Origin of the sequence: Streptomyces sp. NPDC001381 (genome assembly GCF_042895685.1) — a bacterium.
Classification (GTDB): Bacteria; Actinomycetota; Actinomycetes; order Streptomycetales; family Streptomycetaceae; genus Streptomyces.
Map to the genome: position 1 here is coordinate 309693 of NZ_JBIAWO010000006.1, position 114208 is coordinate 423900.

Here is a 114208-nt window from a genome sequence, read left to right on the forward strand (position 1 = left end):
GGCGGCGAGACGTGGTTCCAGCCGGTGAACGAGATCCTCGGCCGCTACGGACTCACCCTGCACACCTACTGACCGCGCACGCATCACCTCGGGAGGTGTCGCGCGCGTCCCGGTCGGCCGGCCCGCGCCCGGTCGCCGCACCGGGATGCGCGCCCCCCTTCCGCTTAAATCGTTTCACGCCCTCGATGGATCCTCATCCGGCCAGGCATTGACCGTGCTCACGCGGAGCCCTAACCTCCGGAAATCTGATTGAAACCTTTCACACACCGAGGGTGCGCATGTCCCGGGATCTGTCGCGTCGAAGACTCCTCCAACTCGGCGGCGCCACCGCGGCCTCGGTCGTGCTGACCGGCCCCGCGGCGTCCGCTGCCGAGGGGCCGCGTGCCGCCGCACCCCCCGGCAGGCCCCCCGCGCCCACCGGTACCCTGGCCGACCTGCTGCCGCGGGCCCTCGCCACGAGCGCCGGAGAGCGCCCCCGGTTCAGCTGGCAGGTGCCCGACTTCGGCGCCGGTACCCTCCAGCAGGCCTACCAGCTGCAACTGGCCGCCACTCCCGACGGTTTCGAGGACGGGCGGATCGTCTGGGACTCCGGGAAGCGGAAGTCCGCCGACTCCACCGCCGTACCGTACGCAGGCCCGCCGCTGCGGCCCCGTACCGCCTACTGGTGGCGGGTCGCCAGTTGGGGCGACAAGCGGTCCGCCTGGTCGCAGCCCGCCCTGCTCGCGACCTCGGTCGAGGACGAGTGGCAGGCCGAGCCGATCTGGGTGCCGGCCGGGCCGGTCATGACCGACGGCACCTTCACCGCCCGCCTGAAGATCACCGCCGTGGCCGCCGGGTTGTGGTTCCGTGCCGCGAGCGCCTCCGACAACTACCTGTGGCAGCTGCGCGCCGGCAGCCCCGGCGTCCTGCGCAAGCACGTGTGCGTGAACGGCACGTACACCGTCCTCGGCGAGGTCCGGCTGCCGTTCGCCGTCGCCACCGGACAGTGGGTCGACTTCGCCGTCACCACGCGCGGTTCCACCGTCACCACGACCGTCGACGGCACCGTCGTGGACACCACGACCGACACCCGCTACACGTCCGGCAACATCGGCCTGCGCAACGGCTCCACCGAGTCCCAGGTCTACGACCGGGTCGGGTTCACCGCCGCCGACGGCACCGTCCTCCTCGACGACGACTTCGCCTCCGACAAGGGCACCTTCTCCGCGGGCACGGTCTCCGGCGGCACACTCACCTTCCCGGCCGGGGCCTCCTCGCTCTCCTCCTACGGGGCCGACGACACCTGGGCGCTGCTGCGGCACGAGTACGCCACCGACACCGGGAAGAAGGTGGCCGCCGCCGTGCTGTACGTCGCCGCCACCTCGCCCGGCCCGGCCCGTCAGTACGTGGCGAAGGTGTGGAGCAACGGCACGGTGGCCGGGTACGCCTCCGTGCGGTCCGGTACCGGCACGGCGTACCAGGCGTTCGACCTCACCTCCACCCTGCGCGACGGCGGGGCGAACGCGCTCGCCGCGCTGTGCTGGACCACGTCGGAACAGCGGTTCCTGGCCCAGCTGGAGATCACCTACACCGACGGCAGCCGCACCACGGTCGCCTCGGGGGACCACTGGAAGGCGCGCCGCCAGGCCGGGCTGCTGCCCGCGAAGGGCAGCGCGGGCAGCAGTTACTACACCGTCCCGCAGGAGTACTGGGACCTGCGGCGGGAGCCCGTCGGCTGGACCGCGCCCGGTTTCGACGACGGCGCCTGGCTCACCCCGCTCGTCCGCAGCGCGATCGCCGGTCTCGTGCCGGCGCAGATCGAGCCGGTACGGCTCCACGACGTCACCCCCGCCTCCGTCACCCGGGTCGCCGACGGCCGCTGGCTGGTGGACCTCGGCCGGGAGATCGTCGGCGGGCTCGCCCTGGAGGTCACCGGCGCCGCGGGCGACACCGTCGAGGTGCGCCTCGGTGAGGAGCTGAACGCCGACGGCACCGTCAGGCACCAGTTGCGCGCCAGCAACACCTACCGCGAGGTGTGGACCCTGCGGGACGGCGGCCAGCGCTTCGAGCACTGGGGGTACCGCGGCTTCCGCTGGGCCGAACTGCGCACGTCGCTGGACCTGTCCGCGGCCCTCGTCACCGGGCGGGCCTGGCGTCTGGACTGGAACGACACGGACGCCTCCTTCCGCAGCTCCGACCCCGCCCTGAACCGGGTCTGGGAGCTGTGCCGGTACTCCGTCGAGGCCACCCGCGGGGACCTCTACACCGACACCCCCACCCGGGAACGCGGCCCCTACGAGGGCGACGCGCTGATCAACCAGCTCTCCGAGTACGGCGTCCAGCGCTCCTACGCCCTGGCCCGCTGGTCGAACGCATACCTGGTGCGCCAGGGCACCTGGCCCACCGAGTACCGGCTGATATGCGCGCTCTCCGCCTGGGAGGACTACCTCGCCACCGGCGACGACCGCCGGCTCGCCAAGGACTACGACCTGCTCGCGGCGAAGAACCTCACCACCCACCTGGACTCCCGGGGGCTGGTCCGCAAGGCGCCCGGCAGCACCAGCCAGGACCTGGGCGACCTGGTCGACTGGCCGGCCGCGAGCCGGGACGGGTACGTCTTCACGAACGTCAACACGGTCGTCAACGCCTTCCAGTACGCGGCCTTCGACGCCCTGGCCGAGTGCGCCGACGCGCTGGGCCGGGACGACGACGCCGAGGCCCTGCGCGCGCGGGCCGACACGCTCGCCACGGCCATGCGCGCCACCCTGCTCGACAGCACGGCCGGCCGCTTCCTCGACGGCGAGGGCACCACCCACGGCGCCCAGCACGCCACCGCCTTCCCGGTCGCGCTCGGCGTCGCCGACGCCCTCGACGACGAGGTGCGCACCCGGCTCGGGGACACCCTCGCCGCGGGCGGCATGCGGACGAGCGTGTACGGGGCGCAGTTCCTCCTCGACGCCCTCTTCCGGCTGGGCCGTGCCGACGCCGCGCTCGCGCTGCTCACCTCCACGGCCACCAACTCGTGGCTGCACATGCTCGACGAGCTGAAGGCCACCATCGTCACGGAGGCCTGGGATCCCGCGCTGAAGTCCAACATGACGCTCTCCCACGCCTGGGCGTCCGCTCCGGCCAACGCGGTCGCCCGGCACGTGCTCGGCGTCCGCGTCACCTCCCCCGGCGCGGCCGGGTTCCTGATCCGCCCCAGGACCGGCGCCCTGACCGACGTGGCGGGCACCGTGCCGGCCGTGCGCGGCCCGGTCGAGGTCGCCGTGCACCGCTCGGCCGGTGCCCACACGACACGGGTGACGGTGCCGCCCAACTCCCGCGCCGTGCTGGAGGTGGAGATCGGCGACGCGGACCCGGCGCGGTACCGGGTGACGGCGACGGTACCCGGGGGCCTGGGGCGGGTGGAGGCCCGTCCGTTCACCGATCTCACCGGTACGGTGCTGCGGATCGGGCCCCTCGGCTCGGGCACGGCGCAGGTCGAGCGCACCGGTTCCTGACGGCGGGGCCCCGGGGCACGGCCCGGGCCCGCTTCCCCGCCGTCGCGGAGAACTCCTGCGAAAGAACGCCCAAACTCTCGACACGCCTGGGGTAACCAGCGGTAACTTCTGGCATGTTCCCACCACAACCGCTTTCCCTCCCCAGGAGACACACCCCCATGCGCAGACTCCTCGCCTGCCTGGCGACGGCAGCCGCCGCCCTCGGCGGGCTCACCGCGGCCGCCCCGTCCGCGGCGGCCGCGGACTCGGGTACCTTCAGCGTGCTCAGCTACAACGTGGCAGGCCTGCCCGAGGCCATCTCCAGCGCGCCGACGCCCCGCGAGTCCAGCACCACGGCGATCGGCCAGCGGATAGCCCCGTACGACGTCGTCCACGTCCAGGAGGACTTCAACTACCACGCCTACCTCTACGCCGCCGACACCGCCCACGCCTACCGCACCGCCACCAGCGGCGGGGCCGGCATCGGCAGCGGACTCAACACCCTGTCGAAGACGGCCTACGACGCGGACGACTTCGAGCGGGTCGGCTGGAACTCCTGCACCTACGGCTCGGGCGACTGCCTGACCCCCAAGGGCTTCACCTTCATGCGCGAACGCCTCGCCGAGGGTGTCTACGTCGACTTCTACAACCTGCACACCAACGCCGGCACCAACGCCGACGACCTCGCCGCCCGCGCCGACAACCTCGCCCAGCTGACCGACTTCATCGCCACGCACTCCGCCGGCAACGCGGTCGTGGTCATGGGCGACACCAACACCCGCTACACCCGCAGCGGCGACACCATCGCCGAGTTCGCCGCCGCCAACGGCCTCACCGACGCCTGGGTCCAGCTGATCCGCGGCGGCACCGCGCCCGCCAAGGGCAGCGACGCCCTGGTCTGCGACCAGACCGGGACGACCGTCCCCAACACCTGCGAGGTCGTCGACAAGGTCCTCTACCGCGGCAGCAAACTCGTCTCGCTCACCGCGACCACGTACAACAACGAGCACGCCAAGTTCCTCACCGACGCCGGGCTCATGCTCTCCGACCACGATCCGATCGCGGTCGGCTTCTCCTGGTCGCGCAACTCCGCCTTCCAGCTCAGCGAGCAGTTCGGCGGGCCCCACAGCTCCTACTTCAACGACATCGACAGTGTCCCGGCCGGCGCCCGCGCCACCACCGTCGCCCTGCGCTCCGGCTCCCGCGTCGACCAGATGAGCCTCACCCTGACGGGCGGCACCAGGCTCGCCCACGGCGGCACCGGCGGCACCGCGTCCTCACTGACCCTGGGCAGCAGCGAGTACGTGACCACCGCCTACCTGTGCCAGGGCCAGAAGGACGGCCACACACGCATCTTCTACGCCAAGTTCACCACCAACCTCGGCAACACCCTGGCCGGCGGCAGCACGACCTCCGACTGCGTCACCCGTACCGCCCCCTCCGGCTGGCAGATCGCCGGATTCCACGGGCGTTCCGGGGACGAGGTCGACAAGATCGGCTTCATCTACACCCGGCGCTGAACCGGCTGACGGGCACGGCCCCGCGCGCACCGACCGCACCCACGACACACGAGGTGCACGACGCGCGCAGGGCCGTGCCCCACGCCGGCCCGGCTCAGCCCTTGACGGCGGAGCTGGCCACGCCCTGGACGAACCAGCGCTGGAAGAAGGCGAAGACGATCAGCACGGGCAGGACGAGGAGGACGCCGAAGGCGAGGATCTGGCCCCAGTCCGGGGGCAACTGGGCCTGGAACACGCTCATCTCCAGCGGCAGCGGACGCACCGAGGGGTCGGAGACCATCAGGACCGGCCAGAGGAAGGAGCCCCACTGGGTGAGGAAGGTCAGGATCGCCACCGAGGCGAAGGCAGGCTTCGACATCGGCACGATGATGGCGAAGAAGGTGCGCCAGGGTCCCGCGCCGTCCAGGCGGGCGGCCTCCTCGATGCTCGGCGGGATCGAGCGGAAGAACGTGTGGAACTGGTAGACCGAGAACGCGTTGGCGATGAACGGGACGGCCTGGACGAAGAGCGTGTTGCGCTGGCCGTTGAACATGTAGAAGAGCGGGACGGCCACCGACTCGAACGGGACCAGCATCAGCAGCAGGACCAGGGTGAAGACGGCGTCGCGCCCGCGCCACCTCAGCCGTGACAGCCCGTACGCCGCCATGGAGTTGACGAACAGGCCGCCGGTCACCACCACGAACGCCAGCAGCAGCGAGACACCCATGAAGCGCCAGAAGTAGCCGGTGCTGTCGGAGTCGAGACTGTCGAGGACGGCCGTGTAGTTGTCGAAGGACAGGTGGGTGGGCAGAAAGCCGGACAGGCCGTTCAGCACCTCGTCGGACGGCTTGAGGCTGCCCATGAACAGGTAGAGGACGGGCAGCGCGAAGACGAACGCCAGCACGGACAGGACGGCGTAGTCGAGGAAGCGGCGCAGGGGCGGACGGGTGAGGCCCGTGGGGGTGCTCATGGTCAGTCCTCGTTGTCGGGCCGGACGACGCGGCGCTGGATGAGGGTCAGGGCGACGACGATCAGGAAGAAGACGACGGTGATCGCGGACGCCTGGCCGACGTTGTTCTGGTCGAAGGCGGTGGTGACGGCCTGGTACATCACGGTGCGGGCGGCGTCCTCGTCGAGTCCGCCGCCGCGGATGAGGACGTAGACCTGGTCGAAGACCCGGAAGGAGAGCACCGAGGTGAGCATGGCGACGAAGACGAGGGTGCCGCGGATGCCGGGCAGGGTGACGTGGCGGAACTGCTGCCATCGGCTCGCGCGGTCGAGCTCGGCGGCCTCGTAGAGCTCGCCCGGTATCTGCTGGAGGCCGGCGAGGAGGATGACCATCTGGAAGCCGACGCCCTGCCAGACGGACAGCACGATGATCGAGGCCATCGCGGTGGCGGAGTCGCCGAGCCAGTCGAAGGCGCCCCAGTTGCCGAAACTCACCGCGTGCAGTGCGGAGTTGAGCATGCCCTGGTCGCTGCGGGCGAGGATGAGCCGCCAGATCACGGCGACCAGCGCCATGGGGAAGACCACGGGCATGAAGAAGAGGGACCGGAAGACCCCGATCGCCTTGAGCTTGCGGTTGAGCAGGATCGCCAGCCCGAGTGCCAGGCCCGTCTGCACGGGCACGACGACCACGGCGAAGGTCAGGTTGTTCAGCAGGGCCCGCAGGAAGGGACCGGACAGATCGGGGTCGGTGAACAGCCGCCGGTACTGCTCCAGTCCGAAGAACGTGGGTGCCAGGGGCGAGCCCAGGCGGACGTTGTAGAAGGAGAGGACGACGGCGTAGCCGAACGGGATGCCGACGAAGGCGATGAGTCCGGCGACGGCGGGCGTGGACATGAGCAGTCCGTGCAACCAGTCGCGGTCCTTGCGCACGGAGCGCGCCGGACGCGCGGGCTTGACGGCGGTCACGGGTGGGGCCTTCTCCCGGGCGTGAGGCGCGGCGTGCGCCGGTTCGACGGAGGTCACGGTGGGTCCTGTTCCCGGCGGGGGCGGGCGCGGGCCCGCCCCCGGCCGTTGGTCCTACGGGATCTTGTAGCCGGCGTTGTCGGAGAAGTCCTGGTCGATGGCGCGGGCGGCCTTGGACAGGGCGCTCTCGGGGTCGGCGCCGCTGTAGACGGAGTTGAGGGCTTCGCTGAACTTGGCGGTGACGGTGGGGTATCCGGCGGTCACCGGGCGGGTGACGGCGACGCACGTCCTGGTGATGTCGCTGTCGCCGCAGGGCTTGGCGAGCTGGTCGGCGAAGAGCTGGAGCGGGCCGCCCTGCTTGTAGAGCGGGCTCGCGGCGAGCGCGGTCTTCGTGGCGGGCGGGGCGCCGTTGGCGGTCGTCATGGCGGTGACGTTGGCGTCGTTGAGGAGGTAGTCGAGGAAGGCGCCCGCGGCCTTGGCGTTCTTGGTGTCGGCGCCGATGCCCCAGGCCCAGGAGCCCTGACCGGTCTTGGTGCCGTTGCCGAAGTCGGGCAGCGGCAGGACGACGAGGTCTTCACCGAGGGCCTTGCTGAAGGTGGGGTACATCCAGTGGCCGACCCAGCTCAGGGCGACGCGGCCGTCGGCGAAGGCATTGCCGTCGGTGTTGGGGTCGACGTAGGTCTTCCAGGACTGGAAGGTCTTCAGCGCCGAGACCGCCGCCGGGGTGTCGAGAGCCCCCTCCGCCTTGCCGTCCTTGAGGAGGGAGCCGCCCGCCGACCAGACGACCGGGGCGAAGCCGTACGTCCCCCACTCGGTGGCGAGGCCGTTGTTCTCCTGGATGTCGAGGGTCTTGCCGTCGGCGTCCTTGGCCTTGAGCGCCTTGAGCGCGGCGGTGAACTCCTCCGCCGTCCAGGCGTCGTCCACGCTCGTCGGGTAGTCGACCCCGGCCGCGTCCAGCAGCTTCTTGTTGCCGTACATCCCGAGGCCCGAGTCGTACATGCCCAGCCCGTAGTGCTTGCCGCCGATCTCGCCCTGGGACTTGGCGGCGTCGGTGGCGTTGGACATCGTCTTGGCGGAGACGTAGCCGTCGAGGGCGGCGAGCTTCTTGTTGTAGACGAAGTTCGCCATGGTCGGGCCGTCGAACTCCAGCACGTCCGGCAGTTCGGAGGCGCTGGTGGCGGTGACGGTCTTGGTGTAGTCGTTGCCCGGTATCAGCTTCAGCTCGACCTTGATGTCGCTCTGCGAGGAGTTGAAGGACTTCACCGCGGCCTGCACGGCGGCGTCCTCGCTCTTCTGGCCCTGGTGGGCCCACACGCTGATGGTGCCCTTTCCGCTGCCGGCCTCAGCGGCGGCGTCGGTGCCGCCGCCCCCGCCGCAGGCGGCCAGTGCCGCCAGGGGCAGGGCGAGAGCCAGTCCCGTACAGGCTGTGCGACGGTACCTTCTGCTGATCGAGCTCATGATGGCGTGCCTCCGTGCTGTGGCGAGGGTCGTGGTACGGATGTGCTTGCGACGCGTGGGGGTGTGGGGCTCAGGGGGGCTATTGCGGTCCGCGCGGGCGCGGCGGGGCCGTGGTCTCGCGCAGGACGAGGCGGATGGGCATCTGGACGTGCCCGGCCGGCTCGGCGGCGGGTTCGTCGAGCTGGCGCAGCAGCAGCCGGGCGGCCTCGGCGCCCTGTTCGGCCACCGGCTGGGCGACGGTGGTCAGGCCGACCACGTCGGAGAGTTCGTGGTCGTCGAAGCCGACGACGGACACGTCGTCCGGGACCTTGAGGCGGTGGCGGCGCAGCGCCCGCAGGGCGCCCATCGCCATCTCGTCGGACTGGGCGAACACGGCGGTCGGCGGGCGGGAGGCGGCCAGGAGTTCGGTCATGGCCCGCTCACCGCCCTCGACGGTGTAGTCGCCGTCGGCCTCCAGTGCCGGATCGTGCGTGATCCCGGCATCGGACAGCACGTCCAGGTAGGCGTTGCGGCGCTCGATGGGGGTGGTCCAGTGCAGCGGCCCGCTGGCCCCGCTGATCATTCCGATGCGGCGGTGCCCGAGGTTCACCAGATGCCGTACGGCGCTCTCGGTGCCGGCCCGGTCGTCGATGCCGACGACGGTGAAGCCGGGCCGGGGGCCGCCGACCGTGGTGGCCAGCGGCACGCCCAGTGAGCGCAGCGCGGCCGCCTCCCCCTCCTCCGGGATGAGCAGCGACAGCACCGCGTCCACCCGCTTGCGGACCGGCAGTTTGGTGAAGAAGCGTTTGCGTGTCTCCGGCGAGCCGAGGTTGTACAGCAGCACGTCGTACCCGGCGGCGCTGAACACCTTCTCGGCCGCGTCCAGCACGGTGCCGAAGAACCAGCGGCCCACATAGGGGACCAGGACCCCGATGGTGTAGGTCCGGCCGCTGGCCAGACTGGAGGCGGAGCGGGAGGCGGTGTAGCCGAGCTGGGCGGCGACGGCGCTGATCTGCTCCCGCACCGCGTCGGAGACGCCCGGCCGGCCGCGCAGGGCGCGGGACACGGTGGAGGCGGAGACGCCGGCGGCGCGGGCGACGTCGTTGATGCTGGCCGTCACGGGGTGGTTCCTCCCGTAGTTTTCACGTCGGTGTGATCTGTGGGTGACGTGACCGTAAACCCGCCCACCTTGTTGCGCAAGCGTTTGCGTTCATATTTACTTGGGCCGATTCCAAAGTGAGTCCGTTTTGATCGATGGTCAGCGCATGCGTTTGGGCGCTGTGAGCCGACAGGAACTGTGCATGCGATACGCCCCGCCCGGCCTCTGCGTGAACGACTTCGCCCTGCTGCGGGACGAGGACGGCACCTACACCGTGCTGCATCTGCAGGGGCCCTGGACGGCCGAGTTCGACCACCTGCGGATGGAGACCTCCTACGGCCGGGCCACCTCCACCGACCTGGTCGGCTGGCGGCCGCAGGGCAGCGCGTTCGGCGTCGGCCTGCCCGGCCGCTTCGACCAGCAGGCCGTGTGGACCATGCACCCCGTCCGGCACGGCGAGGGAATGGCGATGTTCTACACCGGCGTGAGCGAGCTGACGGCGGACGGCTGGCCCCTGCAGTCGGTCGGGCTGGCGTACTCCGACCGCACCGACGGCACCGGCTGGCGGCGCCACGGCACCGCACCGGTCGTGGAGGCGGACCCGCGCTGGTACCGCACCGGCGAGCGGATGGCCTGGCGCGACCCGTTCGTGGTCCGCGACGACGAGACGGACGGCTGGGTGATGGTCGTCTGCGCCGCCGACGCCTCGCTGCCGGTCGAGGTCGGCGGCTGCGTGGCCTGGGCCACCTCCGACGACCTGGAGCACTGGACGGTCCAGCCGCCGCTCATCTCGCCGGGCGACGTCGACGAGCTGGAGTGCCCGGTCCTGGAGCGCCTGGACGACGGCGGCTGGCTTCTGCTCGGCTCCATCGGCGCGACCCGCGGCTTCGAGTCATGGACCGCCCCGAGCCTGCGGGGACCGTGGACGCGGCGCGGACCCCTCGGGCCCACGGGCAGTTACGCCCCGCGTGTCGTCGCCGCGCCCGACGGCTCCCGGGTCGTGCTGCACACCACGCCCCGGCGGGTCGGTCTCACCGACGCCGGGGAGCGCTGCCGCGGCATGCTCGCCCAGCCGAAGCTCCTGGTCACGCCCGAGGAGGGGGCACCCCGCCTGGAGTGGTGGCCGGGCCTGAACGCGTGGCTCGGCGAGGAAACCCTCCGGCCCGGCCTGCACGCGGTCGGCGACCTCGTCATGACCGGCCCCGTCGAGATCACCCTGCGCACCCTCGACGAGCAGGGCGAGCAGCCCGCCCTGGTGGTCGGCTGCGACGGCAAGAACCTGTGGGTCACCGGGCCGGACGGCGCCCGCCTCGGCGAGACGGTGCTCGCCGGTCCCCCGGCGACGCTGCGCATCCTCACCGTCGGCGAGTACGTCGAGGTCTACGCCGACGGCGTCTTCGCCCTGACCACCCTGTGCTACTCGGGACGCCCCGCCCCGTGGACCGCGGTCACCGACGGAGACACCCGCACCCTCCCCGTCCGCCCGATCCGCCTTCCCGACCCCGACCGTGACGACGCGTCAGCCGTCTGGCCCGGCCCGGCAGGCCCCTGACACCGCTCGGCTCGGGCCGAGCAAGGCGGCCCGAGCCGGACAGACGGAGCCGGACGGGCCGAGCCGGGCAGGCCAAGCCAGGCAGGCCGAGCCGGACGGCCCGAGCCGGGGAGGGATTCCAGCCATCGCGCGGGACCGATTGCCCGGTGGGCGCCGGGCCGGGCACGGACGTCGCCCGTGCTGGGCAGCGCCGACCGCTCCGCCTACGACCGTGGTGGGCCCCACCGGCCACCGCTGCGACCCGGCCAACGGCAACACGGTCACCGTCTCCCCGCCCGGTGGCACCGGCCTGCGTCACCTGCGACCGGCGTCAGCGCCAACACCGGCTGTCCGGTGGGGCAGTTCAGCGAGGTGCAGGCGTATCTCACGCCATGACGCCCCGCCCTGTGCCTCGCTTCCCGTCAGTCGGAGAAGTGGCGTACCAGCTCCTGGGTGAACACCTGGGCGGCCGGTGCCGTCCACCGCCTGCGGTGGCGGGCCAGCCGCACGGGCACGTCCGCGAACCGCGGACCGCGGACCCGCGCCAGCCGTCCCTGGCGCAGGTGCTCCCGCGCGGTCGTGAGCGGCAGCAGGGTCAGTCCCAGGCCGGCGGCGACACAGGAGCGTGCCGCGTCCACGCTGCCGAACCGGGTCAGCCGCGGCCGCGCCCCGGGCACGGCGAGCAGCCGTCGCTCCAGCTCGTCGCTGTAGGAACAGCCCTGTTCCAAAAGGAAGAAGGGCTCCGCCGCGAGTTCCGCCCAGGTCGCCGCACGGGTCCGCGCGGCGAGCGGATGGCCGGGAGCGCACAGGAGTGCGAGGGGCTCGCGGGCGACCGGCTCGGTCGTCAGATCGGGGAAGTCCGCCTCCTCCTCCAGCAGCAGCGCCAGGTCGAGGCGTCCGGACCGCACCCCCTCGACGCACTCCGCGGTGCCGGCCGCGTCCAGCCGTACGTCCACCTCGGGGTGGCTGGTGCGCAGGGCGGCGATCAGGTCCGGCAGCCGGGTGGAGCACAGCGACTCGGGGGTGCCGACGACCACCCGCCCTCCCACCGGGCCGTCGCCGGAACCGGCGGCCTTCAGCCGGGCCACGGCGTCGAGCACGTCCTCGGCGCCGTCCAGCAGCCGGCGGCCGGATTCGGTGAGCAGCGCGCCCGTGGGCAGGCGGTCGAAGAGCCGGGTGCCCAGCTCCCGCTCCAGGGTGCGGATGTGCACGGTGACCGTGGACTGGGCCAGGTGCAGCTCGGTGGCGGCGGCGGTGAAGCTGCCCGTGCGGGCGAGCGCGGCGAAGGTGTGCAGCAGGCGGGTGTCCACACCGCCAGGCTATGTGAAAACCCGATCGACAGGATCGTATTTCATCGTTGGACTCGATGGGTCCGGGATGACAGCGTGGAGCCATGACCACCGACGTGAGCGGGACGAACCCCGTGAGCCACCCCGAGCCGCACGCCGACACCCTGCGCTACACGGCCTTCACCGACGACCCGACGGGAGGCAACCCCGCCGGGGTCGTGCTCGACGCCGCCGGGCTGGACGAGGCGGCGATGCTCGCCGTCGCCGCCGAGGTCGGCTACTCCGAGACGGCCTTCGTCACCGGCCGGGACGAGGTGGCGCGCCGATTCCGGGTGCGCTACTTCAGCCCGCTCGCCGAGGTGGCCTTCTGCGGGCACGCGACCGTCGCGCTGGCGGTCGCCCTCGCCGAGCGGCTGGGCCCCGGGGACATCGTCCTGGACACCGCCGCGGGCGAGATTCCCGTGGCCACCAGGGTGGACGACGAGGGCGCGGTGGTGGCCACGCTCACCAGCGTCGCGACGCGTTCGCGCCCCGCCACGAGCACCGAGCTGGACGCGACGCTGACGGCCCTGGGCTGGGCTCCCGGCGACCTGGACCCGGCGCTGCCCGCGCATGTGGCGTTCGGCGGCAACGACCACCTGGTCCTGGCCGCCGCCTCGCGGGCGCGGCTGGCGGACCTGGACTACGACTTCGACGGACTCGGCGAGGTGATGCGGCGCCACGGCTGGACGACCGTCCACCTCGTGTGGCGTGAGTCGCCGGAGCACTTCCACGCCCGCGATCCCTTCCCGGTCGGCGGAGTCGTGGAGGATCCGGCGACGGGGGCGGCCGCCGCGGCGTTCGGCGGTTACCTCCGCACGGTGGGCCTCGTCACCGGCCCGGCCAGGATCACGATCCGCCAGGGAGAGGACATGGGCCGCCCCAGCGACCTGCTGATCGAGGTGGACCCGCAGGACCCGCGCGTCCGGGTCACGGGGCGGGCCGTGCCGATCGGCTAGGAGGATGAGGGGGCGCGGGGGGCGGGTTCCTCGGGGAGGCCCGTCGCCCGCGTGGTGATGCCGCGCAGGAGGCGGTCGGCGTAGGCGTGGAAGCGGGCCGGCATGTCGAAGCCCTTGGGGTCGAGGACCCACTGGAGCTGCAGGCCGTCCATCACGGCGGCCGTTTCCTCGGCCACCCCGACGACATCGGTTCCCGGCCTCAGCTCGCCGCTGTCCACGGCTCGTTGCAGCGAGGCCGACATGACCGAGACCAGTTCGGTGTAGCGCCGGACGAAGTAGGGGTGGGCGGGGTGTCCGGGGTCGCCCGCCTCGGCGGCGAGGACGTTGAACATACGGGTGCGGCCGAGGCGGGCGGCGTTGTACTCGGTGAGCCGGAGCAGGCTCACGTAGCACTCGGTGACCGTGGAGAACTCCTCCCGGAAGAACCTCTCCGAGTCCTGCTGCTCGGTGCGGGCCAGGACCTGCACGAGGAGGTCCTCCTTGCTGCGGAAGTGGTGCAGCAGGCCGCCCTGGGTGATGCCGACGTCCTTGGCGATCCGGGCCAGGGAGGAGGCGTGGAAGCCCCACTGGGCGAAGTGTTCGACGGCGGCGTCCAGGATGCGCAGCCGTCGCTCGTCGCCGACGGCGTAGCCGCCGCGGCCGGCGGCCCTGCCCGCTCTGGCGCCGTCCTTGTGCTCGGTGCCGTCCTTCTGGTCCATGGCGGTCACCCTAGCCCGCCCACAGGGTGCTCCTCGGTGGAGTGCGACACACCGCCGGACCGTCGGTTACACGAGTAAGCGGCCGGGATTTTCAAGCCGTGTGCAGCGTGATTCAAGCCACGCGACCAAAACCTACTACCTACTCGGTTTTACTGCTTCCCTGATCGGGCCGGTGCGGCGAAGAAGCCGCCCCCGTCCCCCATGGAGAGCCGCCATGGCCCTGAGCCACGACGCCCCGCTCGGCGAGTCGCCCGCCCCGACCGCCGTCCCCGCCGGGCAGTCCGCCCCCGCCGACGCCCTCGCCCCCGTCGCGCAGTCCGCCCCCGCCGTCGCCTCCCCCGCGGCCGGCCGGCCCGCGGACGCCCTCCCCAAGGCCCCCGCCCCGCTCGTCCTGGCCCTCGCCTTCGCCCAGTTCGGCGCCTATCTCGCCGTCCTGACCCCGGTCATGGTGACCCTCGCCCTGCGGGTCAGCCAGATCGTCCCGGAGGCGGACCGGGGTGCCGCCCTCGGGCAGGTGCTCAGCGTCGGCGCGCTCCTCGCGATGCTGGGCAACCCCGTCTTCGGCGCCCTGTCCGACCGCACCACCAGCCGCTTCGGCCGCCGCCGCCCCTGGCTGGTGGGCGGGATGGCCGCCGGACTCGCCGGGCTCCTCGTCGTCGCCCTCGGCGGCAGCGTGCCGGTGCTGGTGTTCGGCTGGGCCGTCGCCCAGCTCGGCATCAACGCCACGCTGGCCGCCCTGACCTCGTGCGTCCCCGACCTGATCCCGCCGCAGCAGCAGGCGCGGGTGTCCGGCGTCATCGGCATCACGACCTCGCTGGCGATGATCGGCGGTTCGGTGCTGGCCCAGGTGTTCAGCGGCTCGATGGCCCTGGCCTTCCTGGTGCCGGGCGCGATCGGCCTGGCCGCCGTCACCTGCCTCGCGGTCGTCGTCAAGGACCGTCCGGCCCGCGCCGGCGCCTTCGCCCCGTACAGCCTCAAGGAGTTCCTGCGGAGCTTCTGGGTCAATCCGCGCAGGCACCCCGACTTCGCCTGGAACTTCGCCGGCCGCTTCCTGGTCTTCACCGGCGCCTCCTGTGTCACCAGCTACCAGGTCTACTTCCTGATGGACCGCCTCGGCTACGACGACACCGCGGTCACCGGCAAGGTGCTGGCCGGCACCCTCGCCATGGTGGTCGCGATCGTCGTCGGCTCGCTGCTCGGCGGCCAGCTCTCCGACCGCTCCGGCCGCCGCAAGCCGTACGTGCTGGGGTCCTCGCTGGTCATGGCGGTCAGCCTGGCGATGATCGCCTCCGCGCAGAACTTCGGGATGTACGTCGCCGCGCTGGTCGTCTTCGGCTTCGGCGAGGGCCTGTACCTCTCCGTCGACATGGCGCTGGCCGCCGCGGTGCTGCCCGACCCGGAGGAGTCGGCCAAGGACATGGGCGTGCTGAACATCGGCAACGCCCTCCCCCAGTCCCTCGTCCCCATCGTCGCTCCCGCGTTCCTCGCGATCGGCGGCGGCGGAAACTACGGCGCGCTGTTCCTCTTCGGCGCGGTCGCCGCCGTGCTGGGCGCGGTCGCCGTCCAGTTCATCCGCTCGGTCAAGTAGCCCCGCGGCCCCGACGGCCTCCCCGGCCCCCACGGCCCCCACGGCCCCCACGGCCCCCACGGCCCCCACGTACAAGGAATCCCGGATGACCACCCCCGCGTACCGCGATCCGAACCTGCCCGTCGACGAGCGCGTCGAGGACCTGCTGGCCCGGATGACCCTGGAGGAGAAGGCGGGCCAGCTCTTCCACACGATGCTGACCATGACGCCGGACGGCGGGCTCGCCGAGGAGGGCCCCTTCCTCCGGTGCGGCACCACGGAGCTGGTCACGGGCCGCCGTCTGACCCACTTCAACCTGCTCGGCCAGGGCGACGCCCGCGCCATGGCCCGCTGGGCCAACCGGATGCAGGACCTGGCCGCGGACACCCGGCTGGGCATCCCCGTCACCCTCTCCACCGACCCCCGGCACGCCTTCACCGACAACCCGGGCGCGTCCTTCGGCTCCGGGGCGTTCTCGGCCTGGCCCGAACCGCTGGGCCTGGCCGCGATCGGTGATGCGGAGCTGGTGGAGAGGTTCGCCGACACGGTCCGCCGCGAGTACCTGGCGGTCGGCTTCCGGGTCGCCCTGCACCCGCAGATCGACCTGGCCACCGAGCCGCGCTGGTCCCGCCAGTCCGGCACGTTCGGCTCCAGCGCGCAGGTCGGCGGCGAACTGGCGGCCGCCTACGTGCGGGGGCTGCAGGGCCCGCGGCTCGGCCCGCGGTCGGTCGCCGCGATGGTCAAGCACTTCCCCGGCGGCGGGCCCCAGAAGGACGGCGAGGACCCGCACTTCCCGCACGGCAAGGAGCAGGTGTACCCGGGCGGCATGCGCGAGTACCACCTGGCCCCGTTCCGGGCGGCCGTGGAGGCCGGGTGCTCGCAGATGATGCCGTACTACGGCCAGCCCGTCGGCACCGACTGGGAGGAGGTCGGTTTCGGCTTCAACAAGGATGTCCTGACCGGCCTGCTGCGCGAACGTCTCGGCTTCGACGGCATCATCTGCACCGACTGGGGCCTGCTCAGCGACGCGGAGATCATGGGCGAACCGGCCGAGGCCCGCGCCTGGGGCGTCGAGCACCTGAGCGTCGCCGAACGCGCGGCGAAGGCGCTGGACGCCGGCACCGACCAGTTCGGCGGGGAGCAGTGCCCCGAGGTGATCGTCGAGCTGGTGCGCACCGGCCGCGTCGCGGAGGAGCGGATCGACGTCTCCGTACGGCGGCTGCTGCGCGAGAAGTTCGTGCTGGGGCTCTTCGAGAACCCGTACGTCGACCCGGACCGCGCCGAGGAGGTCGTCGGCGCCCGTGAGTTCACCGCCCTGGGCGAGGCGGCCCAGCGGCGCTCGCTCACCGTGCTGGAGAACCGCGGCCTGCTGCCCCTGCGGGGCCGTCCCGAGCTGTACGTCCAGGGGATGAGCCGGGAGGCGGCCGCGGCGTACGGCAACATCGTCACCGATCCGGCCGACGCGGACGTGGCCGTCCTGCGCCTGCGCACCCCCTACGAGCGACGCCCCGGCGCCTTCGAGTCGTTCTTCCACGCGGGTTCACTGGCGTTCCCCGACGAGGAGCTGAAGGAGATCCTGCGGCTGCTCGACGCGGTGCCCACGCTGGTGTGCGTCAACCTCGAACGGCCCGCCGTCCTCCCGGAGATCGCGGAGCGTGCGGCCGCCCTGGTCGCCGACTACGGCGCCTCGGACGCGGCACTTCTGGACGTGGCCTTCGGCCGGGCCCGCGCCGAGGGCCGCCTCCCGTTCGAACTGCCGCGTTCCATGGCGGCGGTGGAGGCGTCCCGCCCGGACGTCCCCAACGACACGCGGGACCCCCTCTTCCCTTACGGCCACGGCGTCGAACTCCCGTGAGCCGCTGATGCGCCGCGTCCCGCCGGCGGACGGCGCCGCACCGCGTGCGAGTCGTACGGGCCGCGGCGACGGATCACGTCGCGGGCGGGCCGTCGCCACCGGCCCGTACGTCCGTGCGCCCGTGCGGTCAGCGGGCGGCGAGGAGTTCGAGGGTGTCGATCACTCGGTTGGAGAAGCCCCACTCGTTGTCGTACCAGGCGACCACCTTGATGTGGCGGCCGTCGACGCGGGTGAGGGCCGAGTCGAAGATCGACGACGCCGGGTTGCCCGTGATGTCGGACGAGACCAGGGCGTCCTCCGAGTATTCGAGGATGCCGGCGAGCGGGCCCTCGGCGGCGGCGCGGTACGCGGCGAGCACCTCGTCGCGTGTCACGTCGCGGGCGACGGTCGTGTTCAGCTCGACGATCGAACCGACCGGGACGGGCACGCGGATCGAGTCGCCGGACAGCTTGCCGTCGAGGTTCGGCAGCACGAGACCGATCGCCTTGGCGGCGCCCGTCGTGGTCGGCACGATGTTGACCCCGGCGGCACGGGCGCGGCGGGGGTCGCGGTGCGGGCCGTCCTGGAGGTTCTGCTCCTGCGTGTAGGCGTGCACCGTCGTCATGAAGCCGTGCTCGATGCCGGCGAGGTCGTCGAGGACCGCGGCCAGCGGGGCGAGCGCGTTGGTCGTGCAGGAGGCGTTCGAGACGATCGTGTGCAGGTCCGCGTCGTAGGCGTCGGTGTTCACCCCGTAGGCGAGCGTGACGTCGGCGCCGTCCGAGGGCGCGCTGACGAGCACCTTCCTCGCGCCTGCGTCGAGATGGGCGCGGGCGGCCTTGGCGGAGGTGAAGCGGCCGGTCGCCTCCAGCACGATGTCGACGTCGAGCGCGGCCCACGGCAGGTTGGCCGGTTCGCGCTCGGCGAGCACCTTGATGCGACGGCCGTCGACGACGAGGGCGCCGTCGTCGACGGTGACCGGGCGGCCCAGCCGGCCGGAAGTCGAGTCGAAGGCGAGCAGCCGCGCGAGGGCGGTGGGCTCCGTGAGGTCGTTGACGGCGACGATCTCCAGGTCGCTGTCGCGTTCGAGAAGCGCGCGCAGCACGTTGCGTCCGATGCGGCCGAATCCGTTGACGGCGATGCGAGTCATGAGTGGTGTCCCTTCGGTTCACCACCAGCCTCGCGTGCGGCGGGCGCCCGTGACCGGGGCGCGAGCGCCATGGTTCGCAAGGATCTCGCCAGCCCGGGCCGGCCGGCGGTCACGCGCCGCGGGTGAAGGTGCGGCGGTATTCGCTCGGGGTGGTGCCGAGGATCTGCTGGAAGTGCAGCCGCAGGTTGGCGCCGGTGCCGAGCCCGACGTCGTTCGCGATCTGTTCGACGCCGCGCTCGGAGCGTTCGAGCAGTTCGCGGGCCCGGTCGATGCGGGCGCGCATCACCCACTGCATGGGCGTGTATCCCGTGTCCTCGACGAAGCGGCGCGAGAAGGTGCGGGGCGAGACCGCCGCGTGCCGGGCGAGCGTCTCGAGGGTGAGGGGTTCGTCGAGCCGGTGCAGGGCCCACTCGCGGGTGGCGGCGAACCGTTCGCCCAGCGGCTCCGGCACGCTGCGCGGCACGTACTGCGCCTGGCCGCCGCTGCGGTAGGGCGCCGCGACCAGGCGCCGGGCCGCGTGGTTGGAGGCGGCCACGCCGAGGTCGCCGCGCAGGATGTGCAGGCACAGGTCGATGCCCGAGGCGGCGCCCGCCGAGGTGAGCACGCTGCCCTCGTCGACGAACAGGACGTTCTCGTCGACCCGCACGAGCGGGTGCTTCGCCGCCAGCGCGCGGGCGTAGTGCCAGTGCGTGGTGGCGCGTCGGCCGTCGAGCAGGCCCGTGGCGGCGAGGGCGAAGGCTCCCGTGGAGATGGCGGCCAGCCGGGCGCCCCGGGCGTGGGCGGCGAGCAGCGCGTCGACGACCGCCCGCGGCGGGTCCTCACGGTCGGGGGACCGGTAGCCGGGGATGAAGACGATCTCGGCCCAGGCGAGCGCCTCCAGGCCGTGCGCCACGTGGTACGACAGCCCGTCCCCGCCGGTCACCAGCCCGGGCGCCGCCCCGCACACGCGTACCTCGTACGGCATGCTCGCGCGGGTCGTGAACACCTGCGCGGGGATGCCCACGTCGAGCGGCTTGGCGCCTTCGAGCACGAGGACGGCGGCACGGCGGAGGGGGGTGGGCGGCACGGGGAAAGCGTACGGGGCGTGAGCGGTACGGCCGCGACGCGCCGAACACGGCGGCCCGGCTCCGGGTGTCCGGGAGCCGGGCCGTCCGAGGGCCTGTCAGCGGATGTCTCTCAGCCCTGGCGGGCCTTGAAGCGGGGGTTCTTCTTGTTGATCACGAAGGTCACGCCCCGTCGGCGGACCACCTGTGATCCCGGCTCTGCCTTCAGCGAGCGCAGGGAGCTGCGGACCTTCACGGCGATGTCCTCCTTCGTACGGGCCCGCCGGCGGCGGGGATGTTCAGCGCTCCTCGCGGAACGCGACGTGGCGGCCGGCCACCGGGTCGTACTTGCGCAGGACGAGGCGGTCGGGGTCGTTGAGACGGCTCTTGCGGGTCACGTAGGTGACACCGGTTCCGGCCGTCGACTTCAGCCTGACGACAGGGCGCGTGGTGCTGCGTGCCATGGCGTCCTCCCTTCGCTTCCGACTGACCCGAACATGTCAGTCACGGGCTCCAACAAGGGACCCGGTCCCCGCATTCCCCGCGGATCGAGCACGTGCCCCCGGCATGCTTCCGTGCGCCTCCCCGGCGCCGGTACGTCCGCCCCCGTCACGTCGTTCGCGACAGGGAAGGCGAACAGGTCACGGGCACGGGGGTTGCGGCATGTGGGCAGCACTGCGAGAGGCACGGGTGCAGCGGTGCGTCGGCCTGGGCGCCGTCGCCCTGGCGCTGACCGCGCTGACCGTGGTCCTGGCGGGCAGGGGCGGGGACGCGGACGCGACGTCGATGTGGATCTCGGCGGTCTCGGCGTTCGTCTCGGTCTGTGCGCTCGCGGCCGACCTGCTGCGGGAGCCCGCGGCGGACCCGGAAGCCGGGCCCGAGCGACGACGACGGGCGGCCGACGAGCTCTCCCGGGCCGTGCTGGCCCAGTGGGCGCCGGAGGCCCGCAGGCGCCGGCTGCAGGACCCGGCGCCGCTCGACGTCCGCTGGACGCGGGTGGGTCCGCCGCTCGCCGACCACGAGCACAACGTCCGGCCCGGGCGGCCGGTGCCCGCCCCGCGCGACGGGGACCAGCGGCTCGACCGCATCGCCGGCACCTTCCGTGACATCCCCTCCCGCCGGCTGGTCGTGCTCGGCGGACCCGGCGCGGGCAAGACCGTTCTCGCCCTCCGGTTCGTCCTGGACCTGCTCGGCACCCGGCGGTCCACGGACCCGGTCCCCGTCCTCCTCCCCCTGGCGAGCTGGGAACCCGGCGCCGTCGGCCTGCGCGCCTGGCTGGCCGAACGGCTGGCCGCCGAGTACCGGCCGCTGGCCGCCGTGCGAGGCGGCCGCACGCTGGCTCGCGAACTGCTGGACGAGGGGCTCGTCCTGCCGGTGCTGGACGGCTTCGACGAGATTCCCCGGGAATCGCACGCGCGGGCGCTGAGCCGGCTCAACGCCGAACTCGACGAGCGGCTGCCCGTCATGCTGACCTGCCGCGACGAGGACTGGGGCCGTGCACTGGGCGAGGCCGGTGGAGACGTCCTGACGGCCGCCGAGGTGATCAGGCTGCGTCCGCTGGACCCGGAGACCGCCAGGGAGTACCTGGAGAGCACCGCGCGCCCGATCGGGGGGACACGTCCGAACGGCCGTCCGGTGACCGTCTGGACGGCCGTCCTGGACGCGCCCACCGCCCCGCTGACCGCCGTACTGAGGTCACCGCTGATGGTGGCGCTGGCGCGCACGGTGTACGGGGACACCTCCCGCGACCCGTCCGAGCTCACGGAGCCCGACCGCTTCCCCTCGGCGACGGCCGTCGAGGGACACCTGCTGGACTCCTTCGTCCCGGCCGCCTTCGCCGACGAGGACGGGATCTGGCGCCCGGACGCCGCGCACCGGTGGCTGCGGTGCCTGGCCCGGCTCCCTTCAGGCGCCCGGGCCACCTGGCAGCTCGGCTGGTGGGAGCTGCCGGCGGCGATGCCGCCGTGGCTGCGCGTGCTCGGTCCCGCGGGCTCAGCCCTGCTCGCCACCGCCGCGGTGCTCGTGCCATTGGCCCGGTACGGCGGTGGCGTCGTCGGGAACTGGGACAGCGTCCTGTCGGCGGTGCTCAACTTCGCGGGACTGCTGGCCGGCCTGTGCTTCGGACTGGCCCTGATGCTGCCCGCCGAGCCCGCGGCACCGCCCGGGCCGCGGCAGCTGACGCGCATGGCGCTGACGATGACGGGCGCGGCGACAGTCCTCGCCCTGGTGACGGGCTGGTGTGTCCCGCCCCTCGTCAGCGCGCGGCTCGGAGCCGTGATCACGCCGAGGCCCGCCTGGTTCCTGAACGGGTGCGTCTTCGGGCTGGTCCTGTCCCTGATGTTCGCCGTCGGCGGGCTGCCCCGCCGGCCCCTGCCGCTGAGCCTGCCGTGGACGGGCAGCCCGAGCGGGCCGCGGGCCGTGCGGGCACTGGGCGGTGTGATCCTCTTCGCCGGTCTCGCGAGTTACGGCTACTTCCGGGCGGCCGTCCCGGCGATGACCTGCTGCCTGGCCGGGCTGCTGCTGACGCTCGCCGGCCAACCGCGGCGCGGGGCCCGGGGCGTGGAACCGTACGCGGGTCCGGCCGCCGTCCTGCGCGGCTTCGCCCGCGGGCTGGGGCGGGGTCTGCTGGCCTGCACCTTGATCGGCGTCTGCGCCGGGGCCGTCGTCGGCGGTGTCACCGGCGCCTTCGCCGCGTACGAGATCCACCGTCCGGCGGGGGCGCGGACCACGGCCGGCGCGGAGGTCGACGGCTGGCGCCTCGGCATGACCGACGGACGGCGCTCGGTCGAGTCGGTACGGCCCCGGCGCGTCGAGCTGGTGAGCCGGACCGCGCTCGCCCGTCCGTTCGCCGTCCACCAGGGTGCCCGGATCTCGTGGGACGAGCGGCGCGGAACGTACGAGGGGACGGTGCGGATCCAGGCGCGGGGCGACCGCTGGGTGCTCGTGTGGCGGGGCACGCCGCAGAGCTGGCGGGGCCGGGCCGTCGACGCCCACAACCTGGTGGTCGCCCTGCCGCGTGACGTCGAACTCTGGCTCGTGCACCGCGGCACCGGCGCGGTCGTCCGGGACGCCGTGGAGCCGTTCGTGGCCTTCGGCGTCCTCGTCGGCGCGATCGGCGGCTGCGCCTCCGGTGTCTGCCTCGCCCTCAACACCCCTGCCGACACCATCCGCGCCGCCGACCCGCCGAGCACCCTGCGCACCGACCGCGCCGCCACCCTCGCGCGCAGTGCCGTCGCGGCGCTCGTGGCGGGCGGTGGCTGTCTGGCGTTCATCTCGGCCACCGGCCGGGGCACCACCCTGGGCACCATGCACACGGAGGTGTGGGTGCCGGTGGGCACCAGCGCGCTCGCGCTCAGCGCCTGGGGCCGGCTGGGCACGGCGCGCATCTGGCTGGCGGTCACCGGGCGGGCGCCCTGGCGGCTGATGCGGTTCCTGGAGGACGCGCACCGGCGGGGCGTGCTGAGGCACTCCGGGGCGCTCTACGAGTTCCGGCATGTGCGCCTTCAGGAACGGCTGGCGGCACGGACCACCGAGGAGACGGCCGCTGGGCGACCCGACGGGCGGGCTCCCGCGCCCCGGCCGCGCGACTCCCCCGGCCGGCACCAGCCACAGCCCTGACCGCGAGGCGGCCTGCGTCGGGTCTCACGAGGCTCGGCGACGGCCGGCGTCCTTCACGGTGTCTCACACCGGCTCGGCGGGTACGGCGGCCCCGCGCTGTCCCGCACCGGCTCGGCGGGTACGGCGGCCCCCGCGCTGTCTCACTCCGCAGGCCGTCGGGCGGTCGGAGGGCCAGGGCGCCTGGCCGGGCGGCCGGAGGGCCCGGGACGCCTGACCGGGCAGTCGGAGGGCCCGGGACGCATGGCCCGGCGGCCGGAGGGCCCGGCCGCGTGGTGGGGCGGTCGGCCGTCGGGCCGTCGGGCCGTCAGGAGGGGCGCTCGGGTGTCGCTGCGGGGACGGGAACGATCTTTCCGTGTACGGAAGTTGAACACTGGACGCGAGGCCCGTGTCCCGTCTCGCGGCGTCTCTACGCTGACGCGCGTGCGAGATCAGCGGCAGGCGGGCTACGACCGCCACGGCAGTCCCCGTGAGCAGTCCCCCCGGACGGTCCCGGCACCCCGCGCGGCCGGTCCGGGCGGTCGCCCGAACCCCCTGCTGGGGCTTCAGCAGACCGCGGGCAACGCCGCCACCGTCGCGGCCATGAGCGCGGCGGGGCCGTCCACCGCCCGCAGGCGGTCCCCCGGGACACCGCTGCCGACCGTGGTCGAGGAGAACGCCCTGCAACTCCCGCCGTATCTGCGGGACATGGAGGCGCCGGGGCTGTCCACGGCGTACGGTCTCACCGGCCACGAGTTCGTCACCGCGACGCTGGCGGGCGTGGTCGGGCACCGCGACGGCGTGGTCGCCGGGATCGCCGCCGAGCTCGCGGGGCGGCCCGAGTCCTTCTACGGGAGCGGACGGGCCTTCGCCGTCACCGGTGTGCGGGGCACGGACCGCTACGACGTCACGGTGCGGGTCTCCCCCGCCGACGACGACCGTCCCGGTCTCTTCTCCCCCGAGGGTCCCGACGCCGAGGGCGCCGCCACCAAGGTGGACGTGCAGCACCACACCGCCGCCACGGTCGCCCACGGCACGGGCTCGTCCGCGTCGAAGGGCGCCGCGTTCACCGCGTTCGGGCTGGCGCCGGTGGCGCCCGGCGTCTGGCTCGGCGGGGCGGCGACCGTCAACGCCCAGCCCTTCCAGTCGTCCCGGGACTCGCGCACCCAGCGGAACACGGCGGAGCCGCGCGTGCTGCGCAGCGACAAGGGGTCCGTCGAGGTCCCGCGCCGGGTCCGCTACGGCGTGCGGATCATGAAGGACGGCGAGCGTGCCGCGCGGGAGTCCAGTGGGGCCGGCACCCTCACCATGCGGGTGCCGGTGGAGCATCTGGTGCCGGCCGCCGCCGCGCCGGTGCCCCGGCCGGCTCCGGTGTCCCCCGACACCGCCCGGGCGGTGTCGCTGGCCGACTCCATGGCCCCGCTCGCGGTCTCGGACACCGCCGCCCCGCACCAGGGCGGGGGCGGCCTGTTCGACGCGGTCGCCTCGGCCCTGCACCCGTCGCTGACCTGGCCCGGCGCCCCCGGCCGGGCGCGCCTGTACGAGGCCACCGCCACCGCGACCGTGCTGGAGGACCTGCCGCGGCTGCTGCGGGACGGGGTCGTGGGCGAGGACCTGACCAGCCGGGACGGCACCACCACCGGCACCTACCGGATGCACGCCACGATCACCGGGCTGGCCCCCGGCTGGAGCACCGGCAGGACGCAGCTGCGTACGCACCAGCAGACCCAGCACGCGGTCACGGACACGGCGGGGAAGGGCCGCGGCGGCGCCTTCGGCGTCGGCCCCGCGGCGGGGTTCGGCGTCCTGGGCAACGCGGCCGCCGTGCGCGGCACGGTCATGCCGGTGGTCGGGGCGCGGCAGTCCCGGTTCAGCGTGGCCGAGCAGACCGTGTCCAGCCGGCAGGGCGCGGAGGTGCGCGGCGACAAGGTGCTCTACCTGGGGACCGTGCTCTTCACCGTCGAGGGCAGCGGGCCCTCGTCGCCGCTCACCCGGGCTCGGGGCGGCGGCCGTACGGCGCACCACACGATGCGGGTCTGGATCAGCCTGCGTGCCGACGAAGCCCAGGAGCTGGGGCTGCCGCTGCCGGAGGGCGTGACGGCCGAGGAGTTCGTCAAGCGTCCGCAACGGCCCGCGGGGGACGCCGAGGACGCGGGTCAGGGGGAAGGCAAGGGGAAGGGGAAGGGGAAAGGCAGGACCAGGCCCACGGAGACCGCCGAGGCCGCCGGGCAAGAGGCCACCGGGCGAGAGGCCACCGGGCAGGAGGCGGCCGGAAGCGCGGCTCCCGGACACGTCGTGCGGCATCTGCCCTTCGGCGCGATGGGCTCCAGCGTGGCGATCAGCCGCCTGGACACCGCCCCGATGATGCGGGCCGTGCGGAACCTGTTCGCCACCGATCCCCGGCTCAGCGGCTGTCTGCCCGCCTTCGGGGAGGAGGCGCAGCCGCGCGAGCCGAGCCCGGAGGAGGCCGAGGTCCAGCGGCGCAACTACCGTGAGCTGGTCACCGTCCTGTCGGAGACCAACCTGCGCGTCCACAAGGACCAGTTGCTGTCGACGGGCATCCGGGTCCGGTTGCGCCGCAAGTCCCGCTTCCACACGCACGACGTGCAGCTGAAGGTGACCGGCTCGCTCCGGGAGACCGGCCATCTCGGCGACACCAAGGACTGGCTGGTGCGCAGCCACTCGGGGGTGACCAGCAACCTGCAGAGCGGGCGCGCCAGTTCGCGCAGCGTCGGCGGGATGGCACTCGGCCAGTTCCGGCTGATCCCCGGCGCCCTGACCCTGTCGGCGCGCGCCGAGAAGGGCCGCACGACGACCCGGCGCGGCCAGGCGGGGCCGACGCTGCGCACCGACGTCCTCACCAACGGCTCCGAGGACGCGAGCGTGTTCGGCGGGGCGCTGAGCCTGAACGTCGGTGTCACCATGACGACCCGGCAGCGCAAGGCGGCCCGCTCCCTCACCCCGGGTGCGCCGGGCCGGGACGTGCCCACCGCCGAGGAGCTGGCGACGCTGCCCCTCGACGCGCAGGACGTGCGGCTGCTCACCCCCACCGCCTTCACCCTGGACGACGACGCCAAGCGGCGGCTGGACGCCGGGACCGCCGCGCGCACCGCTCGGCACCGCGATCTACGCACCGAGTTCGCGGCATCGGGCATCGGCGACCTGGCCGGACTGACACCGCGGCAGATGGGCGGCCGGGGCGTGCGGGAGTGGACGCTGGTGGAGACGGTCGGCGACGGTCAGCCGGTGCGGGACCTCGCGTTCGAGCTGCTGGCGCGGGCGGCAGCCCGCAACAGGGAGGCGCGGGAGGACCGGGCACTGCAGACGGAGGGGCTGGCGCCGCGGCTCGCGATCGAGGAGCGGTTCGCTCCGCAGGCCGTGACGGCGGCGTTGCGGCAGGCGGTCTCGGCGGGCTGGGTGGTGCAGAACCTGCGATACGCGCGGCGGCTTGCCGGGCTGAACGGCGCGGTCGGCACCCGGTTCGCGCTGACCGCGCCGCGGATCGTGCACCAGGGCACGGGAGCGGGCACCGAGACCTTCGTCCTGGGCGGACACCAGGTCACCGGTCAGGAGGGCACGAGTCACAGCACCTCGGTGCAGGGCGGCCTGACGGGAGCGGAGAACGGCACCGACTGGCGCATCGCCGAGGGTGTCGCGGCCGGCCGCTCCCTGGGCAGCGGCGACACGACAGCGTCCACGCTGGTCGGCACCGTCGAACGCAACGCGCACACCTCGCGCAAGAGCCCGCTGTACCTGGTCCGCTGCGACCTGGTGGTGCGGATGGTGGCCGAGGTCGCGGTGACCGGCGGCGGTCCGTACGTGGCGCGGGGCGGCCGTACGGTGCCGGCGGCGGTCGGCGTGTGGCTGACCGAGCGCCAGCTGCGGGCGGCGGGACTGAAGGTGCCGGGCGAGGAGGGACGGGAGGCGGCCGGGCCGGGGAAGGCGGCCGGGCCGGCGAAGGGTGCCCAGGAGTCCTCGCGGTCCGTGCCGGAGCCGGCGGCGCCGGCCGGGGAGGAGCGCGCGGAGTCCTCCGGCGGCGGGCCGAAGAGCGGGTCCCTGCTGCCGCCGGCGCCCGTCCCCGCCCTGGCCCAGGCCCTGCCGCTCGGCTTCGGCATGGTCGAGGACCTGCCCGACTTCCTTCCGCTGCTGGAGCGGATCCGCGGCCGGCTGGGCGCGTCGCTCGCCGACGACCTGCTGCCGCGCACCCGGCTGACGGACCGCAACGACAATGTGCAGCGACTGCTGCGGGTGCTGGACCGGGACGGCTCGGCGGGCCTGCTGTCGAGCGCGATGGACGGTGGCGTGGGCGTCGAGCTGTTCGACGGGCGCAGGCGGCCGTACCGGGCGGTGTTCAGTGTCCGCAGGACCGGTCGGGGCAGTTACGCCGAGACCGCCTCCGACGGCCGGGACATGGAGTACATCACCTCCGCCGCCGCGCAGCGGGCCGCCGCCCACGACGAGAGCGACAGCCGGGGTGTCGAGGCGGTCGTCGCCGGTTCCGGGAAACCCGACGGCGGCGCCGGCCGGCTCAAGAGCACCGGCGCGGCGGCCGGCCTCGGTCTCTCGGCGGGCGACACGCGCCGCTCGGCGAGCGTCGGGCGGGCCCAGCTGGGCGTGAAGACCGTCGCCGAGGCGTCGTCCGCTCCGTCGGCCCGGATGCACGTACCGGTCGAGGCGACCTTGGAGATCTTCTCGGGCAACCGCCGGGTGGCCCTCGCGCGCCTGGACGACCTGCACCTGACCCATCGTGTCCTGGCCGCCGACCTGCACGCGCTCTCCCGGCTCGCCCCGGTCCCGCCCGGGCAGGCCGGCCGGCGCGCGGTCCCCGCCGAGGAGGGCGGCGCCGACCGGCTCGGCCCGTGGCGGCGCGGCGGGCTGCGGCTTCCCATGGAGGCCCAGGTCAACGGCTTCCGGGGGACGCCGAGGGTGCGGCAGGCGGTGGACGAGGCCGTCGAACGGGCGGGCGGGAACGCGCGCTTCCGGACCGGCGGCGAGGCGGCCTTCCATCTGCTGCGCGAGACCGTCTCCACGGAGTGGCTGATCGCGTCGCTGCCCCTGCTGACCGCCGCGGGCGTGGATCTCCCGCCGGTGCACGCGACCGGTGCGTCCGGCCAGGACCTGCGCGCCTCGCTGCACGCCTGGCTGCGGGCGGGGCGGGTGCTGGGCGTCGGCGACAAGATGACCTTCGAGACCGTCGCGCAGAGCGGTCTGGAGGCGCCGCGTCCGACGGGCACGGACGGCCAGCAGGCGAACGAGCACGGCCGCTCGGCGCGGGGCCTCTTCGGCGCGGGGGTGCTGAACGCCGACGAGTTCCGGTTGAACCAGCTCCTCGGTGGTGTGGACGGCTCCGGCAGTGCGACCGCCACGGCGGCGAACGCGGCCGGCTCGATGCCGCTGCACAAGCCCAAGTCCGAGTCGGTGCTGGTGCAGTTCACGCTGGACGTGCGGGTGGTGGCGGAGGTGAGCGACCGGGTGCGGCCCGGGCGGCGGTCGACGGCCGTGCGGGAGGTGACGCTCCCGGACCCGGTGGTCGTCCGCATGCCGGCTCCCGCGGTACGCCGTCTGCTGGCCGACCCGGCGCAGCGCGGTCTGCTGCGGGATCCGGAGGACCACCTGAAGCTCCGCGCCCGCCCCGACGGCCCGTGACGGGGCGTCCCCGCGCGGGCCGTTCCGGGTCGCCGGGCGCGTGTCCCGACGGCGCGCGCTCCCGCGGTCGTTCGCCGGGTGTCCGGCCCGGGCGTGCGCGGCGGGTCCGGCTGCCGTCGGAAACGCCGGGGGCAGCGGGTCCCCGGTCGCCGCGGTGCTGTTCGGTCCGGGGTGGCCGGTGCCGTGTGCGGCGGGGGCCGTCTCGCATGGTCAGGGGCGGCCGTCGGTGCGACGCTGGAGGTGAGAGGCGTCCTAGGAGAAGCCGGGAGGACCGATGGGACGCGACGTCCCGGCGCTGGTCTTCACCCGCGAGGACCGCCGCCGCTACCGGATCAAGATGCAGCAGTGCCTGGACGTCCTCGCGCAGATGCTGCGCGAGGACCGGTTCGAGTCCGAGCGGCCCCGGGTGGGGCTGGAGATCGAGCTGAATCTCGTCGACGGCGAGGCCGAGCCGGCGATGCGCAACAGCGAGGTGCTGGAGGCGATCGCGGACCCGGCCTGGTCCACCGAGCTGGGCCGGTTCAACCTGGAGATCAATGTGCCGCCCCGGCGTCTGACGGAGGGCGGACCCGATGCCTGGGAGTCCGAGATCCGCGCCGCGCTCAACCACGCCGAGGAACGCGCGACGACGGCCGACACCCATCTGATCATGGTCGGTATCCTTCCCACGCTGCGGCAGGAGGACGTCGGCGAGGGGGCCCTGTCGGAGAACGCCCGCTACCGGATGCTCAACGACCAGGTCTTCGCGGCGCGGGGCGAGGATCTGCGGATCGAGATGGACGGCGTGGACCGGCTGCGCACCTACGCCGACACGATCACTCCGGAAGCCGCGTGCACCAGCACCCAGTTCCACCTCCAGGTCTCCCCGGACGAATTCGCCCGGTACTGGAACGCGGCACAGGCCATCGCCGGGGTCCAGGTGGCGCTGGCGGCCAACTCGCCGTTCCTGTTCGGCAAGGAACTGTGGCACGAGACCCGGATCCCGCTGTTCGAGCAGGCCACCGACACCCGCCCGCAGGAGATCAAGGCGCAGGGGGTACGTCCGCGGGTGTGGTTCGGCGAGCGGTGGATCACCAGCGTCTTCGACCTGTTCGAGGAGAACCTGCGCTATTTCCCCGCGCTGCTCCCGCTGTGCGACGAGCAGGACCCCGCACAGACCCTGGACGAGGGCGACATTCCCGAGCTGGGCGAGCTGACCCTGCACAACGGCACCATCTACCGCTGGAACCGCCCGGTCTACGCGGTCGCCCACGACCAGCCCCACGTGCGGGTGGAGAACCGCTGTCTGCCGGCGGGGCCGACCGTCGCCGACACCCTCGCCAACGGCGCCTTCTACTACGGGCTCACCCGCGCCCTGGTCGAGGAGGAGCGGCCGGTGTGGTCGCGGATGTCCTTCCAGGCCGCCGAGGACAATCTGCACGCCGCCGCGCGCTTCGGCATCGACGCGCCCCTGTACTGGCCGGGCATGGGCGAGGTGCCGGTGCCCGAACTCGTCCTGCGGCGTCTGCTGCCGCTCGCGCACCGCGGGCTGGAGCAGTCGGGCATGGACGCGACGTGGCGGGAGCCGCTGCTCGGGGTCATCGAGCAGCGGTGCGTGACCGCCCGTAACGGGGCGGTCTGGCAGAAGGAGATGTTCCATCACATCAGCGCCGCCGATCACACGGACCGCCATGAGGCGCTGCGGCGCATGACCCGGCAGTACATCGACTACATGCATCTCAACGCCCCCGTCCACACCTGGCCGGTCGACTGATCAGCGCGTCCGTCGCTGACCGGCCGTCAGCGCGGTCGCCCGGGATCCGGTGCGGGACGGGGGCCGCCGGGTGGGCGGGGGTCCGGCTCGCGGGGCGGGTGCCGCGGGGTGACCATGGGGTACGGGACCAGGCCGGGGGGCAGGCGCTGGGAGGCACCCGTGGCGCACACGCCGACCACCGAGGTACTGATCGCAGGAGCGGGCCCGGTCGGGCTGAGTGCCGCCGCCGAGCTGCGGCGGCACGGGGTGCGCTGCCGGCTCGTCGACCGGCTGCCGGCGCGGCTGCCGTACGCGAAGGCGGTCGGCCTCCAGCCTCGCACCCTGGAGATCTGGGACCGGATGGGGCTCGCCCGTGCGGTGCTGGAGTGCGCCGCCGTGCTGCGCGGCCAGCTGGTCTACGTCAACGGGCGGGAGACGGCGCGTCTGGACCTGGTGCTGCCGCCCGAGGTGCCGTACGGCTTCGCCGCGTTGCCGCAGTACGAGACCGAGCGGCTGCTGGAGGACCACCTCGCCGGACTGGGCACGGTGATCGAGCGCGGCACCGAGCTGCTGTCGTTCACGCAGGACCCGGACGGGGTCACCGCCCGGCTGCGGACCGCCGCGGGTGCGCAGGAGGAGGTGCGTGCGGGGTATCTCGTCGGCTGCGACGGGGCGCACAGCGTGGTCCGCAAGGGGCTGGGGCTCGGTTTCGCGGGGGACGCCTTCGCCGAGGAGTACATGCTGGGTGACGTCGAGGCGGACTGGGATCTGCCGCACGGGTACGGCCTACGGTCCAGTCATCGCACCGCCGACGGTGTCACCGACGACGCGCTGGTGTGCATCCCGCTGCCCGGCGCCGGCCGTTACCGCATGTCGATGCTGGTCCCGCCGGAGCTGTCCACGCGGACGGCCGGCCGGGGGGCCGGGCCGGGCGGTGACGGTGTGGCGCACGGTCTGGAGGGCGGGCGCGCCCCGGAGCTGTCCCATCTGCAGGCCGTGGTCGACCGGCTCGCCCCGAAGCCGGCCCTCCTGTCCCGGCTGCGGTGGTCCTCGGTGTTCCGGATCAGTCATCGCATCGTGGACCGCTACGGCGACGGACGGGTCTTCGTCGCGGGCGACGCCGCCCACATCCACCCGCCGACCGGCGCCCAGGGCATGAACACGGGCATCCAGGACGCCTGGAACCTGGCCTGGAAGCTCGCCCTCGTGGTCCGCGGGGAGGCGGGGCCCGGGCTGCTGGAGACGTACGACGCGGAGCGCCGGCCGGTCGGTGAGGAGGTCGTCGGGCGGACCGTGCGGCACGCCCGGGGCGGCTTCGAGGCCGACCCCGACGACGCACGGACCCTCGTGCTGCGGGAGGCCCAGCTCCTGGTCGGCTACCGGCACGGCCCGCTCGCCGGGCGCCCGTCCGGGCCCGCGGACGCGCCCCAGCCGGGCGACCGGGCGCCGGACTGCACGGGGCTGACGCTCACCGCGGTGGCCTGCCCGCTGCGTCTGTTCGACGTGCTGCGCGGCCGCGCCGGGCACGTGGTGATCCTGTACGCGGCCCGCCTCGACGACCTCGCCGGGGCGGCCGGCGCCGTCGAGGCCGTCGTGGGGACACCGGCGGCCGGCGACCGGGGGCCGGGCGGTCCAGGGAGGTCCGCCCCGGGCCGGCCGGGTTCCCCCGCCCTGCCCGGCACGGCGATCGTCGCCGTCCTGGCCCGGGAGGCCGCCGCGGCCGCCCCCGACACCCTCGCCGTCCCCGCGTACCGCGACGCGGCCGGGGAGTTCGCCCGGCTCTACCGGCCCGACGGCCCGACCGGCTTCGTCGTCCGTCCGGACGGGTACCTCGGCGCGCGCTTCCCGCTCGCCGACGCCGCCGCCGCGCTGTCCGACCAGCTCGCCGCCCTCTCCGTGCGGACGGCGGTGCCCATGCGCTGAGCCGGCGCGGGTCCTCCCGCCCGGTGGTCGTGTCCCGGTCCCGACGCGAAACAATGTTGTGCAGTTTCTTGACGAGAGTAATCCCAGAGCCTAACTTCGCGGTGTCCTTCCCCCCGGTCAAGGGAGACCGCGATGTCCCCGTCCCCCGTCGCTGCACCGTCCACCTCCCGCGAGCAGGCCAGGCAACTGCGCAGGGTCGCCCTCTCCGGGCTGCTCGGCACCGCCGTGGAGTTCTACGACTTCCTCGTCTACGGCACGGTCGCCGCCCTCGTCTTCGGCGAACTGTTCTTCCCCGGCGCCGACCCGGCCGTCGGCACCATCGCCGCGTTCGGCACCTTCGCCGCCGGTTATGTCGCCCGCCCGCTCGGCGGCGTCCTCTTCGGGCACTTCGGCGACCGGCTCGGCCGCAAGTCGATGCTGCTGCTGACGATGGGCCTGATGGGCGGTGCCAGCTTCCTCATCGGCCTGCTGCCCACGTACGACACCATCGGCGTGTGGGCGCCGGTCCTGCTGATCACCCTGCGGGTCCTCCAGGGCATCGCCATCGGCGGTGAATGGGGCGGGGCCACGCTGATGGTCGTCGAGCACGCCGGGGAGCGGCGGCGCGGCCTGTGGTCGAGCTTCACGCAGATGGGAGCTCCGCTCGGCTCCCTCGTCTCCGCCGCCGTCGTCGCGTTCGTCGTCGCCCTTCCCCGGGACGAGTTCACGGCGTGGGGCTGGCGCGTGCCGTTCCTGCTGAGCGTGCTGCTGCTCGGCGTGGGCCTGTTCGTGCGGCTCCGGGTGGTGGAGAGTCCGCTCTTCGCCGAGGTGAAGAAGGAGCGCACCGAGGCGCGGCTGCCGATCCTCGACGTGCTGCGGCACCCGCGTCCCGTGCTGCTCGCCTGCTGCGTCGGCATCGGCGCCTTCACCGCCCAGTCGCTGCTGACCAGCTATCTGATCGCCTACGCCACGGGCATCGGCTACGCCCGGCCGCAGGTGCTGACGGCCCTCACGGTGTCCGCCGCCGTCGCCCTGGTCGTGCTGCCCTGTGTCTCCGCGCTGTCCGACCGGGTCGGCCGCCGCCCGGTCGTCCTGGCCGGCGCCCTCGCCTCCGCGGCGCTCGCCTTCCCCGTCCTCGCCCTGGTGGACTCGAAGTCGCCGGGCCTGCTGATCCTCGCGGTCGTCCTCGGCCACGGCATCGCCCAGTCCACGATGTACGGGCCGCTGGGCGCCCTGTTCAGCGAGATGTTCGGCACCCGGGTCCGCTACACGGGCGCCTCCCTCGGCTACCAGGGCGCCACCCTGATCGGCGCCGGCTTCTCCCCCATGATCGCCGGCAGCCTGGTCGCCGGCAGCCACAGCGGCACCCCCGTCGCCCTGCTGCTCTGCGGCGGCTCCCTCATCACCGCGCTGACCGTGTGCTTCGTGCGCGAGACCAGCCGGGCGTCCCTCGCCGACACCACGGAACGCCCCGCCGTCCCGCACACCCAGGAGGTCTCCGCGTGACGCCCACGCCAGGCGCCCGCACCGGCGGCCACCGGCGGGCAATGGTCACCGCCTCCCTCAACTCCCGTCCGGTGACCGCCGGTTGCCCCACACCCGTCCGCTCCCGCCGGCACCGCCCCGCTCTCCGCCCGCGACCCCATCCCCTTGCCCGCCCCTCCGACGGCCCGTGACCTGGCACGACCGCCCGCCGCACCGCCGGCGGGCGGTCGTACGCTTGCTCCCGTGGCGGACGACGACTTCCTGGACTCCTCGGACGGCGACACCCCGGACGGCCCGCAGCCGCGCCCGCAGTCGCTCATGCTGGCCTTCTTCGGCAACCACGTGCTGGACGAGGGGGAGCTGTGCGTGTACTCGGGCAGCATCATCGACGTCCTCGGCCGGGTCGGGGTGGGTGAGCAGGCCGTCCGGTCCACGCTGACCCGGATGGTCAACCGGGGTCTGCTGCGGCGCCAGCGGGAGGGCCGCAGGATGTACTTCGGGCTGACACCGCAGGCGACGCGCATCCTCGACGGCGGCCGCACCCGGATCTGGACGCAGGGCGCCGTCAACGACGACTGGGACGGCTCCTGGACGCTGCTGGGCTTCTCCCTGCCCGACTCCTGGAAGCGCCAGCGCCACGACCTGCGCTCACGGCTGACCTGGTCCGGGTTCGGCGCGCTGTACAGCGGGCTGTGGATCGCCCCGGGGGACGTCGACGTCTCCGCCGTCGTCTCGGAGCTGGGGCTCGCCGACCACGTCAAGGTCTTCCACGCCCGGGCCGACCAGGCCACGGACATCGAGCTGATGATCCGTGACACCTGGGACCTGGAGAGCATCGCCGCCCGGTACGTCACCTTCGACAAGCGCTGGACCGCCCACCTGGGCGGCGGCTCCGGTGACGATCCGATCGGGACCCGGCTGCGGCTGGTCAGCGAGTGGCTGAGCACCATCCGCACCGACCCCCGGCTCCCCGTCCGGCACCTGCCTCCCGCCTGGCCGGCCCGCGCCGCCCAGGAGACGTTCCGGCAGGTCGCGCGGCAGACCGAGGCTCCGGCGCTGCGCATGGCCCGCGACCTGCTGGAGACCGCGCCCTTGCGATAGGGCCCGTCCGGCGGATCAGGCAGGACAGGCCCTGCGGCCACCGCACCGCTCGCCCTCCGGCGCCGGCCTCCGCGCCCCTCACTCCCGTGGCGGAAGGGCGTCCAGGCCGGTGTCGCGCAGGATGCGGTCGACGGTCTCGGTGAGGGTGCTGTCGGCTCCGATGACGGTCTCGACGCCACCGGGCAGCAGATCGAGCTCCCGGTACCAGTCGCGCAGATCGCTCTCGCCGACCTCGTGCGCGATCGGCTTGGTCCCGTGCCGGGCGAGGGTCTCCTCCCACGGCACGTGCAGGTAGTAGGCGTGGGTGGGGCCACGGTGGTCGCCGCGCAGCCGGGCCAGCATGTCGCCGTAGCGGTCGGCGTACAGGATGCCTTCGAGTACGACGTGGTAGCCGGCGTCGAGGGCGTAGCGGGCCACGGTGTCGATGAGGCCGATGTTCGCCGCGCCCGGCCGGTCCCGCTCCCTCAGGACGGTCCGGCGGAGGTTGTCCTGGCCGACCAGGGCCAGCCCGCGTCCGAACCGTTCGCGCAGACCGGCCGCGACCGAGGACTTCCCGGAGGCCGAGTTTCCGCGCAGTACGACGAGCCGGGTGTGTTCAGTACCCACCATCACCTCGGGCACACTACTGGCAGCCCGAGGAGGGCACCGGTGCTGTTCGAACCCACAGGAAACATGAACTGGTGTACGTAAACGGGTCGTTGGGACGTAAGTTGTGCGGTGACTGATCCACTCCTCGATGGGAAGACGGACGCTCCTCATGACCGACCACGTGACCACCCCCGGAGCGGCGGGGCACCAGAAGATCGACACATCCGTGCCGCACTCGGCCCGGATCTGGAACTACTGGCTGGGCGGGAAGGACAACTACCCCGTCGACGAGGAGGCCGGCGACGCGTACACGGCCGTGTTCCCCGGCATCGTGACCATCGCCCGCAGCAGCCGGGCCTTCCTGCGGCGCAACATCACCTACCTGGTGGCCGAGGCAGGCATCCGCCAGTTCCTGGACGTCGGGACCGGTCTGCCGACCGCCGACAACACCCACGAGGTCGCACAGCGGATCGCCCCCGAGACCCGGATCGTGTACGTCGACAACGACCCGATGGTGCTGGCGCACGCCCGTGCCCTGCTCTACTCCTCCCCGGAGGGCGCGACCGCCTACGTCGACGCCAATGTGCTCGACCCGGACCGGATCCTGGCGGCCGCCGCGGAGACCCTGGACCTCAGCCGGCCCACCGCCCTCATCCTCAGCAACATCCTGGGCCACATCGGCGACTACGACCAGGCGCGCTCCGTCGTGGACCGGCTGATGGGCGCCCTGCCGTCCGGCAGCTACCTGTCCGTCAACGACGGTTCGCTGGGGGTCGACCCCGTCTTCGAGCAGGCCCAGGAGGCCTACAACGCGAGCGGAGCCGTCCCCTACAACCTCCGTACCGTCGAGCAGATCACGTCCTTCTTCGACGGGCTTGAGCTGCTCGAGCCGGGCGTGGTGTCGGTCTCCCATTGGCGCCCGGACGCCTCCTCCCCCGCCCCCGTGGTCATCGCGGAACACGGCGGTCTCGCCCGCAAGCCGTAGCGGGAACCCGGTGCGCCGGTCCCCGTGAGGGGGCGGGAACCGGCGCAGCGGCCGCTACTCCCCGGTGCCGAGGTAGTCGGCGACCGTTGCGGCGAACTCGTCCGGGGTGGCGAGGCGGATGCCGAGGGCCTCGGCCTTGGTCCGCTTGGAGCCGGCGCCCTCTCCGGCGACGACCAGCGCGGTCTTCTTGGAGACGCTGGAGGAGGCGCGGCCGCCCGCGCGTTCGATGAGCTCGTTCATCTGGTTGCGGCTGAGCTTCTCCAGGGGCCCCGTCATAGCGCCCGTGACCACCACCGCCATCCCGGCGAGCGGACCGGCGGCGGGCTCGGGAGCCGTGCCGTCGGCACCGGCCGCGGTGTCCTCGGCGGGCGGCGGTGTGGCACCCGGCTCGGTCATGTTGACGCCGGCCGCGACGAGTTTGTCGATGAGCGGGGCCAGGTCGGCGAGTTCGGCGACGATGGACGGCGCCTTCTCGGTGCCGATGCCCTCGACCCGCTGGACCGCATCGGCGTCGGCCGCGCGCAGGGCGTCCATCGTCGCGAAGTGCCGGGCTATGCGGCGGGACATGGAGCGGCCGGTGCCGCGGACGCCGAGCGCGCACAGGACGCGCGACAGGGGTCGGCCCTTGGCTCTGGTGAGTGCGGCGAGCAGGTTGTCGGTGCTGGTCTCCCCCATCCGCTCCAGGCCGAGGAGCTGGTCGCGGGTGAGGGTGAACAGGTCGGCGAGATCGGCGACCAGACCGGCCTCGACGAGCTGGACCACTCGGGTGTGGCCGAGGCCTTCGATGTCGAGCTGGTCGCGGCCCGCGGCGTAGGACAGGGAGGCGACGAGGTGGCAGTTGCGGCCGTTCTCGCAGCGCCAGCGCTGCTCGCTGGTGTCGATGCCGGAGCCGCACCGGGGGCAGGACCCGGGGAAGGCGATGGGCTGTTCGTCGCCGGTGCGCAGATGGGCGACGGGGGCTTCGATGCGGGGGATGACGTCGCCGGCCCGGTGGACCATGACGTGATCGCCCAGGCGCAGGTCACGGCGGGTGATGTCGGCCGGGTTGTGGAGGGTGGCGTAGGTGATGGTGGAGCCGTCGATCTCGACCGGTTCGAGGACGCCGCGCGGGGCGATGATGCCGGTCCGGCCGACGTTCCACTCGACCGCGATCAGCCGGGTGATCTTCTCCACGGCCGGCAGCTTGTAGGCGATCGCCCAGCGCGGGGCGCGTGAGCCCGAGCCGGCGGCCCGCTGGTCGGCGGCCAGGTCGGCCTTGACGACGATCCCGTCGATGCCGAACGGCAGCCGGGCGCGCAGGGCGGCGATCTCCTGGACGCGGGCCAGCACCTCCTCGGCGGTCCCGGCCGTGGTGCCGGGCACGTCGGTGGTGGCGGTGGTGTTCACGCCGTAGGCGCCGGCGAGCGTCATCAGATCGCTGTGCGCGCCGTCCGCGAGGGTTTCGGCCAGGGCGGGTTCGGTGGCGGGCAGGGGAAGCAGTCCGTAGCCGAAGAACGTCATGGGGACCGTGTAGGCGCGGTCCTTGGCGCGCAGGGTGCCCGCGGCGGCGTTGCGGGGGTTCGCGAACGGCTGTCCGCCGTGTGCGGTGCGCACCTCGTTGGCGTGCTCGAACTGGGCGGTGGTCATGAGGACTTCGCCGCGCACCTCCACCGTGACCGGTTCGGTCAGCAGGTCCGGGAGGCCCGCTATGGTGCCCGTCGCGTGCGAGACGTCCTCCCCTGCCGTCCCGTCGCCCCGCGTGATCAGCCGGGTCAGCCGGCCCTCGGTGTAGCGGGCGGCGATCGCGAGACCGTCGAGTTTCGGCTCCACGCTGTAGCGGGTGACGTCGTGTCCGACGCGCCTGGCCAGTGAGGCGGTCCACGCGGTGAACTCCTGCGGCGAGAACACGTTGTCCAGGCTCAGCATCGCCACCGTGTGGGGTACGTCCCCCTCCGCGGCGCCGCCGGCGACCTTCCCGGTCGGCGACGCGGGCAGCACGTCCTCGGGGTGGGCGGTCTCCCACTCGGCGATGGAGCGCACCAGGCGGTCGTAGGCGTCGTCGTCCAGCACCGACGTACCGCCCGCGTAGTAGGCGGCGGCCGCCCGCACCGCGTCCTCGACCGCCTGCGCGTAGGCCACGGCGTCCACAATCACTGCACCAGGTGTCGTCATGTGCCTCATCCTGCCTGCCACCACTGACAATGCCCTTGCGAGCGGGGAGGGGCACCGGGCGACCGGCTGGGACCACGAGGGGCACGGGCGCGTCCGAGCGGGGTCCGCCCGGCGTCCGGGACGAGCATCCCGCGGAGGGGCCGGACCCGCCGGAGGTGGCGCGCGCCCCGGCCACCGTCACGGCCCGGCGCGCGCGGCCGCCCGGGCGCTGCCGGTTCGGGCCGAACGGCCAGGACCCTCAGGCCACGCGGCGCAGCCGGGCCCGGACCGGGCGCACGGGCACGGGCGTGAGCCGCGAGGCCGCGGTCGGGACACGCACCGGCCGGACCCGGTACACCGTCCTGGAGGGGTCGGTGACGGGGTCGCCCAAAGCTATCCGGCCCGTCTCCTTCAACTGGTCGCACACGGCGGTGGGCAGGGCCACGTAGCAGCCGCCCCTGCCGGTGACCGAGTCCAGCGGCCGCCAATAGCTGTACCGGCGGCGCCCGTTCGCGTGCACGGTGACGTACACGGCGTGGCGTGCGTCGCAGATGATCCGCAGGACGTCGGCTTCGACGTGGGTCAGCGAGGCGTTGCGGGGTGGCTGGTCGGCGGCGAGCGGCATCGGCGGTGACCTCTTTCAGGGACGACGGCACATGACCGCCTACCCCGTGCGGGCGTAGTTGATCTCTATGCGGCACATTCTTCAACAGACCACTGACATTCCCCCAAGGGTTTCCGCTCAGCCGGTCGTGTCGTCGGGCCGGCACGCCGGGTAGAAGGGGGCCAGGCCGGTGTGCGGGAGGGCTTCCGGGCTGCCGTGGTCCGTGTCCTCCACCGTGAACTCTCCGGTGTCGGGACCGAGACCGCGGGCGGACTCGCCGAGACGGGCCTCGGTCGCGTAGGTGCCGTCACCTGTGTAGGTGTACGCCGCCAGGTCGGGGTGGCGGTCGTGGTCGTAGTCGGCGACGGCGATGTTCCGGGTAAGCCCCAGGTCGAGCCGGACGATCTTCTGGCCCCGGCCGGTGTTGGAGAACGGGCCGAGCCTCAGTTCGGCGAGCCTGGGCGGAACGGGATCGTCCCCGGCCGGGTTCCGGCCCGCGACGACGACCAGGTCGCTCCACCCGTCACGGTCGAAGTCGGCCACGGCGACCCGTACGTAGTTCTGGTGCTCCCCGGCGTGGTCGGCCAGGGCGCGGGGCCCGGCCGCGTTCTCGTGGGCGGAGCCGGCGGCGAAGGTGACGGTCAGGTCGACGCCCTGGCCCGTCGGGTCGGCGACCCGGTCCGCACGGCCGTCGTCGTCGAAGTCGGCGATCAGTTCGCCGTCCGCCGTCACACAGGCCCTGACGGCGGACGGCCCGTCCGGAGGCGGGGGCGGTGAGCCCAGCTCCTCCTCGCAGCCGGCGCAGAGCAGGAGGCCGAGCCCGAGGAGGACAGCGGCGTTCCGGCGCCGTCTCGCGCTCTCGGTCAGGGGCGGCAGGCCGTGTGCCACGGAGATCATGGCGTGCCACTATCGCACAGGCTTTCGCCGCCGATCGGGTGCCTTTGCCGGCCGCTGCAACCGCGACGGCCGAAAACGTGTCTCAGGAGCCGTGGCCCGACGCTCCTGGGGGTCACGCGGGCGCGGGCGCGCCGAGGCAAGGGGGGATGGCGATGAGCACATGGGCCGTACCGGGGTACTCCGAGTCGCTCGAACTCGGTTCCGGGGCCAGTGGGCGGGTGGTGCTCGCCGTGCACGAGCCGACCGGTCTGCCGGTGGCGGTGAAGTACCTCAGTGAGTCGCTCAGGACACGACCGGGTTTCGTCCGCGGTTTCCGCGCCGAGGCGGAGCTGCTGGGTGGTCTGGACAGCCCGTACGTGGCGGGCTTCTACGAGTACGTGGAGGCGACGGAGGGCGCCGCCATCGTGATGGAACTGGTGGACGGCGTGTCCCTGCGGACGCTGCTCGCCCGGCAGGGCCCCCTGTCGCCGGAGTCGGCGCTGGCCGTGCTGAAGGGTTCGCTGCTCGGTCTGGCCGACGCGCACCGGGCCGGTGTGGTCCATCGCGACTACAAGCCGGCGAACGTCCTGGTCACGCCGGACGGCGTGTCCAAGCTCGTCGACTTCGGCATCGCGGTGGACGCCGGTCTCAGCGCGGGCGTGGCGGGCACGCCGGCCTACATGGCCCCGGAGCAGTGGACCGGTGCGCCCGCCTCTCCCACCGGGGACGTGTACGCGGCCACCGCCACGTTCTTCGAGTGTCTGACGGGCCGTAAGCCCTACCCGGGCGACAACATGGCCCAGTTGGCGCTGCAGCACGCCGAGGAGCCCGTCCCGGTCGGGGAGGTGCCCGAGGCCGTGCGCGCGCTGGTCCGGCGGGGGCTGGCCAAGACGGCGGCGGAGCGTCCCTCGGACGCGGCGGCCTTCGTGGCGGACCTGGAGCGGGCCGCCCTGGCGCACTACGGAGAGGACTGGGAGGAGCGCGGCCGGGGCCGGCTGGCCGCCGCCGTGGCGCCGCTGCTCTTCCTGCTCCCCTCCGGGCGCACGGCGTCCGGGGCCACCACCGACGAGGCGCGGACCGTGCTCGGCCGGAGCGCCACCCCCGGACGGCTGCACGCGTGGCGGCCCACCTGGCCGGGTGTGGCCGTGGCGACCGCCGCCGTGCTGGCCGCGCTCCTGCTGGGCCAGGGCGTCGGGCAGGGGGCGGGAGCCCAGTCCCGGCAGGAGACGCAGGCCCTGGCCACCACCAGTCCCACATCGCCGGGCGGCGCCGGCCCGCTGCCGTCGGCCTCGGCGTCGCCCACCCCGTCGGAGAGCACCGGCTCCCCGTCGCCCAGCACCTCGCCCTCCGGTTCCCCGGGCGGCGAGCCCGGTTCGTCGCCGCCGGTCACCACCGACCCGGCGACCTCACCGGGTGCCTCGCCGAGCGACTCCACCCCACCGGCCTCGCCCAGTGCGTCGACGAGCGCGTCGGAGTCCCCTGCCGTCCCCACCGCCGTCAAGGACGTCACGGTGTCCGGCTTCCGGCAGACGGGCCCCGGCACGGCCACCACCACGGTCACGGTCACCACGGACGGCACGGGTCCCGTGTCCGTCACCCTCGCCTGGTTCACCGGGGACACCGCCGGGCAGGCCGGGGCCGCGGACGGGGCGCCGCTCTCGTACCGGCGCGACGGCGCCACGCAGTACACGCTGACCGTCGACCACACCTTCCAGGGGACGGGCTGTTACTGGACCGTGCAGGCCTCCACCAGCCCCGCCGCCGCGGACGGCGGCGCTTCCCAGCAGCTCCTCACCCGGCGGTGCGACATCCGATGACCACCCCTCACGACCACCGGCCCGCGCCCGGCGAGACGGCCGACCCTGGGCCCCTGGAGAGAACCAGGGTCGAGGACCAGGACGACTACAGCGCCACGGTGCTGGGCAGTCACTGGATCCAGCGCCCCGACGACGACACGACGGTGGTGAGTCCCTGCGGCGACCGGGCCACGACGTCCCTGGGCCCCCAAGGCGACCAGGCCGCGACGGTGGTGGGCCCGCCCGGCGGCCCGGCCACGACGGTGGTGAGCCCGCGCACCGGCGACGGCACGACGCCGGCGCGTCCCGGCGACCGCCCTCCGGCCCACGGTCCCGGCGACGGGACGGTCCTGCGCTTCGGCCCGGGCGTCACCGCCGCGCGGGGCCTCACCGCGGCCCTCCCGTCCGGGGCCCACACCGTGCCGCACGTCCCCGCCGTGCCCGCGCCCGCCGGTCACCGCCGCCTGCGCCGGCACGCGCTGCCGGCCTTCGTGCTGATCGCCGCGCTCGTGTTCCTGCTGTGGCGAGACACCGCGCCCGGCCTCTCGGTGCGCGAGGTCACGGTGGCGGCCGTCCAGGACAGCACCGGCTGCGACGGCACCGCGGACGTCGTCGGTGTGGTCCGCACCGACGGCCGCGCGGGTGAGCTGTCCTACCGCTGGGTCCGCAACGACGGCACCGCCTCCGACGTCCTGCACGCGACGGTGGCCGAGGGCCGACGGGTGGTGCGGCTGCATCTGCTGTGGACCTTCCAGGGGCAGGGCAGTTACGCCGCCGCGGCGGAGCTGCGCGTGCTGTCCCCGGGCGGTGGGACGGCGAGGACCGCGTTCACGTACGACTGCTCCTGAACTGCCCGATGCGCGGGAGGGCTCAGCGCGCACGCCCTGCGGCGTTCCCGCGCGCCTCGCGAGCCCATCGCGCGACGACCGGTACGCAGCTCTCGGCGAAGTGCTCGTAGTCCTCGGGGGTGTTGTAGACGTGGGCGGACAGCCTGAGGTAGCCGAGACCGCCGAAACTGGTGAACGCGGCCTCCACTCCCAGTTCGGCGGGGGCGCGGTCGCGCAGCGCGTCGGCGGCGATCCGGCTCGTGCCCAGACCGTCGGGCAGCCGGACCAGCCGCATGCCGGGGACGGGCATGCCGACGTCGACGGGGTCCGCAGGGGTTCCGGCGCGGGCGAAGGCGGCCGCGACGACGCGGGCGCCGTACTCCGCCAGTTCGTCCATGTGGCGGCGGGCCGTGTCCCAGCCCCAGGTGTCGTCGATGAACCGGAGCGCCGTGGGCGCGGCCAGGACACCGGTGGCGTCGAGGGTGCCCTGATGGTCGAAGCGGTCGGGGAAGGGCTCGGCGGCTCCCCAGGAGTCGATCAGGGGGTGGAGTTCCTCCCGCAGGGGCCCGCGGGCGACCAGCACGGCCGAACCGCGCGGGGCGCAGCCCCACTTGTGCAGGTTGCCGATCCAGGCGTCGCACTCCAGGCCGGTCAGGGGCTCGGCGAGGAGACCGGGGGCGTGCGCGCCGTCGACGAGCAGGGTGATCCCGCGCCGTGCCGCCTCGGCGCCGACGCGCTCGACGGGCATCAGGCGGGCCGTGGCCGAGGTGATCTGGTCCAGGACGATGAGGGCGACCTCGTCGTCCACCTCCGCCAGCACGGCCTCGTAGGCCTGTTCGGCGTCGGCCGTCAGCGGTACCCGGGCCGTGCGCACGCGGCTGCCCCAGCGGCGGGCGAGCCGCTCGGCTCCCATGGTGACGGCGCCGTAGCCGTGGTCGGTGACGACGATGTCCCCGCCGGGCCGTGCGGCCAGCGCGGCGTGGACGACGCTGGCGCCGGCGCCGGCGTTGGGGACGAGAGCGAGGTCCTTCGCGTCGGTCCGCAGCCGGCCGGCGATGTCGGCACGCGCCGCCGCGAGGCGCTCGGGCAGCGTCGCGAACCAGACGACCGGGGCGCGTTCCATCTCCGCGCGCAGCGCGTTCTGCCGTTCCTGTGCCGCCTTCGGGACCGCGCCGAACGACCCGTGGTTGAGGTGGCGCAGGCCGGGGTCGAGGGTCCAGCCCGCCATCGCGGGCCGGCCGTCGGGCAGGGTCAGCGGACGGGGCACGGTGACGACGTCGCCCTCGCTCATGGTGATCCTTCTTCGGGCGGGGACGGCGTCAGGAGAAGAACGACCTCTGTGCGGGAAGGCCGGGGGTGAGGGCGGGGCCGCCGGTCATGACGCGGTCCAGGTCGCGCTTGATGCGTTCGGCCTCGCCGCGCACCTGGGCGGGCACGTCACCGCGTTCGGTGACGAGGCGGTGGTAGATCGGCGTGTCGTCGAAGACGGAGAACACGGGAGAGGCTCTGCTTTCGTGGACGGTCGGGCGGGCCCGACACGGCGGAACGAACTTCGGACACGGCACCGACCCGGCGGGCGGATCCACGCTGCCGTGACGTCGCCTGACGGCCCCGTAGCGAGAAGGGTGTCGGCGACATCATCGCATTGTCCCCGCTTCGCCCCGTGCTCATGACCATGGATGACCGCCCACGACCATTCGGAGGGGTGCATTCCGGAACCTGGTGCACCGTCAGTGTGACCATGCGCTAAGCTGAAGCCACAGCTGAAGGGCGGAATCACCGCTCCTCGGTGGCGCGTTGGTGGTCCAAGGAAAGACGCCCCGCTTCCTGCGGGGAAATGCAGGTGCAAGGCCTGCCCGGCGCTCGGATGCGGACCCCGTACCCCTTCTGGCGGTGCGGGGTCCGCGTGTTTCCCGTTCTCATGCCTCCGGTTCGGGCGCACCCCCGTCGGCATCCTCCTCGGCCTCCTCGTCGACCGCCTCCAGGACCGCGGGCGGCCGCAGCACCACGAGGCGCTGCACCTCGTACGACATCTCGGTGGTCCTGGGGGTCGGCGGCGGGTGGTAACGGCCCGCGCACACCGACAGGTTGACGATGAGATAGGCGTGCCAGCCGCGCCCCACCCCCTGCCGGTCGGCGAACACCTGCTTGCCGTTCACCCACCAGACCACGGACCGTCTGCCGAACTCGACCCGCAGATCGATCCAGGCGCCCGGGCGGATCGCCGGGTCGCGGTGGTAGAAGCCTCCGCCGCGGACGTGGTTGCTCAGCTCCAGCAGGTCGGGGTTGTCGGGGTGGTACTCGAAGACGTCGATCTCCTGATCGCCGTCCCGCCAGGTCCAGATGGCCGGCCAGGCCCCGATCTCGTACGGCAGTCTCACCCGCGCCTCGAGCACGTCCCCCGTCCGGACGGTGAAGGCCTCCTCACTCCCCTCCGTGGTGAGCAGACCCGTGTTCCACCGCCCGTCCGGCCGACGGGTCGCCCGGAAGGTGCCCGAGCGGCTGTAGGCGGGATCGGACACCAGGTAGTCCAGTTTGTTGTCGCCGGGATTGATCGGTCCGCCGTTCGGATACGCCCACGAACGCCCGGCCACCCACTGACGGGTGGAGGTGAAGTCCGCCGTGAAGACGGGCTCGGGTCCGCGCAGGGCCGCCTCCGCAGGCGGCGGGCTGTCGGGTGCGGGATTCTCCATGGGCGGATGCTGCTCCGCACCGGACCCGGACATGCGGGTGCGGGCGGATTCCGCCCCCAGGACAACCCGTGTGAGTGAAACGCGCCCGGCGAGGCGCGTCTCTGGGCCCGCCGCACGTCAGGCGATGCCTCCGTTGGCGAACAGGACCTGCCCGTTGACCCAGCGTCCCGGGCCGGCGAGGAACGCCACCGTCTCGGCGATGTCGTCCGGGGTGCCCAGCCGCTCCAGCGGGGGCTGGGCGGCGAGACGGGCGATCGTCTCCCCGTCCTTGCCCTCGAGGAAGAGCGGGGTCGCGGTGGGCCCGGGGGCCACGGTGTTCACCGTGATGTCGCGGCCGCGCAGCTCGCGGGCCAGTACGGGCGTCAGGGCCTCGACGGCCCCCTTGCTCGCCGCGTAGGCGGCGTACCCGGGGAAGGACAGGCGGGTCACCGAGGTGGAGAAGGTGACGACGGCGCCGCCGGCGCGGACCCGCCGCGCCGCCTGCTGGGCCACCACGAAGGTGCCGCGCACATTGGTACGCGTCAGCCGGTCGAAGGCGTCCAGGCCGTAGTCGGCGACCGGACCGAGGACCATGACGCCCGCGGTGTGCACCACGACGTCGATCCCGCCGAAGGCCCGCTCCACCGCGTCGAACGCCGCGGCCGTCGCGCCTTCGTCGGCCACGTCACCGGCCACCGCGACCGCCCTGCCGCCGCCGGCCTCTATCGCGGCCACGGTCTCGTCCGCCGCCGCCTTGTTGCCCGCGTAGTGGACGCCGACGGCCATGCCCTCGGCGGCGAGCCTCTGGGCGACGGCCCGGCCGATGCCGCCGGAGGCACCGGTGACGAGGGCGACCCGCACGGTGCCGATGGTCTCCGCGACCTGTGCGATCTCGGACATGATCTGCCTCCGCTGAGTGAGGAACGAGGTTCTTTATGAACGGCACGTCCATATAAACACGTTGTGGACGCCGCGTCCATATGTCAGGGTGGACCGGTCGGACGGAACTCGGGAGGTCGGCGCATGCCGGAGGGAACGGATCGCGGAGGCGCCGGGCGGGTGCGGCGGGGCCGTGGGCGGCGTCCGGCGGACGAGGTGCGCGCCGACGTCCTCGAGGCGGCCGGCGCCCTGCTGCTCGACCAGGGCATGGGCGCGTTCACCATCGAAGCGGTCGCCGACCGGGCGGGCGTCAGCAAGACCACGATCTACAAGTGGTGGCCGTCGAAGGGCGCGCTCGCGCTGGACGGCTACTTCCACGCCGTGGAGTCCGCGCTGGCCTTCCCCGACAGCGGCGACCTGGAGGCCGACCTGACGGCGCAGCTCCGGGCGTTCGTGCGCGTGCTCACCGGAACCCCGGCCGGGAGGGTGATCGCCGAGCTGATCGGCCAGGCACAGACCGACCCCGACCTGGCCGCCGCCCTGCTGGAGCGCTACTCCGGCCCGCGCCGGGAGCTGGCGGTCCTGCGGATGCGGCAGGCACAGCAGCGGGGGGAGCTGCGCGCCGACGTCGATCCCGAGATCCTCGTGGACCAGCTCTGGGGCGCCTGCTACCACCGGCTGCTGCTGCCCAACCTCCCCGTGACCGAGGAGTTCGCGACGGGCCTGGTCGGCAATCTGATGCGGGGCGTCCGCACCTGATCACGACGGCGGCCGGGGGCGGCCGCGCGGCGGGCGGCTCAGCCGCAGGCTCCGGCGCTCGCCGGCCGTCATCGCGCCCCACACCCCGTCGGTCTCGTTGTGCCGGACCGCCCAGGCCCCGCAGGCCCTCATCACCGGGCAGCGGCGGCAGACGGCCCGCGCCTGCTCGATCTGCCGCCGCGACAGGCCGTCCTCACCGATCGGGAAGAAGAGTTCGGGGTCCTCGGAACGGCAGGCCGCGGCTTCACGCCAGTTCATGGAAGGGAAGGACGTCATCGGTACCTCCGGCGATCACTTCGCCGACTTCGGCGGGGCAGCCCGGCTCAGCGACGCACGTCGCATCCCCGGACCCGGCAGAGGTAGAAAGAAATATAGGCACTTTCAACCGTTTCGGCCATCGCTGAGTCGCGCGGACCGGGGCGCGGGCGACGAACGGGCGCGCACCGCGGCCGCGTGACGCCCAGGCCGGCCCAGAGGAGGTCACCGCACCCATGAGACGCACCGAAGCCGAGGGCCGCGGCCCCAGGGAGCGGCTGGGGCAGGGCCTCTTCCTGCGCGTCGCCGGGCCGGACGGCCCCCGCCTCCGGGCTCGCATCCACGGCACTCCCGGCCCGCGCTGGTTCGGGCCGGAGCGCCCGGTCCGGCGGGTGCACGGGGATGCCTCCATGTTCATCGGCGGGCTGTCCGCGCTGCTGCTCCAGTCGCTGCACCCCCTCGCCATGGCGGCCGTGGCCGCCCACTCCGGCTACCGGGGCGACCCCTGGGGCCGGCTCCAGCGCACGAGCACCTTCCTCGCCACGACGACGTACGGCACCGCGGAGCACGCCGAGCAGGCGTGCGCCCGGGTGCGGGCGGTGCACGCGCGGGTGCGGGGTCTGACCGAGCGCGGTGAGCCGTACCTCGCCTCGGATCCGCATCTGCTCGGGTGGGTGCACGTCGCCGAGACCGACAGCTTCCTTCGCGCGCATCAGCGCTACGGAGCGTGTCCGCTGTCGGACGACGAGTGCGACGGCTATGTCCAGGACATGGCGCGCGTCGCCGTCGAGCTGGGCATCCCCGATCCGCCCCGCAGCAGGGCCGAGCTCACCGAGCGGCTGGCCGCCTACCGTCCGGAGCTGGAGGTCACCACGCAGGCGCGGGAGGCCGCCCGCTTCCTGCTGCTGCACCCGCCCGTGCCGCTCGTCGCCCGGCTGCCCTACGGGGTGCTCGCGGCCAACGCCGTGGCGCTGCTGCCCCGTTGGGCCACCGAAGAGCTGCGGCTGCCCAGGCTGCCGGTGGTCGAGGAGGTGTGCCTGCTGCCGCTCGGCCGCGCCACCACCGCGACGATCCGGTGGGCGATGGCGCCGGCCCGGCACCGGGTGACGACCGCCACCGGCTGACGCCGGGACCGGGGCGGCGGATTCGCCTCGCCTCCCTCCACCTCCCGCCAGAACGCGCGAAGGGCAACTCCGTCACGCCTATGGCCCTCGTGGCCTACCCGGCGGTATACAAACTCCGGCGAACAGTACGGCGGCCGTAGGCGGCGCCGGCGCCGGCCCGGGTGGGCTCGGGGGGAGGAGCGCGATGGAGCGCGGAATACGCGGGGGAGCATCAGCCGGACGGCGCCGCAGAGGCGCCGCACTCGTGGCCGCACTGGGGGGTTGCGCCCTCGTCGCCGCCGCGCCCGTGCCCGCGGCGGCACACGGCCAGGGCGGAGGGAAGGCGAAGGAGTACGTGGCGCTCGGGGACTCCTACACCTCCGGCCCCCTCATCCCCCGGCAGGTGGACGCCGATTGCGCACGCTCCGACCACAACTACCCCTCGATCGTGGCCGCACGGCTCGGCGCGACCCCCTTCAAGGACGTCAGCTGCTCCGGGGCGACGACCGAGAACATGTGGAAGGCGCAGGGGACCAACGGCCCCCAGCTGGACGCCGTACGCCGGAACACCGATCTGGTGACCGTGCAGATCGGCGGCAACGACATCGGCTTCGGCTCCATCATCGCCACCTGCGCCCAGCTGTCCGCTCAGGACCCGGCCGGCAACCCGTGCCAGCGGTACTACGGCGCCTCCGGAGTCGACGGGTTGAGCGTCGCGATCGCCCGGACCGCGCCCAAGGTCGCCCAGGTGCTGCGGGACGTCCACCGGCGGGCGCCGCACGCGCGTGTGCTCGTCGTCGGCTATCCGGACCTGCTGCCCGACGACGGCAGCGGCTGCGCGCCCTCGGTGCCGTTCGCGGCCGGGGACTTCCCCTACCTCCGGGACACCGGCAAGCGCCTCAACCACATGCTGCGCCTGGTGGCGCGCTGGAACCGCGCGGAGTACGTCGACACCTACGGTCCCACCATCGGCCACGACATGTGCAAGCCCGAGGCGGACCGCTGGGTCGAGCCGTTGCGGCCCACCTCCCCGGCGGCTCCGGCCCACCCCAACGCCAAGGGCGAGGCCGCCATGGCCGAGGCCGTGCTGGACCGCCTGGACCAGCGACGCCACGGCCACTGACCCGCACCCCCTCCGACGGCGGCCACCACTCGCCGACGGAGTCCGGCGCGGTGGCTCCCGGGCCTTGGGGGTCAGACTCCCGGCGGTCCCGTCCCGCCCTTGAGGCGCTCCAGGTCCGAGGGCCGTACCTGGATCACCACGATGGCGATCAGGGCGGCGACGACGGTGAAGATCGCCGCCATGACGAAGGCGGCCGAGACGCCGGAGGTGAGGACCTCGTCGGACCAGGGCGGGGGGAGTTCACCGGTGCGCTGGAAGCGCAGGCGTTCGGCGGGGGTGGCCTGGGCGAGGAAGGCGGGCACCTGCTGGTCCGCCTCGTTGCGGCTGGCCGTGCCGAACATGGTGACCAGGATGGACAGACCGAGTGAACCGCCCACCTGCTGGGTGGCGTTGAGCAGTCCGGAGGCGGCGCCGGTCTCGGGCGTGGGGACGTTGGACAGCGCCATGAGCGTGAGCGACACGAACTCCATGCCCATGCCCAGGCTGAAGACCAGCATCGGGCCGAGGATGCTGCCCGCGTAGGTGGAGTGGACGTCGGTGAGGGTCAGCCAGGCCAGGCCCGCCGCCGCGAGGATCGCGCCCACCACCATGAAGGGCTTCGGCCCGTACGTCGGCAGGAACCGGGAGGCGAGCCCGGCGCCCACCGCGATCAACGCGCTGACCGGGAGGAACGCCAGCCCGGCGGCCAGCGGGCTGAAGTCGAGCACGTTCTGGACGAAGAGCGTGAGGAAGAAGAACATGCCGAAGATCGCGGCGGCGAGGCACAGCATGATGCCGTAGGTGCCCGCCCGGTTGCGGTCGGCGAACATGTGCAGAGGTGTGATCGGCTGCTTGGACCGCCGTTCGACCAGCACGAACACGGTCAGGACGACGACGGCCGCGCCGAACGAGGCCAGCGTGAGGGCGTCCCGCCAGCCTTCCTGGGCGGCGCGGATGAAGCCGTACACCAGCAGCACCATGCCGACGGTCGAGGTCAGCGCGCCCGTGATGTCGAAGCGGCCGGGATGGCGCTCGGACTCCTTGATGTAGCGGGGTGTGGCCAGCGCGATGAGCAGCCCGATGGGGACGTTGACGAAGAGCACCCACCGCCAGTTCAGCCACTCGACGAGGATGCCGCCGGCGAGCAGGCCGATCGCGCCGCCGCCCGCCGAGACCGCGGCGAACACGCCGAAGGCGCGGTTGCGTTCGGGTCCCTCGCGGAACGTGGTGCTGATCAGGGCGAGGGAGGTCGGGGAGGCGATGGCCCCGCCGACGCCCTGCAGGGCGCGCGCGGACAGGAGTTGGCCCTCGTTCTGGGCGAGACCGCCGAGCAGCGAGGCGAGCACGAACAGCAGGACGCCCACGACGAACACGCGCCGTCTGCCGAGGATGTCACCGGCCCGGCCGCCGAGCAGCAGCAGCCCGCCGAAGGTGAGCGTGTAGGCGTTGACGACCCACGACAGGCTGGTGGTGGAGAAGTCCAGCGAGCGCTGGATGTCGGGCAGCGCGATGTTCACGATGGTGATGTCCAGGACCACCATCAACTGGCAGGACGCGATGACCAGCAGCGCCATCGCGTTTCCGCCGCCGCCCTGTCGCCGGGCGGAGGTCTGCGTCGCGGGGGTGGGCTGCGGAGCTCTGCTCATGACGTGTGCCGCCCGCTCGCAGGCGGGCCCGTTGGAGGCGCGGGGGACGGAAGGGGTCCACCGCCGTGTCCACCGCCCCACCGTACGCCCGGGGCGTAGCCGTCACCACTCGATCACCGGCCTGCCATGACGGCGGTGCCGAGCCAGGACTCCCCCGCGGTCCTGGCCCGGCACCGGGCCCCGCGGAGGTCTCGTCCGCGGTGATCACCAGGATGCGGCAGAGACCGCCGGTGTGTCGTTGGCGTACGGTCCACTGCTCGTTGGCACCGCGTCCACATCCGGCGCGCCGCCGTCCGCATCCGGCGCTTCACCGCGCGAGCACGGCCCGTACGGGCTGTCGAGCGTGGGGGTTCGAGCACCCGCAGTCATATTACTGAACCGTAACCTACCGGGCAGTACCCGCGGTAACCGTCCGGTCGGTACCGTCCTGACAGTTCGTCTAAGAACGGTACGGGGCAGCGGTCGGGACGACCGGGGCTCCGTGCCGTCCCCCACCCGAGCCGCAGAGGAAGGCTCGGGCCTCCCTTCTCCCCCGGAGGTCCGCCATGCCCGCCCCCACCAGACTGCTGGCCACGGCCGTGACCGTGGCGGCCTGCCTCGGCACGACGGCCGTCCCGGCCACCGCCGCCACCGACACGGACGCCGTGGTCTCCCGCGGTGTCACCATCCCGGCGTTCTACAACCCGCCCGCCACGCTCCCGGCTGCGGACGGCACGCTGGTACGCACCGAGCCCCTCCCCCTCGCACTGAGCCTGCCGGGCGTCGACGGCCCGCTCCCCGGCACGGCGACCCGCCTGATGTACAAGTCCACGGACTCCGCCGGGCAGCCCGTCGCGGTGACCGGCGCCTACATCGAACCCGCGGCCGCGTGGAAGGGCAGCGGGGCGCGTCCGCTGGTCGTGGTCGCCCCGGGCACCATGGGACAGGGCGACCAGTGCGCCGCCTCCCTCGGACTGGAGCATCCGCTCACCGTCAACTGGCAGACCCTGTCGGTCGGTTACGAGGACCTGGCGATCTACCGCCTGCTCGCGCGGGGCATCGCCGTCGTGGTCACCGACTACGCCGGGCTGGGCGCGACGGACCGGCTGCACACGTACGTCAACCGGGTCGACGAGGCGCACGCCGTCCTGGACGCCGTCCGCGCGGCCCGTTCCCTCCCCGGCACGTCGCTCACGGCCGGCTCCCGGGTCGCGCTGTACGGCTACAGCCAGGGCGGCGGGGCCACGGCGGCGGCCGCCGAACTCCAGCCCTCCTACGCCCCCGACGTCGCCCTCGCCGGGACCTACACCGGGGCGCCGCCCGCGGACCTGGCCGCCGTCACCGCGGCCATCGACGGCAGCGACCTGGCCGGAGCGCTGGCCTGGTCGGTCAACGGGTTCGTGCAGTCCGACCCGGAACTGAAGCCGATCGCGGACGCGCACCTGAACGCGGCCGGCAAGGCGGCCCTGAAGGACCTGTCGACCATGTGCGTGGGCGACGCGCTGCTGGCCTACAACTCGGCGCGCAGCACCTCCTGGACCACCGACGGGAGCTCCATCAGCGACATCGTCCGGTCGGAGCCGGCCCTCTCGGCGTTCCTGGCCGAGCAGCGCATCGGCACCGTCAAGCCGGCGTCACCGGTGCGCCTGGCGACGGGTACCGCCGACGATCTCGTACCGCACGCGCAGGCGCGCGCGCTCGCCGTCGCCTGGTGCGCGAAGGGCGCCGACGTCACGTACAAGCCGGTGGTGCTGCCCAGCCTGGGCCGGTCGCTGATCAACCACTTCACTCCCCTGCTCACCGACCAGGGTGACGCGATCGCGTGGCTGACCGACCGGCTCGACGGCAGGCCGGCGACGTCCAACTGCTCGACGCTGCCGCTGAAGCCCTGACCCGGGCCGTCGCGTCGGGAACCCACGGCGCGGACGGCCGGTGCGCCCTTCCGGGGAACCGGCCGTCCGCGTTCTCTCGCGGCCCTAGGCTGGGTCCCGTGACCGAGGTCGAGGTGGTGGAGTTGCTGGTGTCGTCCGCGCACCGCCTGGCGGGGCGTCCCTCGGACGGGCCGGCGGACGGGCCCGCGGACGAACTCGTGCGGCAGGTGGAGGTCCGCAGCGGCCTCGGACTGGTCGGCGACCGCTACTTCGGCCGTCCGGCCCACCGCGACGCGGCGGTGACGCTGATGGCCGCCGAGAACCTGCCGGTGCACCTCAACGCCTCCGTCGGTCTGACGCACACCCGGCGCAACATCCTGCTGCGGGGCGTCGACATCGACTCCTTCGTCGGTTCGACGATCGTGCTGGACAGCGGCGCGGGACCGGTGATGTTCGCCGTGAACCGTCCGGCACGGCCCTGTGCCTGGATGGACGTGACGGTCGCGCCGGGAGCGCAGCGCGCGCTGCGCGGCAAGGGCGGTGTGCGGTGCACGCCGCTGTCCGACGGTGTGCTGGCCGTCGGGCGGGCCGCGTTCGACGTGCGGGAGGCGTGACCCCGGCTCCGGTCAGAGGGCGAGGCGCGCGACGATCCGTTTGCCGACCGGCTCGCGTACGGCATCGAGCCGTTGAGCCACGGCCCGGACGATCTCCAGGCCGTGCTGGCCCACCCGGGTCGGGTCGGGCGGGCGGGGCACGGGAAGAGCCGGGTCGGTGTCCCACACCGCGATCTCGACCGTGTCGTCGACGATGCGCAGGTGCAGCAGGACCGGACCGGGCGCGTGTCTGAGCGCGTTGGTGACCAGCTCGCTGACCACGAGCTGGGAGAGGTCCACCACCCTGGCCGGCACCGGAAGGCCGTGCCCACGACGCACGCGGGTGAGGAACTCGCCCGCCAGATGCCGCGCGCGGGCGATACAGCCGTCCTTGCCGTCCAGGGCCACCGTCGTCTCGAACGGGATGCCACCGGCCCCGGTGGCACCCTCGCCGGACGGACCGGAATCCCGCCGGACCGCCTTCGCTGCCCCGTCCATATCCGCGCGACTACCCACGAACCCGTCACCTAAGCCCCAGGAGCACCACCCGCGGGGAGCGGTGTCCTCCGCCCCCCGCACGGCCCGGCCGGCTGCACCGCGCCCGGTCAGTCGAGGTGGTAGCTGTCGCCGTAGACCTTCCAGTCCAGGGGCGTGGCGAGGTCGAGGTTGCCCTTGCGGAGGAAGACGCGCTGGGCGGTGTCGACCCGGCTGGTGTCGCTGTGTGCCTCCTCCTGCTTCATCGCCCAGACACGCGCGTCGAGGAAGGCGTTGAGGTACGCGGTCTCGTCGCCGCCCCGGGCCGGCGGCTTCGCCTTGTTCAGCGCGCGCTTGCGGATGTTGCGGAAGCTGGTGGGGTCGGTGCCGTCGCCGTGCATGACGATCGCGTCGTAGTAGATGAACTGGCCCAGGGTGCGCAGGCCGTCCGTCCTGCCCTGCTTGACGGCCGGGTTGAAGTAGACGCGGTCGCGTTCGTCGTTCTGCGCCTGCTGGAACGCGGTGTCCTGGGCGGCCCTGCGCCAGTCCTTGGGGTAGTCCGGGTCGAGTCCGGCGTGCGAGTCGGTGCCGTCGACGGCGCGCAGGGCGGGCAGGTACCTGGCGAGGACGTTGCCCGGCCTGCGGCCGGCGTAGAGCTCCACGAGGTCGAGCATGTCGCCGGTGCCGGAGCAGAAGCCGATGATGCCGGCGGTGTAGCCGCGACCGTCGCCGATGTCCTCGATGTACTTGTACTGGGCCTTCCAGTCGAGCGAGGAGTTCTCCGCGCTCGACACCAGCTTCATGGCGATCTCCTTCTTCGCCGGGTCGTCGAGCCCGGCGGCGGCCGCCGTCGCCCGCGGGGAGGGGAGCAGCGGGGCGGCCGCCAGGGCCCCGGTCAGGGCTGCGGTGAGAGTGAGGAAGGTGCGGCGGGAGGTAGGTGTGTGCACCACAGTGGCTCCAGGTGGGAGTGGGGGGTGAGGTGGCTCCGCGTCGTCGAACTGACAGGAAAGTTTCCTATCAGGAGTCGGGTGCGGAAGTAACCCACAGCAAAGAGGTTCGTACGATCGAACAAATGAGCCTCGCCCTCACCCGGCCCGACCGGGTGCCGACGGCCGGATCAGGCGGTGCCGGGCGTGTCGCACCGCCAGTCGAAGCGGCGGACGTCCGCGGCGCGCCGTACGTACAGGGCCCGGCCGCCCGGGCCGTAGCGGCCTATCTCCGTGGTCAGCGCCACCTCGCGCGGTTCGTGGCCGGTGTGGCCGGTCACGTCGAGCAGCAGCCCGTCGAGCGGGCCGCCCACCAGCTCGGCGTAGACACGGCCAGGGCGGGGGCCCGCGTCGTCGTGATCGGCGCCGTAGACCCGGCCCCGCAGGAACTCAGCCTCGTCCATGACCAGCAGCTTGGCATCCCCCACTGACAACGCCCCCGGCGGAAGAAGCGGGCCCGGGCGGGGGCAGGGCGGTCTTCGGCCAAAGTTCGTCGCGGAAGGGGGCGCATGGAGGCATGTACCGGATCCGCCCCTCATCCACGGGTATGCCCCCCTCACTCGCACATCGCTGTGTACGGGCTGGGGGGCCGACCTTGATGGCAGGCGGGCGGGAGCGGGCGGCGGACGGGGAGTCGGCGTGGGTCCGGCGCCGCCGGACCGTGCGGGAGCTGCGCGCGGCGGGCCGTTACGGGCCGAGGCTGCGGGAGGTGCTGCCCGCGCTGGCCCTGCTGGTCGTGGCCGTGTGCGCGGTGGTGGTGGGGCTCGCGCTGGTCTCCCTGGCCTTCGGGGGCTGGGCCTGTGTCCCGTTCCTGGTGGCGCTCGCCCTCGGCGCGGAAGCCCTGCGCCGCCGGTCCCGCCCGCTCGCCCGACGGCGCGGCGGCCATTACACCGCGCAGGAGCTGGCCGAGCTGGACATGCCGGCGCTGGTGCTGGCCGTGGCCCGGATGCTGCGGCGGGACGGCTGGCGGGTCCTGGCGCCGTCCCGGCACGACGCCCCGCACCTGGCCGCCCGTGACCGCCGGGGCCGTCTGCTCGATGTGGCGTTCCGTCCGGTGGCCGAGCCGCTGCCCGGCGAGGAGGACGCCTGTTCGTGCCGGGCGCGGCTGCCGGAGCGGGGACGGACCGGGCCGGCGCTGCGGCTCGTCGTGCACCGGGGCACGTTCACCCACCGCGACGAGGTGTGGGCCGCCCGCCAGGGCAACACCTGTCTGATCGACGGCCCGCGTCTGCTGCTGTGGGCCCGCGGCACACCGCTGGCCCAGCTCGCCGTCGGCCCGGCTCCTCCGCCTCCGCGTGCGTAGCGCCCTCATGACAAGAGGGCCGCCGCCCGGACCCTCAGGGCCCGGGCGGCGGTCGTTCGGTGCGCTCCTGCCGGAGATCAGGAGGTCACGGGGTCAGCTGCCAGCGCTGGATGTAGCCCACGTCGATCGACGCACGGTCCTGGACGCGCAGCTTCCAGGTGCCGTTGAGGGGCTGGGCCGAGGCGTCGACCGTGAAGGTCTGGTCGACGTTGTCGGCGGAGGCGCCGCTGCGGTTGAGCAGGGAGTAGACGGTGCCGTCGGGGCCGACGAGGTCGACGGTCAGGTCACCGCGGTAGGTGTGGACGATGTTGACGTACACCGAGGTGGTGGCGGAGGCGTTGCCGTCCCGGCCGGCGATGGTGACCGGGGACTCCACGGCGGCGCCGTTGTCGGGGATGTCGACGCGGGTGGCGTTGGCGTAGACGTACGCGATCCGCCAGGTGAAGGTGTCCGTGACGGACGCGCCCGTGCTGTCGGTGACCTTGACCGTGACGTCACTGGCGCCGAGGGTGGTCGGCGTCCCGGAGATGAGGCCGCTCGCGCTGATGTCCAGGCCCTCGGGCAGGCCGGTCGCCTCGTAGGTCAGGCCGGCACCGGAGTTGGTGGTGTAGGCGTCCACCTGGAGGCTGACGGCCTGGCCGATGCCGCTGGTCTGGTCGGCGATCGGCGCGACGTTGACGCCGAGGGCTATCCGGTTGCCCACGTTGATGGCGGCCCAGGCGTCGGCGACGGCCAGGTAGGTGGGGCTGTAGGCGCCGAAGAGGTCGGCCGCGGCCGACAGGGTGGCGGTGCGGGCGCCCGCGTAGTTCGTGGACGAGGTCATGTACGTGGTCAGCGCCCGGTACCAGATCGCCGCGGCGTTCTCGATGCCGATGCCGGTGACGGCCTGCCCGTCGTAGGTCGGGCTGTCGTAGGCGACGCCGTTGACGGTCTTGGCGCCGCTGCCCTCGGAGAGGAGGTAGAAGAAGTGGTTCGCGGGGCCCGAGGAGTAGTGGACGTCGATGCCGCCCAGGGTGGAGGACCAGCTGTCGCGCGAGGAGCCGTCCTTGGAGGGCTTGTCCATGTAGCGCAGCGGGGTGCCGTTGCCGTTGATGTCGATCTTCTCGCCGACCAGGTAGTCGCCGGGGTCGGCCGGGAGGTTCTCGTAGAACTCGACGGCGGCGGCGAAGATGTCCGAGGTCGCCTCGTTCAGGCCGCCGGACTCGCCCGAGTAGGTCAGGTTGGCGGTGGCGGCGGTGACGCCGTGGCTCATCTCGTGAGCGGCCACGTCGAGGGCGGTCAGCGGGTGGGTGTTGCCCGAGCCGTCGCCGTAGGTCATGCAGAAGCAGCTGTCCTGCCAGAACGCGTTGACGTAGTTGTTGCCGTAGTGGGCGCGGCTGTAGGCGGCGACGCCGTCGTTGCGGATGCCGTTGCGTCCGTACACGTTCTTGTAGTAGTCCCAGGTGGCGGCGGCACCGAAGGCCACGTCGACGCCGGCGGTCTGGCGGTTGGACGGCGTGCCGTCGCCCCAGACATCGTTGTCGTCCGTGAACAGCGTGCCGGTGCCCGAGGTGCCCTGGTTGAGGTCGTAGGTGCGCTGGTTGGCCCGGTCCGGGTCGACGAGCTGGTACGTCGATCCCGACAGGGTCGAGCCGAGCGGGACCGTGCCGCTGAACTGGCCGGTGCCGGTGCCGGTGTGGACCTTCTCCGCGGCGAGGAGTTGCTTGCCCGTGGTCGCGTCGGTGACGACCTGGAGCTCGCTCGGGGTGCCGTCCCGCTGCACGCCCTCGACGAGGGTCTCCCAGGCCAGGACGGGCCTGCCGGCGTCGGCCCAGATGACGAGCCGGGGGGCGTCTTCGGTCTCGGGGCTCTTGACCTTGGCGTTCTTCGCGGCGGAGAGCGCCTTGCCGTCGGCGCCGGCCGCGGAGAGCTTCGGGGTGAGGGACGGCACCTCGAGGGTGGCCCCGCTCGCCCTGCTCACGGTGGTGCGGCCGCTCCTGACGTGGGCGACCAGGTCACCGCCGAGGACGGGCAGTCCGGCGTAGGTGCGCTCGTAGCGGGTGTGGGTGGTGCCGTCGGCGTCCTGGATGACGTCCTTGACCAGGAGTTTCTCCTGGCCGCCGAGACCGAGCCGCTGGGCCGTCGTACCGGCCGCGCTCTGGGCGCTCCTGATCAGCGAGGCGCGGCGGGCCGGGGAGAGTGCGGTCGGCTCGGCGCCCGCACGGGGCTTGGCGGTGATCTTGGCGGGGCCGGGGTCGGCGGGCTTGGCGCTGGCGGCGCCGGTCTGGATCCCGAGGGTCAGCAGGGTGCCGGCGGTGGTGAGGGCGAGAAGCGCGGCACGTCTGCGCCGGGGGGTGGGGTGGTGTCGCCGGGGCAACGGGTTCTCCTTCGGTGCGACGGTCGGCCCCCGAGGGAGGCCGAGGGGGGTGGCCCGGCCGGGTGGGCCGGTCCGGAGCGCTGCACGGCATGCGGGTGGAAGGAGGTGGGGGGTGGAGGGGGTGGGGGTGGAGTGGGGGGACGGGCGTGCACCTCATGAGGCGCATGTGAAGGAAGGGTGAACGCCCGCAGAAGCGTGGCACCGCACCCACAGGTTTGTCATGGGAATGCCAAAAGATCGGCTGGAAATGACCATGGCCGACTGGGGATTCGGCCCGGTGGGCGCAGGTTTTCAGCCGCGGGCGCGCGGACCCGGCGGCCCGGCGCTACTCCGTTCGAGTGGTCCTCGTCCGCGCATCGTCGTAGCGTCGAAGTGCATCTCCGGGGGCGTCCCCGGGATGAGGACCGACGAAGACCGGCGGGTCCCGGGACGGGCGGCGGGAGCGGACATGCGACACATCACGAGGACAGCGGTGATGCTCTGTGCGGCACTGGGACTCACCGCGGCGATCGGCACCGCCTCGGCCGCGCCCGGCGCGCCGCCGTCCGCCCCACGGCAGGTGGCCGTGCCCGTCCTGGTGGACTGCCTGTGGCATCCGAAGGTACGGCCGGCCGACTTCCTGCTGGCCTGCGGCGACGGCAACAGCCGCCTCGTCTCGCTGCACTGGACCCAGTGGGGCTCCCGGTCGGCGCGGGCGACCGGGGTCAACGTCGTCAACGACTGCAAGCCGTACTGCGCGGTGGGTCACTTCCACCGGTACGCGGTGGCGGTGAAGCTGGACCACCCCAAGCCGTGGAAGAAGCACCCCCAGGTGCAGCACTACACCCGGATGGTCCTCACCTACCCCGGAGACCGGCCGGAACAGTTCCCGCGCGTGGTGGCCTACCCCCTGTGGGACTGAGTTCCCGGCTCACTCCATGAGGCCGGCGGCCACCGTCGCGCCGAGTTCCCAGCAGGCCTCCGTGTCCGCCTTGCCCGGCTCCCCGGTCACCGTGACCGGGTCGGCCGCGCGCCGCCAGCCCAGGCCGGTGGTGATGGCCTCGACGGCGCGCACGGCGCCGGTGACGTCGTTGCCGCCGTGCACGTAGTAGCCGAAGGGGCGGCCCCGGGTGGCGTCGAGGCAGGGGTAGTAGACCTGGTCGAAGAAGTGCTTGAGCGCACCCGACATGTAGCCCAGGTTCGCGGGGGTGCCCAGGACAAAGGCGTCCGCCTCCAGGACGTCGGAGGCGGTGGCGGCGAGCGCGGCCCGCCGTACGACGCGCACGCCCTCGATCTCCGGTGCCGTAGCACCCGAGACGACCGCCTCGAACAGCGCCTGGCAGTTGGGGGACGGGGTGTGATGAACGATCAGCAAGGTGGCCACGCCACCGAACCCTGCCCGGTCGGTGGACCCGTCGCAAGCGGCGCGCGTCCGGGCGGCGGGGCGCCGGGACGCGGACGCCGGACGGGCGGGTGACGCCAGACGCTCAACTCCCGTATGCACACGGTCAAAAGATCGCGCGGATCTTCGTGTTTCGAACGTCCTTGGGCCAGTCCCGGAGCAAGCCGTCTGCGCGGGTGACGCGCTCCGTACGTTCGGAGCACCAGCGGGGCCGGAGGAGCCCGGGCCCGTGCAACCGGCAGGAGGAGCGCCATGGCGAATGTGGAGATCTCTCTGAAGGAGATGATGACCGCGGTGGAGGGTGCGATGGGAGCCGCCGTCGTGGACTACACGAGCGGTATGGCCCTGGGCACGATGGGCGGCGGCAAGGACCTCGACCTGGCCGTGGCCGCCGCGGGCAACACGGATGTGATCCGGGCCAAGGTCCGCACCATGGAACACCTGGGCCTGAAGGGCGAGATCGAGGACATCCTGATCACCCTGGGCAGCCAGTACCACCTCATCCGGCTCGTCAAGGGCCGGACGGGCAGCGGGCTGTTCATCTACCTCGTCCTGGACCGGGAGCGCTCCAACCTGGCGATGGCCCGTCACCAGCTCAAGCGCATCGAGAACGAACTCGAGGTGTAGGCACCCCGGTGGTCCGCGGCTTCGCATGCCCTCGAATTGAAGATTTCTTCATCTCGACACATCCAGATCAGCGCATCACACGGGTGTGCGGAGCCCGCAGCCACGAGGATCGTGACCGACGCAGGAACCTCACGCGCGGCGGCGGAGGCGGGCCGCCGCGCCGACGGGAACCATCCAGCGAACGCGGCAGGAGCGAGCGATTGACCATGCAGGTCCCCCTCTACCAGGCCAAGGCCGAGTTCTTCCGCATGCTCGGGCATCCGGTGCGCATCCGGGTCCTCGAACTGCTGCAGGGCGGCCCCGTCCCCGTACGGGACCTGCTCACCGAGATCGAGATCGAACCGTCCAGCCTGTCGCAGCAGCTGGCCGTGCTGCGCCGGTCCGGGATCGTGGTGTCGATCCGGGAAGGGTCGACGGTCAGCTACGCGCTGGCCGGCGGCGACGTCGCCGAGCTGCTGCGGGCGGCCCGCCGCATCCTGACCGAACTCCTCGCGGGGCAGAACGAGTTGCTGGCCGAGCTGCGCCAGGCCGACCCGCCGCTGCCGGTACCGCAGGGCGGCGCCCCGCGGACATGAGGGGCGGCCCGCGGCCGGCTTCAGGTTCCCTTCAGGTACGTCCAGAAGCCTCGGCCCCATGCACGGACACCGACCTCGTACCCCCGAAGCCGAACGCAGCCGCCGCTGGTTCATGAACAAGGCGCTGCTCGCCGGCGGAGTCGCCGCGGTGGCGACCATGACCGGATGCTCCTCGAGCTCCTCCGACACGGCGGGCACCGCCGCCTCCTACGGCGGCCCGGGCGGCGGTGCGCCCTCGGGCATGCCCTCCGGGGGCCCCGGTGGCGGGGCCGGGGGCATGGGCCCCGGGGCGAGCGAGGTCAAGTACGCCGACTTCGTCGGGGTCACCACCGACGGCAAGGTCGTCGACGACCTCTACTCGATCCACTCCACCGACGTCTCCACCGACAAGGTCGTCAAGGCCGCACAGGCCTTCCTCGACGGACTGACCTCGAAGGAGCGCAAGGCATCCGTCTTCGAGGTGGACGACGACGAGTGGCTGGCCTGGAGCAACGTCGACGGCTACCAGCGCGAAGGCGCCCGGATGGGCGACCTGACCGAGAAGCAGCGCGACCTCGGGTACGCCCTGCTCGGCGCCGCCCTGTCCGCCGACGGGCTCACCCAGACCCGCAACATCATGAAGCTCAACGCGTTCCTGGGCGACTACAACGGCGGTGGCCGGGACACGCTCACCGAGGGCGCGTACTTCTTCACCTTCATGGGCACCCCGTCGACCACCAAGCCCTGGGGTTTCCAGTACGAGGGCCACCATGTGGCGATCAACTACTTCGTGCTCGGCGACCAGGTCGTCATGACCCCCACCTTCATGGGGTCCGAACCCACCTCGGCCACCTATGACGGCGAGAAGATCACCCTCTTCAAGAAGGAGACCAGGGCGGGTCTCACCCTGCTGCGCTCGCTCACCGCGGCACAGCGGGCCAAAGCCGTCTCCTCGGAGGCGAAGGCCGGCGACAACCTGAAGGCCGGCGCGGGCCAGGACAACCTCCAGCTGGCCTTTCAGGGCCTGGTCGCCGAGGGGTTCACCGACACCCAGAAGGACAAGCTGCTGGCCCTGGTCCGGGTGTACGTCGGCAACCTGGCCGACGGGCACGCCGCCGTCAGGATGAAGGAGGTGGAGGACCACCTCGACGAGACGTACTTCTACTGGATCGGCGAGACCGAGGATTCCTCCGCGTTCTACTACCGCGTGCACAGCCCGGTGGTGCTCATCGAGTACGACGCCCAGTCCCCGCTCGCCTTCGGCAACAAGGACAGCGACGGGGGCGGCGGCATGGGCGGTCCGGGCGGGACGCCCACCCAGCAGCACATCCACACCATCGTCCGCACCCCCAACGGCGGCGACTACGGGGTGGACCTGCTCAAGCTGCACCTGGAGAACGACCACTAGACACGCGGCCCCGGGGCAGCCCGTCAGGCCGCCCCGGGGCAGGGTGCCGGTCAGCCGAGGCGGCTGCGCAGCAGCTCCTTGCCGAGCTCGGCGCCCTTGCGGCTGTCCGCCTGGGCCTTGCGGAACAGCTCCGCGACCGCGGAGTCGTTGTCCCGCTCGGCGTCCCGGATGTAGGTCTCCAGCCGGAGCGCGTTCTCCAGGCACGCCTCGACGTACCAGAGCAGGTTGTAGTCCTTGTCCCGGGTCCCGGTCACCTCACCGGTCTCGGTGTGCGTGGCCATGCGGGGCCTCCTCCCAGAGTGGTCTCCGTCGTGCTTGCGGGCCGGGTACCCCCGGATCACGTCCCATACCGGACATCGCCTGCCGAACAGGCACGCCAGACTCGAACGAAACAGACCCAAACGCCAGGGTTCGCCACCCCTTCCGCCATGTAGAAATATCTACCAACATGCATACGCCGAGGCCGCGATCATGGGCCGACGGCTGTTGCCCGGCGCCGCGCCCACCCGCGCGCCGCCGGGTCCTGGGGACAGCAGACGGAGCCGGACGATGAGCGATGCGATGTGGGAACGCGGCGTGGAGTGGCTCTCCGCGGCCGCCAGGGACCCGAGGGTCTGCAAACGCGAGTGGGACCAGGGCGACGGGATCGCCCTGCTGCAGGCGGGCCGGTACTGGGACGTGCTCAGCGTCCCGGACCGGCTGGGCCTGCTCACCCTGGACCTGCTGTGGCAGTCGGCGTTGCCGGCGCCGGGGCCGACACTGGTGGACACCGCGGCCCACCGGGTGGGCTTCTTCCTGCCGCCCGATCCCGGCACCCGGTGGATCGGGGCCGGGCTGCGGCACGCCGGCCGGGGTTCCTGGGTGGCGGTGCCGCCGCCGTACCGGCCCGCCCGGTTCCTGGAGTGGCTCGTGCCACCGGACGGCACCGGCTCACTGCACGCACCGGTCACGCTGGAGCTGGCGCTGCGGCAGGCCAACGGCACGCTGGCCGTCCTGACGCCGCTGGGTGCCGACTAGGGGGTGTTTCGAAAGTCCTGTGCGGTGCCCGCGGTGTTCGGTGCGTGCCCTCGGCGTGCCGGGCGCCGCGGATGCTGTGCGGGACTTTCGAAACACCCCCTAGGGCACGGGACCATCATCCGACTCCTCCGCGCGTCGTTTCAACTGGCCTGCCGGGCAAGGCATTTCAGGCACTCGACGCAGAAGCGAACAGATGGCGGGTATTTTCGGCGCGAAGTCTCGCTCAACCGTGCGAGATCGATCAATGACAGTGTGTACTGTGCTGCGAGTACCCGATGAGACCCCCCTGGAATCCGAGTCGATGATCGAATTACCGGACCTGGTGGCGGGCGGCCTGGCCGCCGGCACGCTGTCCGCGCTCGCCCTGGCCGGCGGGCTGCTGCGGCTGCGCCGGCAACAGACCCGGCAGCACGCGGAGATCGCCGCCCTGCGCACCCAACTGGACGGCACGGTTCGGGCGTTCACGGCCGAGGTCGAGCATCTCGCGGCGCACCGGGTGCCCGCCGCCGCCCGGCAGGTGGCCCATCCGCACCTCGAAGTGCCCGGCCCCCTGCAGCCGTTGACCGTCGGCACGCCCCTGGGCATCGCCCTGGAGAACGTGCTGCTCGCGCTGCAGTCCGAGGTGGTCGCCCAGCGCACCCGGGTCGACGCCGCGGCCCAGGCCGGGATGCGGGGCGCCACCCGGGAGATCCAGGCCGCCCTGTACCGGCTCCAGGACGCCCTGCGGGTCCTGCAACAGCGCTACGACGAACCGGAGCTGGCGCAGACCCTGTTCCGGCTCGACCACGAGAACGAGCAGTCGCTGCGCCGCGCCCAGGTCACCGCGGTGGTGTGCGGGGCCTGGGTCGGGCTGGCCCGCGAGGAGTCCCACGTCGTGGACGCGGTGACCGGCGGCCAGGCCCGCCTTCCGGGCTACCAGCGGGTCCGGGTCCACAACCATCTGGAGCCCGGCACCGCCCTTGTGTCGCACGCCGTCGAGCCCGTGGCCATCATCGTCGCCGAGCTGCTGGACAACGCCCTGCGGCACTCCTCGCCCGACACCGAGGTCGTGGTCAGCCTGCAGCACGTCCACCACGGTGTGTGCGTCACCGTCGACGACGCGGGCCTCGGCATGACGCGCGACGAACGCGACCGCGCCCAGCGGCTGGTGGCCGGGAAGGAGCCGATCCTGCTGACCGCGCTGGGCGATCCGCCGCGCATGGGGCTGGCCGCGATCGGCCGGCTCACCCGTCAGTTCGACCTGGGCGTGGACGTCTCCTCCGCCTCCCCGTACGGCGGGGTGCGGGCGGTCCTGCGGATCGACAGCCACCTGCTCAGCCGCATCGATCCCGAGCTGCGGCCGCCGTCGGCCAGCGCCCCGCGCACGACCCGCAGGGCGGCCCCGGAACGGCCCGCCCCCGCGCACACGTACGGAAGCGAGGACCCGGTCCTGGAGACCGCCGCCGGGCATCACGGCGCGCCGGAGGCCGACGGCCTGCCGCAGCGCCGCCGCCGTACCCGCGCGGTCGCACAGGAGGCCCCCGCCGCCCCCATCCGCCCGGCACGCCGTCCCGAGGAGGCCGCGGCCGCCCTCGGCGCGCTGCAGTCCGGCACCGCGGCGGCCCGCTCCGGCAAGAGCGAGGCGACCGCCCCGGAGACGGCGGACGCAGGACCGGCCGCCCCGGTGACGCCGGACGCGATGACGGCCGCCACGGGAGCGGCGGACGCGGGAGCGGCCTCCCCGGGGGCGGCGATCCCGCAGACGTTCGACGCGGGACCGGCCCTCACAGGGGCGGCCGGCGCGGACGCGGCGATCCCGGTGACCGCCGACGCGGGAGCGGCCTCCACGGGGGCGGCGGACGCGGGCGCGACCTCCACGGACGCAGCGATCCCGCAGACGTTCGACGCGGGACCGGCCCTCACAGGGGCCGCCGACGCGGACGCGGCGATCCCGCAGACGTTCGACGCGGGACCGGCCCTCACAGGGGCCGCCGACGCGGACGCGGCGATCCCGATGACAGCCGACGCGGGCGCGGCCGTCGCAGAAGCGGCTGACGCGAGCGTGGCCCTTGCGGGAGCATCCGGCGTGCACACGGCCCTCGCGAGCACCGCTCACGCGGAAGCAACCGACGCGCACACGGCCGCCGCACCAGCAGCCCACGTGGAAGCGAGCGACGCACGGGCGGCCACCGCGGGCGCGGCCGACGACACCGACCAGACCGACCACGTAGAAGGGGGAGCGGCACGATGACCAGCCGCGACACGGGCGACACCGCATGGGTGCTGGAACCGATCCTGCAGGTGCCGCACGTGGTGGCCGCCGTCATGCTCACCCGCGACGGACTCGTGACGGGGTACACCGACGCCCTGTCCCAGCCGTCGGCCGAGCGGGTGGCCGCCATCACCAGCACCGTGCAGGGGGCGTGCCGTACGGCCGCGGCCGCGTTCGCGGACCGGGAGCGGGCGGAGGTGCGGCAGATCGTGATCGAGTCCGACCACGGGTACGTGCTCATCGTGCCGACGGACCACGGCACCTGTGTGGCCGCGTACGGCGACGGCGAAGTGCGTCTCGACCTGCTGGCGCACCGGGTCCACTCCCAGGTGGCGCGCCTGGGCGAGAAGGCCATGGCGGCCGCGCCCCGAGGAGCCGACGACAACGCGCCGGCATGACCGCACGTCCGGCCGGCCGCCCCCTGGTTCCCGCCTATCTGTCGACCGGTGGGGTGGCCCGTCCCAGCCGCCCCCACATGGAGCGGCTGACGGTGCTCGCCCTCAGCGGCGAGCCACGGCCCGGCGACCGGCCCGACGGTCTGCCCGCCGCCGGACTCGCCCTGCTGGAAGCCCTGGAGGGCGGCTCGCTGGCGGTGGTGGAGGCGGCGGCGCTGCTCCGGCTGCCGGTGTCCGCGGTACGGGTGCTGGCGGCCGACCTCGCCGACCGGCAACTGGTCCTGACCCGGCCGCCGATCCCGCCCGCCCGACGGTTCGACCCCGACCTGCTGAAGAGAGTGGCCGATGGCCTCCGCGCCCTCAAGCACGACTAGCGCCGCCCGTACGGCCCGTACGTCCGAGCGCGTCCATCTTCCCGACACCGCTCGCGACCTGGTGAAGATCCTGGTCGCGGGGCCGTTCGGGGTGGGCAAGACGACCCTGATCGACTCGGTGTCCGAGATCCGGCCGCTGCACACCGAGGAGCAGCTGAGCGAGGCGTCCGCGGCGGTGGACGACCTGGCGGGAGTGCGGGAGAAGTCGACGACGACCGTCGCCATCGACTTCGGCCGGCTCAGCCTGCCCGGCGGGGTGGTGCTGTACCTGTTCGGGACGCCCGGCCAGGAGCGGTTCCGGGCGTTGTGGGACGACATCGCCTACGGGGCGCTCGGTGCGCTCGTGCTGGTGGACAGCCGCCGGATCGACGCGTCGTTCGACGTGCTGGGGCTGGTGGAGGAGAGCGGACTGCCGTACGCGGTGGCCTTCAACGAGTTCCCGGACGCGCCCCGGCACCACGGTGAGGAGCGGCTGCGCCGGGCCCTGGACCTGGAGGCGGGCACGCCGATGGTGACGTGCGACGCGCGGGACGCGAACTCCTCGATCGACGCGCTGCTGGCGCTGGTCGACCATCTGATCGCCCGTGACCCCGTGGAGGCTCCGTGAGCACCTATCCCCCGGACCAGCGGGACTTCTCGCGTTCTGCGCCGGTGCGCCTGTGGGAGGACGGCTTCGCCTCGGATCCGCGCCGGTACTACGGCGCCCTGCGCGCCCAGGGTCCCGTCGGCTGGGCGGAGCTGGCCCCGGGGGTGCCGGCGTACGTGGTCACGGACCGCCGGGCCGCGCTGGACGTGCTGCACGACGACGGGACGTTCTCGCACGACCCGAGGGCGTGGGAGGAGACCGTGCCCGCCGACTCGCCGGTCCTCGGCATGATGCGGTGGCGCCCCAACGCGCTGTTCGCCGACGGTGCCGCCCATGTCCGCTACCGCACCACCCTGATCGACGTGTTCGACCTGGTGGAGCCGCACGATCTGCGTGAGCGTGTCCACCGCGCCGTACGGCTGCTCGCGGGCCGGATCGGCCCGCGCGGCGAGGCCGACCTGGTCGGGGACTTCGCGCGGCCGCTGATGGCGCTGGTGCTCAACGACCTGTTCGGGCTGCCGGACCACGAGGGCGACCGGCTCAACGAGGGCCTGGGCAAGATGATGGAGGGCGGCGCGCAGGCGGCCGAGGGGGAGGCCCAGTACGGCCAGTACGTGCTGGAGCTGATCGCGGCCAAGGCCGCGCGGCCGGGCGACGACCTGCCGAGCCGGCTGCTGGACCACCCGGCCCGGCTCACCCGCGAGGAGGTCACCTGGCAGGTGTTCCTCACTCTCGGGGCAGGCTACGAGCCGACCGCGAACCTGCTGTCCAACACGCTGTCGCGGATCCTGGGCAACCCGGCCTACTACTCCACCCTCACCAGCGGCGCCCGCCCGGTCCTGGACGCGGTCGTGGAGGTGCTGCACCACGAGACCCCGCTCGCCAACTACGGCATCTACTACGCGCGCAGACCCGTCTCCTTCCACGGGGTGTGGCTGCGGGACGCGGTGCCGGTGGTCGTGTCGTACGGGGCGCTCGGGCTGCCCCCCGGTCCGCGGGACGCGGCCGGCACCCCCGTCTCCGGGCGGGAGGCCGGCGACGGCCGGCATCCGAACGACGCCTCGCACCTGTCGTGGGGCGCGGGTCCGCACGCCTGTCCGGTCAAGCAGCACACCTTGCTGCTCGTCACCGAGGCCATCGAGCGGCTCACCCAGTGGCTGCCCGACCTGGACCCGGTCCTGCCGCGGGAGCGGCTGGCCTGGCGGCCCGGACCGTTCCACCGCTCGCTGACCGCTCTGCCCGTCCGCTTCAGCCCTCGCTCCCCCTCTTCCGACCAGCCAGGAGTCCCGTCGTGACCGTGACCGACCGCATCGCCCTCGACCCCCTCGGCGCCGACATCGCCGCCGAGAGCGCCAGGCTGCGCGCCCTCGGCCCCGTCGTGCCCGTGGAGCTGCCGGGCGGGATCCCCGCCTGGGCGCCCACCGGCTACGACACGCTCAAGCAGCTGATCCTCGACCCGCAGGTCAGCAAGGACCCGCGGCGGCACTGGCGGCTCTGGCCGGAACTCGGCGAGCACCCGTCCTGGGGCTGGATCCTGGGCTGGGTCGGCGTGGTCAACATGCTGTCCACGTACGGCGCCGACCACACGCGGCTGCGCAAACTGGTGGCGCCGAGCTTCACGCACCGGCGCACCGAGGCGCTGCGGGAGCGGGTGGAGGCCATCACCACCGAGCTGCTGGACGCCCTGGAGCAGGGCGGTGAGGTGGTGGACCTGAAGGCGGGGTTCGCGCATCCGCTGCCGATGCGGATCATCTGCGAACTGTTCGGTGTGCCCGAGGAGATGCGGGAGGCCACCGCCCGGCTGATCGCGGCGATCATGGACACCTCGGATCCGAGCCCGGAGCACGCCGCGTTCGTGCAGGAGCAGATCGGCGCGGTCCTGGGCGGGCTCATCGCCCACAAGAGCGAGCATCCCGGCGACGACATGACGACCGAGCTGATCCGGGTGCGCGACGAGGACGGGGACCGGCTGAGCGACGAGGAGCTGCTGTACACGCTGCTGCTGGTCATCGGGGCCGGGTTCGAGACGACCGTGAACCTCATCGGGAACGCGGTGGTGGCGCTGCTGGGCAGGCCCGAGCAGCTGGCGGCGGTACGCGGCGGGGAGATCTCCTGGGACGCGGTGGTGGACGAGACGCTGCGGGCGCACCCGTCGATCGCCTCGCTGCCGCTGCGGTTCGCGGTGAGCGATCTGAAGGTGGGCGACGTGACGATCCCGGCCGGGGACGCGATCATCACGACGTACGCGGCGGCGAACCTGGACCCGGGTCACTACGGTGCGGACGCGGACGTGTTCGACGCGACGCGCGCGGCGGAGGACCATCTGTCGTTCGGGATCGGCGTGCACCGGTGCATCGGGGCGCCGCTGGCCCGGATGGAGGCGCTGACCGCGCTGGAGGCCCTGTTCGAGAGGTTCCCGGATCTGGCGCCGGCGCAGGGGGAGCTGACACAGGTGCCGTCGTTCATCGCGTACGGCTGGCAGGAGATCCCGGTCCGGCTGCGCGGCTGACGGCCGCGGGGGTGCGACCAGTCCCCCGTGCCGGTCGCTCCCCCGCGGTCCTCCGAACCTATGTGCCTGGTGGTCGGCTTGTGAATCGTGCCGATGCCCGTTCCGGGGGCGGGAGGACTCACCTGTGCACAGGTGAGTCCGGATGGCCCGATTCCGGTACCGGCTGGTGGTCCCCGTGCAGGTCGGGGTGGTCGAGTTCGCGCGTGGCGAGGTGGGCGAGGACCACTTCGTAGAGGTCGCTGCCGGAGGCGAGGAGCTGGCGTTCGAGGACGGGTTCGGCGCTGCGGACGTGCTCGCGGACGGTCTGGGCGTGGACGCCGAGGAGTTGTGCGGCGCGTTCGGAGTTGCCGCCGGCGGCGATCCAGGCGCGCAGGGTGCCGCGCAGGTCGCGGCCGTCGGTGTCCAGGCGGGACAGCAGGTCCTGGGCCCAGGTGCGCAGGGCGGGGCCGGTGAGCAGTTCGCCGAGGCGGACCGGGGCCGCCGTGCCGGCGGTGCGGTCCTCGGCGATGCCGACCTGGGTGTTGAGGGCCAGGTGGACGGTGGCCCGCACCCTGAGGTCGGAGAAGTCGGTGCCCAGCAGGTTCTCGACGCGGTCCATGCGGGCGCGGACGGTGTTGCGGCTGACGCCGAGCACTTTCGCCGCGCTGACGGCGGTGAACTCCAGGCCTAGCCGGGTGGTGGCGAGGAGTTCGGCCCGGGTGTGGTGCGGGAGGGTGTCGAGGGGGCGCAGCAACCGGGTGGTCCAGGAGTGCAGCACCTCCGGGTCCATCAGGCGTTCGGGGTGGGTGCGTTCGGCGTAGACGGCCGTCTTGTCGGGGCGGAAGTGGGCGACGGCGAGGGCGCTGACGGCCTGTCCGTAGGCGGTGGCGGTGCGGGCGAGGTTCTGGCGGGCGCTGCCGCCGAGGAACACACGGGAGCGGCGGTGGCACAGGGCGCGCAGGGCGGCGCCGATGGCGTCGTCGGGGACGACGACGATGACATGGCCGTCCATGGCGGGGCAGCGTACGACGAGGGCCTCGTCGTGGGTGGCCGCCAGGCAGTCCTCGGCGAGCCGGTCGCGTTCGCCGGGCGCGCTCTCGACGACGTAGACGCAGGCGGTCTCGGTGTCGAGGAGGCCGGGCCACAGCCCGGCGGCCACCCGGCGGGCGGCCACGATGTCCTCGACCATGAGCAGTTGCAGGATGGCCAGACGCAGGTCGGAGGTGGCGCGGGCGAGGCGGTCCCCGGTGGCCGCGGTCTGCTGGGCGCGCAGCAGCAGTTCCAGGACGGTCGCGGTGTGGGTGAGGATGTCGGCGGCGCGCCGGTCGAAGGGGGCCGTACGGCTCACGGCGAGCACACCGGCCGTGCCCGGCCCGGGGAGTTCGACCCTGACGAGGCGCAGGTGGCGGCCGTCGCCCTCGCAGGAGGCGGAGGCGAGGCGGCCGCACCCGAGGTCGGCGACCAGGTCCTGGTCGAGCGGCATCGGCTCTCCGGCGAGCGGGGTGCCGCTCGCGTCGAGCAGGGACACGGTCGCGTCGAGGGTCGTGGAGAGCCAGCCCGCGATCCGGCGGACGCCGGACCGGGCGGGGCGCAGGTGCTCGAGGAGTTCCTGCGCCCATGTCGGGTCGGCGCCGCCCGTCACCTCGGTGTGGCGGTTCCCGTCGTCCCGGCCGGCCATGTGCGTGCTCTCCTCGTCCCGCCCGGCCCCCCACGGGCCGATCCAGTCATATCGGTCGGGGACGTTACCTCACACGGCCGCCGGGTCCGGCCTCAGTGGGCCGGGGAGGACCGCCGGATGCCGACGGCGGCGAGGAGCGCTCCGAGGAGGCACAGCAGTCCGGTGACCACGGCTGCCGCGTGCACACCGTTCATGAAGGCCTGGCCGCTGCCCTCGACGACGGCGGCGCGCAGGGGCGCGGGCATGGCGCCGGAGACGGGCGCGACGCCCATGGCGACGGCGTCCTTGGCCTGGGCGAGGCCGGCGGCCGTGGCGGCGGGGACCCCGGCGGCGGTGAGTTCGCCGCCGAGGGTCGAGCCGACCCGGGCGCTGATCACGGACACCAGGACGGAGGTGCCGAGCGCGCCGCCGATCTGGAGGGTGGTGGCCTGCAGTCCGCCGGCCACACCGCCGTCCTGGACGGGGGCGTTGCCGACGATGGCGTCGGAGGAGGCGGACATCACCATGCCGACGCCGAGGCCGAGCGCGACGAACGGCGGCCACATGGTGGCGTAGGCGGAGTCGGTGGTCCAGGTGAGCATGCCGAAGCAGGAGGCGGCCTGGAGGACCATGCCGAGCGGCATGACGACCCGGGGGCCGAACCGGCCGGTGAGGGCGGCGCCGAGCGGGGAGGCGACGAGTGAGGCGAGGCTCAGCGGGAGGGTGCGGACGCCGGCCTCGACGGGGGTGTGGCCGCGGACGTTCTGCAGGTAGAGCATGACGAAGAAGATCGCGCCGAGCATCACGAAGAAGTTGAGCGCGGTGACGACGGTGCCGACGGTCAGGGCACGGCTGCGGAAGAGCCGCATGGGCAGCAGCGGATGGGCGACACGGGTCTCGTACCAGCCGAAGACGACGAGCACGGCGACGCCGGCGAGGACGGTGGCCCAGGTGCCCGCCGAGGTCCAGCCCCAGGTCTCGCCCTTGACCACGCCGAGGACCAGGCTGAGCAGCCCGGTGGCGAGCAGGACGACGCCGGGGACGTCGAAGCGGTGGTGTCCGGTGGAGTTCTTGGACTGGGGCAGCACCACGACGCTGAAGACGAGGGCGGCGACGCCGATGGGCAGGTTGATGAAGAAGACGGACTCCCAGCCGACGTGCTCCACCAGCAGGCCGCCGACGATGGGCCCGAGCGCGGTGGAGACGGCGGAGACCATGGCCCAGATGCCGACCGCCATGCCGAACCGCCTCGGCGGGAACACGGCGCGCAGCAGCCCGAGGGTGTTCGGCAGGAGCAGACCGCCGAAGACGCCCTGGAGGGCGCGGAAGACGATCACGCCCGTGATGGATCCGGACAGCCCGATGGCGACCGAGGAGAGGGCGAAGCCGGCGACCCCGGCCAGGTAGTGGGTGCGCCGGCCGAAGCGGTCGCCGAGCTTGCCGCCCAGGATGAGGGTGGCGGCGAGGGCGAGCAGGTAGGAGTTGGTCACCCACTGGAGTTCGGCGGTGGAGGCGTTCAGGTCGCGGCCGATCTCCGGGTTGGCGATGGCGACGACGGACCCGTCGAGCTGCACCATGAACAGGCCGAAGGCGACCGCGCACAGGGTGAGCCAGGGGTTGGAGCGCAGCCGGCCGGCGGCCGGGGCCGGCTCGAGGGCGCGTGCGGGCGCGCCGGAGTGGTCCACGGACGTGGAGGACATGAGGGGACCTTGTCTGTGTACGGGGTTCGGGAGAACGGTGGAGACGCGGAACGGCGCGCTGCGAAGGTGAGGGCGGCACGGTCCGCCGGTGGCCGCGCCTCACGCGCGGCGAGCCGCCCGGGAGGCGGGGGGCGGGTCAGTGCGCGGCGGTGCGCAGATGCCGCGTGAGTGAGGTGAGCGCGCCCAGCGCGGAGCCGAGGGCGTCCAGCTCGCCGTCGGTGAGGGCCTGCAGGGCCTCGGCGAGGTAGGCCGTCTCGAGGTCGCGGACCTCGGCGAGGCGGGTGCGCGAGGTGGCCGTCAGGTACAGGTGCGCGACCCGCTTGTCGGCGCTGTCCCGCCGGCGCTCCAGGTCGCCCGCCTCGGTGAGCTGGGAGACGAGGGCGCTGACGTTGTTGGGCTTCATCAGCAGGGCCTCGGCGGCCTCGCGCACGGTGACGCCCTCCTGCTGGGCGACGAACTTCAGCAGCAGAAGCCGGCCCTCGGGGGGCTTGGGGTGCGCGTAGGTGGAGGCGACCCGTCGGTCCAGGGTCCGGTGCAGCGCGGGGAGGCAGGCCGCGAGCTCGGCGGCCACGCGGTCGATGCCCCGGGAGGGCGCGCTGGTGTCGGACATGTCAGCGAGGATAGGTATCTCGTCATAGGTATGTCAATCGAGGCACGTCCCGGCCGGAGCGGGACGGGGCCGAGCCGGGCCACGATCGGGGCGGGACGGGATCGACGCAGGCCCGGACCGGGCCCGCCGCCGCCGCACGGCATAAGCTCAGCCAATGGCCAAGTACTACGACGTGCACCCCGACAACCCCCAGCCGCGCACCATCGCACAGGTCGCGCAGGCCATCCGGGAGGACGCCCTCATCGCGTACCCGACGGACTCCTGCTACGCGCTGGGCTGCCGGCTGGGCAGCAAGGACGGCATCGACCGGATCCGGGCCATCCGCAAGCTGGACGACCGTCACCACTTCACCCTCGTGTGCCAGGACTTCGCGCAGCTCGGGCAGTTCGTACGGGTGGACAACGACGTGTTCCGCGCCGTCAAGGCGTCGACGCCGGGCAGCTACACCTTCATCCTCCCGGCGACGAAGGAGGTGCCGCGCATGCTCCAGCACCCGAAGAAGAAGACGGTGGGGGTGCGGATCCCGGACCACGTCGTCACCCAGGCCCTGCTCGCCGAGCTCGGCGAGCCGCTGCTGTCCAGCACCCTGCTGCTGCCCGGCGAGGAGGAGCCGATGACACAGGGCTGGGAGATCAAGGACCAGCTCGACCACGTGCTGGACGGGGTGCTCGACTCCGGGGACTGCGGCACCGAGCCGACGACGGTCATCGACTTCTCCGGGGGCGAGGCCGAGATCGTGCGGCGCGGGGCCGGCGACCCCTCGCGGTTCGAGTGACCCACCCGCCGCCGGGGGCCGGCGGCGCGGGCAGTGGCGGCCCTCCCGTGCGGCCGGGGCCCTCACGGGCGGTTCGGTGGTGCGTGCAACGATGAGCGCGCACCGGCCCGGCCGGACCGGTCGACCGCCCGTCGTGCACCGCGCAGAGAGGCACCCCCATGACCTCCGTACAGGGAACAGCCGTTGACATCCCCACCGAGGACGGCGTCGCGGACGCCTATCTGGCCCACCCGGGTGACGGGACGCCCCGGCCGGGCGTGCTGCTGTACCAGGACGCCTTCGGGCTGCGCCCGCACCTCAGGTCGATGGCCGACCGGCTCGCCGGGGCCGGCTACACGGTGCTGGTCCCCAACGTGTTCTACCGTCACGGGCGCGCCCCGGTCGTGGAGTTGCCCGAGTTCATCGACCCCTCCGCCCGCCCGGACATCTTCGCCGGTCTGCGGCCGGTCATGGAGTCCCTGACGACCGACCTGGCCATGCGGGACGCGGGGGCGTATCTGCGCTGGCTGGAGGAGAGCCCGCTGGTCGCGGACGGGCCGGTCGCGCTCACCGGGTACTGCATGGGCGCCCGGCTCGCCCTGCTGACCGCCGGCACCCACCCGGAGCGGGTCGCGGCGGCGGCCGGCTTCCACGGCGCCCGGCTCGCGACCGACGCTCCGGACAGCCCGCACCTGGTGGCCGGACGCGTCACCGCCGAGCTGTACTTCGGCCACGCCGACGACGACCCGTCGCTGCCGCCGGAGCAGATCCGCCTCCTGGAGGACGCCCTCACCGCGGCCGGGGTGCGGCACACCTGCGAGGTGTACACGGGCGCCCACCACGGTTTCACCCAGGCCGACACCGCCGCGTACGGCGAGGAGGCCGCGGAGCGGCACTGGGCGGCCCTGCTGGACCTGCTCAAGCGGACTTTCTGACCCGCACGGGACCATCCGGGCGTGTCCGCTGCGCCTCGCCGGCCGCGGGCGCGCTCGTTCGTTCGCGTCGCCTCTGTTCACATCGTTGACATGAGCACACCTCGGTGCGACTTTGAGAGCGCTCTCAAAGAGGTATGGACCAACCCCACAGGTCTACCCGCACGGAGGTGGAGAGTGCTCGCAAGGATCACCACGGCACTGTTCGGGGCGGTCGCGCTCGTCGGCGCGCTGCTCACTCTGGGACCACCGGCCGGGGCCGCCGTCCCCGACACGGTCCCGCTGAAGATCACCAACAACTCGGGCCGCGGCGAGGCCCTGTACGTCTACAACCTCGGCACCCTGCTGACGACGGGTCAGCAGGGCTGGGCGGACGCGAACGGGACCTTCCACGCGTGGCCCGCCGGAGGAAACCCGCCCACACCGGCGCCGGACGCCTCGATACCCGGCCCGGCCGCCGGCCAGTCGGCCACCATCCGGATCCCCAAGTTCTCCGGACGGATCTACTTCTCGTACGGACAGAAGCTCGTCTTCAGGCTCACCACCGGCGGGCTGGTGCAGCCGGCCGTGCAGAACCCGAGCGACCCCAACCGGAACATCCTCTTCAACTGGTCGGAATACACGCTCAACGACTCCGGGCTGTGGCTCAACAGCACCCAGGTCGACATGTTCTCCGCGCCGTACGCGGTCGGGGTGCAGCGGGCCGACGGCAGCACGGTCGGCACCGGGCACCTCAAGGCGGGCGGCTACAACGGGTTCTTCAGCGCCCTGCGCGGTCAGCCGGGCGGCTGGGCGAACCTGATCCAGACCCGGTCCGACGGCACCGTGCTGCGGGCGCTCTCGCCGCTGTACGGCGTGGAAACGGGGGCCCTGCCGGCCAACGTCATGGACGACTACGTCAACCGCGTCTGGCAGAAGTACGCGACCACGACGCTGACCGTGACGCCGTTCGCCGATCAGCCCGGCACCAGGTACTACGGCCGGGTCTCGGGCGGCGTCCTGAACTTCACCAACGCCGCCGGGGCGGTGGTCACCAGCTTCCAGAAGCCGGACGCCGCCAGCATCTTCGGCTGCCACCGGCTGCTGGACGCCCCGAACGACGCGGTGCGCGGGCCGATCTCCCGCACGCTGTGCGCGGGCTTCAACCGGTCCACGCTGCTGGTCAACGCCGGCCAGCCGGACACCACCACGGCGAACTTCTACCAGGACGCGGTGACCAACCACTACGCCCGCAAGATCCACGCGCAGATGGCCGACGGCAAGGCGTACGCGTTCGCCTTCGACGACGTCGGACAGCAGGAGTCGCTCGTCCACGACGGCTCCCCGCGCCAGGCGTATCTGACCCTGGATCCGCTGAGCTGAACGCGACGACGTCCCGCACGCGGAGGGAGCCCGCGCGCGGGACGTCGGTCAGCCGGAACGGATCAGCCGGTCGTGACGGCGGTGTCGTCGACGACGAAGCTGGTCTGGAGCGAGGAGTCCTCGACGCCGGTGAACTTCAGGGCCACCGTGGACCCCGCGTAGGAGCCGAGGCTGAAGGACTTCTGCACATAGCCGGAGGCCGCGTTGAGGTTGGAGTACGTGGCCAGGGTGGTCGACCCGGCGGTGACCGTCAGCTTGTCGTACTGGGTGCTGGTGGAGGTCTCGGCCGTGTCGATGTGGAGGTAGAAGGTGAACGTGGTGTTGGTGCAGCCACTCGGGATCGTCACCGACTGGGACAGCGTGTCGGTGTGGGTCGAGCCGTAGCCGTCGAGCCACGCCTTGTAGGAGCCGGTGCGGGCCGCCTGGCTGCTGGAGTTGGTGATCACGCCGCTCGACGCCGTCCAGGTGGTGTTGCCGGACTCGAAGCCCGCGTTGCCCAGGAGCTGGGTCGAGGTGCAGGAGCCGCCGCCTCCGGAGGAGCTGACCGTCCAGGTGAAGGACGCGGTGCCGGTCGCGCCGGTCGAGTCGGTCACCGTGACGGTCGTGCTGTAGGAGCCGGCCGTGGTCGGCGTGCCGGAGATCAGGCCGGTGGAGCTGATCGACAGGCCGGTGGGCAGCCCGGTCGCGGCGTAGGTCAGGGTGCCGCTGTTGGTGCTGCTGGCCGAGATCTGCAGGCTCACCGCGGTGCCGACGGTGGCGGACTGGCTGCCCGGGTTGGTGACCGTGACGCCGGTCGACGGGACCGTGATGTGGCTGCCGACGTTGATGCCGGCGAACGCGTTGCCGACACCGGCGTACTGGGTGGAGCTGGAGCCGTACAGGGCCGACGCCGCGTTGAGGGCGGCGGTGCGGGCGCCCGCGTAGTTGGTGCTGGACGTCATGTACGTCGTCAGCGCCTTGTACCAGATCTGCAGGGCCGCGGCCCGGCCGATGCCGGCGACGGCGACGCCGTCGGAGGTGGGGCTGTTGTAGGTGACGCCGTTGATGGTCTTGCTGCCGCTGCCCTCGGAGAGCAGGTAGAACATGTGGTTCGCCGGGCCCGAGGAGTAGTGGACGTCGAGGTTGCCGATGCCGGAGTACCAGCTGTCGGAGGAGCTGCCGTCCTTGTCGGGCTCGTCCATGTAGCGCAGCGGGGTGCCGTCGCCGTTGATGTCGATCTTCTCGCCGATGAGGTAGTCACCGACGTCGGAGGAGTTGTTGGCGTAGAACTCCACACCCGTGCCGAAGATGTCGGAGGTGGCCTCGTTCAGACCGCCCGACTCACCCGTGTAGTTGAGGTTCGCGGTGTTGGAGGTGACGCCGTGGCTCATCTCGTGACCGGCGACGTCCAGCGAGGTCAGCGCGTGGGTGCCGCCGGAGCCGTCGCCGTAGGTCATGCAGAAGCAGTCGTCGTCCCAGAAGGCGTTGACGTACGACGAGCTGTAGTGGACGCGCGAGTAGGCGGCCACGCCGTCGTTCTTGATGCCGCTGCGCCCGAACGTGTTCTTGTAGAAGTCCCAGGTGACCTGCGCGCCGAAGTGGGCGTCGACGCCGGCGGTCTGGGTGTTGGAGCCGGAGCCGGTCCCCCAGGTGTCGTCGGTGTCGGTCATCAGGGTGCCGGTGCCCGACGTGCCGTTGTTCAGGCTGTACGTCTTGTGACCGCCGCGGGTGGTGTCGTACAGCTGGTAGGTCGAGCCGGACAGCGTGGTGCCGATGGTCACCGTGCCGCTGTACTGGCTGTTGCCGGTGCCGGTCTCGACGCCCTCGAACTGGGAGAGCTTCTCGCCGGTGCGGGCGTCGGTGACGACGTGCAGCTTGCTCGGCGTGCCGTCGTCCTGCAGCCCGCTGACCACCGTCTCCCAGGCGAGCTTCGGCGTGCCCTCGCCGGCCCAGATCACCTTGCGGGCGCTCTTGGCGGCGGGGTCCTTGGCGTCGAGCGCCTTGGCCGCCTTCAGGGCCTTGGTCTCGGCGGACGCCTTGCTGTACGTCGCCTTCGTCGACTTGACCGAGACGGTACGGCGGTTGTTGTTGAAGGTCGTGCTCACCGTGCCGGCGGCCAGCGAGGCCGGGGGCGTGTGCACGACGAGGTCGCCGCCGAGGACGGGCAGACCGGCGTAGGTGCGCTCGTAGCGCGTGTGCACCGTGCCGTCGTTGTCCTTCACGACGTCCTTGACGACCAGCTTCTCCTTGGCACCGAGGCCAAGGGTCTCGGCCGTCTGCGGCGTCTTCGCCTCGGCGCCCTTGATCAGCGTCGTGCGCTGCGCGGGCGTGAGGTCGGCGGGCAGGCCGCCGGTGCGCAGGGGGCTGGGGTGGGGGGCCGCGGGCTTCGCGGCCGCCGGAACCGACTGGACGCCGAGGGCCAGAAGGGCGGCGGTGGAGAGCAGGGCCGCTCCGACCGCGGTCCGCTTGCGGGGGTTGGGTCTCACTCGTTCTCCTACTGCGGCGGCCGCGGGGTACGGCCGGTGACAGACCGGGCAGACGGGTGTGCTGTCCGGGACGAGCTGAGTTGTGCGGGACCGTGCAACACGTGAGGGCGACATGCCGCTGGTGTGCGGCAGTTGGGAGGGAGAATGACAGGCTTGACAGTGGCATGTCAGCCAAAGACGGGTGCTTCGAGGGTTATCCCTCGGTGACACGGGGGACCGGGACCGTCACGCCGGGCGTTCCTGTGCGTGAGCTGTGCGTTTGCTGATCCGCCGGGCGGGCGGGGCACTGGCACCACACCGCGTCGCGCGGTCCCCCCCCCGGCCGCGTCAGACGCCGGCGGGGGCGGTGAAGGCGGTGTCGGAGACGTCGCGCTCCAGAACGGCGCCCTGGAATCCGTAGGTGGGGATCGACGGGATCCTGAGAAGGAGGCAGAAACGCTCCGTGGAGGAGACGGTGGCCGCTATGTCACGGCAGGACCGGCGCAGGTAGGAGGCGGCGGCGTGATTGCCGACGGCGCTCTGCCCGCAGATGAGGATGACGGGCCGGGCACCTCCCGGCCCGGTGAACTTCGCGATCAGCGCGTACTCCTCGTTGCCGCGGTTCCAGGGATACCGTTCACCACCCACTTCGATGGCCAGAGGATGGTCCGGGTGGGTGTAGGGGTGGAACAGGACACCGGGGACGCTGTGGGCGAGATGACCCGCGCTTCTCACGTTCGATCCGGAGAGCGGACCGCCTATGCAGAACTCGGGCCGGTCGTCGTTGCTGCCGTGGAAGTCGTCGCTGCGCACCACCTCCACCTCGCAGCGCAGGCCGTGACTGAGGACGGCTGCCTCGATCATGGCCTGTACATCGTGGTGATGGGTGGAGCCCGGCGCGTTGTACTTGTTGTTCATCACGATCAGGCAGGTGTCGCCCGGGCGGGCGCCGACCACACGCATTCTCGTGCGAAGGTCCCGGCCGTGCTTCGCACGCTGCCACAGCCAGACCCCCGAGCCGCTGAGGCAGCTCGCCAGCACCCCCAGGACGAGATCACCGATCGCCCCCGTCACCATGCCGTCTCTCCCCCTGTGCGCCTCGCCCCGTGCCTACCCGTCGCCCACCCCCGCCGGCTCCTGCACGACGGGCGGGTCGGACAGCCTGTTCAGGAGGGCGGCGGCGGCGCCGCGCCAGGTGTATCTGCTCCTGAGCTGGTCGCGCAAGCGCGCGGCCCGGCCGAAGGCCTTCTCACGACTGGCGAGCACGTGCTCCACCGCCAGGCTCCAGCGCTCGACGTCCTCCTCGTTGTCGCGGGTCTCCACGACGTGGTCCGCGGCCTCCCGGGCGCCCAGAGTCTCGCGGAGCAGCAGACCGAGTCCGCTGGCGTCGCTGACCAGGACCGGGGTCCCCGCGGCGATCGCCTCGACGGCGGACAGGCCGAAACCCTCGCTGCGGGAGGGGAGCAGGACCAGACTGGCGGACGTCAGATCGGACTCCAGGACGCCGCTGTCGGTGAGGTAGGGCATCGGCTGGATGTTCAGGGTGCCCTTGCCGGCGTGGGCGTCCAGAGACGCGATCAGCTCGTGGCTCGGCTGCCCGGTCCTCAGGCCGCGGATGACGAAGTCCAGTTTGCGGTCGGCTTTCGTCCGCTGCACGAAGTGGCCCAGCGCCCGGGCCGCCAGATCGAGGCCCTTGAGCCGCACGTCCTCGGCGCGGCCGAAGACCAGGACCGCCGGATCACCGGCGGGCACGACGCGCGCCTCGGCACCCGGTCCGTCGAAGCCCGGGTTGAGACACAGCAGTCTGGTGCCGAGCGGGCCCGACGAAGGGAACCACTTGGCGAACTTGTTGTGCAGGAGCGGACCCACGACGGCGGTGTGGTCGGCCGCTCGGCCCAGGGCCACTTCGACCTGGGTCCGTTCGTCGGCACGCCATGAGGGATCGTCCGCCCGGTCCTCCTTCAGGAACTCGATCTCGCTCGGCAGCATGTGGATGATGTGCACGAGCTGGGCGTCCTGGTAGTGCTGTTCACGCAGGAGCTGGGCGGCCGGGCCGGTGATACGGCCGTGCCCGAGGACGACGTCCGGCACCACGGACAGCTCCGGCGGTCTGCGCAACAGGGACAGCTCGCCCGTCCAGACAGGGGGATCCTCGGCTTCGACCAGGGTCACGCGGCGCTGCTGCGCGTCCGTCTCCTCCTGCCGGTCGAAACGGGGCACGAGGCAGTACACCTCCGCGCCGGCGGCGGCGAGGGCCTCACACAGGCTGCGGTTGAAGCTGCTGATGCCGCCCAGCCGCGAGGCCCACTCGGTGGCAACGGCCAGGACGCGCAGCGGGGGACGCACAGCCGTGGAGGGCCCCGGTGGCCGGAAGCCGGACTCCTCGGCACCCGGCAGCGGGGACGGACGGTACGGACGTACTCCCGCCAGCCAGCCGGGGTGTGCCGACAGCACCAGCAGATGGCCGGGTTCGGGCGGCAGCAGTCCCGTCAACTCGTCCGGGGCGGCCGCCGAGACGAGAACGATCAGCCAGCGCCGCTCGTGCGCCAGATGGGTGAAGAGCGCCGGGACCGCGGCATCGGGACCACCGCCGACGGCGAGGCCGAGTCGGTGCGCCAGTTCCGTGTACGCCGCCCTGGCCTGGTCGGCGTCGCCGGCGGGCACCCACCAGACGAGGTCGTACTGGCTGGCGAAGCGGGCGGCGTATTCCTGGGCGACATCGGACGCGCCGATCCCGTCCGGCCCCTCCGCGGGCGGCATGCACGCCGCGTGCGAGCTGTTCATCTCCAGCCTGAGCTGCTGCAGAAGCGACTCCCGGTCGGGGACGCCGGGCGGTTCGGCGGGTACGTTCGACACGTCCGGGCGTGCCGTGGCGCTCGGCAGCCGGGGAACCGGCTCCGCCTCGGCGGCGGGGTCGGAGGAGGCCGGGCGATGCGCCGTCGGCTGCGGATCGGAGGCACCTTGGCCGGCTGTGTCCAGGGCGTGCCGGACGGCGGCGACCAGACGGGCGGCGGCCTCCTCCTCGGACAGCCCGAAGACACGCAGCCGCAGGAGCCCGGCCAGTTCGGCCGGAAGGTCGCCGGGCGGCAGCGGCTCGATCTCCACCGGCAGGAGTGCGGGGCGGACGTTCCGGTCGGCCGCGAGGGCGACATCCCGGCCGGCCGCGGCGTGCGGCGAACCGATGTAGTGCGGAGAGAGCAGCACGATCAGCACGCCACTGCGGGCCGCGTCACGCAGACGTTCGCCCCAGCTCTCGCCCACCCGCCAGTCCCACAGGTCCAGCACGACCCAGAACCCGTGCTCCTTGAGCGTCCAGCCGATCCATTCGGCCCACGCCCGGTCCGGCCCCGCGTGACTGATGAAGATCTGCCGCTCGCCGGTGGTCGCCGTCATGTCCCCCGCTCCTCGCCCACGTCCGCCGCCCAGTCGCCGAGCGCCGCACTGATGTCTGTCACGAGCGTATGGCCACCGGCGCGCAGCACCTTCACATGCCCTGCCTCTTCCAGATCGGCGAGGAACCGGTAGACGACGAGGACGTGCGTCCGGGCCTCGTCCGCCAGCTCCGCCACGTCCCGGCCGCGGGAGGAAGCGGCCACCCCGCGGCGGCGGTTCACCAGAGCGGTGACGACGCGGCGCTTGGCGTCCTCGAGATCGGCCACCACCTGCGGGGCCGCCACCCGGTAACCCCGCGCGGTGAGTTCGCACCAGGCCACCCGATCGCCGGAGCGCCCGGACCGCACCAGTCCGGACTTCTCCAGACGCATCAGGGTGCGGGCCGCCGTCGCACCGTCCGGCTCGCTCTGCATGGCGGTGCCCACGTCGGACCACGGCAGCGGGCCGCGGCCACCGCGCTGCAGAGCGGCGGTCAGGATCTGCCGCAGCAGCGCGACTTCGGGGGCCGGGAGTCCGGGGAACGCCGGCCGTCGCGGGGCCTCCGGCACGGTGGGCGCCCGAACGCCGAGGGGCTCCACGGCCGCGGGGGCCGGTTTCCCGCCGGGGTACGCGTCCGCCGGTCGCGGCTTGACGACGGGACGCGGATCCACGCCGTACAGGGTGTCCGCGATACGGCGGGCGGCGGAGAGAGCGCCCTCGGGGGTGCGAGGGCAGCGGAGTGCCTTCAGATGGAGCAGCGGAGGCGGTGCCGGTACGTCGTCCAGGAGTACGGGGATCAGGGTGCGCCGGTCCTGGATGCGGCGTTGCGCGGTCGCCTCGAGCTGGTCCTTCAGCCAGGCCTTCCGGTGCCACAGCGGCGAGAGGACGAGAACGAAGCCGTCCGCCGCGTCCATGCCGTCGGTGAACACGCTGCCGGTCAGACTGTCGCCGAGCCTCACCTCCCAGAAGTCCACCCACGCCCGGACGCCGAGTTCGGCCAGTTCACGCGCCAGGGGCTCCACGAAGGCGTCCCGGTCTTCCGCGATGTGGCCGATGAAAACCCGGGGGACGTGAAGCTCCGTCGTCACAGTGGTACCTCCCGCAGCAGGGCCTCCAGCCGTTTCGCGGCGCCGTCCAGGTGTTTCCCTTCCCGTTCGAGGGCGGTCACGGTCGCCGTGGCGGGCCGTCGGCGGCGGATGCCGGCGCGGACGTGGTCCACGGCCTCCAGCCAAGGGCCTTCGAGCTCGCCGGCGATGCGCTCCGTCGCCTTCTCGGCCGCGGCCCGTCTCCCGGCGCGGCGGTGTTCCGTCTTCTCGGCCCGTGTACGCCGGAGGAGGTCCCGGATCTCGGTCACGGCGATGACCAGGGCCTGCTCGCCGACCAGGGCGATCGAGTCGCCCAGCGCCGACGGGTCGGCGGGCGCGGAGGATCCGGTGGCGTGACCCACGGGCGGATCCGGCACCGTGAACGCCGAGGCGCTGTCCGTCATGGGCGGGTGGGCCACGTCCTGGCCTTCCGCGCCCACGCCGGGGACCGCTGTGCCGGGGTCGGAGAACTGCGGGGTGCCCTCCGTGGGAGCGCCGTAGCCGTACGGGTCGGACACGGGGAGCGTGGGGTACGGGTCGGGGACGGCGGGCGCCGGGAGGGAGTCGGCCGGGTCGCCCACCTGCCCGGGCACGGTCACCTGCGGCGCCTTGTCCTGCGCGTTCAGGGCTTCGGTGACCTGTTCGTGGCGGCGCCTTCGCACCTCGTGCTCGACGACATGGGTGAGCGATCCGACGCCCAGGACGAGGGCGGTCGTCGTGTCGGCACTGCCGGACGGTCCGGGAGCGGGGGCGCCGGGCGTGGCGAGGACGGCGCGTATGTCGTCGAGATAGGCGTTGAAGGCGCGCATACCGGGGCCGGCACGGACCGTGACCGCGTCCGCCTCGCCCTTGAGCGCCAGTTGCTGCACGTCGCCGGTCCACCGGGTCTGCCAGCTCCGCACGGCCGGGACGAGACGGTCGCGGGCGACCTGCTCCGCCGCCTCGGCGGAGACGGCCGAGTCGGCTGCGCGCAGCAGTTCCCTCCGCACGATGTCGCGCAGGTCGGCCCGGCCGGCGTCGCGCGCCGCGTCCAACCGGTTCTCCAGAAGGGCGCAGCGGGTGTTCAACCGCCGCGCGCCCTCCAGGGACGCCTCGGCTTCGGCGAGCGGGGTCCGCACCGCGTCCAGGGCGCGGAACGCCTGCCGGCACCAGAACCGGATCCGGGCCGCGGCCCGCAGTTCGGTCCGGCGCGCCGGCAGGGCCAGCAGAGCCTTCCTGAGGGCGGCGACCCCGTCGTGCTCGCCCACGTCCAGGTAGTGCTCCAGGCGCAGTTCCTCGTTGGGAATCCCGGCGCTGAGTCCGGCCGTGTCGGCCACCACCACATGCAGGTCGGGCACATGGTGCGGACCCACGGCGGCGGACAGCTGGGAACGGAACTCCCCGCGGACGACGGCCACGAGGCCGGCGAAGTCCTCGCCCCCGACGTCCGCTCCCCACCGGTCGGCCTGGGCCACCACCGGAAGCAGCGCACCGGCGGGAAGCGGCTGGGGCCGGCCGGCGTGGATCCAGGCGCCGCTCACCAGGTGGAGGAGGTGAGCCGCCGCTCCCCCGAACAGCCGCCGGTCGAGGACGAGAAGGACGGCGTCGGCCTCCAGCAGCGCGGCCTCGGCGCGCTCCGTGTGCAGCGCGTCGCCCGAGTGCAGGCCGGGCGAGTCGACGTAGCGCAGGCCGGCCCTGCGCACCTCGTCCGTCTCGAAGGTCTCCTTTCCGCCGCTCACGGCCGCCCAGTCGGGAACGCCCGCGCCGTCCTCCAGCAGCAGACGGCGCAGCAGGCTGGTCTTTCCTGCGTTCTGCGGTCCGTACAGCAGAACGCTGACGTCCGGGTCGGATTCCCGCGCGGCCCATGCCCCTTCGAGGGCAGCGGTCGCGACCGGTCCGAGGGCCTCCCGGACGGCGGTCCGGGCACGGTCCGCCCAGTCCTCCGGGTCGCCGTCCGCACGGGGACGGGGGTCCTCGGCCCCACTGGATGTGCTCATCCTTGTCCGTCCTTCACGTCGTCGCCGTCGCCGCACTCCAGGCGCAGTCGGGCTCCCGCGATGGCCGCGGCGTACCGGGCGGCGCGGTCCCGGGTCTCCTCCAGCTCGGTCAGCAGACCGCCCTGAGTCTCCGTCAGCACCACGGCGGTCTCCTCCAGCCGGACGCACACCTCCTCCACGGCGCCGCAACCGCCCCGCCTGCTGCGGGCCCATGCCGTGGCGCGGGCGCGCATCTCGCTCAGCAGGAGGGTGCGTGACGCCTCAACCTTCGCTTCCCGGTCGTCCTGTTCGTTCAGGGCGCTGAGGAGGGAGACGGCGTTGACGACCTTGAGGAAGATGCCGGCGTTGTTCACGGTGTGCAGAAGGTCCTGGACGTGGTCGGCGCTGACCACGACGTCGAGGTGGGCGGCCAGCGTGACGATGTCGTCGGGCGTCAGCTCGGCCACCGAGGTGAGCGCGGTGGACGCGCCGGACGCGATGTCCCGGCCCCAGACCTGGAGCGACTCCCGGGTGAGGAACGAGAGGTCGACGCGGTCCTCAGCCTCGGGGAACGCCTCGAGGTAGGAAGGAGAGGCGACCCTGCGGTCCAGTGCCGACGCGACGGCGCCCAGCCACTCCTGCGCGGACCTTCTCGTCCTCGCGGAGTGCCGTTCCCAGGCTCCGGCGAACTCCTTGTCCTCGTGCCAGTCGTCGAGGCGCTTCCCGCGGGCCTTGCGCACCGGTGCGTCGACCCCGGCCTCGAGCGCCTCGTGCACGAGGCGTGTGGTGAACGCGGTCGCGAGGCGCTCGGCTTCGACGACCACCGACCTGACCAGGCCGCGTCCGGACAGGGCGCCCGCCAGTGCCTCCTCGGCGAGTCGGCCGGTCTCGGTGATCCGGCGCTGCAGGACCTCGGCGTGCCGGAGGGCGTCGGCGCGCAGCGCACCCAGGCGGGCCGCCCCGCCGTGCAGCAGGGTCACGTCCAGGGAGTTCCGTTCCAGGGTGAGCCGTAACCTGCGCACGGCCGCCGCGAAGTCCCGGAAGCCGTCCCACGCGCGGAAGTCGTCGTAGTCCCGGCTGTGGTGGGAGCGCAGGCCATAGGGGGCGGCCGCCATCGACACGATCCGCTCGCGGTGCGGGGGCCGGCCGGGCGGCGTGGGCGCCACCTGTTCGAGGGCGTCGGCCAGGGCGCTCTCGCGGTGCTCGACATGGGAGCGCAGGTCGCGGGCGGGATCGGCGACGGCGATCCGGTCGACCTTGTTGATCACCCACAGCAGACGGCCCTGCTTGGAGCACCCTCCCGTCTTCGGGTCGCCCCGCAGGAGGAAGGTGAGATCGGCGCGGTCTCCGACCAGCAACTGGGGCGAGAAGAGGTAGATGACGGCGGTGGCGTCGGCGAGGGCCGCACGGGCGGCGGCGGTGTGGGTTTCCCGTCCGCTCTGGAATCCGGGCGTGTCGACCAGCAGCACGTCCTCCCAGGCGTAGGTCTCGGCGCGGAAGGTCTCGGGACCGGCAGCGCTGCGCAGGGAGTCCGGGACAGGCGCGCCGGACTCCACCAGCAGCCTTCGGACGAAGGCGGACTTTCCGGTGCTCAGATCACCGGCGATCGCGATCCGCGGCCTGGGGTCGGCCGCCAGCGTGTCCAGTTCGGCGATCACACCCGTCGCGTGGGGATCCTCTGCCAGGTCCCGGCGCACCTGGTGGAGCCACTGAAGCCCCGACCCGGGCGTCGGACCCGGCGGGCCGCTCCGGAAAGCCTCACGCAGCCGGTCCAGGACGTTGGGACTGAGTCGGGGCGTGCGCCGCGCGCTCCGGCGCACCGCGGTGCCGTCCGGTGAGATGAGGTTGTGCGGGTCGTCGCACCAGTCGGAGCCGAGCCAGTAGCGGTCGGCTTCGGCCGGGTGGGTGACACCGGCCGAGGCCTCGGCGCGCCCCATGGCCTCGACCAGGATGTCGGCGGCGTCGCGGGCCGGTGGCAGGGCGCGGACCGCCGCGGTCAGCCGCGCGGCATCCCTGGCGGCGGCCGCGGCTGTACGGCGGACGGCCACGGCCTGGTGGATCCCCGGGCCCGCCCTGAGCAGCACCGCCCGACGGACGATGCCCGTGCAGTGCGCGGCAACCCGCTCCCGCAGGTCCTCGACGGACCGGTCCACGGCGGCGCGCGCCTGTTCGAGTTGATCCCCCAGTGCGGCGTCCCGGCGCTGCTGCCCTCGCCTGAGCCCGAACAGGGCGGTGAGCCTGCCCACCCCGGCGGCGACGGCGAGCCCGACCATGGCCCAGCCCACCGGGTTCCAGATGTTCAGCGCCGCTGCCACCGAGAATCCCGCCCCCAGCAGGCCCGCTGCCGCGCTCGTGTAGCCGGCGCCGCGGCCCAGGGCCCGGTATCCGGCTCCCGTGTCTCCCCGCACCCGGCCCGTGTGGCCGTCGACCTGGGTGTCCACCTGGGACAGGCCCGCCTCGACATCGGCGGCGATGAGACCGACCCGGCCCTGCACATAGGACGTGAAGGACTCGGTCGCCTTCTCGACCGTCGCCGTCAGCTCGTCGGAACGGAAGACGGCCGCGTTGAACTCCTCGCCGGACAAGGGCCTGCGCTCCCGGAACGCCTGGTTCACCAGGTCTTCAGCGCGTGCCTCCAAGGTGCTGCGCAGCGCACCGAATCCGCTGGTGAGGAGATGGTCCAGATGGTTCCGCACCTCGGCCCGGGCGGGCACGGCGAAGGGGCCACCGCGCAGCGACTGCAGTTCGCCGAGGGCCCGGACGGTATGCGCGCACGCGACTTGTTCGGGCACGGCGCGCGCCGCATCGGTGTCCATGAGCAAATCCTGGGGGGCGCCGAGGACGGACAGCAGTTCCTCGAGACCCGCCTCGATCGTCTCCGCCGCCTGGCGGGCGGGCTCGGCCAGCACGGTGGTGATCTCCTCGGCCAGGCCGCCGAGGGCGCCCGCCGTCTGTCGCAGCAGGCCGCCGTGGCGCAGCTGCGCCGCGTCCACGCCGACGGCCTCCGTGAGCAGGGTCTCGAGCGTGGGCAGGTTGGAACGCTTCAGCAGCGTCGGCCGGTCGGCCCTGCGGCGCATGTCCTGCACGGTTCTCGCGTCCCAGCCCTGATACGGAGCGGCGGCACGGGCGGCGACCGCGCGCTGAGCGCTGAGCGCGACGAGGGGCACGTCGGGGAGGCCGCAGCTCGCGAGCCAGTCCCGGATGTGCGCGGCGTGCTCCGCCACGGTCTCGGAGAGGTGGACCCTGACGTCACGGCGCGAGACGAGGTCCGGGTCGCGCCAGGGCCGGACCATGCAGTTCAGCACGACGACGACGGGCTTGCCGTAGGCCAGGACCCACTGCGCCACCGTGGTGAACTCGCCCTCCAGCTGACTGCCGTCGTCGAAGCACAGCAGCACGACGTCGGCCAGCAGGACGGCTCGTCGGGCCGCCTCCTCGAGATCACGGTTGTCGCCGTCACGGCCCCAGCCGTTGGTGCCGGGTGTGTCGAACAGCCGAAGGCCCGCCCACCGGGTCTCCTCCACCTTGGTGGTGTGGTCGGTCCGGCCGGGCGAGATGCGCCTGCCGTCGCCTCCGGTGAACGCCTCGACGAGGGAGCTCTTGCCGACCCCGGTACGGCCGAAGAGGACGATGTTGAAGGTGTCCAGAGCGGCCAGCCGGTCTCCGGCCAACTCCTGCACCAGCTCGGCGGCCCGGTTCCGCAGTCGCTGCTCCTCGTCGAACAGGGTCCGCTGTTCCGCGGTGACCGACGCGTCACCGGACCCTGCGGTCGGCGGCCGCACTTCCCGTGCCAGTTCCTCGAACATGCCCGACAGCTCCCGAGCCAGCGGAGCGCTGTGCGCCACCGCCTCGGCCGCGGCTTTCGCCAGGCGAGACTCGTCCATGCCCAACCCCCCGGTCGTGCTCACGCCACGCATCGACGGCGGCCCCCGTGGTGCGGGCCGCACGTGCGCCGTGCGTACGCCTCTTTGTGCCCAACTGTGCCGAAACGCAACCCTCTTGAAGCACGCGTACCGGTTCGGGCCACCGACCTCGGTGCCCGGCGGGGTCATCGTGACCGTGTCACCCGCCTCCTGACGCCGCGTCGGTGATTGCTACGGTGCAGCCCGTGTCTGAATCCTCACGTGATACCGCCGAGGGTGCCGGCTGGGGCGAGGCCGAAGCCGGGGTGTACCGGCAGTTGATGCCGGGCCGGGTCCGGAAGATCTCGTGGCTCGACCCCCGGATGCTGTGGGCCGCCCGCAACGGCGTGCTGGCCTCGTGGTTCGGGGACCCGACCGGGCGTACCCGCGGGCGGTGGGTGGCGCAGCGGGAGGCGGCCGGGGCGCCCGCCGACAAGGTGATCCGGCGCTCGGACCCGGACCGGTTCTCCTTCCTGGTCATCGGTGACACGGGAGAGGGCGACGATCCCCAGTACGCCGTCGTACCGGGCTTTCTGAGGGTCGGTCAGGACACGGCGTTCACCGTGCTCGCCAGCGACGTCATCTACCCCGTCGGCGGCGTGGACGACTACGGCGCCAAGTTCTTCCGCCCGTACCGGGACTACCGGGCCCCCATCTACGCGATACCGGGCAACCACGACTGGTACGAGGACCTCGGCGGGTTCATGCGGGTCTTCTGCGACGACGCGCCACCCCTGCCCGCCGAGCCCGCGCCACGCCCGCTCACCCGTGCCTGGCTGCGCTCCCTGCTGTGGCACCGGCCGCGCCCGCACGACGAGCAACTGCTGTCCGAGGCACGGGAGTTGCGCCAGTCGGCGGACCAGCGGGCCGTGCAGCCGGGCCCGTACTGGGCGATCGACGCCGGGCCGGTGCGGATCATCGGCATCGACACCGGCCTGCTGGGCACCCTCGACGCCGCGCAGGGCGCCTGGCTGCGCGAGGTGTCCCAGGGGCCGAGGCCGAAGATCCTGGTCACCGGCTCGCCGCTGTACGTCGACGGCGAGCACCACCCGTGCGCCATCGAGGGCGGAGGCACGGTCGACGACATCGTCCGCGCCCCCGAGCACCACTACGTCGCGGCGATAGGCGGCGACATCCACAACTACCAGCGCTATCCCGTGCGGCTGGAGGACGGCCGCACCCTGCAGTACGTCGTGGCGGGCGGTGGGGGCGCCTTCATGCACGCCACCCACACCATCCCCCGGGTCTCCGTCGCCGGCGTCACCGAGCGGGACTTCCGCTGCTATCCGCTGCGCGGTGACTCGCTCGCCTTCTACAGCAGGCTGTACGGCCGCCGGCTGCGGCTGCGCCGCTTCTTCGCCCTCACCGCGGCCGAGGCCCAGGCGGTCGTCGCCGAGCGGCTCGGCATCCCGGCGACCCGCACGCCCGGGCCGGAGATCAGGATCACCCGGCGGATCCGGCTGATCGCCGGCCTGCTGGGCACCGGAAGCCGCCCGGACCGCCGCAGACGCCTCCGGCTCCCCGTGCGCAAGATCTACACCCAGCTGTTCTCGCCGAGTTCGGCGACGTACAGCCCGCCCTTCTTCAAGTGCTTCCTGCGTCTGGACGTCACCCCGGAGGCGATCCGGCTGCGCTGCCACGCGGCCACCGGCAACCGTGCTCAGGAGCTCCGTCCTCCGGTCGAGGACGAGGTCCTCATCCCGCTGGCCTGATCCCGGACCGCGTCAATCGGACAGAACCGCTGAACGGCCGCCCCGCCGTGAACGATGGAGGAAGCCCGTGCCGACGACCCCACGCCCGCTGCGGAAGCTGGGCTTCCTCACCATCGGCCTGTTCGACGGGGACGACCCGGGCCGGGGCCACGAGACCACGCTGGAGATCATCGAGCTCGGCGAGCGGCTCGGCTTCGACAGCGCGTGGGTGCGGCACCGTCATCTGCAGTACGGCATCTCCTCCCCCGTCGCCGTCCTGGCGGCCGCCTCGCAGCGCACCCGCCGTATCGAGCTGGGCACGGCGGTGATCCCGCTCGGCTGGGAGAACCCGCTGCGGCTGGCCGAGGACCTGGCGACGGTCGACGTCCTGTCCGGGGGGCGGCTCAATCCGGGCGTGAGTGTCGGCCCGCCGATGCACTACGACCAGGTCAAGGAGGCCCTGTACCCGGACACGGCGGACGCCGAGGACTTCGGCCACGAGCGGGTGCGGCGGCTGCTGGACTTCGTGCGGGGCAAGCCGGCGACGGAATTCAGCGGGGCCGAGGGGTTCGAGGTGTTCTCCGACCGGGTCCAGCCGCACTCCCCCGGCCTCGGCCGTCGCCTCTGGTACGGCGGGGGCAGCGCGAGCTCGGCCGGGTGGGCCGGTGAGCACGGCATGAACTTCCTGACCAGCAGCGTGGTCAAGGCCGAAGGCCCGGACGACACACGGGACTTCGCGGAGATCCAGCTCTCCCACATCCGTGCCTTCCGCGCCGCGCACCCCGACGGCGAGGCCGCGCGCGTCTCCCAGGGCCTCGTGGTCGTCCCCACCGACTCGGCCTCACCCGGACAGCGCGCCAGGTACGAGGAGTTCGCCGCCCGGCGCCTGCCGCGCACCACGTCCCCCCAGGGTCCGGCACGGCTCCTGTTCGCGCCGGATCTGGTCGGCACCTCCGAGGAGATCGCCGAACAGCTGTCCGCGCACGCCGCGTTCCGCGAGATCGACGAGGTCGCCTTCGCCCTTCCGTTCACCTTCGAGCACGAGGACTACGTGCAGATCCTGACCGACATGGCGACGAAACTGGGGCCGGCACTGGGCCGGCGGCCCGGCACGGCCGCGGAAACGGACGCCGACACCGACACCGACACGGAAGCCTGACGGCCGTGTCGGACCCGGAGCTGCGGGGCCGGCGCCATGGACCGGGACGCCGCCCGCCGTTCTTCACGAACTGCGAGGAGACGGCGGCCCCGGGCACGTCCCACGGACTGTCCGGGGGCCGGACGCTGTGCGGCATTCCTCGGGACCGGCTCACCCTGTACCGCGGCCCCTTCACCCCGGCCGGGGAGACCGCCTGCCCGCGGTGCGGGGAACGGGCCCTGGGGGAACCCGAACCCGGCGTCGAGGAACGCCTGCGCCACCGGGTCCGGGGCGCGGTCCCGGGCCGCCCGCGCGAGGAACTGCTGGCGGCACTGCGGCAGGGGGCGCGGGTCGGGCTCTGGGTCAGCGGGCCGGCGAAGGATCTCGTGCGTCACCACGCGGGGCGCGAGCGGATCGTCGAGGGCGGCGAACCCGTGGAGGCCGTGGTGCGCGCGAACCGGCGGCTGGGCCTGGCCCGCGTGGTCCACGGCACCCGTGAGTTCGTCGTGTTCCTCCCGGAGGACGACCGCCCGTTCGTCACCCGCGCCGAGCCGGCCTGAGCCCGACTCCCACCGCCGGCCCCGGCCGAAACGGCCCTGGCAGAACCGTGCCGGCGCTGCGCGGACCGCCCGGGAACCTGCTCGCAGCCGAGCCGGGCAGGGAGGCACCGGCTCCTCCGGGGCGGTGCCCGCAGCCGACGGCCGGGCGGAGACCGGCTTGCCCGGAGCCGACCCGGCGGGAACCGACCCGTCCCCGGAGCACGGCCGACTGGCCGGGATCGACGCGCGGGGGCACGGCCGGTGGCGACGGGACGTCAGGGATCGCCCGCCGCGTCCGGGGACCGGCTCGCGAGCGACGACCGCCAGGGCCCGGTGCGTCCTGAGCCACCCCGTCAGGAACCGACTCATCGCAACCCGTCAGGAGCCCCCTCCGGAGCCCGGCGGCCCCGGAGGGCGTTCCGGCACGGGGACTGCCCGGCAAGGACCGGTCCCACTCCCCCGCAGGCGGGCCGTCGCGGCCGGGGCCCGGGCCGGGGTCACCAGCGGCCGGGCTCGGGGCCGGTCAGGGGGGCGGACGGGCGGCCGTCCGTGCCGACGGGTACGTCGCCGGTGAGCATCACGCGGTGCATGGTGCGGGGGAAGCCGAGGTGGGCGTTGTCGCCGGGGGCGAGGTGCATGGTGGCCCTGTTGTCCCAGAAGGCCACGCTGCCCGGTTCCCAGCGGAAGCGGACCGTGTACTCGGGCCGTACCGCCTGGTCCAGCAGCATGTCGAGGAGTGCCCGGCTCTCCGCCCGGGAGACGTCGGCGATCTGCTCGACGTAGTAGCCGTTGACGTACAGGATCCGCTCCCCCGTCTCCGGGTGGACCCGTACCAGCGGGTGCAGGGAGGCGACCTGGTGGTCGAGCAGGTGACGGACGTAGGCGTCCTCGCCCGGCCTCGGCTGATACCCGACGCCGAGCCGGTGCTCGGCCCTCAGTCCGTCCACGAACTCCCGGACCGGCGCGGACAGTCCCGCGTACGCGGCCGCCAGGTTGGACCAGGTGGTGTCGCCGCCGTACGGAGGTACCGTCTCGGCGCGCAGGATCGTCGCGGCCGGTGGGTCGATGCGCGCGCCGTGGTCGCAGTGCCAGCCGCGCAGCAGGGTGTGCCGCCTGCGCTGGAGCCATTCGTCGTGCTCCATGCCGAACTTCCCGCCCAGCTCCAGCCGGTCGGCGGTCGTCTCGATCTCCGGGTGGTCCGGCGGCGAGGCACTGCCGCGCCTGCGCGGCACGACCGGCTCGCCGAAGCGCCGCGCGAACGCCACGTGTCCGGCGTGGTCGAGGCGCTGCCCGCGGAAGAACACCACCTTCCAGCGCAGCACGGCCGCCCTGATCGCGGCGACCTGGGCGTCGTCCAGGCCGGCGGCCAGGTCGACGCCCTCGATCTCGGCGCCTGTGTGCCCGGCGACGGGTTTCACCTCGACCCCGGCCGCCTCCGTCACCTGGCTGTCGAAGTCCGTCGTCATGCCCGCTCCGATCTCGTGGGTACGCCTCAGGGAAGATCGTGACAGCGAATCGAGGGCGTGGCGACAGGGCTTCGGGAGGGATCTGCCGGGGGGTCGGTTCCGGGCCCGCCGTCGAACCTGTCGCGGCGGCGGGGCGCAGCGGCCCGACAGCCGGGTGGCCCCGCGGCCCGCTTGATCGAACCATCCTCGTCCCTGAGGCTGGAGTGACGAGACACAGTCCAGGGGAAAGGCCAGACGGTGATCGACATCCCGGTGCACACGCTCAACGACGGTACGCGGCTCCCGGCCCTCGGACTGGGCACCTGGCCGATGGACGACACACAGGCGGAGGAGGCGGTGGCCGGGGCGCTCGGGCTCGGGTACCGGCTGATCGACACGGCGACGAACTACCGCAACGAGAGCGGGGTCGGCCGGGGAGTGGCGCGCGGCGGAGTACCGCGTGAGGAGATCGTGGTCACGACCAAGCTCCCCGGGCGCCACCACGGCTACGAGGAGACCCTCGCCTCCTTCGAGGAGTCGCGCCGGCGCCTCGGCCTCGAGTACGTCGACCTCTACCTGATCCACTGGCCGCTCCCCCGTGTCGGCAGGTATGTCGACTCCTGGCGGGCGATGATCAAGCTCCGGGAGGAGGGGCTGGTCCGCTCGATCGGCGTCTCCAACTTCACGCCCGAGCACATCGAGCGCCTGGAGAAGGAGACGGGCGTCCTGCCGTCCGTGAACCAGATCGAGCTCCACCCGCTCTTCCCGCAGGACGCGCTCCGCGCCTTCCACGAGACGAAGGGCATCGTGACGGAGAGCTGGAGCCCGCTGGGCCGCGGCTCGGCCCTCCTGAAGGACCCCGCGGTCGTCTCCGTCGCCGAGGCGCTCGGGGTCACCCCCGCCCAGGTCGTCCTGCGCTGGCACGTCCAGCTCGGCGCGGTGCCCATCCCGAAGTCCGCCGACGCCGGCCGTCAGCGCGCCAACCTCGACGTGTTCGGCTTCGAACTCGGACAGCCCCAGGTGAGCGCGATCGCGGACCGGGCACACCGGCGGCTGGGCGGGGACCCGGAGACGCACGAGGAGTTCTGACCCCCGCACGGGCACGTCGACTTCCGGTTGCAGGTGGGGGACGTACCGAAGTCGTGGTCGACGCACCCCGCGTCCGGACCCGCATCCGGAATACCCAAGGCGGAAAGCGGAAAGCGGCCCCAACTGCCTTGCTGTACCTCTATGTTCGCAGCCAGGATTCGTCTTCGCCCGCCCATGTGAGCACGAGCCGGAGGGGTCTTTCCGTATGCGTATCCGCATCCCGCTTAGAGTCGCGACGGCCGGGGCGATCGTCGTCGGTGCCGTCCTGGCCGGCCCGGCCGCCGCCCACGCCACCCCACCGGGTCCCGGGGTCACGGCCCGGCTCCTCGCCCAGAAAACCGTCGGGGACACCGACTACACGCTCAGGGAGATCACCATTCCGCCCGGTCAGGCGACCGGCTGGCACTATCACGACGGTCCGCTGTACGGCGTCGTGAAGTCGGGCACGCTCAGTCACTTCGCCTCGACGTGCCTCTCCGACGGCGTGTATCCGCAGGGCGCTGTCATCCGGGAGCCGGCGGGGCCGGGGAACGTGCACCTCGGCAGGAACCTGGGCGACACCCCGGTCGTCCTGGAGGTCCTGTACGTGCTGCCGCACGGCTCGCCGTTCTCCGAGGACGCGCCGAACCCGGGCTGCCCCTTCGAGTGAGCCCGGCGCTCACCGCGACCCGAGGGACTGTTCCGCCCAGATCGTCTTGCCCCGGTCGGTCTGCCGGCTTCCCCAGCGCTGGGTGAGCTGGGCGACGAGCAGCAGACCGCGTCCGCCCTCGTCGAAGGCGTGGGCGCGGCGCAGGTGCGGGGAGGTGGAACTGCCGTCGGCGACCTCGCAGATGAGGCTGCGGTCGCGGATCAGCCGGAGCTGGATGGGGGGTTCGCCGTAGCGGATGGCGTTGGTGACGAGTTCGCTGACGACGAGTTCGGTGACGAAGGCGGCCTCCTCCAGTCCCCACTCGGTGAGTTGCTCGGTGGCGGCCTGCCGGGTGGCGGCGACCTGGGCGGGGTCGGGTTCCACGTCCCAGGTGGCGACCCGGTCGGCGCCGAGCGCGCGCGTGCGGGCCAGCAGCAGGGCGACGTCGTCGCCGGGTTCCTCCGGCAGGACGGCCTTGAGCACGGTGTCGCAGAGGGCGTCGAGGTCGGCGGCCGGCGCGGTGAGGGCGCTGCACAGTTCGCTGGTCGCACGGTCGATGTCCCGGTCGCGGTCCTCGACGAGGCCGTCGGTGTAGAGGGCGACGACCGCGCCCTCGGGCAGTTCCAGCTCGACCGCCTCGAAGGGCAGTCCTCCGACGCCGAGCGGGGGGCCGGGAGTCATCCGGACCAGTTCCACCCGGCCGTCGGGCAGCAGGACGGCCGGGGCGGGGTGGCCCGCGGCGGCGAGGGAGAGCCGGCGGCTGACGGGGTCGTAGACGGCGTAGAGGCAGGTGGCGCCCAGTTCCGCGACGTCGTCGCCGCCCTCCTCGTAGCCCGCGAGGTGGGTGACGAGGTCGTCGAGGTGGGTGAGGAGTTCGTCGGGCGGCAGGTCCACGTCGGCGAGGGTGCGGACGGCCATGCACAGGCGGCCCATGGTGGCCGAGGACGGGATGCCGTGTCCGACGACGTCTCCCACGACGAGGGCGACCCGGCTGCCGGCGAGCGGAATCACGTCGAACCAGTCGCCGCCGATGCCGGCCGTGGAGCCGCTGGGCAGGTACCGGTGGGCGACCTCGACGGCGGCCTGTCCGGGCAGCCCGCGCGGCAGGAGGCTGTGCTGGAGGGCGAGCGCGGTGGTGCGTTCGCGGGCGAAGCGGCGGGCGTTGTCGATGCAGACGGCGGCCCGGCTGGCGAGTTCCTCGGCGAAGACGGCGTCGTCGGGCTCGTAGTCGTCGGGATGTCCGATACGGATGGCGACCAGGGCACCGAGGGTGGTGCCGCGGGCCCGCAGCGGCACCGAGATCATCGAGTGGACGCCGCGCCGCAGGCGGCGTCCCTCGGGGGCGCGGGCGTCCCGCTCGTCGAGCCAGCGCAGGAAGTCCGGCTCGCCCGCCTGGCTGAGGACCGCGCGGCCCTCCCGCAGGGCGCGCGCGGGCGGGCTGTACGGCGGATGGGTGTCGGTGCCGCCGAGGTGCACGGCGGCCTCGGGGGTGCCCTCGTGGACGGAGCCGTGGGCGACCCTGCGCAGCGCGATCTCGCCCTCGGGCACGGGGGGCGGCTCGTCGGCGCCGAGGACCCAGTCGAGGAGGTCCACGCAGGCGAAGTCGGCGAACCTCGGCACGAGCAGTTCGACCACTTCCTCGGTGGTGCGCACCACGTCGAGGGTGGTGCCGATGGAGGCGGCCGCCTCGTTCAGCAGGGCCAGCCGCTGGCGGGCCAGGTACTGCTCGGTGCTGTTGAACGCCGCCAGGGCGACCCCGCCGACCTCGCCGGATTCGTCGCGCACCGGCCACATCTCGATGCTCCAGGCGTGCTCCCGGTTGAGGGAGGGGGCGCCGGTGAAGCTCTCGTAGCGGGCCGGGCGGCCGGTCTCGGCGACATGGCGGAGGTGCCAGTTGAAGCCCTGGCTGTGCTCGGCGTCCTCGACGGTCTCCGGGAAGTGACGGCCGAGCAGGACGTCCTCGGACACGCCCATGAGCTTGCAGGCGACCTCGTTCAGACGCAGATAGCGCTGCCGGGGGTCGAAGACGGACATCGACATGGACGCCTGCTGGAAGGCGCGTCCCGCCAGGGTCGGTTCCGGGGCCGGGGGCCGTTCGGCGGTGAGGGTCCAGCCCATGGGCTCCCCGCCGGGGCCTAGCACCGGGCACGCGGTGACGGCCAGGGTGACGGGGCGGCCGTCGTGGTGGCGGACGACGACGGGCCGGCTCCACGCCCGGGCCGGGAGCGGTGGGAGTTCCTCGGCGAGCAGCTCGGTCGCCGCCCGTCCCACGGCCCCGGCGGCGGAGTGACCCGTCAGCTGCCGGGCCCCCTCGCTCCACGCCGTCACGATGCCCCGGGCATCGATGACGGCCGCAGCGACGACATGCTCCATGTCGTCCAGAATGGTCCTTTTGCACGGGTGCATCAACCGCGCGGAGCCGGGCGCGGAACCAGGGGCTCCGCGCGCCGGCGAGCGTCGACGACGCTCGTGATCAATACACCTAGGCGCGGTGGGCGCGCAGTGCCTCCAGGGCGCGGTCGGCGTGGGTGTTCATGCGCAGTTCGCTGCGGACGACCTCCAGGACGGTGCGGTCCTGGGCTATGACGAAGGTGGCCCGCTTGGTGGGCAGCACCGAGACGCCCCGCTTCACGCCGAAGCGCTCCCGCACGGTTCCGTCGGTGTCGGAGAGCAGGGTCATGCCGAGGGTGTGGCGTCCGGCGAACTCCTGCTGCCGGTCGACGGAGTCGCCGCTGATGCCGACGGGCCGGGCGCCCGCCGCCGCGAACTCGGCGGCGAGATCGCGGAAGTGGCAGGCCTCCGCGGTGCAGCCGGGGCTGAGGGCGGCCGGGTAGAAGAAGAGGACGACGGGGCCGTCGGCGAGCAGGTCCGTCAGGCTGCGGAGCGTGCCGGTCTCGTCCGGGAGGGAGAAGTCCTCGACCGTGTCGCCGGTCTCCGGTGTCTTCGTCATGACCGCCCCTCCGCGCTCCGCGCGACGCTGCGGGCCCACAGCACGAGGGGCACCTGGAGGGGCAGCCGGCCGAAGGCGGCGGTCTTGAGGGGGGTGGGCCGGTCGCGCCAGTCCAGCGCCATCTTGACGTTGGCGGGGAAGACGCCGACGAAGAACGCGGCGGTGGCCAGGGCCGCCGCCTTCCGGGTCCGGGGCAGCGCCACCCCGGCCGCCAGCGCCAGTTCGGCGACGCCGCTGCCGTACGTCCAGGCCCTGGGCGAGCCCGGCAGGGCGGGCGGGATGGTCGCGTCGAAGGAGCGCGGGGTGGCGAAGTGGGCCACTCCCGCGGCGGCCAGCAGTCCCGCCAGCAGCAGGGGTGAGCGTTCGGACCGGGGCAAGGTTCCTCCTCTGATGTCCTGGCGCCCGACATTACTGGACGGTAGTGCAGGGCCCGGAGGCGGGGGTCGGCCGGCGGGCACGCGCCAACTCCCTTGCCCCGGGGCGGAGGTGGAGCCCGGGTCAGCCCTCGCGCCCGTACCGGCCCGGGGTATGGCCGAAGGACCTGCGGAAGACGTCGATGAAGGCGCTCGCCGAGGACCAGCCGCAGCGCAGCGCGACCGTGGTGACGGGGGTGCCGTCGGCGAGCAGCCGCAGGGCGTGGTAGAGCCGCGACTGGGTGCGCCACTGGGGGAAGGTCATGCCGAACTCGCCGCGGAAGAGGCGGCTGAGCGTGCGTTCGCCGGTGCCGGTGGCGGCCCCGAGCGCGGCGAGGGTGCGCTGGTCGGCCGGGTCGGCGTGGACGAGCGCGCACACCGCGGCGAGGCGCGGGTCGGCGGCGGTGGGCAGCCGCATGGGCTGCTGCGGGCAGGCGCGCAGCTGGTCGCGCAGGACGGCGAGCAGCCGGGCCCGTTCGGGGCTCGTGTCCTCGGGTGCGGCGGTGTAGGCGCGGATCAGTTCCCGCAGCAGGGGGCTGACGGCCAGGGCGGTGGGGGTGTCCAGGCCCAGCGGGTTGTCGTCGGCGGGCAGCCCGACCAGGTGCAGGTCGAGATGGCCGTACGCGCGATGGGCGTGCACGGTGCCCGCGGGCACCCACAGGGCTCGGGTGCCGGGCGCGAACCAGGTGCCGGCGTCGGTGGTGACGGCCAGGACGCCGGAGCCGGCGTAGACGATCTGGTGGTCGTCGTGCCGGTGGGCGTCGATGCGCTCGCCGGGCGCCAGGACCCGGGCGCGGGTGGGGGCCTGCGGGGCATGGCGGATGTTCGACACAGATGGGCAGATTATCGGAAGCGCGACAGGCACGGCGGTCGCGACGATCGCCGTGTGCCGAAAAACGTGCCGGCCGGCCGGCCCCTCGTCCTGATGTCCCTGGGCCACGCGTGCGTGGACGTCTACCAGGGGGCGGTGGCCGCCCTGGTGCCGTTCTTCGTCTCCGAGCGCGCCTGGTCCTACGCCGCCGCCTCCGGTGTCGTCCTGGCGGCCTCGTTGCTGTCGTCGGTGGCGCAGCCGCTGTTCGGTCTGCTCACCGACCGGTGGGCGATGCCCTGGCTGCTGCCGCTGAGCGCGGCGGCCGCCGGTACGGGCGTGGCCCTGAGCGGGGTCGGCGGCTCCTACACGCCGACCCTCGCGGCGGTCGCCGTCTCCGGGGTGGGTGTCGCGGCGTACCACCCGGAGGCCGCGCGGGCCGCCCGTGCCGTGTCGGGTGGCAGCCATACGGCGATGGGCTGGTTCGCGCTCGGCGGCAACGCCGGTTTCGCGTGCGCCCCGCTGCTCGTCTCGGGCGTGGTCGCGTCCGGGGGCCTCGGGGCCTCTCCCCTGCTGGGCGTGCCCGCCCTCGTGGGCGTGGTGCTGTGCGCGGCCGCGGTGCGCTCGGCGGGCGCCCGGACCGCGGGCACCGCCTCCGTCGTGGGTACGGGCCGCGACGACTGGCCGTCGTTCCTGCGTCTGTCGGGGGCCGTGGTGTGCCGCTCGATCGTCTTCGTCGGGCTGAGCGCGTTCGTCGCGGTGTACGTGCGGGAGCGCACCGGCGGCGGGGCGGCCGCGGGCACGGCCGCGCTGTGCGTGCTGTACGCGGGAGGCGCGGTGGGGACGCTGGCCGGGAGCAGGCTGGCGGAACGGTACGGCCGGCTGCCGGTGGTGCGCGGTTCGTACGGAGTGACCCTGCTGGCGGTCGCGGGGGTCCTGCTCGTGCCGGGTCCGGCGCTGTACGGGTGCGTGGCGCTCGCCTCGGCCGGGCTGTACGTGCCGTTCTCGCTGCACGTGACCCTGGGCCAGGACTGTCTGCCCCGGCACATGGGCACGGCGAGCGGTGTCACGCTGGGCCTGACGGTGAGCGTCGGGGGGATGGCGGCTCCGGCCCTGGGGGCGCTCGCGGACGCCACGTCGCTGCGGACCGGGCTGGTGCCCCTTCTCGTTCCGCCCGTGGTGGCCTGGCTCCTGCTGCGCGGGCTGGGTGAGCCGGCCGGGGCGGCTCCGGTTCCGGCCGGCCGGGACCGGGTCAGCCCTTGACGGCCGGCTGCTCGGCCTCCTCCTCGACGGCGTAGGAGAGGAAGTCGTCGACCATGCGGTGGAAGAGCGCGGCGAGCCGGCCCAGTTCCTCGGGGGACCAGTCGGCCAGGGCGAGCTGCATCCCCCGGGCACCGGCGTCGCGGACGCGGTCGACGGCCTCACGGCCGGCGTCGGTGAGCTGGATCCGCTGGGCCCGGCCGTCGTCGGGGTCGGGGACGCGGGTGACGTAGCCGGACTTCTGCAGCTGCTGCACCGTACGGGTCACGTGCGAGGCCTCGACGCCCAGGCGCTGGGCGAGCTCCCCCGGCCGCAGCGGCTCGGTGTCGGCGACCTGGCGCAGCAGGGCCACGGCGGCGCGGTCCAGGGGGACGCCGGCCATCGCCATCAGCCGGTCGTGCTGCCGGGCGCGGGTGCTCAGGTAGGTGATGCGCGTGAGCGCGCGCTCGATCTCGATCACTTCCGGGGAGGCGACGGCGGGCACGGGGAGCGGTTCGGTGGACATGCAACCCACTTTACCATCTCGTTGCGTAACTCAAGTAAGTTACGGCGTACGTGTACCGCGGATCCTGCGGAGAGACGATGCGCGACGCCCGCTTCCGCGATACCCGCACGGTCGGATCGTACGCGGTGGTCCGTCTCGCGCCCGCGCTATGCCGGGACGCGTCGCACCCCCTCGCCCCAGGCCGCGCCGGACGCGATCGCCTGCCGCCACGGGCGGATCGCCTTCGGCGGCATCCCCACCGCCAGCGCCCCGCTCACCCGGTCGCCGGTGCGGTACGCGGCGACGAACCGGCGGTCGTCGAGGGCGCCCTCGACGACGGCCATCTCGTCGTGGCCGCGCAGGAATCCGTACGCCTGGATCTTCATGTCGTACTGGTCTGACCAGAAGTACGGCACCGGCGCGAACGGCTTGCGCGCCTTTGGGGCGGCGAGCAGGTTGCGGGCGGCGGCCATGCCCTGCTCGGCCGCGTTCGTACGGTGCTCGATCCGCATCCCGGCGCCGAACAGCGGGTTGTGCCAGCGGGCCACGTCCCCCGCGGCGTAGACGCCCCGCGCGGCCTCCAGGTACTCGTCGCAGACCACGCCGTCGCCGACCGTGAGTCCGCTGCCCGCCAGCCAGCCGGTGTTGGGCAGCGAGCCGACGGCGACCAGCACCTCGTCGGCCTCGACGACCTCGCCGTCCGCGAGCCGTACGCCGTCCTCGGTCACCTCGGTGACGGTGACGCCGCAGCGCAGACGCACGCCCCGGTCCCGGTGAGCCTGCGCCAGCACTCGCCCGACGGCCTCGCCGACGGCGTGGGCCAGCGGCACCGCCGCCGGTTCCAGCAGCGTGACCCGGGCGCCGAGGCGCCAGGCGACGGCCGCCGCCTCCGCGCCGAGGAAACCGGCGCCGACGACGATCAGACGGCGGCCCGGCGCCAGGCGCTCCCGCAGGGCGAGGGCGTCCTCCAGGGTGCGCAGCACGTGCGCACCCTCGCCGGGCAGCCGGCGCGGTCGCACCCCGGTGGCCAGGACCAGTCCGTCGTACGGCACCGCACGGCCGTCGGCCAGCCGCACCCGGCGGTCCGTCAGGTCCAGGCCGGACGCGGCGACGCCGAGCCGCAGGTCCAGGCCGAGAGCGGCGAGGTCCTCGGGCCGGCGCAGCCGCAGACGGTCCTCCGCCCACTCGGAGGCCAGGAGCTGCTTGCACAGCGGCGGGCGGTCGTACGGGAGGTGCGGTTCGTCGCCGACGAGGGTGAGGGTGCCGTCGTAGCCCTCGCGGCGGAGGGTCTCGACCGCCGCGAGTCCGGCGGCCGAGGCGCCGACGACCACGACGCGGTTCACTGCTCGACCAGGCGGATGGCGGCGGCCGGGCAGACGGCGACGGCCTCCCGGACGTCGTCGAGGAGGCCGGGCGCGGGCCGCTCCTCCAGCAGGACCGCGATGCCGTCGTCGTCCTGGTCGAAGACCTGCATGGCGGCGACCACGCACTGTCCCGAAGCCACGCACTTGTCGGCTTCCAGCTCCACCTTGTGGGAGGTCATGAAATTCCCCTTCGTCACGTTCCTCGGGTCCTTCGCGTTCTTCGCGTTCTTCGCGTTCTTGTCGCCGTCGTGCCGGGCGGGACGGGGAACCGTCACCAGGTCACGGGCAGCGCGTGGACGCCGTAGATGAAGGCGTCGTGCTTGAAGCGGACGTCGTCGAGGGAGCCGACGAGCCGCAGGTCGGGGATGCGCCGGTACAGGGTGCCGTAGACGACCTGCAGTTCCATGCGCGCGAGCGGCTGGCCGAGGCACTGGTGGACGCCGAAACCGAACGCGACGTGGCGGCGGGCGTCGCGGGTGATGTCGAGCCGGTCGGGGTCGGGGAAGACGTCGGGGTCGCGGTTGGCGATCTCGTTGGCCATGATCACGCCCTCGCCGGCCTTGATGACTTGCCCGGCGATCTCGATGTCCGCGGTGACCGCGCGGCGTCGGCCGAGGTGGGTGATGTGCAGGTAGCGCAGCAGCTCCTCGACGGCGGAGGAGACCAGTCCCGGGTCGTCGGTCTCGCGCAGGAGCGCCAGTTGGTCGGGGTGCCGGAGCAGGGCCAGGGTGCCGAGCGCGATCATGTTGGCGGTGGTCTCGTGCCCGGCGATGAGCAGCAGCAGTGCCATCTCGGTGGCCTGCTGGTGGTCGATCTCACCGGCGGTGATGCGCGCGGCGATGTCCGACAGCAGGTCGTCGCGCGGGTCGGCGAGCCGTGCGCCGATGAGCCGGGCGAGGTAGGCGGCCACCTCGCGGCTCGCCCGGCCGCGCTGTTCGGGGGTGGCGTCCCGGTGGACCATCGTCCTGGTGTTGTCCTGGAAGAAGGCGTGGTCGTCGTAGGGCACACCGAGCAGTTCGCAGATCACCAGCGAGGGGATCGGCAGGGCGAACTCCTCGACCAGGTCCACCGGCCGGGGGCCGGCCAGCAGGTCGTCGATCAGGTCGTCCACGATGCGCTGCACGGCCGGGCGCAGGGCCTCGACCTTCCTGATGGCGAAAGGCGCCGTCACCATCCGGCGCAGCCGGGCGTGTTCGGGGTCGTCCATCATGATGAAGCTCAGCTTGCCCTCGCCGCCCGCGGGGCTCGCCTTGGTGGGGTAACCCGGACGGTCGGTGTCCGCGCTGACCCGGGAGTCGCCCAGGATCGCCCGCTGTTCGGCGTAACGGGTCACGAGCCAGGGCTCGGTGCCGTCCCAGAGACGGACCCTCGTCAGCGGCGCCCGCTCCTGCAGGTCCTTGAGGGCGGGGGGCGGGTCGAACGGACAGCGGGCCGCCCTCGGCATCGGGAACTCCGGTACCGCGTCCGGAACTTGGGGCTCCGGGCCGGTCAGGACGTCGGCCATGGCTCTCCTCGGTGGTGGGGGGCTCCGGTCGGGCCGGAGCGCCGGGGGAAGGGGGTCGAGGCCTCGACGAGCGCATGCAAACAGAGGGGGCTGACGGCTCCCGGTCAGTTCCCTGACAGAAACCTGACGTGGCCCGGATCACATCGGGAGCCGGTGGGCTTCGGCGGCCGACGGCGCCCGCGCCCTCGGCCCCTACGACGTCCTCCTGGCACCTCCCCGGTCCTCGCCGTGCGCGCTCCCCAGCCAGTAGCCGAAGCCCCGACGCGTGTGGATCAGGGCCGGTGCGTCCCGGTCCACCTTGCGGCGCAGCCGTGAGACGAGTTGCTCGATGGCGTTGTCGCCGCGGAAGTCGCCCCAGACGTACCGGCCGATCTGCTCCTTGGAGAGCACCCGGTGCGCGTTGACCAGGAGGTGACGGAGCAGGCGGTACTCGGCGGGGGTGAGGTCGAGGGGCCGGGACCCGCGCCGGGCACGGCAGAGCGTGTCGTCGAGGAACAGATCGCCGTACGACGGGGAGCGGCCGGGGCGGCCGAGGCCGGTGCCGGTGCCGCGCAGGAGCACCTGGATCCGGGCCAGGACCTCGGCCACCCGGAACGGCTTGGTGACGTAGTCCTTCTCCCCGTCCGTCTCCCCCAGGCCGAGTTCGGGCAGGAGACGGCCGAGGGAGTCGTACGGGGTGAGATAGAGGACCGGGGGCCGGCGGGCGAGCACGGGGCGGCCGGAGCGGGCGACGCCGGCCAGGCCGGGCAGGGTGGTGTCGACGACGAGCAGATCGAAGCGGTGTCCGTCGAGCCGGGCCAGCGCGTCGGCGGCGGTGTCCGTGAGGCCGATCCGGTAGCCGGCCAACTCCAAGGTGGTGGTGAGCAGTTCGGCGGTGTCCGGCTCACCGGCGAGGATCAGCACATGCTGCCCGGCACCGCGGGCCAGCGAGGGATTCCCGTGCGGGCCCGCACCCACGGGCACGACCGCGCGCGGGGGGCCCGGGCGGGGTAACGGTCCGGAGAGGTCGCCGTCGGCGGGGTTCACTGCGGGCGATGAGGGGGACATGACTTCCACCCTACCCGCCTACTTGCCTAACTCAAGTAAATCTCATCGTTGCTTGACTCAAGTAATCCACATATGTTTGCCTGACTCAAGCAACCCCATCGGGGCCGTCCTGAGCGGAGACGGCTTCCGGGCGCCGCACCCGTGGGGACGGGACCCGGCGCCGTCCCCGGGTCCGGAAGCCGGCTCGCTCCCCCCGACGGCTTCCGGACCCGGGGACACCTCCACCGGCCCGGACCACCCGGACGCGGTGGACCCGCGCGGCCCCACCCGGACGCAGGGACCCGCGGACCTCGCGGACGCGTGTGGACCCGTGTACGGAACGCCCCTCGGCGTGTGACCACCGCCGCTGTGCGACCGATGACCGATAACCGATGAGCGACAGCCACACGCGAGAGAGGTTCTCCCCCATGAGCACGATGAAGTCCGTCCGGACCGGCGGAGTCGGCAGGATCGAGGTCGTCGGCGTCGAGCGGCCGGTGCCCGGTCCCAAGGACGCCCTGGTCCGGATCCGCGCCTGCGGGATCTGCGGCACCGATGTCACGTTCCTGCACATGGGCGGTATGCCCGCCCGCGCCCATCTGGGCGGCGAGCTGGTCCCGGTGGCCCTCGGCCATGAGCCGGCCGGGGAGATCGTGGAGCTCGGGGCCGAGGTGGACGGCCTCGACATCGGGGACCGGGTGGTCGTCAACCCGCAGGACGCGCCCACCGGCATCATCGGCTGCGGCGGCGCGTACGGCGGCATGAGCGAGTTCCTGCTGATCGAGAACGCCGAGGTCGGCAAGAGCGTCGCCGTCTTCCCCGACACCGTCCCCTTCGACGTGGCCTCGCTCAACGAGCCGATGGCGGTGGCCCGGCACGCCGTCAACCGTTCCGAGGCCGGACCCGGCGACCGGGTCGTGGTGTTCGGCGCCGGGCCGATCGGGCTCGGCGCGGCGATCTGGCTGAAGCTGCGCGGGGTGGCGCACGTGGTCGTCGTCGACATCGTCCCCTCCCGGCTGGAGAAGGCACTGGCCGTGGGCGCGGACGCCGTCATCGACTCGGGGCGGGAGGACGTGGCCGCGCGGCTGACCGAACTGCACGGACAGAGCGCCAACGCCCTCGGCCAGCCCCGGCCCGGCACCGACGTCTTCGTCGACGCGGCCGGTGCGGCCGCCGTCTTCAACACGGTGGTCGACTCCGCCAAATGGGGCGCGAAGCTGGTGATGGTGGCGGTGCACAAGAAGGGCTCCGAGATCGACCTGGGCGGCATGCTCCGCAGCGAGCTGACCCTGATCGCCTCCCAGGGCTACCCGACCGAGATCTTCGAGGTGACGCCCGAACTGGTCGAGCACCAGGAGCGGTTCGCCAAGCTCATCAGCCACCGCGTCCCGTTCTCCGAGGCCGGCCGCGCCTTCGAACTGGCCCTGACGCCGGGTGCGGCGGAGAAGGTCGTCGTCACGCTGGACGACTGAGCGGGACGGCCGGCCGCCGGGTGCGCCGCCCGGCGGCCGGTACCCACTCCGCCCCTCGCCCCTCCTTCACGACAGGAACGGCACTCCATGCGCGCCACCCTGCGACAGGCGGCACGGGCCACGGTCCACCTCGCGCTGGCCGCCGCCATGGCCTTCGGGTCGTATCTCTTCATCACCGTGTTGCTCATCACCGCCACGGGCGCGGTCGTCGTGGCCGGGATCTGGCTGGTGCCCGAGACCGTGCTGCTGATCCGCCGGGTGGCCGGGGCCAAGCGGCGGCTGACGGCTTCCTGGACCGGGCGGGAGATCCCCGAGGCGTACACACCCCTCACCGGTCCCGTGCGGGAGCGGCTGCGGACGGCCGTGCGCGACCCCGGCACACTCACCGACCTGCGCTGGATGGCCGGGTACTACGTCTACGGCTGGCTGACCATGCTGATGCTGCCGCTGTGGCCGGCGGGGCTCGTCGTGGACGGGGTGGGGAGCGGACTGCTGGGCCGTCAGGCGGTCGTCCTGCCGCTGATCGTCCGGCTGGCCGACCTCGAGGCGGGCTGGTCGGCGGCGCTGCTGCGGCCCTCCCCCGAGGCACTGCTGGCGCACCGGGTCGAGCAGCTCACCGCGACCCGGGCGGACGCCGTGGCCGCGCACGGCGCCGAACTGCGGCGCATCGAGCGGGACCTGCACGACGGCGCCCAGGCCCGCCTCGTCGCCCTGTCCATGCGGATCGGGCTGGCGCAGCGGGCGTACGGCACGGCGCCGGAGACCGCGCGCAAGCTGCTCGAGGACGCGCAGGACCAGGCCGAGGAGGCGCTGGCCGAGCTGCGCCACGTCGTGCGCGGCATCCATCCGCCGATCCTCACCGACCGGGGGCTGGCGGGGGCCGTACGGGCCCTGGCGGCCAGGTGGGGGTCGCCCCGCTCGGGCGTGGCCGAGAGCGGGGGCGGGCTGCGGGTGACCGTACGGACGGACGGCCTCCCGCAGGAGCGGCGGGCGCCGGCCGCGGTGGAGGCGGCCGCGTACTTCGTGATCGCCGAGGCGCTCACCAACGCGGCCCGGCACAGCGGGTCCGAGCGGGCCGAGGTGGTGCTGGCGCGGTCCCGGACCGGGCTGAGCGCGCGGGTGCGGGACGAGGGGTGCGGGGGCGCGGACGAAAGCGCCGGGTCGGGCCTGCCGGGGATGCGGCGCCGGGTGGCCGCGCTCGACGGGACGCTGCGGGTGAGCAGTCCCGCGGGCGGGCCGACGGTGGTGGAGGTGGAGCTGCCGTGCGTGTGGTGAGCACGGGTCGGCCTGGTGGCTGTCGGCGTGGCGCGACCGGGCGCTGCCGGCCGTCGACGTGGAGGGCGAGTCCCTCACGAGGAAGACGGCGCCCACGGAGCAGGAGGCCACCCCGGTGTGACCGCCCCCGCCGTTCCGGGCGGGGGCCGCCCGTGTCCCCCCCGCCGGGCAGCCCCCGCCCGTCGGCCGCGGCCGGGCGGGGCGAGTCCCTCCGCGGGAGACGGCCCCGCGGTACAAGAAGCCACCCCGGTGTGACCGCCCCCCGGCGCTGACCAACGTCACCAAGCACGCCTCGGCGCGGACGGCGCAGGTGCGGCTGAGGTTCGGCCGGGACCGGCTGACGATCACCGTCACCGACGACGGCACCGCCGTGCCCTCCGGGTCGGCGGACGGCACGGGCATCGGTCTGATCGGCATGCGGGAGCGCGCGCACTCCGTGGGCGGCGCCCTGCAGGCCGGACACCGTCCCGGGGGCGGCTTCCAGGTCACCACCCGGCTCCCGCTGTACCCCGTCACCCCGGCACCCCGGCACCCCGAGAACGGACCCCATGACCCTCCGCGTGCTCCTCGCCGACGACCAGGCCCTGCTGCGGGCGACCTTCCGATCCTGATCGACTCCTGCGACGACATGGAGGTGGTCGCCGAGGCCGCCGACGGCGCGGAGGCGGTCGCCCTCGCCCGGGTGCACCGTCCGGACCTGGTCCTGATGGACACCGCATGCCCGGCACCGACGGGCTCGCCGCCACCGCCGCCCTCCGTGCGGACCCGGACCTGTCCGGCACGCACGTGCTGATCCTGACCACCTTCGAGATCGACGAGTACGTGGCCCGCGCGCTGCGGGCGGGGGCCGGCGGCTTCCTCGGCAAGGACGTCACCGCCGAGGCGCTGCTGGACGGCGTCCACACCGTCGCCGCGGGCGAGTCCCTCCTCTCCCCGGCCGCCACCCGCTCCCTCATCACCCGCTTCCTCGCCTCCCCCGCCGAGGGCGCCCCCCTGGGGCCTGTCGGCCTCGCCGTGCTCACCGCCCGCGAGCGCGAGGTGATGGCCCGGGTGGCCGAGGGCCGTTCCAACGAGGAGATCGCCGCGCAGCTCTTCGTCGGTCCCCTCACCGTGCGCACGCATGTGCACCGGGCGATGACCAGGCTCGGCGCCCGCGACCGCGCCCAACTGGTCGTCATGGCCTACCAGACGGGCCTGGCCCAGGCGCCGCCCCGGCCGGCCGGGGACCGGTGAGACCCCGGTGACCGGGCCGGGCCGCCGCCGTTCAGGGGAAACCGCGGTGCCCTGCGCGTGGCCCGGGGCGGGCGGGTCGACAACTCACCCATGCCCCTCCCCCTCATCTCCCCCATGCTCGCCACCCCCGGCACCCTCCCGCCCCCCGCGCAGGACGCGCGCTGGGCCTATGAGACCAAGCAGGACGGTCAGCGGGCCGTGGTGTACCTCGCCGGGGACGGCGGCGTGAGGCTGCGGGCCCGCTCGGGGGAGGACATCACCGCCGCCTATCCGGAACTGGGTCCGCTGGGCGGGGTGCTCGGGACGACGGCCGCCGTGTTGGACGGCGAGGTGCTGGCGCTGGACCAACAGGGCCGTGCCGACTTCCAGTTGCTGCAGTCCCGGATGGGTCTGGTCCAGGCGCCGGGCAAGGCGGCGCGGATGGCGGCGACGGTTCCCGTGCACCTGGTGCTGTTCGACGTCCTGCACCTCCGCGGCCGGTCGCTCCTGCGGCTGCCCTACCTGGAGCGCCGGGCGCGGCTGGAGGCGCTCGGCCTGGCGGGGCCGTTCTGGTCGACGCCGGGCGCGCTCGTCGGCCACGGGCGGGAGGCCCTGGAGGCGACCCGCGCCCACGGTCTGGAGGGTCTGGTCTGCAAGCGGATCGACTCGGTGTACGAGCCCGGTGTGCGCTCCCGGGCCTGGATCAAGATCCGTAACATGCGCACCGCCGACGTGCTGATCGGCGGCTGGTCACCGGGGAGGGGCCGGCTCACCGGACTGCCGGGAGCCGTGCTCGTCGGGCAGCGGACCGCCGCCGGAGGACTGCGGTACGTGGGCGGCGTGGGCACCGGCTGGAGCGAGGCCGAGCGCACCGAACTCGCCGCGCTGCTGCGGGCCGACGCGACCGCGGTGTGCCCCTTCGACACCGTCCCGCCGGCTCCCGGCGCCCACTGGGTCGCGCCCCGGCTGGTGGGCGAGGTCCGCTACAGCACCCGTACCCGGGCGGGGCTGTTGCGCCAGCCGTCATGGCTGCGGCTGCGGACGGACCTGACGCCCGAGCAGTCGGCGGCGGACCTTCCGGACACTTCCGCCTGACACGGCATCGAGGGGCCGGCTGTTGGGGTGCGCTTCACCACGGATACGCCTGCGACCCCTTGGCGCGGGAGGGAAAACCGTGGAAGCTGAACATCCTTTCAACTCCCCCATCCCCCACAGCCGTTCGGCTGCGCCCGGATCATGAGGAGGACGCAGTGTCGTCACCCACGTTCAAGGCCCACCGCAGGAGATTGCTCACCGGGTTCGCCGGTGCCGCCGTACTCGTGCTCGCCCTCCCCTCGGCCGCCTTCGCGGCTCCGCCCCAGGCGCTGCCGCAGAACGCCGAAGCGGCGGAACTGGCGTACCAGCCCGCGTTCGACTACGACACGGACGGCTGCTATCCCACCCCGGCCATCGGCCCGGACGGCACGATCAACGGCGGTCTGAAGCCGACCGGTTCGCTCAGCGGCGACTGCCACGACGCCTCGGACCTGGACAACACCAACAGCTACTCGCGCTACAAGTGCAACAACGGCTGGTGCGCGTACATGTACAGCCTGTACTTCGAGAAGGACCAGGCGATTTCGGGCAGCAGCATCGGCGGGCACCGGCACGACTGGGAGCATGTCGTGGTCTGGGTGCAGAACGGCCAGGTCCAGTACGTCTCGACGTCCAACCACGGCTCGTTCACCGTGCACGCCGCGTCCACGGTGCGCTTCGAGGGCACCCACGCGAAGGCCGTCTACCACAAGGACGGCATCAGCACCCACTGCTTCCGGCTCGGCAACTCCAACGACGAGCCGCCGGAGAACGCCAAGCACACCTGGCAGTACCCGCCGCTGGTCGGCTGGAACGGCTATCCGGCGGGCCTGCGGGACAAGCTGAGCGCCTACGACTTCGGCAGCGCCAACTTCGGCCTCAAGGACGGCAGTTTCGCGAACAACCTGTCGAAGGCGAAGCCGTCCGGGATCGCCTTCGACCCCAACGCGTAAGCGCGGGGCCAGGGTTCCGGGGTCCGGGACCCGGGCCCCGCCCGGGTCCCGCCCCGCGGCCGGTCAGGCGGGCCGGCCGCTGGTCCGAACGCCGCGGTCACCGCATGACGGCCGGATGGATCGTCACGACGTACCCCGGCCGCACGGTGTCCGAGCCGTTCGCCGAGGAGGCGCTGCGCATCGCCGCCGGCCATCCGGCCCTCGGGGAGCGGCGGGGCTCGCTGGGTCTCGCCGTACTGATCGCGCACGCGGGCGGCGACGGCGACCACGTCCTGCTCCTCACCTGGATCGAGGGCGGCATGGCGGACCTGGCCGTGTTCACGGGCCCGGCCGGACGCCCGCGGGAGCTGCGGCCGGGCCGGGCGGGACTCGCGCCGTGCGTGTGGGAGGCGGCCGTGTTCGCCCGGGAACGCGACGCGTTCGCCCGCCGGATCCTGGACGGCACGGGCCCGCTGCCGGAGCGGCTGGCGGCCTGGAGCACGGACACGGTCGAGGGGGACCTCAGGTGACCACCCCCGTCGTACGGCACGCCGAGCGGGCCGACCTGCCCCGCGTCGCCGAACTCGCCGCGCAGCACGCGCGGTACGAGAAGGCCGCCCCGCCCGCGCCCGGCCTCGCGGACCGTCTGGCCGTACTCCTCTTCGACACGCCGGCGCCCCGGCTGCGCTGTCTGGTCGCCGAGCTCCCCGGCGGCGAGATCGCCGGCTACGCCACCTGCGCGCCCGAGCTGTCGACCTGGGACGGCGGCGAGTACCTCCACCTGGACTGCCTCTTCCTGGCTCCCGGCCACCGCGGTCTGGGCCTCGGCGCCCGGCTGATGGACGCGGTGTTCGAACAGGCCAGGGCACTGGGCCTGCCCGAGGTGCAGTGGCAGACCCCGGCGTGGAACGAGGGTGCGATCCGCTTCTACGACCGTCTCGGCGCCCGGGGCCAGGACAAGCGCCGTTTCTCCCTGCCGGTCGGGCCCTGACGGACGCCCGGCGGCTCGACGAGGACCCGAGCTGCGGCGGCCGGCCGTGCGCGCATCCACGGGCCGCGGATCCTTACCCCTGCGGCCGGCGGTCCACACCGTGCCGTTGGGTCAGAAAGCGGGAAGCGGCACGGAGCACGGGCCGCAAGGGTCTATCGTGTCCCGCATGTCCGTTCCGGAACTGATCCGCATCGTCTCCCGCGACTCCCCCATGGCTCTGGCCCAAGTGGAGCGTGTCCGCGCGGAGTTGGCCGCTCTGCATCCCGGTGTGCGCACCGAGGTCGTCCCGGTGAGGACGACCGGCGACAAGTGGATGGGCGATCTGTCGAAGGTCGAGGGCAAGGGCGCGTTCACCAAGGAGGTGGACGCGGCGCTGGTGGCCGGTGAGGCGGATCTGGCGGTGCACTGCGTCAAGGACGTCCCGGCGGACCGGCCGCTGCCGGCGGGCACGGTGTTCGCCGCGTTCCTGAAGCGGGACGACATCCGGGACGCGCTGATCCACCCCGGCGGTCTCACCCTGGACGAGCTGCCGGAGGGCACCCGGATCGGCACCTCCTCGGTGCGCCGGGTCGCCCAACTGGCCGCCACGCATCCCGGACTGGAGTGTGTGCCGTTCCGCGGCAACGCCAACCGGCGGCTGGAGAAGCTGGCGGCGGGCGAGGCGGACGCGCTGCTGCTCGCGGTGTCCGGTCTGGAGCGCATCGGCCGGACGGACGTGATCAGCGAGGTGCTGTCGCCGGAGACGATGATGCCGCCGATCGGCGCGGGCATCCTCGCGCTGCAGTGCCGTGAGGGCGACAGCGACCTGATCGACGCCGTCAGCGGGCTCGGTGATCCGGCCACCCACCGGGAGGCCACGGCGGAGCGGATGTTCCTGCACGTCCTTCAGGGGCACTGCAACAGCCCGATCGCCGGGTTCGCGCGGGTGGACCGCAGCGGCGAACTGTCCCTGCGGGCCTGTGTGTTCACCCCGGACGGCAAGGTGCGGCTCAACGCCCACGAGTGGGCGGGCCGGCTCGACCCGGCGACGCTCGGCACGTCGGTGGCGGTGGCGCTGCTGCGTCAGGGCGCCCGGGAGATCATCGACGGCATCCCGCACTGAGGGCGGGCACCGCGTCAGGCGGTGCCCTCTTCGGCCGCCTGGTCCCGCAGGAAGTTGCTCACCTGGCAGGCCAGGCTGTCCCGGACCGTTCCCGTCGGCACGGCCCCCTGCTGCAGTCCGATGCCTCCGGTCCACAGCCGGCGCTCGGCCCACTCGTCGTCGACGCGCAGCTGCACCTGCACGTCCACCTGGCCCAGCG

General features: G+C 73.2%; 95 protein-coding genes and 2 pseudogenes (2 of these 97 only partly in view). 51 read left to right on the forward strand and 46 right to left on the reverse strand.

Annotated elements, in window-relative coordinates; translation table 11 throughout:
• From ACFY2L_RS27275 to ACFY2L_RS27285, 3 genes are all read left to right on the forward strand, one after another.
• Positions 1–72, forward strand: the 3' portion of a protein-coding gene (locus ACFY2L_RS27275) for a S1 family peptidase (RefSeq protein WP_390661559.1). Its footprint begins 1107 nt before the window's first position; 72 of the gene's 1179 nt are visible here — the last part of the coding sequence; its start codon lies beyond the left edge, outside the window; its stop codon occupies positions 70–72.
• 206 nt (positions 73–278) lie between these two features.
• Entirely contained in the window at positions 279–3482 is a 3204-nt protein-coding gene (locus ACFY2L_RS27280) for a family 78 glycoside hydrolase catalytic domain (protein WP_390823693.1), read from the forward strand.
• Between the two features lie 158 nt (positions 3483–3640).
• Positions 3641–4981 carry a jacalin-like lectin gene (locus tag ACFY2L_RS27285; RefSeq protein WP_390661557.1) on the forward strand — a complete coding sequence of 447 codons (1341 nt, stop codon included), beginning with the start codon at positions 3641–3643 and terminating at the stop codon, positions 4979–4981.
• A 94-nt stretch (positions 4982–5075) separates the two neighbouring features.
• On the opposite strand, the gene ACFY2L_RS27290 is transcribed toward ACFY2L_RS27285, so the two are convergent.
• From ACFY2L_RS27290 to ACFY2L_RS27305, 4 genes are all read right to left on the reverse strand, one after another.
• The gene (locus tag ACFY2L_RS27290; protein WP_390823694.1) at positions 5076–5930 is read right to left on the reverse strand and encodes a carbohydrate ABC transporter permease; all 855 of its coding nucleotides are present in this window, start codon (positions 5928–5930) and stop codon (positions 5076–5078) included.
• A gap of 2 nt (positions 5931–5932) precedes the next feature.
• On the reverse strand, positions 5933–6874 hold the full coding sequence (locus tag ACFY2L_RS27295) for a carbohydrate ABC transporter permease (RefSeq protein WP_390661555.1): 942 nt from the start codon (positions 6872–6874) through the stop codon (positions 5933–5935).
• Between the two features lie 111 nt (positions 6875–6985).
• Positions 6986–8329 carry an ABC transporter substrate-binding protein gene (locus tag ACFY2L_RS27300; protein WP_390823695.1) on the reverse strand — a complete coding sequence of 448 codons (1344 nt, stop codon included), beginning with the start codon at positions 8327–8329 and terminating at the stop codon, positions 6986–6988.
• A 79-nt stretch (positions 8330–8408) separates the two neighbouring features.
• The gene (locus ACFY2L_RS27305) at positions 8409–9428 is read right to left on the reverse strand and encodes a LacI family DNA-binding transcriptional regulator (protein ID WP_390661553.1); all 1020 of its coding nucleotides are present in this window, start codon (positions 9426–9428) and stop codon (positions 8409–8411) included.
• A gap of 181 nt (positions 9429–9609) precedes the next feature.
• Between ACFY2L_RS27305 and ACFY2L_RS27310 the strand changes: the two genes are divergently transcribed.
• On the forward strand, positions 9610–10959 hold the full coding sequence (locus ACFY2L_RS27310; RefSeq protein ID WP_390823696.1) for a mucin-1: 1350 nt from the start codon (positions 9610–9612) through the stop codon (positions 10957–10959).
• A 401-nt stretch (positions 10960–11360) separates the two neighbouring features.
• Here the strand turns inward: ACFY2L_RS27310 and ACFY2L_RS27315 are convergent, their stop codons facing one another.
• Positions 11361–12248 carry a LysR family transcriptional regulator gene (locus tag ACFY2L_RS27315; protein ID WP_390661551.1) on the reverse strand — a complete coding sequence of 296 codons (888 nt, stop codon included), beginning with the start codon at positions 12246–12248 and terminating at the stop codon, positions 11361–11363.
• Positions 12249–12331: 83 nt separating this feature from the next.
• On the opposite strand from ACFY2L_RS27315, the gene ACFY2L_RS27320 reads away from it, so the two are divergent.
• Positions 12332–13225 (forward strand): PhzF family phenazine biosynthesis isomerase, encoded by an 894-nt coding sequence (locus ACFY2L_RS27320; RefSeq protein ID WP_390661550.1) that lies wholly within the window; start codon positions 12332–12334, stop codon positions 13223–13225.
• Here ACFY2L_RS27320 and ACFY2L_RS27325 read toward each other — a convergent pair.
• Positions 13222–13923, reverse strand: a complete 702-nt coding sequence (locus tag ACFY2L_RS27325) for a TetR family transcriptional regulator (protein WP_390661549.1) — start codon at positions 13921–13923, stop codon at positions 13222–13224. The genes ACFY2L_RS27320 and ACFY2L_RS27325 overlap by 4 nt on opposite strands.
• A gap of 214 nt (positions 13924–14137) precedes the next feature.
• On the opposite strand from ACFY2L_RS27325, the gene ACFY2L_RS27330 reads away from it, so the two are divergent.
• Both ACFY2L_RS27330 and ACFY2L_RS27335 read left to right on the forward strand, forming a co-directional pair.
• Positions 14138–15511 (forward strand): MFS transporter, encoded by a 1374-nt coding sequence (locus ACFY2L_RS27330; RefSeq protein ID WP_390823697.1) that lies wholly within the window; start codon positions 14138–14140, stop codon positions 15509–15511.
• 85 nt (positions 15512–15596) lie between these two features.
• The gene (locus ACFY2L_RS27335; protein WP_390661547.1) at positions 15597–17345 is read left to right on the forward strand and encodes a glycoside hydrolase family 3 protein; all 1749 of its coding nucleotides are present in this window, start codon (positions 15597–15599) and stop codon (positions 17343–17345) included.
• A gap of 127 nt (positions 17346–17472) precedes the next feature.
• On the opposite strand, the gene gap is transcribed toward ACFY2L_RS27335, so the two are convergent.
• The 4 genes from gap to rpmG form a co-directional block, all read right to left on the reverse strand.
• Positions 17473–18471 (reverse strand): type I glyceraldehyde-3-phosphate dehydrogenase, encoded by a 999-nt coding sequence (gene gap, locus ACFY2L_RS27340; RefSeq protein ID WP_390661545.1) that lies wholly within the window; start codon positions 18469–18471, stop codon positions 17473–17475.
• Between the two features lie 109 nt (positions 18472–18580).
• Positions 18581–19537, reverse strand: coding sequence for a GlxA family transcriptional regulator (locus ACFY2L_RS27345; protein WP_390661544.1), 957 nt, complete (start codon positions 19535–19537; stop codon positions 18581–18583).
• A 110-nt stretch (positions 19538–19647) separates the two neighbouring features.
• Positions 19648–19770 (reverse strand): type B 50S ribosomal protein L36, encoded by a 123-nt coding sequence (gene ykgO / locus ACFY2L_RS27350; protein ID WP_390661543.1) that lies wholly within the window; start codon positions 19768–19770, stop codon positions 19648–19650.
• Between the two features lie 43 nt (positions 19771–19813).
• Positions 19814–19978: a 50S ribosomal protein L33 gene (rpmG, locus tag ACFY2L_RS27355; RefSeq protein ID WP_390661542.1), complete on the reverse strand. Its 165-nt coding sequence runs from the start codon at positions 19976–19978 to the stop codon at positions 19814–19816.
• Positions 19979–20177: 199 nt separating this feature from the next.
• Here rpmG and ACFY2L_RS27360 point away from each other — a divergent pair, with 199 nt between their 5' ends.
• The 6 genes from ACFY2L_RS27360 (at position 20178) to ACFY2L_RS27385 (ending at position 34974) form a co-directional block, all read left to right on the forward strand.
• Complete coding sequence (locus ACFY2L_RS27360) at positions 20178–23132, forward strand: NACHT domain-containing protein (protein WP_390823698.1); 2955 nt, start codon at positions 20178–20180, stop codon at positions 23130–23132.
• Between the two features lie 420 nt (positions 23133–23552).
• Positions 23553–28754 (forward strand): hypothetical protein, encoded by a 5202-nt coding sequence (locus ACFY2L_RS27365; RefSeq protein ID WP_390823699.1) that lies wholly within the window; start codon positions 23553–23555, stop codon positions 28752–28754.
• A gap of 274 nt (positions 28755–29028) precedes the next feature.
• On the forward strand, positions 29029–30507 hold the full coding sequence (locus ACFY2L_RS27370) for a glutamate-cysteine ligase family protein (RefSeq protein WP_390823700.1): 1479 nt from the start codon (positions 29029–29031) through the stop codon (positions 30505–30507).
• Between the two features lie 159 nt (positions 30508–30666).
• Entirely contained in the window at positions 30667–32409 is a 1743-nt protein-coding gene (locus ACFY2L_RS27375; RefSeq protein WP_390661538.1) for an FAD-dependent monooxygenase, read from the forward strand.
• A 132-nt stretch (positions 32410–32541) separates the two neighbouring features.
• Positions 32542–33894, forward strand: coding sequence for an MFS transporter (locus ACFY2L_RS27380; RefSeq protein WP_390823701.1), 1353 nt, complete (start codon positions 32542–32544; stop codon positions 33892–33894).
• 222 nt (positions 33895–34116) lie between these two features.
• Positions 34117–34974: a PaaX family transcriptional regulator C-terminal domain-containing protein gene (locus tag ACFY2L_RS27385; protein ID WP_390661536.1), complete on the forward strand. Its 858-nt coding sequence runs from the start codon at positions 34117–34119 to the stop codon at positions 34972–34974.
• Between the two features lie 78 nt (positions 34975–35052).
• Here the strand turns inward: ACFY2L_RS27385 and ACFY2L_RS27390 are convergent, their stop codons facing one another.
• Complete coding sequence (locus ACFY2L_RS27390) at positions 35053–35583, reverse strand: AAA family ATPase (protein ID WP_390823702.1); 531 nt, start codon at positions 35581–35583, stop codon at positions 35053–35055.
• Between the two features lie 148 nt (positions 35584–35731).
• Between ACFY2L_RS27390 and ACFY2L_RS27395 the strand changes: the two genes are divergently transcribed.
• Positions 35732–36547 (forward strand): SAM-dependent methyltransferase, encoded by an 816-nt coding sequence (locus ACFY2L_RS27395; protein ID WP_390661534.1) that lies wholly within the window; start codon positions 35732–35734, stop codon positions 36545–36547.
• A gap of 54 nt (positions 36548–36601) precedes the next feature.
• On the opposite strand, the gene ligA is transcribed toward ACFY2L_RS27395, so the two are convergent.
• The 3 genes from ligA to ACFY2L_RS27410 all read right to left on the reverse strand — a co-directional run bounded on the left by ligA (position 36602) and on the right by ACFY2L_RS27410 (position 40178).
• Positions 36602–38698 (reverse strand): NAD-dependent DNA ligase LigA, encoded by a 2097-nt coding sequence (gene ligA / locus ACFY2L_RS27400; protein ID WP_390823703.1) that lies wholly within the window; start codon positions 38696–38698, stop codon positions 36602–36604.
• Positions 38699–38936: 238 nt separating this feature from the next.
• Positions 38937–39302, reverse strand: coding sequence for a hypothetical protein (locus ACFY2L_RS27405; protein ID WP_390661532.1), 366 nt, complete (start codon positions 39300–39302; stop codon positions 38937–38939).
• 117 nt (positions 39303–39419) lie between these two features.
• Positions 39420–40178, reverse strand: a complete 759-nt coding sequence (locus ACFY2L_RS27410) for an FG-GAP repeat domain-containing protein (RefSeq protein ID WP_390823704.1) — start codon at positions 40176–40178, stop codon at positions 39420–39422.
• A gap of 152 nt (positions 40179–40330) precedes the next feature.
• Between ACFY2L_RS27410 and ACFY2L_RS27415 the strand changes: the two genes are divergently transcribed.
• Complete coding sequence (locus ACFY2L_RS27415; protein WP_390823705.1) at positions 40331–41974, forward strand: serine/threonine-protein kinase; 1644 nt, start codon at positions 40331–40333, stop codon at positions 41972–41974.
• Positions 41971–42801, forward strand: a complete 831-nt coding sequence (locus ACFY2L_RS27420) for a hypothetical protein (RefSeq protein ID WP_390823706.1) — start codon at positions 41971–41973, stop codon at positions 42799–42801. The genes ACFY2L_RS27415 and ACFY2L_RS27420 overlap by 4 nt, the downstream gene beginning before the upstream one ends.
• A 22-nt stretch (positions 42802–42823) precedes the next feature.
• Here ACFY2L_RS27420 and ACFY2L_RS27425 read toward each other — a convergent pair whose 3' ends face one another.
• From ACFY2L_RS27425 to ACFY2L_RS27440, 4 genes are all read right to left on the reverse strand, one after another.
• Positions 42824–44071, reverse strand: coding sequence for an aminotransferase class V-fold PLP-dependent enzyme (locus ACFY2L_RS27425; protein ID WP_390823707.1), 1248 nt, complete (start codon positions 44069–44071; stop codon positions 42824–42826).
• A gap of 28 nt (positions 44072–44099) precedes the next feature.
• A complete protein-coding gene (locus tag ACFY2L_RS27430) occupies positions 44100–44276 on the reverse strand; it encodes a hypothetical protein (protein ID WP_390661527.1) in 177 nt (58 codons plus the stop codon).
• A gap of 423 nt (positions 44277–44699) precedes the next feature.
• Positions 44700–45473 carry a beta-glucanase gene (locus tag ACFY2L_RS27435; protein ID WP_390823708.1) on the reverse strand — a complete coding sequence of 258 codons (774 nt, stop codon included), beginning with the start codon at positions 45471–45473 and terminating at the stop codon, positions 44700–44702.
• Positions 45474–45590: 117 nt separating this feature from the next.
• Entirely contained in the window at positions 45591–46352 is a 762-nt protein-coding gene (locus tag ACFY2L_RS27440) for an SDR family oxidoreductase (protein ID WP_390823709.1), read from the reverse strand.
• Positions 46353–46475: 123 nt separating this feature from the next.
• Here ACFY2L_RS27440 and ACFY2L_RS27445 point away from each other — a divergent pair, with 123 nt between their 5' ends.
• On the forward strand, positions 46476–47090 hold the full coding sequence (locus ACFY2L_RS27445; RefSeq protein WP_390823710.1) for a TetR/AcrR family transcriptional regulator: 615 nt from the start codon (positions 46476–46478) through the stop codon (positions 47088–47090).
• Here ACFY2L_RS27445 and ACFY2L_RS27450 read toward each other — a convergent pair whose 3' ends face one another.
• The gene (locus ACFY2L_RS27450; protein WP_390661523.1) at positions 47091–47348 is read right to left on the reverse strand and encodes a WhiB family transcriptional regulator; all 258 of its coding nucleotides are present in this window, start codon (positions 47346–47348) and stop codon (positions 47091–47093) included.
• Between the two features lie 233 nt (positions 47349–47581).
• Here ACFY2L_RS27450 and ACFY2L_RS27455 point away from each other — a divergent pair, with 233 nt between their 5' ends.
• Positions 47582–48469, forward strand: coding sequence for an oxygenase MpaB family protein (locus tag ACFY2L_RS27455; protein WP_390661522.1), 888 nt, complete (start codon positions 47582–47584; stop codon positions 48467–48469).
• Positions 48470–48653: 184 nt separating this feature from the next.
• Positions 48654–49571 (forward strand): SGNH/GDSL hydrolase family protein, encoded by a 918-nt coding sequence (locus tag ACFY2L_RS27460; protein WP_390661520.1) that lies wholly within the window; start codon positions 48654–48656, stop codon positions 49569–49571.
• 71 nt (positions 49572–49642) lie between these two features.
• Here ACFY2L_RS27460 and ACFY2L_RS27465 read toward each other — a convergent pair whose 3' ends face one another.
• Entirely contained in the window at positions 49643–51124 is a 1482-nt protein-coding gene (locus tag ACFY2L_RS27465; RefSeq protein WP_390661637.1) for an MFS transporter, read from the reverse strand.
• A gap of 617 nt (positions 51125–51741) precedes the next feature.
• Between ACFY2L_RS27465 and ACFY2L_RS27470 the strand changes: the two genes are divergently transcribed.
• Together ACFY2L_RS27470 and ACFY2L_RS27475 are read left to right on the forward strand one after the other, a co-directional pair.
• Entirely contained in the window at positions 51742–53067 is a 1326-nt protein-coding gene (locus tag ACFY2L_RS27470) for a lipase family protein (protein WP_390823711.1), read from the forward strand.
• Positions 53068–53165: 98 nt separating this feature from the next.
• On the forward strand, positions 53166–53660 hold the full coding sequence (locus ACFY2L_RS27475) for a molybdenum cofactor biosysynthesis protein (RefSeq protein ID WP_390661518.1): 495 nt from the start codon (positions 53166–53168) through the stop codon (positions 53658–53660).
• 12 nt (positions 53661–53672) lie between these two features.
• Here the strand turns inward: ACFY2L_RS27475 and ACFY2L_RS27480 are convergent, their stop codons facing one another.
• From ACFY2L_RS27480 to ACFY2L_RS27490, 3 genes are all read right to left on the reverse strand, one after another.
• The gene (locus ACFY2L_RS27480; protein ID WP_390661517.1) at positions 53673–54137 is read right to left on the reverse strand and encodes an ATP-binding protein; all 465 of its coding nucleotides are present in this window, start codon (positions 54135–54137) and stop codon (positions 53673–53675) included.
• Between the two features lie 107 nt (positions 54138–54244).
• Positions 54245–55060, reverse strand: coding sequence for a chitosanase (locus ACFY2L_RS27485; protein WP_390661636.1), 816 nt, complete (start codon positions 55058–55060; stop codon positions 54245–54247).
• Positions 55061–55230: 170 nt separating this feature from the next.
• Entirely contained in the window at positions 55231–55503 is a 273-nt protein-coding gene (locus tag ACFY2L_RS27490; protein ID WP_390823712.1) for a hypothetical protein, read from the reverse strand.
• A 194-nt stretch (positions 55504–55697) separates the two neighbouring features.
• Between ACFY2L_RS27490 and ACFY2L_RS27495 the strand changes: the two genes are divergently transcribed.
• Positions 55698–56402, forward strand: a complete 705-nt coding sequence (locus ACFY2L_RS27495) for a hypothetical protein (RefSeq protein WP_390823713.1) — start codon at positions 55698–55700, stop codon at positions 56400–56402.
• 85 nt (positions 56403–56487) lie between these two features.
• Here the strand turns inward: ACFY2L_RS27495 and ACFY2L_RS27500 are convergent, their stop codons facing one another.
• Positions 56488–58758: a M4 family metallopeptidase gene (locus ACFY2L_RS27500; protein WP_390823714.1), complete on the reverse strand. Its 2271-nt coding sequence runs from the start codon at positions 58756–58758 to the stop codon at positions 56488–56490.
• Positions 58759–59206: 448 nt separating this feature from the next.
• Here ACFY2L_RS27500 and ACFY2L_RS27505 point away from each other — a divergent pair, with 448 nt between their 5' ends.
• On the forward strand, positions 59207–59659 hold the full coding sequence (locus tag ACFY2L_RS27505) for a hypothetical protein (RefSeq protein WP_390823715.1): 453 nt from the start codon (positions 59207–59209) through the stop codon (positions 59657–59659).
• Positions 59660–59668: 9 nt separating this feature from the next.
• Here ACFY2L_RS27505 and ACFY2L_RS27510 read toward each other — a convergent pair whose 3' ends face one another.
• On the reverse strand, positions 59669–60121 hold the full coding sequence (locus tag ACFY2L_RS27510; RefSeq protein WP_390661512.1) for a flavodoxin family protein: 453 nt from the start codon (positions 60119–60121) through the stop codon (positions 59669–59671).
• Between the two features lie 270 nt (positions 60122–60391).
• Here ACFY2L_RS27510 and ACFY2L_RS27515 point away from each other — a divergent pair, with 270 nt between their 5' ends.
• The 3 genes from ACFY2L_RS27515 to ACFY2L_RS27525 all read left to right on the forward strand — a co-directional run bounded on the left by ACFY2L_RS27515 (position 60392) and on the right by ACFY2L_RS27525 (position 62728).
• Positions 60392–60766, forward strand: coding sequence for a hypothetical protein (locus ACFY2L_RS27515; protein WP_133916664.1), 375 nt, complete (start codon positions 60392–60394; stop codon positions 60764–60766).
• Positions 60767–60972: 206 nt separating this feature from the next.
• Entirely contained in the window at positions 60973–61341 is a 369-nt protein-coding gene (locus ACFY2L_RS27520) for an ArsR/SmtB family transcription factor (protein ID WP_390661635.1), read from the forward strand.
• A gap of 58 nt (positions 61342–61399) precedes the next feature.
• Positions 61400–62728, forward strand: a complete 1329-nt coding sequence (locus tag ACFY2L_RS27525; protein WP_390823716.1) for a DUF3500 domain-containing protein — start codon at positions 61400–61402, stop codon at positions 62726–62728.
• Positions 62729–62778: 50 nt separating this feature from the next.
• Here the strand turns inward: ACFY2L_RS27525 and ACFY2L_RS27530 are convergent, their stop codons facing one another.
• On the reverse strand, positions 62779–63009 hold the full coding sequence (locus ACFY2L_RS27530; RefSeq protein ID WP_390661510.1) for a hypothetical protein: 231 nt from the start codon (positions 63007–63009) through the stop codon (positions 62779–62781).
• Between the two features lie 268 nt (positions 63010–63277).
• Here ACFY2L_RS27530 and ACFY2L_RS27535 point away from each other — a divergent pair, with 268 nt between their 5' ends.
• The 7 genes from ACFY2L_RS27535 (at position 63278) to ACFY2L_RS27565 (ending at position 69860) form a co-directional block, all read left to right on the forward strand.
• Positions 63278–63745, forward strand: coding sequence for a hypothetical protein (locus tag ACFY2L_RS27535; RefSeq protein WP_390661509.1), 468 nt, complete (start codon positions 63278–63280; stop codon positions 63743–63745).
• 301 nt (positions 63746–64046) lie between these two features.
• Positions 64047–65975 (forward strand): ATP-binding protein, encoded by a 1929-nt coding sequence (locus ACFY2L_RS27540; protein WP_390823717.1) that lies wholly within the window; start codon positions 64047–64049, stop codon positions 65973–65975.
• A complete protein-coding gene (locus tag ACFY2L_RS27545) occupies positions 65972–66394 on the forward strand; it encodes a roadblock/LC7 domain-containing protein (protein WP_390661507.1) in 423 nt (140 codons plus the stop codon). The genes ACFY2L_RS27540 and ACFY2L_RS27545 overlap by 4 nt, the downstream gene beginning before the upstream one ends.
• Complete coding sequence (locus tag ACFY2L_RS27550) at positions 66391–66765, forward strand: DUF742 domain-containing protein (RefSeq protein WP_390661506.1); 375 nt, start codon at positions 66391–66393, stop codon at positions 66763–66765. Before ACFY2L_RS27545 ends, ACFY2L_RS27550 begins: the two co-directional genes overlap by 4 nt.
• Positions 66737–67372 (forward strand): ATP/GTP-binding protein, encoded by a 636-nt coding sequence (locus ACFY2L_RS27555; RefSeq protein WP_390661505.1) that lies wholly within the window; start codon positions 66737–66739, stop codon positions 67370–67372. Before ACFY2L_RS27550 ends, ACFY2L_RS27555 begins: the two co-directional genes overlap by 29 nt.
• Entirely contained in the window at positions 67369–68646 is a 1278-nt protein-coding gene (locus ACFY2L_RS27560; protein WP_390661504.1) for a cytochrome P450, read from the forward strand. The genes ACFY2L_RS27555 and ACFY2L_RS27560 overlap by 4 nt, the downstream gene beginning before the upstream one ends.
• Positions 68643–69860, forward strand: a complete 1218-nt coding sequence (locus ACFY2L_RS27565) for a cytochrome P450 (RefSeq protein WP_390823718.1) — start codon at positions 68643–68645, stop codon at positions 69858–69860. The genes ACFY2L_RS27560 and ACFY2L_RS27565 overlap by 4 nt, the downstream gene beginning before the upstream one ends.
• Positions 69861–69978: 118 nt before the next feature.
• Here the strand turns inward: ACFY2L_RS27565 and ACFY2L_RS27570 are convergent, their stop codons facing one another.
• The 3 genes from ACFY2L_RS27570 to ACFY2L_RS27580 all read right to left on the reverse strand — a co-directional run bounded on the left by ACFY2L_RS27570 (position 69979) and on the right by ACFY2L_RS27580 (position 73806).
• The gene (locus ACFY2L_RS27570) at positions 69979–71517 is read right to left on the reverse strand and encodes a helix-turn-helix domain-containing protein (protein WP_390823719.1); all 1539 of its coding nucleotides are present in this window, start codon (positions 71515–71517) and stop codon (positions 69979–69981) included.
• Between the two features lie 92 nt (positions 71518–71609).
• On the reverse strand, positions 71610–73196 hold the full coding sequence (locus ACFY2L_RS27575) for an MFS transporter (protein ID WP_390661501.1): 1587 nt from the start codon (positions 73194–73196) through the stop codon (positions 71610–71612).
• 136 nt (positions 73197–73332) lie between these two features.
• Entirely contained in the window at positions 73333–73806 is a 474-nt protein-coding gene (locus ACFY2L_RS27580) for a MarR family winged helix-turn-helix transcriptional regulator (RefSeq protein WP_390823720.1), read from the reverse strand.
• 154 nt (positions 73807–73960) lie between these two features.
• On the opposite strand from ACFY2L_RS27580, the gene ACFY2L_RS27585 reads away from it, so the two are divergent.
• From ACFY2L_RS27585 to ACFY2L_RS27595, 3 genes are all read left to right on the forward strand, one after another.
• The gene (locus tag ACFY2L_RS27585; RefSeq protein WP_390661499.1) at positions 73961–74581 is read left to right on the forward strand and encodes an L-threonylcarbamoyladenylate synthase; all 621 of its coding nucleotides are present in this window, start codon (positions 73961–73963) and stop codon (positions 74579–74581) included.
• 158 nt (positions 74582–74739) lie between these two features.
• The gene (locus ACFY2L_RS27590) at positions 74740–75495 is read left to right on the forward strand and encodes a dienelactone hydrolase family protein (protein WP_390823721.1); all 756 of its coding nucleotides are present in this window, start codon (positions 74740–74742) and stop codon (positions 75493–75495) included.
• Positions 75496–75669: 174 nt separating this feature from the next.
• Entirely contained in the window at positions 75670–76854 is a 1185-nt protein-coding gene (locus ACFY2L_RS27595) for a glycoside hydrolase family 64 protein (RefSeq protein WP_390823722.1), read from the forward strand.
• Between the two features lie 62 nt (positions 76855–76916).
• Here ACFY2L_RS27595 and ACFY2L_RS27600 read toward each other — a convergent pair whose 3' ends face one another.
• From ACFY2L_RS27600 to ACFY2L_RS27625, 6 genes are all read right to left on the reverse strand, one after another.
• Entirely contained in the window at positions 76917–79319 is a 2403-nt protein-coding gene (locus tag ACFY2L_RS27600) for a M4 family metallopeptidase (RefSeq protein WP_390661497.1), read from the reverse strand.
• Between the two features lie 327 nt (positions 79320–79646).
• Positions 79647–80375, reverse strand: a complete 729-nt coding sequence (locus tag ACFY2L_RS27605) for a hypothetical protein (RefSeq protein WP_390823723.1) — start codon at positions 80373–80375, stop codon at positions 79647–79649.
• Between the two features lie 33 nt (positions 80376–80408).
• Entirely contained in the window at positions 80409–82691 is a 2283-nt protein-coding gene (locus ACFY2L_RS27610) for a TIR domain-containing protein (RefSeq protein WP_390823724.1), read from the reverse strand.
• A complete protein-coding gene (locus tag ACFY2L_RS27615) occupies positions 82688–83758 on the reverse strand; it encodes a TIR domain-containing protein (protein WP_390823725.1) in 1071 nt (356 codons plus the stop codon). Before ACFY2L_RS27615 ends, ACFY2L_RS27610 begins: the two co-directional genes overlap by 4 nt.
• Entirely contained in the window at positions 83755–85731 is a 1977-nt protein-coding gene (locus ACFY2L_RS27620) for a GTPase (protein WP_390823726.1), read from the reverse strand. Before ACFY2L_RS27620 ends, ACFY2L_RS27615 begins: the two co-directional genes overlap by 4 nt.
• A complete protein-coding gene (locus ACFY2L_RS27625; RefSeq protein ID WP_390823727.1) occupies positions 85728–89594 on the reverse strand; it encodes a GTPase in 3867 nt (1288 codons plus the stop codon). The genes ACFY2L_RS27620 and ACFY2L_RS27625 overlap by 4 nt, the downstream gene beginning before the upstream one ends.
• Positions 89595–89818: 224 nt before the next feature.
• Here ACFY2L_RS27625 and ACFY2L_RS27630 point away from each other — a divergent pair, with 224 nt between their 5' ends.
• The 3 genes from ACFY2L_RS27630 (at position 89819) to ACFY2L_RS27640 (ending at position 93001) form a co-directional block, all read left to right on the forward strand.
• Positions 89819–91324 carry a metallophosphoesterase family protein gene (locus ACFY2L_RS27630; protein ID WP_390823728.1) on the forward strand — a complete coding sequence of 502 codons (1506 nt, stop codon included), beginning with the start codon at positions 89819–89821 and terminating at the stop codon, positions 91322–91324.
• Positions 91325–91391: 67 nt separating this feature from the next.
• Complete coding sequence (locus ACFY2L_RS27635; protein ID WP_390823729.1) at positions 91392–92462, forward strand: LLM class flavin-dependent oxidoreductase; 1071 nt, start codon at positions 91392–91394, stop codon at positions 92460–92462.
• Between the two features lie 5 nt (positions 92463–92467).
• Positions 92468–93001, forward strand: coding sequence for a hypothetical protein (locus ACFY2L_RS27640; protein ID WP_390823730.1), 534 nt, complete (start codon positions 92468–92470; stop codon positions 92999–93001).
• 476 nt (positions 93002–93477) lie between these two features.
• On the opposite strand, the gene ACFY2L_RS27645 is transcribed toward ACFY2L_RS27640, so the two are convergent.
• Positions 93478–94446, reverse strand: a complete 969-nt coding sequence (locus ACFY2L_RS27645) for a TauD/TfdA dioxygenase family protein (protein ID WP_390661488.1) — start codon at positions 94444–94446, stop codon at positions 93478–93480.
• A gap of 237 nt (positions 94447–94683) precedes the next feature.
• On the opposite strand from ACFY2L_RS27645, the gene ACFY2L_RS27650 reads away from it, so the two are divergent.
• On the forward strand, positions 94684–95514 hold the full coding sequence (locus ACFY2L_RS27650) for an aldo/keto reductase (RefSeq protein WP_390661487.1): 831 nt from the start codon (positions 94684–94686) through the stop codon (positions 95512–95514).
• Positions 95515–95725: 211 nt separating this feature from the next.
• Complete coding sequence (locus ACFY2L_RS27655) at positions 95726–96163, forward strand: cupin domain-containing protein (protein ID WP_390823755.1); 438 nt, start codon at positions 95726–95728, stop codon at positions 96161–96163.
• A gap of 9 nt (positions 96164–96172) precedes the next feature.
• On the opposite strand, the gene ACFY2L_RS27660 is transcribed toward ACFY2L_RS27655, so the two are convergent.
• From ACFY2L_RS27660 to ACFY2L_RS27675, 4 genes are all read right to left on the reverse strand, one after another.
• Complete coding sequence (locus ACFY2L_RS27660; protein ID WP_390823731.1) at positions 96173–98515, reverse strand: SpoIIE family protein phosphatase; 2343 nt, start codon at positions 98513–98515, stop codon at positions 96173–96175.
• Positions 98516–98624: 109 nt separating this feature from the next.
• Entirely contained in the window at positions 98625–99092 is a 468-nt protein-coding gene (locus ACFY2L_RS27665) for a peroxiredoxin (RefSeq protein WP_390661485.1), read from the reverse strand.
• Positions 99089–99469: a DoxX family protein gene (locus ACFY2L_RS27670; protein WP_390661484.1), complete on the reverse strand. Its 381-nt coding sequence runs from the start codon at positions 99467–99469 to the stop codon at positions 99089–99091. The genes ACFY2L_RS27665 and ACFY2L_RS27670 overlap by 4 nt, the downstream gene beginning before the upstream one ends.
• Before the next feature lie 121 nt (positions 99470–99590).
• Positions 99591–100337 (reverse strand): AraC family transcriptional regulator, encoded by a 747-nt coding sequence (locus tag ACFY2L_RS27675; RefSeq protein ID WP_390661483.1) that lies wholly within the window; start codon positions 100335–100337, stop codon positions 99591–99593.
• A gap of 93 nt (positions 100338–100430) precedes the next feature.
• On the opposite strand from ACFY2L_RS27675, the gene ACFY2L_RS27680 reads away from it, so the two are divergent.
• Complete coding sequence (locus tag ACFY2L_RS27680) at positions 100431–101576, forward strand: MFS transporter (RefSeq protein ID WP_390823756.1); 1146 nt, start codon at positions 100431–100433, stop codon at positions 101574–101576.
• On the opposite strand, the gene ACFY2L_RS27685 is transcribed toward ACFY2L_RS27680, so the two are convergent.
• The 5 genes from ACFY2L_RS27685 to ACFY2L_RS27705 form a co-directional block, all read right to left on the reverse strand.
• On the reverse strand, positions 101566–102078 hold the full coding sequence (locus ACFY2L_RS27685; RefSeq protein WP_390823732.1) for a MarR family winged helix-turn-helix transcriptional regulator: 513 nt from the start codon (positions 102076–102078) through the stop codon (positions 101566–101568). The genes ACFY2L_RS27680 and ACFY2L_RS27685 overlap by 11 nt on opposite strands.
• A 146-nt stretch (positions 102079–102224) precedes the next feature.
• Positions 102225–103400 (reverse strand): NAD(P)/FAD-dependent oxidoreductase, encoded by a 1176-nt coding sequence (locus ACFY2L_RS27690; protein WP_390823733.1) that lies wholly within the window; start codon positions 103398–103400, stop codon positions 102225–102227.
• Positions 103397–103600: a ferredoxin gene (locus ACFY2L_RS27695; RefSeq protein ID WP_390661632.1), complete on the reverse strand. Its 204-nt coding sequence runs from the start codon at positions 103598–103600 to the stop codon at positions 103397–103399. Before ACFY2L_RS27695 ends, ACFY2L_RS27690 begins: the two co-directional genes overlap by 4 nt.
• 92 nt (positions 103601–103692) lie before the next feature.
• On the reverse strand, positions 103693–104925 hold the full coding sequence (locus ACFY2L_RS27700; protein WP_390823734.1) for a cytochrome P450: 1233 nt from the start codon (positions 104923–104925) through the stop codon (positions 103693–103695).
• Between the two features lie 192 nt (positions 104926–105117).
• Positions 105118–105972: a response regulator transcription factor gene (locus tag ACFY2L_RS27705; protein WP_390823735.1), complete on the reverse strand. Its 855-nt coding sequence runs from the start codon at positions 105970–105972 to the stop codon at positions 105118–105120.
• Positions 105973–106379: 407 nt separating this feature from the next.
• Between ACFY2L_RS27705 and ACFY2L_RS27710 the strand changes: the two genes are divergently transcribed.
• The 9 genes and pseudogenes from ACFY2L_RS27710 (at position 106380) to hemC (ending at position 114009) form a co-directional block, all read left to right on the forward strand.
• Positions 106380–107423, forward strand: a complete 1044-nt coding sequence (locus tag ACFY2L_RS27710; RefSeq protein ID WP_390823736.1) for a zinc-binding dehydrogenase — start codon at positions 106380–106382, stop codon at positions 107421–107423.
• Between the two features lie 87 nt (positions 107424–107510).
• Positions 107511–108698 carry a histidine kinase gene (locus tag ACFY2L_RS27715; protein ID WP_390823737.1) on the forward strand — a complete coding sequence of 396 codons (1188 nt, stop codon included), beginning with the start codon at positions 107511–107513 and terminating at the stop codon, positions 108696–108698.
• A gap of 310 nt (positions 108699–109008) precedes the next feature.
• Positions 109009–109146: pseudogene (locus ACFY2L_RS27720) on the forward strand (sensor histidine kinase); the annotation flags it as partial.
• Between the two features lie 100 nt (positions 109147–109246).
• Positions 109247–109931: pseudogene (locus ACFY2L_RS27725) on the forward strand (response regulator).
• Positions 109932–110021: 90 nt separating this feature from the next.
• Positions 110022–111005 carry an ATP-dependent DNA ligase gene (locus tag ACFY2L_RS27730; RefSeq protein ID WP_390823738.1) on the forward strand — a complete coding sequence of 328 codons (984 nt, stop codon included), beginning with the start codon at positions 110022–110024 and terminating at the stop codon, positions 111003–111005.
• A 155-nt stretch (positions 111006–111160) separates the two neighbouring features.
• A complete protein-coding gene (locus tag ACFY2L_RS27735; RefSeq protein ID WP_390823739.1) occupies positions 111161–111937 on the forward strand; it encodes an NPP1 family protein in 777 nt (258 codons plus the stop codon).
• Positions 111938–112041: 104 nt separating this feature from the next.
• Positions 112042–112446, forward strand: coding sequence for a hypothetical protein (locus tag ACFY2L_RS27740; protein ID WP_390661474.1), 405 nt, complete (start codon positions 112042–112044; stop codon positions 112444–112446).
• The gene (locus ACFY2L_RS27745) at positions 112443–112907 is read left to right on the forward strand and encodes a GNAT family N-acetyltransferase (protein ID WP_390823740.1); all 465 of its coding nucleotides are present in this window, start codon (positions 112443–112445) and stop codon (positions 112905–112907) included. Before ACFY2L_RS27740 ends, ACFY2L_RS27745 begins: the two co-directional genes overlap by 4 nt.
• Before the next feature lie 166 nt (positions 112908–113073).
• Complete coding sequence (gene hemC / locus ACFY2L_RS27750) at positions 113074–114009, forward strand: hydroxymethylbilane synthase (RefSeq protein ID WP_390661473.1); 936 nt, start codon at positions 113074–113076, stop codon at positions 114007–114009.
• Between the two features lie 14 nt (positions 114010–114023).
• Here hemC and ACFY2L_RS27755 read toward each other — a convergent pair whose 3' ends face one another.
• A protein-coding gene (locus tag ACFY2L_RS27755) for a hypothetical protein (protein WP_390661472.1) crosses the window boundary here: on the reverse strand, positions 114024–114208 show its end. Its footprint extends 334 nt past the window's final position; only the last 185 of its 519 coding nucleotides appear in the window; its start codon lies off the right edge, out of view — the gene reads right to left on this strand; its stop codon occupies positions 114024–114026.

What these genes read in the sequence shown, in the direction of transcription:
- ACFY2L_RS27280 (WP_390823693.1), top strand. Translation starts at nt 279, where the DNA reads ATGTCCCGGGATCTGTCGCGTCGAAGACTCCTCCAACTCGGCGGCGCC.
- ACFY2L_RS27285 (WP_390661557.1), top strand. Translation starts at nt 3,641, where the DNA reads ATGCGCAGACTCCTCGCCTGCCTGGCGACGGCAGCCGCCGCCCTCGGC.
- ACFY2L_RS27290 (WP_390823694.1), bottom strand. Translation starts at nt 5,930, where the DNA reads ATGAGCACCCCCACGGGCCTCACCCGTCCGCCCCTGCGCCGCTTCCTC.
- ACFY2L_RS27300 (WP_390823695.1), bottom strand. Translation starts at nt 8,329, where the DNA reads ATGAGCTCGATCAGCAGAAGGTACCGTCGCACAGCCTGTACGGGACTG.
- ACFY2L_RS27310 (WP_390823696.1), top strand. Translation starts at nt 9,610, where the DNA reads ATGCGATACGCCCCGCCCGGCCTCTGCGTGAACGACTTCGCCCTGCTG.
- ACFY2L_RS27320 (WP_390661550.1), top strand. Translation starts at nt 12,332, where the DNA reads ATGACCACCGACGTGAGCGGGACGAACCCCGTGAGCCACCCCGAGCCG.
- ACFY2L_RS27325 (WP_390661549.1), bottom strand. Translation starts at nt 13,923, where the DNA reads ATGGACCAGAAGGACGGCACCGAGCACAAGGACGGCGCCAGAGCGGGC.
- ACFY2L_RS27330 (WP_390823697.1), top strand. Translation starts at nt 14,138, where the DNA reads ATGGCCCTGAGCCACGACGCCCCGCTCGGCGAGTCGCCCGCCCCGACC.
- ACFY2L_RS27335 (WP_390661547.1), top strand. Translation starts at nt 15,597, where the DNA reads ATGACCACCCCCGCGTACCGCGATCCGAACCTGCCCGTCGACGAGCGC.
- gap (WP_390661545.1), bottom strand. Translation starts at nt 18,471, where the DNA reads ATGACTCGCATCGCCGTCAACGGATTCGGCCGCATCGGACGCAACGTG.
- rpmG (WP_390661542.1), bottom strand. Translation starts at nt 19,978, where the DNA reads ATGGCACGCAGCACCACGCGCCCTGTCGTCAGGCTGAAGTCGACGGCC.
- ACFY2L_RS27360 (WP_390823698.1), top strand. Translation starts at nt 20,178, where the DNA reads ATGTGGGCAGCACTGCGAGAGGCACGGGTGCAGCGGTGCGTCGGCCTG.
- ACFY2L_RS27370 (WP_390823700.1), top strand. Translation starts at nt 29,029, where the DNA reads ATGGGACGCGACGTCCCGGCGCTGGTCTTCACCCGCGAGGACCGCCGC.
- ACFY2L_RS27380 (WP_390823701.1), top strand. Translation starts at nt 32,542, where the DNA reads ATGTCCCCGTCCCCCGTCGCTGCACCGTCCACCTCCCGCGAGCAGGCC.
- ACFY2L_RS27390 (WP_390823702.1), bottom strand. Translation starts at nt 35,583, where the DNA reads ATGGTGGGTACTGAACACACCCGGCTCGTCGTACTGCGCGGAAACTCG.
- ACFY2L_RS27395 (WP_390661534.1), top strand. Translation starts at nt 35,732, where the DNA reads ATGACCGACCACGTGACCACCCCCGGAGCGGCGGGGCACCAGAAGATC.
- ligA (WP_390823703.1), bottom strand. Translation starts at nt 38,698, where the DNA reads ATGACGACACCTGGTGCAGTGATTGTGGACGCCGTGGCCTACGCGCAG.
- ACFY2L_RS27405 (WP_390661532.1), bottom strand. Translation starts at nt 39,302, where the DNA reads ATGCCGCTCGCCGCCGACCAGCCACCCCGCAACGCCTCGCTGACCCAC.
- ACFY2L_RS27410 (WP_390823704.1), bottom strand. Translation starts at nt 40,178, where the DNA reads ATGATCTCCGTGGCACACGGCCTGCCGCCCCTGACCGAGAGCGCGAGA.
- ACFY2L_RS27415 (WP_390823705.1), top strand. Translation starts at nt 40,331, where the DNA reads ATGAGCACATGGGCCGTACCGGGGTACTCCGAGTCGCTCGAACTCGGT.
- ACFY2L_RS27420 (WP_390823706.1), top strand. Translation starts at nt 41,971, where the DNA reads ATGACCACCCCTCACGACCACCGGCCCGCGCCCGGCGAGACGGCCGAC.
- ACFY2L_RS27425 (WP_390823707.1), bottom strand. Translation starts at nt 44,071, where the DNA reads ATGAGCGAGGGCGACGTCGTCACCGTGCCCCGTCCGCTGACCCTGCCC.
- ACFY2L_RS27435 (WP_390823708.1), bottom strand. Translation starts at nt 45,473, where the DNA reads ATGGAGAATCCCGCACCCGACAGCCCGCCGCCTGCGGAGGCGGCCCTG.
- ACFY2L_RS27440 (WP_390823709.1), bottom strand. Translation starts at nt 46,352, where the DNA reads ATGTCCGAGATCGCACAGGTCGCGGAGACCATCGGCACCGTGCGGGTC.
- ACFY2L_RS27445 (WP_390823710.1), top strand. Translation starts at nt 46,476, where the DNA reads ATGCCGGAGGGAACGGATCGCGGAGGCGCCGGGCGGGTGCGGCGGGGC.
- ACFY2L_RS27450 (WP_390661523.1), bottom strand. Translation starts at nt 47,348, where the DNA reads ATGAACTGGCGTGAAGCCGCGGCCTGCCGTTCCGAGGACCCCGAACTC.
- ACFY2L_RS27455 (WP_390661522.1), top strand. Translation starts at nt 47,582, where the DNA reads ATGAGACGCACCGAAGCCGAGGGCCGCGGCCCCAGGGAGCGGCTGGGG.
- ACFY2L_RS27460 (WP_390661520.1), top strand. Translation starts at nt 48,654, where the DNA reads ATGGAGCGCGGAATACGCGGGGGAGCATCAGCCGGACGGCGCCGCAGA.
- ACFY2L_RS27465 (WP_390661637.1), bottom strand. Translation starts at nt 51,124, where the DNA reads ATGGCGCTGCTGGTCATCGCGTCCTGCCAGTTGATGGTGGTCCTGGAC.
- ACFY2L_RS27470 (WP_390823711.1), top strand. Translation starts at nt 51,742, where the DNA reads ATGCCCGCCCCCACCAGACTGCTGGCCACGGCCGTGACCGTGGCGGCC.
- ACFY2L_RS27480 (WP_390661517.1), bottom strand. Translation starts at nt 54,137, where the DNA reads ATGGACGGGGCAGCGAAGGCGGTCCGGCGGGATTCCGGTCCGTCCGGC.
- ACFY2L_RS27490 (WP_390823712.1), bottom strand. Translation starts at nt 55,503, where the DNA reads ATGGACGAGGCTGAGTTCCTGCGGGGCCGGGTCTACGGCGCCGATCAC.
- ACFY2L_RS27495 (WP_390823713.1), top strand. Translation starts at nt 55,698, where the DNA reads ATGGCAGGCGGGCGGGAGCGGGCGGCGGACGGGGAGTCGGCGTGGGTC.
- ACFY2L_RS27505 (WP_390823715.1), top strand. Translation starts at nt 59,207, where the DNA reads ATGCGACACATCACGAGGACAGCGGTGATGCTCTGTGCGGCACTGGGA.
- ACFY2L_RS27515 (WP_133916664.1), top strand. Translation starts at nt 60,392, where the DNA reads ATGGCGAATGTGGAGATCTCTCTGAAGGAGATGATGACCGCGGTGGAG.
- ACFY2L_RS27520 (WP_390661635.1), top strand. Translation starts at nt 60,973, where the DNA reads ATGCAGGTCCCCCTCTACCAGGCCAAGGCCGAGTTCTTCCGCATGCTC.
- ACFY2L_RS27525 (WP_390823716.1), top strand. Translation starts at nt 61,400, where the DNA reads ATGCACGGACACCGACCTCGTACCCCCGAAGCCGAACGCAGCCGCCGC.
- ACFY2L_RS27530 (WP_390661510.1), bottom strand. Translation starts at nt 63,009, where the DNA reads ATGGCCACGCACACCGAGACCGGTGAGGTGACCGGGACCCGGGACAAG.
- ACFY2L_RS27535 (WP_390661509.1), top strand. Translation starts at nt 63,278, where the DNA reads ATGAGCGATGCGATGTGGGAACGCGGCGTGGAGTGGCTCTCCGCGGCC.
- ACFY2L_RS27540 (WP_390823717.1), top strand. Translation starts at nt 64,047, where the DNA reads ATGATCGAATTACCGGACCTGGTGGCGGGCGGCCTGGCCGCCGGCACG.
- ACFY2L_RS27545 (WP_390661507.1), top strand. Translation starts at nt 65,972, where the DNA reads ATGACCAGCCGCGACACGGGCGACACCGCATGGGTGCTGGAACCGATC.
- ACFY2L_RS27550 (WP_390661506.1), top strand. Translation starts at nt 66,391, where the DNA reads ATGACCGCACGTCCGGCCGGCCGCCCCCTGGTTCCCGCCTATCTGTCG.
- ACFY2L_RS27555 (WP_390661505.1), top strand. Translation starts at nt 66,737, where the DNA reads ATGGCCTCCGCGCCCTCAAGCACGACTAGCGCCGCCCGTACGGCCCGT.
- ACFY2L_RS27570 (WP_390823719.1), bottom strand. Translation starts at nt 71,517, where the DNA reads ATGGCCGGCCGGGACGACGGGAACCGCCACACCGAGGTGACGGGCGGC.
- ACFY2L_RS27575 (WP_390661501.1), bottom strand. Translation starts at nt 73,196, where the DNA reads ATGTCCTCCACGTCCGTGGACCACTCCGGCGCGCCCGCACGCGCCCTC.
- ACFY2L_RS27580 (WP_390823720.1), bottom strand. Translation starts at nt 73,806, where the DNA reads ATGTCCGACACCAGCGCGCCCTCCCGGGGCATCGACCGCGTGGCCGCC.
- ACFY2L_RS27585 (WP_390661499.1), top strand. Translation starts at nt 73,961, where the DNA reads ATGGCCAAGTACTACGACGTGCACCCCGACAACCCCCAGCCGCGCACC.
- ACFY2L_RS27590 (WP_390823721.1), top strand. Translation starts at nt 74,740, where the DNA reads ATGACCTCCGTACAGGGAACAGCCGTTGACATCCCCACCGAGGACGGC.
- ACFY2L_RS27605 (WP_390823723.1), bottom strand. Translation starts at nt 80,375, where the DNA reads ATGGTGACGGGGGCGATCGGTGATCTCGTCCTGGGGGTGCTGGCGAGC.
- ACFY2L_RS27610 (WP_390823724.1), bottom strand. Translation starts at nt 82,691, where the DNA reads ATGACGGCGACCACCGGCGAGCGGCAGATCTTCATCAGTCACGCGGGG.
- ACFY2L_RS27620 (WP_390823726.1), bottom strand. Translation starts at nt 85,731, where the DNA reads ATGAGCACATCCAGTGGGGCCGAGGACCCCCGTCCCCGTGCGGACGGC.
- ACFY2L_RS27625 (WP_390823727.1), bottom strand. Translation starts at nt 89,594, where the DNA reads ATGGACGAGTCTCGCCTGGCGAAAGCCGCGGCCGAGGCGGTGGCGCAC.
- ACFY2L_RS27645 (WP_390661488.1), bottom strand. Translation starts at nt 94,446, where the DNA reads ATGACGACGGACTTCGACAGCCAGGTGACGGAGGCGGCCGGGGTCGAG.
- ACFY2L_RS27660 (WP_390823731.1), bottom strand. Translation starts at nt 98,515, where the DNA reads ATGGAGCATGTCGTCGCTGCGGCCGTCATCGATGCCCGGGGCATCGTG.
- ACFY2L_RS27665 (WP_390661485.1), bottom strand. Translation starts at nt 99,092, where the DNA reads ATGACGAAGACACCGGAGACCGGCGACACGGTCGAGGACTTCTCCCTC.
- ACFY2L_RS27680 (WP_390823756.1), top strand. Translation starts at nt 100,431, where the DNA reads ATGTCCCTGGGCCACGCGTGCGTGGACGTCTACCAGGGGGCGGTGGCC.
- ACFY2L_RS27685 (WP_390823732.1), bottom strand. Translation starts at nt 102,078, where the DNA reads ATGTCCACCGAACCGCTCCCCGTGCCCGCCGTCGCCTCCCCGGAAGTG.
- ACFY2L_RS27695 (WP_390661632.1), bottom strand. Translation starts at nt 103,600, where the DNA reads ATGACCTCCCACAAGGTGGAGCTGGAAGCCGACAAGTGCGTGGCTTCG.
- ACFY2L_RS27700 (WP_390823734.1), bottom strand. Translation starts at nt 104,925, where the DNA reads ATGGCCGACGTCCTGACCGGCCCGGAGCCCCAAGTTCCGGACGCGGTA.
- ACFY2L_RS27705 (WP_390823735.1), bottom strand. Translation starts at nt 105,972, where the DNA reads ATGTCCCCCTCATCGCCCGCAGTGAACCCCGCCGACGGCGACCTCTCC.
- ACFY2L_RS27710 (WP_390823736.1), top strand. Translation starts at nt 106,380, where the DNA reads ATGAGCACGATGAAGTCCGTCCGGACCGGCGGAGTCGGCAGGATCGAG.
- ACFY2L_RS27715 (WP_390823737.1), top strand. Translation starts at nt 107,511, where the DNA reads ATGCGCGCCACCCTGCGACAGGCGGCACGGGCCACGGTCCACCTCGCG.
- ACFY2L_RS27730 (WP_390823738.1), top strand. Translation starts at nt 110,022, where the DNA reads ATGCCCCTCCCCCTCATCTCCCCCATGCTCGCCACCCCCGGCACCCTC.
- ACFY2L_RS27740 (WP_390661474.1), top strand. Translation starts at nt 112,042, where the DNA reads ATGACGGCCGGATGGATCGTCACGACGTACCCCGGCCGCACGGTGTCC.
- hemC (WP_390661473.1), top strand. Translation starts at nt 113,074, where the DNA reads ATGTCCGTTCCGGAACTGATCCGCATCGTCTCCCGCGACTCCCCCATG.